We start from the raw sequence: 113,691 nt of genomic DNA on the forward strand, positions 1-113,691 counted from the left end.
ATAGTGGGCAAGCCAACCCGCCAGCGGCAGCCAGCGGGCAAGCGACGTCCCCTTTGCCTCTCGAACCGGCTCAGACATCGCGTGACGCCGGACGCGCCAGCCATTCGTGGCCCTTGAGCATCAGGTTCCAGTAGATGAACGGCAGCCCCCGCGCCTTGAGCTGCCAGGCCAGGCGAGTCGGGCGCGTGCCGTCATTGACCCACTTGGGGAAGGTGGGCTGCAGTTCACCGCCATAACCGAATTCCGCCAGCACGATACGGCCGTTCTCCACCGTCAGCGGGCAGGAGCCATAGCCCCGATAGCCTGCGGTGAGCGCGCCACCGGTCAGCGTGGCCAGCAGGTTCTCGACCACCACGGGGGACTGCTTGCGCACCGCCGCGGCGGTCTTGGCATTCGAGGTACCGCTGACATCGCCCAGCCCGAAGATGTCGGGATGGCCCATGTGCTGCAGGGTCTCGGGCTCGAGATCCAGCCAGCCAGCGGCGTTGGCCAGCCCGGATTGTGCGATCAACGCCGGTGCCTTCTGCGGCGGCACCACATGCAGCATGTCGAAGGGCTGCTCGACGATCTGTGGCTCGCCGCCCTCCTCGGCTGCCGGCACCTCGAAGCGTGCCGTCTGCGTCTCGCCATCCACCGCGACCAGCCGCTGGTGGAACCTGACGTCGATGCCATAGCCCGCGACCGCCTCTTCCAGCGCTGGCACGTAGGCCGGCACGCCGAACATCACGCCACCGGCGTTGTGGAAGCTGACCTCGAGCTGCGACAGCACGTTCTCGCGCTGCCAGTGATCGCAGGCCAGATACATCGCCTTCTGCGGCGCACCGGCGCACTTGATGGGCATCGGCGGCTGGGTAAACAGCGCCTTGCCGCCCTTGAGGGTCTGCACCAGCTGCCAGGTATAGGGCGCGAGATCATAGCGATAGTTGGAGGTGACGCCATTTTCGCCCAGCGTCTCCTCAAGCCCGTCGATGGCGCCCCAGTCCAGCTCCAGCCCGATGGCGATCACCAGACGCTCGTAGCGCAGACGATGACCATTGCCGAGCGTGACTTCGTGCGCTTCGGCATCGATGCCGGTGGCCGTATCGCGATACCAGTGAACGCCCTTGGGCATCACCGAGTGCATCGGCTTGCGCGTGAATTCCGGCGTGAAGATGCCGCCACCGACCATCGTCCAGCCCGGCTGATAGCTGTGCTGCTCAGCGGGTTCGACGATGGCGATGTCCATGCCCGGCTGGCGCTTGAGCAGACTGGCCGCCACCGCGATACCGCCGGCCCCGCCACCGATGATCACCACCTTGTGGGCGTTGGGTGCCAGGCGGTGATTGGCGGCGCGGGTCGCTTCGGTGGCCGAATCAGCCCCCTGATTGTCACAAGGCGTCGTTGCAGAATCCGAAACTGGCGGGGTCTCTGGCGTGCTCTGGCTCATCGATAAGGCTCCTATCGCGGAAAATCGTCCATTAGAGTCACAAAATTACGTAAGCAAGCTACATAGGCAAAGCGCCTGGACATGCTCCCTGCCGGCATGGCAGCCATCACAGCCGATCAAACGGCAGGTTAAGCGGAATCTTGAGATAGGCGCGACCGTTGTCTTCCGCCGGCGGCATCTGGCCAGCACGCATGTTCACCTGCACCGCCGGCAGCATCAGACGCGGCATGCCAAGCCCGGCATCACGCTTGGTACGCATGTCGACGAAGGCCTGCACATCGATGCCGTCATGCACATGGATATTGTGCTCACGCTGCTCACCCACCGACGTCTGGCAGCAGAAGCCTTCCCGCCCTTCGGCCGAATAATCATGGCACAGGAAGATGCGTGTGCTGTCGGCTAGCGAGAGCACCTTGTGAATCGAGCGATACAGCGTACGCGCATCGCCGCCGGGGAAATCGCAGCGCGCGGTGCCGTAATCGGGCATGAACAGGGTATCGCCGACGAAGACGGCGTCGCCGATCACGTAGCTCACGCAGGCCGGCGTATGGCCCGGCGTATGCAGCACGCGGCATTCAAGCCCCCCGATCGCCAGGCTGTCGCCCTCTTCCAGCAAGCGATCGAACTGGCGGCCATCACGCGCGAAGCCCGCCTCGGCGGCGAAGATATCGGCAAAGATGTCCTGCACTTCGCGTATGCGCGCCCCGATCGCCAGCTGGCAATCCAGCTTGCCTTTCAGATAGGCGGCCGCTGACAGATGGTCGGCGTGAACGTGGGTCTCGAGAATCCACGCCACCTCGAGGGACTCGGCTTCGATATGCGCAAGCAAGGCATCCGCTGAGCGGGTGCTGGTGTGGCCTGCGGGATAATCGAAGTCGAGCACGGGATCGATGATCGCGCACTGGCGGGACTGCGGGTCGCGCACCAGGTGCGTGAAGGTGTTGCTGTCTTCGTCGAAGAAGCTCTCGACCTGGGGGCGCTGTGTTGAGGTTGCCATCTTCCGACCTCCTGCTTCGCTCAAGGATTGATGCCTCAAGCCTACGCCTGAAGCAGCAACAACGCAAAAAAGAATAACGTTAAAACTATAAAGAATAACAATAAGACATTTTCAATAACCTATTGTTCTAGCTATTGAATTTCCGAATAGGCGATGAGCGACATCCCTCAACGAAATGCCTTTCACCATAAGGTATAGCTGATAGAAAGAATCGCACACGCTATGCTGACATTGCGCGGTGACACGATTCAGCCATACAATCTTGAACGATTAAGTTTCACAAGTTGCTGTCACTTACCCTAGCCCTCATTGGACGAGCTACACCATGTCACGAATACTTCAATGGTCGATCACGGTTGCCCTCGCCGGCTTCCTGTTCGGTTTCGATACCGCCGTCATCTCGGGGGCGGATACCTCACTGCAGAGCCAATGGGGTCTGAGCGATCTCAACCACGGCCTCATCATTATGTCGATGGCCCTGTGGGGCACCGTGATCGGCGCCATCTTCGGCAACTGGCCGACCGATCGCTTCGGGCGCCGCGCCACGCTGATCGGCATCGGTATCCTCTATCTGGTCTCGGCGCTGGGGTCGGCGCTGGCCACTGACCCTTATGTGTTCTCGTTCTTCCGTCTGCTGGGCGGGCTGGGCGTGGGGGCCTCATCCGTCGCAGCGCCTATCTACATCTCGGAAATCGCACCGCGCAAGCGGCGTGGTGCGCTGGTCGGGCTCTATCAGTTCAATATCGTCTTCGGGATCCTGATCGCCTTCGTCTCCAACTACTTCATCGGCTTCATCGATGGTGAGAACTGGCGCTGGATGCTGGGCGTGGAAGCCGTGCCGGCCGCGCTCTATCTGTTGATGATCTGCAAGGTGCCGCGCAGCCCGCGCTGGTTGATCCTCAAGCGCAACGATGAGGCGGCCGCCGCCGAGATCATCGCGCTGATCAACCCCAAGGCCGACATCGCCGAGGAAATCGCCATCATCCGCGGCACCGAGAGCGAGGCAAGTGCCAAGCAGCACACCCGTCTGTTCGCCTGGCGCTATCGTCTGCCGGTGCTGTTCGCCTTCCTGATCGCGGCCTTCAATCAGCTCTCCGGCATCAACTTCATCATCTATTACGCGCCGCGCATTCTGGCCGAGGCGCAGCTGGAAGCGAGTGCTGCCCTGCTCTCGACGGCGGGCATCGGGGTGATCAACCTCGTCTTCACCCTGCTGGGCATGTCGCTGATCGACAAGCTGGGGCGCCGCACCCTGATCAAGATCGGCTCTGCCGGCTATCTGGTGTCGCTGTGCCTGATCGCCTGGGCCTTCCATCTCGAGGACTTCTCCGCCATGGGCGGCTACGGTGTGCCGGTGCTGTTGGGCGTGTTCATCGCGGCGCATGCCATGAGCCAGGGCACGGTGATCTGGGTGTTCATCTCCGAGATATTCCCCAACAAGGTACGTGCCATGGGCCAGTCCTTCGGCAGCTCCGTGCACTGGATCTTCGCGGCGCTGATCGCGCTGCTGATGCCGACCATCCTCAGCCACTTCAGCGGCGGGCCGGTGTTTGCCTTCTTCGCCGTCATGATGCTGCTGCAACTGGTGTTCGTGCTGTTCTTCATGCCCGAGACCAAGGGTGTCTCGCTTGAGGACCTGCAGGGCCGTCTGATCCGCCCTTCGCGCAAGGAGAAGGAGCAGGAACAGGCCGCGGCACTCGCGCCACAGGGCAACTGAGGCTCTTGACGATCGGGCTTTGAAGCCTGGACTCGAATAACGCTCTACAGACGCCGACACCCCGCCCTGTGCGGGGTGTCGGCGTTTATGGCTCTGGCAGCCATGCCCGTCAGCCCCCCCCCCCGCCGAGCGTCGCCTCACGATATAAGAGCGGCTCCGCTACCCACAACGCACATGGCTTGCTGCCCTCCTCCTGCGCTGACGCGCGCCAGATCGCTACGTGCAAATAGCGTGGTATCGTCGCCGGCTCAATCGCCAGCCTGAGAGGCGATTTTCAGCGCCATATGTCGGGATTATTACGGATATATTCTTTGGTCTCGTCATTCTTGCCAAGCTAATCAAAACAGTGAAAAGATCGCTTCCGAAACGTTTCGGGTAACGGTTTCCGCTCACAGTTACCGCAAAGGAAAAGTGCCATGCCGCCGAACATCACACTCAAGCATCTCGCCAGCCAGCTGGGCCTGTCGGTCACGACGGTCTCGCGGGCATTGGGCGGATTCGAGGATGTCAGCGCCACGACCCGTGAGCGGGTGCAGGCCTACGCCAGTGAAGTGGGCTACAAGCCCAATCAGAGTGCACGCCGCCTGAAGACAGGCCGCACCTCCTCGGTGGGCTACATCATGAACGGCGCCCAGGGCGACTTTCGTGATCAGTTCAACACCCGCCTGCTGGTCGCGCTGGGCCAGGCGCTGCACGACGCCGCACCGGAACATGACCTCATCGTCACCACGGTGCCCGAGGACCGCGACGAGCTGAACACCTACAAGCGTTTCATCGATGGCGGCAAGGTCGATTCCTTCGTGGTGGCCCGTACCCGCATTCAGGACCCGCGCGTCGACTTCCTGCTCGACAGCGGCATCCCCTTCGTCACTCACGGTCGTACCGGCCGCGCCAGCGAACACGACTGGGTCGACATCAATGCCGCCGACGGCTTCATGCGCGCCACCCGCCACCTGATTGGCCTGGGCCATCGCAACATCCTGTTCCTCAATTTCTTCAGCGACCTCTACACCGCCGTCGAACGTGAGACCGGCTATCTGCAGGCGATGCACGACGCCGGCCTCGCGCCCAGCTCGCGCCATTGCCCGCACGGCTATGCCAGCGCCTATCAGGTCGCCCAGGAAGCGCTGTCCGGGGCCAACGCCCCCACCGCCTTCGTGTGTGCCAGCGACATCTTCGCCTACGGCGTGATGGAAGCGGTCAGCGCCTGCGGCCATACACCCGGCAAGGACATCGCCATCATCGGCGCCGATAACCTGCCGCCGCAGATGTACCGCCAGCCCAGCCTCAGCACCCTGGACATCTCGTTCGAGACCGTCAGTCAGGCGCTGATCGAACTGGTGCTGGCGCCGCAGGATGGCGCGCCACGCCATCGCTGCTTCGATTACGACCTGCTGCTGCGCGATACCACTGCCTGAGCACACAGGACCATCGACTGACCTCACGACGCCAGACGCCTGACTGCAAAACGCCTGATCGCAAAATACCTGATCGCAAAATGCCACCGTCAGAACGTGGTCAGCGTGACGCCAGAAAAACAACACCCGACCGGGGAGACCTCCATGCGCAAGATGCCAACCGCCCTCGCTTTGCTGGCGCTGCTGGGCAGCACGTCCGCCCTCGCTGACATCACCTTCTTCAGCACCCAGGCCAGACCGCTGGAAGAGGCCCAGCAGATGCGCGAGATCGCGCTGGCACCCTACGCCGAGGCCATCAATTACATGCCGCAGGAGACTGGCACCTTCCTGTCGCGTCTCGAGGCGGAGAAGACCAGCCCCGATGGCGCGCTGGATCTGCTCGGCGGGCTGCACGGCGAACTGGGGTCGCTGACGCCCAGCATTCTGGCGCCGCTGGATGACCTGCAAGGCTCGCTTGCGGACGCGGGCATCAGCCAGCAGTACATGACGCTGGGCAAGCTGGGCGGCGACCAGCAGCGCTACATTCCGTGGATGCAGGCGACCTACATCATGGCCGCCAATCGCAAGGCGCTGCCCTACCTGCCTGAAGGCGCCGACCTGAACGCGCTGAGCTATGACGAGCTGCTGGCCTGGGGCCGCAACATGCAGGAGGCCACCGGCAGCCCCAAGCTGGGCTTCCCGGCCGGTCGCAAGGGGCTGATCCACCGCTTCCTGGAAGGCTATCTCTACCCGTCCTTCACCCACTCGGTGGTGCGTGAGTTCCGCAGCGATGACGCCGTGGCCATGTGGCAGAAGTTCCGCGAGATCTGGGCGGTGACCAATCCGCGCTCCACCGCCTACGGCTTCATGCAGGAACCGCTGCTCAATGGCGAGGTGTGGGTCGCCTTCGATCACACCGCGCGCTTGAAGGATGCCTTCAACAAGCAGCCGGATCAGTACGTGGCCTTCCCGGCCCCTGCCGGCCCCAGCGGACGCGGCTACATGCCGGTGGTCGCTGGCCTGGCGGTACCCGCCAATGCCACGAATCCCGATGCCTCACGCAAGCTGATCCGCTATCTGATGACGCCGGAAGCCCAGATTCGCACCCTGCGGGCCACCAACTTCTTCCCGGTGGTGGAGGCTGAACTGCCCGATGACCTGCCCGCCAGCATTCGCATGTCCGGCAAGGCGGTCGCGGCCCAGTCCTCCGCCGATGACGCCGTGCTCTCGCTGCTGCCCAGCGGCCTGGGCCAGCAGTCGGGCCTGTTCAACAAGATCTACCGCGATGCCTTCGTGCAGATCGTACTGCGCGACGCCGACATCGAGGAGACGCTGGATATCCTCGCCCCGCGCCTGCAGACGCTGATCAACACATCAGGTGCAGGCTGCTGGCTCCCGGATACGCCCAGCGACGGCCCCTGCCCGGTCAAGTAAGCCGCTGGCGCCAGAACGCAACACTCAAGAACGCAACACTCGCCACACACGCAGCACTCGCAACACAGCAGCAGCAACGGCACCCCCCGACGGGTCGCCATGACGGTACGCCAACCCCTGTCATGCCGACCCGGTGCCACCAAACCATTTCGACAAGCCATCACAACAACGCCAAAGGTGAGCAAAGATGAAGCACGATCGCTGGCTACCTTATTACCTGATCGCCCCCAGCCTGCTGTTCATGGGTGCCTTCTTTCTCTATCCGTTCATCCAGATCTTCGCCGAGGCCTTCACCAGCAGTGACGGCAACGTGGGCCTGGCCAACTTCACGCGCATCTATCAGGACTTCAACTTCTGGCCGTCACTCAAGAACACCCTGCTGCTGACCGGGGTCGTGGTGCCGCTGCAGCTGGTGCTGGCCATCGGCATGGCGCTGATGGTCACCAGGATGAACAAGGGGCGCGACAGCATCCTCTACATCTGGACCATCCCGCTGGGCATCTCCGATCTGGCCGCCGGCATCATCTGGCTGGCGATCCTCGAGCAGTTCGGCTTCCTCAACAGCTTTTTGAGCGCGGTCAGCGTGATCGATGCGCCGGCGTCCTGGCTCAACTATCAGAATGCCTTCGCGCTGTTCCTGGCCGTCGTGGTCGCCGAGATCTGGCGCGGTACCGCCATCGTGCTGGTGATCCTGGTATCCGGCATGGGGCTGATCCCCAAGGAATATGACGAGGCCGGTCAGGTGTTCGGCGCCAGCTACTGGCAGCGCCTGTGGAAGATCACCCTGCCGATGCTGCGCCCCAGCATCCAGTCGGCGCTGATTCTGCGCACCCTGCTGGCACTCGAGGTCTTCGCGGTAGTGATGATGCTGGGCGGCAGTGACATGCCGGTACTGATGAGCGAGACCTTCGACTGGCAGTTCCTCTACCAGCAGACAGGTGCCGCTGCGGCCTACGCGGTGTTGATCATGCTGATCTCGGTGGTCATCACCGGCTTCTACATCAAGTTCCTCAATGTGCCGAAGGAGGCCCGCTGATGAAATCCTCTTCTTCCGAGGCCGTCATGCCGTCATCACTTTCGTCACGCGCAAGCGCCTCCTCAGCCGACTCCTCACGCCAGGAGGCACAGACCGCCCACAAGCCACGGCGCAATGACATGGCCTGGAAATGGCTGTTCCGGGCCGGTGTCTCGATTCTGGTGCTGTGGGTGCTGGTGCCCATCGCCCTGCTGATGCTCAACAGCGTCAGCACGCCGGAGCAGATCACCGGCTGGCCCAAGACCCTGACCCCGGCGCTGAGCTTCGAGACCCTCGACTTCTTCTGGCACTACCAGGGCGTGATCAGTGCGCTGGGCAACTCGCTGCTGGCCGCCGTCTTCACCATGGTGATCGCCATCGTGCTCGGCGCACCGGCAGGCTATGCACTGGCCCGCTTCGTGTTCCCGGGCATGAATGCCTACCGCATGATCATCATCCTGTCGCGGGCCTTCCCGATGCCGCTGCTGGCGCTGCCGCTGGCCGTCATCTTCATCCAGGTCGGCATCGATGACTCCATCCTGGGACTGGCGATGGTGCACGCCACCCTGGCACTGCCGTTTGCGGTGCTGATCACCTCCAGCCTGTTCATGGGTATTCCGGTGGAACTCGAGGAAGCCGCCTGGCTGATGGGCTGCAACCGCTGGCAGGCCTTCCGCCGCGTGGTGCTGCCGCTGGCCGCGCCGGGCATCACCGCCTCGGCCGTGTTCGCCTTCGTGATCTCGTGGAACGAGGTGTTTGCCTCGGCAATCCTCACCGTCGAGAACCGCACCCTGACCGCCTTCCTGGTGCAGAGCCTTTCCGAGTCACCTGCCGAGATCAAGTATGCCGGTGGTCTGATTCTGGTCGTCCCGGCGCTGCTGTTCCTGTTCGCGATCAGGAAGTACCTGTTCAGCATGTGGGGCATTTCCAACCGCTAACGTACGCCCGCTCATCAGGCCAATGACCGGCGGCGATCTTCATCGTCTCTCGCAAGCGAGTTCACTTCCTCGCCGCCGCTCTCGATCAAAGGAGTCAGACCATGTCAGCCATCCAAATCAGCGCCGTACGCAAGCAGTTCGGCAAGCAGGAAATCCTCAAGTCCATCGATCTCGAGATCCGCGACAAGGAATTCACCGTGCTGCTCGGCCCGTCCGGCTGCGGCAAGTCCACCCTGCTGCGCATCATCGCGGGGCTGGAATACGAGAGCAGCGGCTCGATCCGCATCGGCGAGCGCGAGATCACCTCGCTGGCACCGCGCGATCGTCGCATCGCAATGGTGTTCCAGAACTACGCCGTCTTCCCGCACATGACCGTGGCGGAGAACATCGCCTTCGGCCTGCGGGTGCGCAAGGACAGCGAGGCGCATATCCAGCGCAAGGTGAAGGAAACCGCCGCACTGATGCATATCGAGGACCGTCTCGATCATTACTCCGGTCAACTCTCCGGCGGTCAGCGTCAGCGTGTCGCGGTCGCGCGCGCCCTGGCGATGGAGCCGGAAGTGCTGCTGATGGATGAGCCGCTGTCGAATCTGGATGCCCTGCTGCGCCTGGAGATGCGCGCCGAGCTCAAGACCATTCTCGCCGCCTCCGACACCACCACCATCTACGTGACCCACGATCAGGTCGAGGCCATGAGCCTGGCGGACCGTATCGCAGTCATGAAGGGTGGCCAGATCGAGCAGTACGCGCCGCCCTCCGAGATCTACCACTATCCGGCGACCGAATTCGTCGGCAGCTTCATCGGTAACCCGCCGATGAACTTCATCCCGCCGGATGCGCGCTGGAATCACCCGACCCGCCCCGAGCAATCGAGCCAGCAGGTGCACAAATGCGGTATCCGCCCCGAGGACTTCGAGGTGCGCTTCGAGCCCACCGAGAACTTCGCCCCGGTACGCGTACTGGTCTCGGAATTGCTGGGATCGCACAAGCAGCTGACCGCGCGTTTCGGCGACGAGATGATTCGCGTCAACGTGCCGAGCGATCTCGATGTCGGCAATGGCAGCGACATCCACATCCGCCCGCTGGCCGAGAAGGTGCGCTTCTACGACCACAGCGGCCACCTGATGTCGGCGTAAGGCACCCCGCCCCCTCTCTACCCAACCTTTCAGCCCAAACCTTTCATCCCGAACGGAGCCGACTTACATGAATGCCAAGCTCGACGCGCTCAGCGCTCACGACGTTCTCAAGCTCAACGACCTGGGCGGCTACACCGTGCCCACGCGTGGCCTCTACCCCTTCCAGTGGAACTGGGACGCCGCCATCACCGCGCTGGGCTGGCTGGCAGCCGGTGACGAAGCGCGTGCCTGGCGTGAGGTCGAGCGCCTGCTGGAAGGCCAGTGGGACAACGGCATGGTGCCGCACATCGTCTTCCACGGTGATGCGGAAACCTACTTCCCGGGGCCGGAAGTCTGGGGCGTCAATCACAGCCCTTCGACCAGCGCCATCTCCCAGCCGCCGGTGCTGGCCAGTGTCATGAAGCTGCTGTTCGAGGAAGGCCGTGATCGCCAGCTTGCCGAGGAAAAACTGGCCGCCACCCTGCCCGGCGTCATCCGCTACCACCTGTGGTTCTATCGCGACCGTGATCCGGAACACACTGGCCGCGTGTGCAGCTATCACCCGTGGGAATCGGGCATGGACAATAGCCCCCAGTGGGATGGCCCGCTGGCTGGCGTGCCGCCGGTCGATGCCGAATACGTGCGTCGCGATACCGGGCTGGTCGATCCCTCCGAGCGCCCGCACAAGTACGAATACGATCGCTACATCTATCTGGTGAAGTTCTTCCAGCAGAACGAGCACGACGCCGAGGTGCTGTATCGCGACTGCCCGTACCGCGTCGAGGACATCAGCCTGATTTCCATCCTTCACCGTGGCACGCGCGACCTGATCGCGCTGTGTGAAGAGGATGCCGCCGGTCTGGGCCTGGTCAACACCCACGGCGAGGCGCTCTTCAGCCTCAAGCAGTCGCTGGCGCGCACCGAGGAAGGCGTGCAGGCGCTGTGGAGCGATGAGCTGGGCTGCTTCCTGAGCCGCGATGCGCGTGCCAACGTGCTGCTGGAGCACGTCACCACCGCCGGCATTCTGCCGCTGTTCGCCGGTGTCGCCAGCGGCGCCCAGGCGCAGCGCATGGGCGGTCTGCTCGAGGAATGGCTGGAACAGGCGCCCTTCGGTGTCGCCTCCACCCATCCGGAAAGCACCCGCTTCGAGCCGAAGCGTTACTGGCGCGGACCGAGCTGGCTGCACATCAACTGGATGCTGGCCATCGGCTGCGAGGAATATGGCATGTCCCGCGAGGCCGACCAGATCAAGCAGGCCAGCCAGAAGTGCATCGAGGCCGCCGGCTACTACGAGTACTTCAACTCGGTGACCGGCGAAGGCTGTGGCGGCCGCGACTTCTCCTGGACCGCGGCGATGGACCTCTACTGGCTCAACCCGCTGGAGAGCTTCACCGCCAGCAAGGCGGCAGCCGGCGTCGTGGAGGCTTCCTGATGACTCAGCACGCCTCTCAGCAACAGTCTCAGCAACAGCCTCAACAAGCCTCTCCACTGATGCAGGCACCGCAAAAGGCACCGCTGTCACGCCAGGCGGTACCGCCCATGCCGGCAACGTTCGCCAGCCGCGGCTTTCTGGGCGAGCATATCCGCTCGATCATGGACTTCTATCTGCCCAAGGCGATAGACCATGAGCGCGGTGGCTACTTCCAGGCCTGGCGCGACGACGGCACGGTGTATGCGCCCGCGGCGCGTCATCTGGTCAGCAGCACGCGGATGGTCTTCAACTTCGCGATGGAATATCTGCGCAGCGGTGATGAGCAGTGTCTGGCCGCGACCCGTCACGGCATCGACTACCTGCGCGATGTGCATCTCGATCCGCAGACCGGTGGCTATCTGTGGTCGCTGAGCGAGCAAGGCGAGGCAGACCACACCAACCAGTGCTACGGCCTGGCGTTCGTGATGCTGGCCTATGCGACGGCCTGGCGCGCCGGCATCGAGGAGGCTCGCGGCTGGCTCGAGGAGACCCGCGCGCTGATGGAAGACAAGTTCTGGTCGCCTGAGGCGGGGCTCTATGCCGACGAGGCCAGCGCCGATTGGCAGACGCTGTCCGACTACCGTGGCCAGAACGCCAACATGCATGCCTGTGAAGCCATGCTGGCCGCCTTCGAGGCCACCGACGAGGCGCACTATCTGGAGCGGGCCATGACCCTGGCCAGCAACATCTGCCAGCGTCAGGCCGCCAAGGCCGATGGCTTGATCTGGGAGCATTACGATCGCGACTGGAACGTCGACTGGGACTACAACCGCGACGACCCCAAGAACCTCTACCGTCCGTGGGGCTTCCAGCCGGGTCACCTGACGGAATGGGCCAAGCTGTTGCTGATGCTCAAGCGTCATCGCGATGACGACTGGCTGCTGCCGACCGCGCAGCGTCTGTTCGATACCGCCTTGGATCTGGCCTGGGACAGCGAACGCGGCGGCATCTACTACGGCTTCGCGCCGGATGGCACCATCTGCGACGACGACAAGTACTTCTGGGTGCAGGCCGAGAGCCTGGTGGCCGCGGCGCTGCTGCACGAGGCCACCGGCGATTCACACTACGCCGAGTGGTACGAGCGCCTGTGGGGCTACGCCTGGCAGCACTTCATCGATCACCAGCACGGTGCCTGGTATCGCCTTTTGAATGCCGACAACCAGCGCTTCGATGACCTGAAGAGCTCGCCGGGTGCCAAGTGTGACTATCACAGTCTCGGCGCCTGCCATGAACTGTTGCGCGTGATCACCCGCGACTGACTGCCCGCCGGGCCGTGAATGGCGGCCCGCAGCCAGTCTCGATACGCTCGACACGTTCGATACACCCGACGACCCGACACGCCGCCTCCCGCGGCGTGTCGGGTCGCTGCGTTGTGGGCGCCTGGTTCAGTGGCAATGACGACCCGCGCTATTATTTCGAACACCCTCCGTGTTTCTTTAGAGCACCGCTCCTGACAATACTGGATTGCGCTGACCGCCCCGACAGAGGGTGGCAGCCGACAGCCGCGGGCATGCCCCGAGGCGCTGCATTCCAGACGTTTCATCAGCTAGAGAAACTACAATAACAAGCGGAGTCCCACATGCCCCTTTCTCAACTCCTGGACTGGCGGTTGCACCTGCTGGTCGTGGTGCTGTCTCTCGGCGCCGAACTGATCGGTATTCTCAAGTTCCCGCTCGGCCCCGGCACCTTGCTGCTGTTGCCGCTGTTCTATGCCTTCATTGCCGCCGTACTGTGCAATCCGCACCTGTTCAGTGGCACCAGGCGCTTCATCCCGCCGGTGGTCAGCGCGGCGGCAGGGCCGGTCATCCTGCTGTCGATCATGCCGTTCATCGCCCGCTTCGGTTCCACCATCGGCCCGGCCATCGAGCAGCTGATCTCGGCGGGTCCGGCGCTGATCCTGCAGGAGCTGGGCAATCTGGGCACCATGCTGATCGCGATGCCGATCGCGGTAGTGGTGCTCAAGATGGGCCGTGAGGCGATCGGTGCGACCTACTCCATCGCGCGTGAACCCAATATCGCGATCATCTCCGACAAATACGGCCTCAAGGGCCCGGAAGGCGTCGGCGTGATGGGCGTCTATGTCGTGGGCACCATGTTCGGCACCCTGTGGTTCGCGCTGATGGCGGGCTATCTGACGTCACTGGACATCTTCGACCCGCGCGCGCTGGCGATGGCCTGCGGTGTCGGCAGCGGCAGCATGGTGGCGGCGTGTTCCGGCGCCATCGCCGGTGCCCTGCCGGAGATGGGCGAAGAGCTGCTGGCCTTCGCCGGCGCCAGCAACCTGCTGACCTATGCCACCGGCCTCTACGTCTCGCTATTCATCGCCCTGCCGGTCGCCGAGCGCCTGTTCCGCTTCTTCAGCCGCAAGCGGGCCGGCAGCGATGACGCCATGAATGACGAGGAAGCCAAGCTCGCCTCAGACGCGCTGGTTGAAGACCGCCCGGAAAATCAGCTGGGCAAGACAGCCATGGTCGTCGCGGCCGTCTGCGTGGTCGGCTGGGTGGTCAACACCATCAATGGCGCCAGCCTGATCGACGCCGCCCCCGGCATGCTGATCCTGTACGTGATGACCATGCTCGGCCTGCTGGTCGCCCGCGTCATGCCCTTCTACCTGCCGGCCATCGCATGGGTGTCGCTGGTCAGCATCCTGATGACGCTGCCGTGGTTCCCGGGCAGCGGCTGGATCACCGAGCAGCTGGGCTTCGTCAACTTCCTCGCCATCGTCACGCCGGTACTCGGCTATGCGGGTCTGGCGCTGAGCAAGCGCGAGTTCAGCATGTTCCGCCAGGCGGGCTGGAAGCTGGTGATCATCTCGCTGCTGGTCTTCACTGGCACCTATATCGGCTCGGCGGTCGTGGCGCAGGCACTGCTCTGATCACACGAGCTTCGGGCTGTACCTTTTGCATTACCTTTCGCTTCTCTCTTTGCTACCCCCTTCTCATCACTTTCACGCCGGCACTCCAGGGTGCCGGTTTCCACAGGAATTCAGCATGCAACTACCCGACAAGATCGACGAGGCACTGCTGCGCAGCTGGCGTCATGAGTTTCATCAGCATCCCGAGACGGCCTTCGAAGAGCACCGCACCTCGGCGCGCGTCGCCGAGATCCTGCGCGCGGCAGGCCTGGAAGTCACCACGGGACTCGCCGAGACCGGCGTGATCGCGGTGCTCGACGGCAAGCTGGGCACGGGCCAGACCATCGGCCTGCGCGCCGACATGGATGCGCTGGATGTCACCGAGGCCAACGCCGTCTCACATTGCTCGCACACACCGGGCAAGATGCATGCCTGCGGCCATGATGGCCACACCACCATGCTGCTGGGAGCGGCCTGTGAACTGGCGCGTGATCCGGACTTTGCCGGCCGCGTGGTGTTCGTGTTCCAGCCGGCCGAGGAGAACGAAGGCGGCGGCCGCCGCATGGTCGAGGACGGCCTGTTCGAGCAGTTTCCGATGGATGCCATCTATGGCCTGCACAACTGGCCGGGGCTGGCGCTCGGCGAGGCGGCGGTGCATGAAGAGGCGGTGATGGCGGCCTTCGATGTCTTCACCCTGACCCTGAGCGGCCACGGCTGCCACGCCGCCATGCCGCATCTGGGCAAGGACACCATCCTGGCAGCCTGTCAGCTGGTGACCCAGCTGCAGGGACTGATCAGCCGCGAGACGCCGGCGCACCAGACCGCGATTCTCAGCATCACCCAGTTCCATGCCGGTGATGCCTTCAACGTGATGCCGGAAGAGGTTGAACTGCGCGGCACCCTGCGCTGCTTCGACCCGGCACTGCGCGCGCATCTTCAGCAGCGCTTCCATGACGCCGTCGATGCCATGGCGACCTTCCACGGTCTCAAGGTCAACTTCGACTATCAGCCGCGCTATCCCGCGACGCTCAATGCGCCCGGCCATGCCGAACGCTGCGCCAGCGTTCTCGAGCAGCTGCCGAGCATCCAGCGGGTCCATCGTGATCTGCCGCCCTCGATGGCCTCGGAAGACTTCGCCTATCTGCTGCAGGAATGCCCGGGCGCCTATATCTGGCTGGGCAACGGCGAAGACAGCGCCTCGCTGCACAACCCGCACTACGACTTCAATGATGCTGCCACGCCCATCGGCGTCAGCTACTGGACGTCGCTGGTGCGTCAGCTGCTGGCCGCCGCCTGAGGCCAGGTGAACAAACCCTCGAGGGATGCTCAGCATGAAGATCTGCGTGATTGGCGATGCGCCCATTGGTACTCGGGCCATACAGGCGCTTGCGCATGCCGGAGTCGAGGGCGTCATGGCAGTGGCAGCGCCCGAGGGGCAAGTCGCGAGTCATTCGTCCTTCAGCGCCGAGGTCTACCTGATGGCGCTGGCCACATCGCAACAGGTGCAGAAGGTACTGACGGGCAAGCAAGGCCTGCTGCGCAGGGCCCCGCCAGGCAGTACCGTGATCGATCTATGCAGTGGTGACGTCCCGCTCAGCCGCGAACTGGCCGTGCAGACACGCCTCGCCGGCCATCACTGGCTGGAAGCGGCCACCAGTCGCAATCCGGCTGATGAGGCGAATGACAGCCTGACGCTGTTGATCGGCAGTGATGAGGCGACAGTGACGCGCATGTCAGCGCTGCTCGACGCCATCTGCACGCAGCATCTGCACGTCGGGGACGCCGGCTGTGGCCATGCCGCCGCCCTGGCCAGCGACTATCTGCATGCCGCGCACCTGATCACCACTGCCGAGGCGGTCGCCATGGCCTATCGCGCGGGCGTGACACCCCAGGCGTGCATCGATGCCATCAATCTGGGCGCCGGGCGCAGTGCCGTGAGCGAGGTGAATTTTCCGCGCTGGGTGCTGCCGGGCCGCTATGACTCGGGGATCTCCACCGGTCAGCTGCGCCGCGACCTGAGGCTGGCGCGCAGTTTCGTCACCACGCTCAACCTGCCGGAAGGCTTGATGAAGGCAGTCTTCGAGCGCTGTCAGCCGCCGGAGCTGTGTCCGGCGGACGAGGATGATCTCCATCATCTGTGCGATCGCTGGCTGAGCAAGGTGCCTGCCCAGCTGCCCCCGCCTCGCCTAACCGAAACCAGAGCCCCTAAAACACAAGCCCTTGCTATCAGCGCGCTTCCTGACGCGGACCACTGAAAGCCGCGATCCAGCGTTCAAGATGGCGCAGTAGCTGCAGGCTGGCACGCGGCATGCGCCGCCCGACCCGCGTGATGATATGTGCGCGGGCCTGGCGGAAGCTGGCACACTCCACATCCCGCGCGATCAACACGCCCTCCTGAAGCTCACGCGCCGCGGCGAAGGCCGGCAACAGCGTGATGCACAGCTCGGAGCGCGCCGCCTGCTTGAGCACTTCCATGGAATTGGTCTGCACCACCATATGCGGGCGCACCCCTGCCTCACGAAAACCATCGTCCATCAGCTGACGCACGCCGTGGTTCGGCCCCCACAGCGCCATGGGATGCTGTGCCACTTCCTCGAGCGTCAGCGCATGGGACTCGCTCGCCAGCGGATGCTCCGGTGACATGATGGCCACCAGCGGCTGCGGGCTCGAATGCCAGAAGCGCAACTGGGGATGGATCCGCTCGTGATACATCAGGCCGATATCCGCCTCATCCTCGATCACGCTGTCGATGATGCTCTGCATGCTGCCGGTATCGACCTTGAGCGTGATGCCGGGATACTGCTTGCGAAAGGCGCGCAGCGGACTGTTGATGATGTCGCCGACGAAGCCTTCGCCGATGATCAGGCGAATTTCCCCGGTTTCCAGCCGCTGATAGGCATCGAGGCGTTCGCCGAGATGCTGGTCGAGCTTCTCTCGCTGCAGGATGTAATCCAGCAGCATCTCGCCGACCCGCGTCGGCTGCACCCCGTCACGGGTACGCTCGATGAGCGAGGCGGCCATGGCCTCTTCGAGCAGACCTATCTGACGACTGACAGCCGAGGGGGCGATGTTCAGACGCGCGGCGGCACGCCGGATGGAGCCGGCTTCGACGGTGACCTGAAAATAGACGAGACGCTGATGCGGGATATCCATGAGGCGCTCTGCAGAGGATGGGAGAGGAGCTAAGCAAAGTAGAGAGACTTGACGCAAGACGCAGCCAGCAGAGTACCCGATATCCGGGCGTCTCGGGCAGCGCGCGGTTGAACTCGCCCTCCCTCAACGCCATATCAGAATGACTCATCGCCTCGCCTCCTCGCCTCTCCTCCTCTTCATGACAGTTCTCACAGCTCTCGGCGCTGTGACACGAGGGCAGACGATCAGCGTCGCGAGCTGACCAAATGGAGGGGCAGACACAAGCGCCATTCTGAAGCCAGTGCGCGAATAGGCTAAGATGGACCATCGCTTCACTGACTGTGCCTGCGTGACAAACCACACAGTCCCAAAAACAAGGAGATTCAATATGCTGACCATCTCCAATTCGGTAGCCCTGGCCGACTGGGAAATCGACCTTACCCAGATTCGCGCCCAGGGCAATGGCGGACAGAACGTCAACAAGGTCGCCTCCGCCGTTCACCTGCGCTTCGATGTGCAGCGTTCGACGCTGCCCGGCTTCTACAAGGAGCGCCTGATGCAGCTGTCGGATCAGCGCATCAGCAAGGAAGGCGTCATCATCATCAAGGCGCAGAGCCATCGCACCCTCGAGCTGAACAAGGAAGATGCGCTGGCGCGCCTCAAGGCGATGATTCTGGAGGCCGTCAAGGTACAGAAGGCGCGCCGTGCGACAGCGCCCAGCAAGGGGGCCAAGCGTCGCCGGGTCGACAGCAAGACGCGCAAGGGCAAGATCAAGGCCATGCGCGGCAAGGTACAGGACTGACCCCACCACAGGCGGCGGCCAGCTCACAGCTCACGTCAGGGACGACAATTCATGCGCAACATCATCAGCTCGGCCGTGCTGGGCGGCCTGCTGGCCGTGGGGATGGTCTGGAGTGGCAGCTATCTCAAGCAGGCCGCGCAGGTGTGGGTATCTTCCAGCCGCGTGGTCGCCGTCAAGGGGCTCGCGGAGCGTGAGGTCAAGGCCGACCTGGCCCTCTGGCCGCTGCACTTCAGCGTCAATGCCAATCAGCTGACCGGGCTTCATGAGGCGCTGGCCAATGATGAGCGCAAGATTCGCGCCTTTCTCACCGCCCGAGGCTTCCCCGCCGACCAGGTCAGCGTGACCTCTCCCCAGGTGACTGACCTCTACGCCAACAGCTACAACGCTCAGCGCCCAGATGAGCGCTATCGCGCCGAAGCCACGGTGCTGGTGCGCTCGCCCAAGGTTGACCTCGTCAAGCAGAGTACCTCGCTGACTGGCGAGCTGGTGCGCGAGGGTATCCTGCTCTCGGCTGACTATGCCTATCGCACCGAATTCCTGTTCACGGGGCTTGAAGCCATCAAGCCCGACATGATCGCGGCCGCGACCGCGGATGCCCGGCGCGCCGCCCAGCAGTTCGCAGAGGATTCCGGCAGCACGGTGGGTCACATCAAGCATGCCAGCCAGGGCTATTTCTCGATCTCGGATCTCGACAGCTATACCCCTGACATCAAGAAAGTCAGAGTCGTGACCACCATCGACTACACCCTGAGCCACTGATCACCTCTCGACAGCCCCCTTCTTCGCCATATGGAGCCCCCATGTCCGATACCCCGCTGAGCAAGACCCAGACGAGCTTCTATCGACGCCTGTTCGTGGCCCACCTCATCGCGCATGACATCGCCAGCGTACCGGCCATCATCGCTGCCACCGGCATGCCGCGGCGCACCGCCCAGGACACCATCACTGCCCTGGGTGAGCTCGAGATCGTCTGTGAATTCCAGCGTGAGGAAGGCCAGCGCAACAATATCGGCCACTACGTGATTCGTGACTGGGGGCCGATCAATGCCCAGTGGGTCGCCGACAACGCCGAGCGCCTGCAGAAGACACTGGGCTATGCGTGAGAGGCGTGAGCTTCATCGAAAACGAGGTCCGAGAAATGACGGTCGAAAATGAGGGTCTAGGGATGAGGATCGAGAAGTGAAGGTCGACAGATGGCTTTCAAGAACAAGCTCTCAAGAATGAGCTCTCAAGCATGAGGCCTGCAGCATGATGGCTGAGATATGACGGCCGAGATTCTGGGCAGTGCCGTTCAGCATGGCGTGATCGCCATGCTGATCCAGCTGGCGCTATGGCCGCTGTTTGGCGTGTGGTCGGCAGGTGCCATCGCCGTCGCCCTGTTTGTGGGCCGCGAGATCGCTCAGCACGAATACAAGGGCGACGGCCCCAAGGCAGAGAGCTGGGACTACGGCCTGCTGCAACACTGGAACCTGGATTCCTGTCTCGATGTTGCCCTGCCGCTGCTCTGCTGTGTGAGCCTCGCCAGCACAGTCTGGGCGCTCAGGCGCTATCGGGCCAGAACATGACCCTGTGCGCGCCCTGCGAATAAATGAGACGCGCACATTTACGGCGAAGAGCAGATGCACGGCGAAGAGTGAACGTCGTAAAAAGCGTGTGCCGCAAAAGCCCGTGTCGCAACAGTGTGCGCAGTAAAAAGTGAAAAACCTGCGCAGTCTTCTCTGAACGGCTCCCCTTCCCCAGCGCTGCGTTCTACCCTTCCTTGTCCTGCTGGTTTTTCTTGTCTTTGTAGTCTTTCTGGCTGTCTCGCTTGCCCTGCGCTCGCCTGTCTCTTGCCTACATCTGGCCTGCTTTTCCCCTCAGCACGGCGCAACGACATTCGCTGAAAAGCGTCGCCTCAAGCAGCATCAGCCAACGGCAATGCTGGTGACGCTGCGCCGTACGGCGCCCGACGCAGTGGCGGAAGGCGCAGAGGCAGCGCGACGACGCAGTGGATGTCGGGCGCGATCCTGCAGGTAGGCCGAGAGCGTTTCCGGGCGAATGCCGGGATGCTGGAAGACGTAATCCTCGGTGATGATCGACAGAAATTCAGCACTGCGTGCACCCGCGACCTCAAACCCCAGGATGAAATTGCGCGACTGAGAGACCTCGAAGCAGTAGTTCTCGGCGGCCACGGCGCAGGTCTGCACCACATAGCCTCCGCCCAGCTGTTCTCTGAGGATGGATCGTTCGGGATTGAATCGAGATGCCGTGTAAATGTCTATGATTTTCATTATCACCCCCAATATCGACTGGCGCAGTATATACGAAAACTCTAATGCTTACATGCTTAGAGAACTCATCCTGCCTGCCCCGCCCTTCGAACCGACAGAAAATTGATCCACATCAACTCAATCGGCAGCGTTTTCAGGGCCATATGTCAGTGGCTTCTGCCTGGATCAACAGACAAGAACTTTCGCGAGCACAGCGCTGATTGAGCTGAGGCGCCAGGAAAGTGAGCGATATGGACGAAGGCGCGATGCGGGAGGCAGGCTGGTTGTCGCAAGAAGGGAAATGAGAGGCGGACAAGGGAAATGAAGAGCAGAGAGCGAACAGTAAAGAGGCAAGTATCTTTCGGACATGCAAAAACGCAAAAAGGCCATCCGTTTCCGGATGGCCTTTTCACTTGAATCTGGTCGGGACGACAGGATTCGAACCTGCGACCTCTGCAACCCCATTGCAGCGCGCTACCAAGCTGCGCCACGTCCCGACAGTGCCTGGAAGAGCTTCCCCCTCAAGACGAGACGTAATGTACCGCATTGATCTCAAAAAGAAAAGCAGGAATCTCACATTTCTTTACCTGCATTGTGATCTGGTGTCGCAGTGACGCCTGAATCCGCTATCGGCATTGCAAAATGCCCGGGTGCGACGCATGTTCATGAAGCAGGCATTCATTGCGCACCTTCGAATGCAACGCCCCATGAACGACAATCGTCCAGAGGAGTTCGCGACTGATGATCCAATTCACGCTTACCACCACGCTCAAGGGCGGCACCAGCGTCAGCGGAGACCCCATCAAGGTCAGCGCCGACAGCGCCCCTGCCGTCGACAGCCAGATCACCAAGGGGCAATGGCCGGCACTCGATGCCCTGTCACCCAACTTTCCGGTGACAGTGACGGGAGTCGAAGAGGATGACGATGGCAACACCCTAGTGCGCCTCAAGGAAGCCGATAGCCCGGATGCCAACGATCCCGACAGCTACCGCTACACGCCCTGGAAGTAAGCGAGCGGCGCAGGAAATCATTGGGAAAGCGTGAGAGGGTATCGCGTCAGGTCAAACAGGCGACATCTTGCGCATTACCCGAAAAATCAACCTATATCGTTGCGCGCAATGATATATGAGACAAGTTTTGACCCGCACTTCGTTAGCATAAGGTTTGCGTGTCTTCGTTGGCTCTGGCGAGCTGTGGCTGATGATGAGGTGGTGTATTATCCGCCTTTCCCGGTTGGTGCCTGGCGTGCACTGACATTTCGATGCCCGAGGTCACATGGTCAGCCCATTGAAATTGATAGTTACCTCCTGGCGTTGGCTGGTCGGCAAGACCGGCTCCGCCCGCGAGATACTCCATCATGGCTTTCTCGTTTCCGCTGTCTTCATCGGGTTGATTTCGGCCCTATTCAACTCCCTGTTTGACCTCACCCTGCCGGCGTACAACATCGTGCTGGTCATTATCAGCGCGTTCATCGCCCTGATGTGGTATCGCTCACGCTTTCATGGTGAGTTCCAGCGCATGGCCTGGCTGTTCTGTGCGCTGGTCACCTTCGTGATGCTGCCGGGCAACTGGCTGTTCAATCATGGCGCGACCGGCCCGACCCTGCTGTTCTACCTGATGGCATCGGCCTATGTGCTGGCGGTACTGCCCGCCAATCCCAGACGCCGAGGCATCATCATCATCGGCCTGATGTTCATGCCGTGGGCACTGCTGGCCTTTGAGCATGCAAGGCCGGGGCTGGTCAGCAGCTATGCTACCGAAGGCATGCGCTTTCTCGATATGGGCTTCAGCTACACGCTGGCCTTCGGGCTGCTCAGCGTGGTGATCGCAGGCTATGCCCGACGCATCCATGAAGAGCGCGATATCGCCAATGCCTATGCCGCGCGCCTCGAGCGCCTCAGTCTGCTGGACAGCCTGACCGGCCTCTACAATCACCGCGCCATCCATGAACAGGCCGAAGCCTGGATCAGGCGTTCGCAAAGTGCCTGCCTGCTGATCTGCGATCTGGATCACTTCAAGATGATCAATGACAACCACGGGCACCCGTACGGCGACACGGTACTGGAAGAGTTCTCACGCCATGTCAGCCAGCTGACGCAGGAATTCTCGGGGGAAGCGGGACGCTATGGCGGCGAGGAGTTCATGATCCTGATCCCCGGCACCCTGGCGACGGCTCGCCAGTTCGACAGATGCCTGCGGGAGCGCTGCGAAGCCTCGCCCCTGCTGCACGGCGTGATCCTCTTCAGCACCGGCGCCAGCGAATTGTACCCCGACGACACCCTGTCGAGCTGGGTCAAGCGCAGCGATGACGCTCTCTACCACGCCAAGGAAAATGGCCGAGGCCGCCTGATGGTCGACAAGGACCTGAGCGTCATCTGAGCCCCGGCCGGACCGAATCAGCCTCGCTCACGGCAGCCGCTCCGGCTGAGCCACCCCAACGACAACGCCCCCGCAAGCCATGCTTGCGGGGGCGTTGTCGTTGGGGCCGGGTGCGAGGCTGATGTCGCTCAGCGCTCGCCCTTCAGCCACTCGAGATTGATCTCGTGCTGACCGTTGTCATCGGTGATGAAGATGGTGCCTTCGGAGATCATCACAGTCCACTTGATGTTGCGTGGCAGCGACTCGGTGATGGCGTCCAGCGAACCTTCCGGCACGGCCGCGATGTTGAGGTTGGAGAGCCCCGCCACCGCCGGCACGACCTTGGTTTCCCACACGCGCAGGCTGCCATAGGCCAGCAGCGAGGTACGCTCGGTACGTCGCGAGCACCAGGTCAGGCGCTCGGCATCCGGCTGACCGACTTCGATCCAGTGCAGGACACGGCCATCGAGGCTCTTTTCCCACAGCGCCGGCTCATCGATATCGGACAGGCCGCGGCCGAACGCGATGTTCTCGCTGTACCACAGGGCGTGGCCCAGAAGACGCACGCAGAGACGCAGTTCGGTTTCGGAGGGATGACGAGCCACCGTGAAACGCAGGGTCTCGTAGACGCCGCGATCCAGGTCGGTCAGCGACAGATCCACCTTGTAAGGCGTGGAAGACAGGGCCATGAAAATCTCTTCTTGAAAAGGCAGACGTCTTGGAAAGGCAATGGCAGGCAGTCACTCTGCCGATAAAGCACCATGCTCCTCGACTGAACCACGCGCGTGACAGGGCAAGCGCGTGGGTGCGGAGTGCAGAGTCTACCCTAGCCGGGCCCTGAACGCCCGACTCCTGCCTGCCACGCCAGTCACCTCAGGCGAGGTGACGCGCCACCAGGGCATCGATGGCATCGATATCGCCCAGACTTTCGCGCGCCATGATCAACTCGCGCCCGAGTGCCAGCGCCCGCCGCTCGGCACGCGCGCGGGTGGTCTCATCGCTGATGGATTCGAGCTCCAGAATATGCGCAAGCCCCACGGTGCGGCGGATCAGCTCACAACCGGCGTAGCCGAGCGCATCACGTAACATGCGAGCCAACAGACGATCTGCCACGCCCGGCGCAGCGAAGCTGGCATCCGGCGTGTAGGCGGCCTGCTCACGATACTCACGAGCGAAGCTTTCCCAGCTGGCGACCGCCTGGGCACGCAGCTGCGCCACGTAGTCACGCTTGTCGCCCTGCTCTGCCTCAAGCTCGGTATGCGCGCAGGCCGCCAGCCACAGTGCCGCCAACCAGCTGCCGATATCGAAGCCCGCCGGGCCGAAGAAGCCGAATTCCGGATCGATGACCTTGGTGCTGTCTTCCCGCACGAAGATCGAGCCCGCATGCAGATCGCCATGCAGCAGCGCCTCGGGCGCGGACAGGAAACGCTGCTTGAGCTCGGCCACTTCGACCTTCAGGGCGGCGTCCTGCCACAGGGCTTCGGTATCCACGCGCAGCGCCGGATTGATGCTGTTGCGCTCGTGATCACAGAACGGATCGATGAAGAACAGGTCTTCGGTGATCTTGCACTGATCGGGATTGATGAAGCGTGCGACGCGCGCCTTCTTGTCGTGGGCATCGAGTGCCAGATCGCTGCTGCGATACAGCGTGGTGGCCAGAAAACTCCCCATCTGCTCGCCCAGCCGCGGCAATGACGCGCGCTCCAGGAAGGCATGGCGCAGATTGCGGTGATCGCCGATATCTTCCATCACGATCGCCGAGCGAGCTTCATCGAAGTGATGGAGCGCCGGTACCAGGTTCGGTGCGCAGGCGGCCTCGAATTGCAGGGTTTCCGCCTCGATGCGCACACGTACCAGCGACAACGGCCAGCTTTCGCCGATGATGCGCACCCAGGGCAGGCCCTGCTTGACGATCACCGAGGCGGAGCGGTCCGGCGTGCAGACGCGATAGACATAGTTGATGTTGCCATCGCCGATCTCTTCGACCTGAAGTTCTTCAGCGGTCGTGAAGGCCGGATAGCGCGCACCCACGTGCTGGCGCGCGAAGGCGATCACATCCGCATCATCGCGAAACTGATAGTCGATGGAGGGTGAAGTGCTAGCGGTGGAGTCTTGAGCAGTCATGGCAGGTCTCAGCGCTGAATCATGAAGTCGCCGGCCTCGATGGCGCTTGGCGTGCGTGGCACGTGAAGCACTTCAAGGCTCTCACCTTATTTCTTACAGAAATAAGAAGGCGATCAGTTATAGCGAGAAGATGCCTGCTGGCGCGGCGATTGGCAAGACCTGCCGAGTGAGTTTTACTCAGCTCGGCAGGCGCTTGTCGCATGCAGGGTGCTGCATTACTGGATGGGTGCCAGCAGATAGGCCGCGCGCGAGACCAGCTTACGCCACATCGGCCGCGCATCCAGCTCTTCGCAGCTGATTTCACGACAGTGGCGGAAGTCCTCTTCGAGCATCGCCTCCACTTCCGAGGCGAACTGGTGATCGGGCACGAACGCCGTGATCTCGAAGTTGAGGCGGAAGGAGCGATTGTCGAGATTGACGGTGCCGATGGTCGCCGTATGGCTATCCATCAACATCACCTTCTGATGCAGGAAGCCGGGCTGATAGCGGAATACACGCACACCGGAGCGAATCATCTCGGACAGGAACGAGAACGCCGACAGGAATACCAGTAGGTGATCGGGACGCTCAGGAATCATCACCCGCACATCCACCCCACGCAACGCCGCGATCTTGAGCGCATCCTGCACCCCCTGGTCCGGCACGAAATAGGGACTGGTAATCCAGATACGACTGACCGAGGAGTGAATCGCCTGCTGCACCAGCAGACTGGCCGTCTCTCGGCGGTCCGCCGGGCCGGAGGGCACGATCACCACATGCTGACATTCGTCACAGCTGATCTGTGGCTGCCATTCGAGCGACAGCACCTCACCGGTCGCCCAGTGCCAGTCTTCCCAGAAGGCTTCCTGCAGGCCCATCACGCTGGGCCCCTCAAGCTTGAGGTGGGTATCGCGCCAAGCGCCATAGCGCTCGGAATGACCCAGATACTCATTGCCGACATTCAGCCCGCCGACGAAGCCGACGCGGCCGTCGATGACGGTGACCTTGCGGTGATTGCGGAAGTTGATCTGGAAGCGATGGCGCCAACCGCGCGAGGAATTGAAGGCACTGACCTCACACCCCGACTCCATCAGATCATTCAGATAGCCATCGGGCAGCTTGCGCGAGCCGATCTCGTCATACAGGAAACAGACTCGCACGCCGCGTTCGGCGCGGCGCATCAACTTCTGCTTGAGACGCACCCCCAGCTCATCGTTACGTACGATGAAGAACTGGATCAGGATGTAATCCTCGGCGGCGTCGATGGCATGAAACAGTGCATCGAAGGTGTGCTCGCCATTGATCAGCAACTTGGCGCGGTTGCCGGTGGTGACCGGCATCATCGCCAGTCGCTCGATGGCATCCAGATGGGTGGGATTGCCTCCCAGCGGGCGTGACAGCCACGGCGACAGCTTGGGCCGAAAGCGCATCAGCACGCGGCGCATGGTCGAATCGCGCTCCTCACGAGCGCTGACGTAACCATAGAAGCGTGGACGTCCGAATACCCAGTACAGTGGCAGCGCCACGTAGGGGAATGTCAGCAGACACAGAATCCAGGCGATCGCCCCTTGTGAAGTGCGGCTCGACATCAGGGCCATGACGGCGGACATGGCACCGAGGATATGACTGGTCAGCAGTAGAAAGCCGAGTAGCCAGGCGGTCATTGCAACTCCATTGCAGGCGTCAGGGTTGCCAGAGTATGCCACAGCAGCGCGCGCAACGATGCCGTTGCATTGGCGCTCAGGAAGATGTCTTGAGCGCCGCAAAGCCAAGAACCCCGCCGATGAATGATCACGGGCGGGGTTCTTCAGGTCATCTCACAAGGGCGCACGTCACAAGGACATATGCCACAAAGACGTGACGATTCATCACTCGACCGTCATCAGGCGCGGCTGGCGATGATTTCCTTCCACTTGGCCGGGCCCGTCTGGTGCACGGAGACGCCCGCGCTGTCGACGGCCACGGTCACCGGCATGTCTTCGACCTCGAATTCGTAGATCGCTTCCATGCCCAGGTCTTCAAACGCCAGCACACGTGACTTCTTGATCGCCTGGGCGACCAGGTAGGCAGCGCCGCCGACGGCCATCAGGTAGCTGGACTTGTTGTCACGTATGGCGTCGATCGCGGTCGGGCCACGCTCTGCCTTGCCGACCATGCCCAGGAGGCCGGTCTCTTCCAGCAGGGTGCGCGTGAACTTGTCCATGCGGGTCGCGGTGGTCGGGCCAGCCGGACCGACGACTTCGTCACGGATCGGGTCGACCGGGCCGACGTAGTAGATGAAGCGACCCTTGAGGTCGACCGGCAGCTGCTCGCCGCGTGCCAGCATCTCGGTCATGCGCTTGTGAGCGGCATCACGGCCGGTCAGCAGCTTGCCGTTGAGCAGCAGGGTGTCGCCCGGCTGCCAGCTCTGCACTTCCTCGGGCGTCACGGTATCGAGGTTGACACGCTTGACGCTGTCGCCCGCTTCACGGGTGATTTCCGGCCAGTCCTCGAGCTTGGGTGCCGGCAGTTCTGCCACACCGCTGCCATCCAGGGTGAAGTGCACGTGACGGGTCGCCGCGCAGTTCGGGATGATCGCCACCGGCTTGTTGGCCGCGTGGGTCGGGTAATCCATGACCTTGATGTCGAGCACGGTGGTCAGACCGCCGAGGCCCTGGGCGCCGACGCCAGTGGCGTTGACCTTCTCGAACAGCTCGAGACGGATCTCTTCGGCACGGTTGGAGGCACCACGCGCCTGCAGTTCCTGGATATCGATCGGCTCGAGCAGGGACTCCTTGGCCAGCTGCATCGCCTTCTCGGCGGTACCGCCGATGCCGATGCCCAGCATGCCGGGCGGACACCAGCCAGCACCCATCTTCGGAATCTGCTCCAGCACCCAGTCGACCACGGAATCGGACGGGTTGAGCATCGCGAACTTGGACTTGGCCTCGCTGCCGCCGCCCTTGGCCGCGACGTGGATCTCGACGCTGTCACCCGGCACCAGCTTGTGGTGGATGATGGCCGGGGTGTTGTCCTTGGTGTTGGCACGCTTGCCGTCCGGGTCTGCCAGCACGGAGGCACGCAGCACGTTGTCCGGCAGTAGATAGGCGCGACGCACGCCTTCGTTGACCATATCATCCAGGCTCATGTCGGCCTCGAAGCGCACGTTCATGCCGACGTGAACGAAGACGGTGACGATACCGGTGTCCTGACAGATGGGACGATGACCCAGGGCACACATCCGGGAGTTGATCAGGATCTGCGCGATGGCATCCTTGGCGGCAGGATTCTCTTCACGCTCGTACGCCGCGTTCATGGCGTCGATGAAATCCTTCGGATGGTAGTAGGAGATGTACTGCAGCGCGTCGGCGACGCTCTGGATCAGGTCATCCTGGCGGATCACGGTCATCAGGATCGGCTCCTCAAGGGCAAGCGATGGGAAAGACAGACACACTGGCGCGCAGGGCACCGGGGCGATTACTGTTGTCAGGCACGGCAATCGCGCCGCCACGGGGCGAGCGTCAGGTCAGGTGCGCAGGATTATACCTCATGCGAGCACGAGGCGGCAGAGCGAATCCTGCAACCCGCAAGTCATGAGAATTCAGCAGGTTATGGCCCAGTCTGCGTGAGGCTCTCCCGCCCGGAGCCGCCTGCTTCGCTGCCGGCAGTCGCCTGCATCGCGAGGCGACTGACGCCGTCCCGTTGCGGTACCGTCTTGTCATGCAGCCTCTCCTTTTTTAACCACGATGACCGCTCAATGACGCCACGCTACTGTTCACCACGTCCCTGCTCGCCACCTTTGTTCTTGCCACTCTCCTTCTCGTCACGCTCCTTTTCGCGGCGTCTGCTGTCGCTGGCCGCTGCCACGCTCACTGTGTTGCTGGCAGGGTGTGGCACCCAGCCGGGTTCTGATGCCGGTGACGGGAGCGATACCTTCGACTGGGTGACGTCCTCCCCCCACGGCAAGAGCAATTCGCGGGTTCGCCATCTGGTGTTGCACTACACCGATGATGATCTGCGCGGCTCCCTGATCAGCCTGACCGGCTCTCAGGTCAGCGCGCATTATCTGCTGTCGGCGCCGATGCCCGCGACTGGCCTGCCGCGCGTCTATCCGCTGGTGCCGGAAGCGCGCCGTGCCTGGCATGCCGGCGTCAGCCAGTGGGGTGAACGCAGCAACCTCAATGACACCTCCATCGGCATCGAGATCGTCAATGCCGGGCCGCAGGCACTGGTGCCACTGCCGGCAGGCGAGCAGGAAGATGCCACGGCGGCGGTCGCCAGACGCTGGTCCCCCTCGCGTGACTTCGCGCCGTGGAGCGAGGCGCAGATCAGCGCACTGATCACGCTGATCAAACCCATCATCGCGCGCCATGGCATCAAGGCGGTGGATGTCGTCGGGCACTCGGACATCGCCCCTGAGCGCAAGACCGACCCCGGCCCGCGCTTCCCCTGGCAACGCCTGCATGACGCCGGCATCGGTGCCTGGCCACGCACCTCAGACGTGCTGTGCTTCCAGCGCCAGCTGGCAAGCGAGGGCCTGCCATCACAAGAGGTTCTGCTCACGGCGCTCACGCATTACGGTTATCCGGTGGACGCCGCACGTCCCGAATTGGCGATTGCCGCATTCCAGGCACATTTTCGTCCCGGGGCGATCAGCGGAGCCTTCGATGCCGAGAGTGCCGCGATATTGCTGGCGCTCAATTCACGTTACCGTCAGCCACTGGGATGCCAGCCGTCCTGAAACCGCCAGTCGCGAGATCTTCGCAGTCATCTGAACGACACTTCTCTGTCACATTTCTGACGCAGCATCGGTTCGTCCTTGACGCGTTAAACAGATTTGCATGGCAGTTTGACGACCGCCGTCTACTCTGGGGTGAGGCATGACCAGAGAGGGTCATGGACAGACAAGCTAGCGACTGGCTCGGAGAAGCCGGAATACCCCATCACAATGAGGTTCATCATGGCTGACAACATTCTCAGTGCAGTACCTGATACGGCAGCAGACATGACAACACCCGCCACATCCCCCGGCGCTCTCGGATTCGTCGTCTGTGATGACAACCGCATCTACGGTGCGGGCATGAGCGAAGAAGACTGCCTCGACAACGCCCTCGAGTGCCTGTGTGGTTACTGTGAGCGAAGCGCACTCAAGAAGATGCTGGAACTGTGCCAAGCCGGCGTGCGCTACCCCCTGCGCCAGCTCCCCGCCAGCCAGGCATGCGTCAAGAGCTGCCAGGCTTCAGGCCCCACCAATCATTACCGCATTCATGACGGCGTCGCCTACATGCCCGAAGAGTTTCCCGAATCGCTCTCTGCCTGACCTCTGTTCACGCAGGTCACTGGTACTGATAAGGAACCGGCGCAGGATCTGATACAGAGGCTGGCACGAGCAGCACATCACTGACCGAGCCAGCCTCTACCCTCTCCTTCCCACACTTCCACCTCATCCCCATCTCGAGAGCAAAAAAGGACGCCGCCCCGGACACTGACGATTCAGTGCCGGGGGCGGCGTCCTGGTTTGGTAAACCCGATCGACTTGCAGCCCTCGAAAAGTCCTGGCGAGAACTGGCAGTCGATCGACCTGCGGGCGATCAGCCTCCGAGATAAGCGCGGCGTACATCGTCATTGGCCAGCAGCGCCTTGCCGCTGTCCGCCAACACCACTCGACCATGCTCCAGCACGTAACCGCGATCGGCGATCGACAGTGCACGATGGGCATTCTGTTCCACCAAGAAGATGGTAGTGCCCTGCTCCCGCAGCTGCTCGACGATCTCGAAGATCTGCCCGATCACGATGGGCGCCAGCCCCAGCGATGGCTCATCGAGCAACAGCAGCCGCGGCCGACTCATCAGGGCGCGCCCGATGGCCAGCATCTGCTGCTCTCCACCGGACATGGTGCCGCCGCGCTGCTGGAAGCGCTCCTTGAGACGCGGGAAGAGCCCCAGCACGTGCTCGATGCTACGCTCGTTCTCCTCCTTGCTCTGGTAATAGCCGCCCATGGCCAGGTTTTCCTCCACCGTCATGCCGGTGAAGATGCGGCGACCTTCCGGCACCACCGACAGCCCACCGCGCATCACGCGTGCCGTGGGGGTGCCGGTGATCTCCTCGCCCTCGAACCATACCCGCCCGCTGGTCGGACGCGGATCGCCACAGATCGACATCAGAAGCGTCGTCTTGCCGGCGCCGTTGGCACCGATCAGCGTCACGATCTCGCCCTGGCCGACGGCCAGCGAGACATCATTGAGCGCCTGCACCGGCCCGTAGTGGGTGGTCAGATGCTCGAGGGCCAGCATGGCCTCGCGGGGCGCGAGCTCCTCACCGGCAAGCGTGGCCTCGGGCGTCACGTCTTCGACATGCTCACTCATGATCACTCTTCCCCCAGATAGGCCTTGATCACGGCATCGTTGCGCCGTATGTCCTCCGGACTGCCATCCGCTAGCGGCTGGCCCTGATTGACCACGTAGATGTGGTCAGAGATGCCCATCACCAGACTCATGTCATGCTCGATCAACAGCACCGAGATGCCCTCATCGCGGGTCAGGCTGACGATCAGATCATCCAGATCACGTGTCTCGTTGGGATTGAGGCCCGCCGCCGGCTCATCCAGCATCAGCAGCCGCGGCCTGGCGACCATGCAGCGCGCGATCTCGAGTCGACGCTGCTGGCCATAGGCCAGATTGCCGGCCTCGCGGTTGGCGAATTCGAGCAGACCGACTCGCTCCAGCCAGTCGCCGGCATGCTGCATCAGCGCCTTTTCACTGCGTCGATAGCCCGGCGTCTTGAACAGTCCCTTGAGAAGATTGCGTTCGGCGTGCATGTGCTGCGCCACCAGCAGGTTCTCGATGACGGTCATCTCCTTGAACAGCCGCACGTTCTGGAAGGTGCGCACCATGCCAGCCTGGGCGATGCGATAGCCCGGCAGGCGATGCATGGCGCGATTCTGGAAATACACCTCGCCGCCGGTGGGCTGATAGAAGCCGGAGATGCAGTTGAAGACGGTGGTCTTGCCCGCACCATTCGGCCCGATGACCGACACCACCTCGCCCGGATGCACCTGCAACGTCACACCGTCCACGGCCTTGAGGCCACCGAACTGCATGGTGAGATCGCGCACATCCAGCAATGGCGCTCCGCCCTCGGTGCGCGCCTGACGACGCGAGGAGGCAACCGGTGTCGGATTGTCGAGGTCTTGCCTGTCGCGGACCTGCTTGTCACGGACCTGCTTGTCATGTGTGTCAGCCACGGTCGAGCTCCATCTGCGGTCGTTTTAGCGGCACCAGGCCCTGAGGACGCCAGACCATCATCAACACCATCATCAGTCCGAACAGCAGCATGCGATATTCATTGAATTCGCGTGCCAGCTCCGGCAACAACGTCATGGCAATCGCGGCCAGGATCACGCCCAGCTGTGAGCCCATTCCGCCCAGCACCACGATGGCCAGAATGATCGCCGACTCGATGAAGGTGAAGGACTCGGGGCTGATGAAGCCCTGACGCGCGGCGAAGAAGGCGCCGGCGAAACCCGCGAAGCTCGCACCGATCGTGAAGGCCGAGAGCTTGATGCCGGTGGGATTCATGCCCAGCGAGCGACAGGCGATATCATCCTCGCGCAGTGCCTCCCACGCCCGCCCGATGGGCATGCGCAGCAAGCGGTAGATCACGAACAGCGTGATCAGCACCAGGATCAAGGCCAGCAGATACAGGTAGATCACCTTGAGGGCCGGGTCGTAGTCGATGCCGAAGTACTCATGGAAGGCGATGTTGCCCTCGTCGGCCCGCCGCGAGAACTCGAGGTTGAACAAGGTCGGCTTGGGAATGCGCGCGATGCCATTCGGGCCGCCGGTCAGCTCGGTCCAGTTGTTGAGCAGGATGCGGATGATCTCGCCGAAACCCAGCGTCACGATGGCCAGGTAATCCCCGCGCAGTCGCAATACCGGGAAGCCGAGCAGATAGCCGAACAGCGCCGTCATCAACCCAGCGATGGGTAGCGCCTCCCAGAAGCTGAAGCCCAGATAGCTGTTGAGCAGCGCATAGGTATAGGCCCCGACGGCGTAGAAGCCCACGTAGCCGAGATCCAGCAGCCCGGCGAGCCCCACCACCACATTAAGCCCCAGCCCCAGCATGATGTAGATCAGCGTCAGGGTCGCGAGATCCACCGCCGAGCGGTTGGAGAGGAACGGGAAGATCAGCAGCGCGCCGATGGCCAGCATGATCCACAGCTGACGCTTCTGGCCGCTCATCACATCGGGGACGCTGAAACGTGAGGGTTTGCGGGTACGCGACCGCCACTCCTCGATCTGCGGACGTACCAGCTGATGCAGGAAGACGGCCAGCGCCGCAGCCAGCAACCAGCCCCAGGTGTCCATGCCCATCAACCGCACCGTGGTAGTGATGCCGGTGGATTCGAGCTGCACACCCAACACCGAGCCTCCCAGTACGAGGGTCAGAACGGCGGCCGCGAGTGCCGACCACCAGGGACGCCGATAGGCAGGCTGGGGCGGCAACGTCTCGGCAGGCGAGGTGCCCGCTTTCTTCAAAGTCTGTTTCGCAAGCTTGGGCATCAGATCTTCTCCACTTCGGGCTTGCCGAGAATCCCGGAGGGGCGGAACAGCAGAATCAGGATCAGCAGTCCGAAGGCCACCACGTCCTTGTATTCCGTGGACAGGTAACCGCCGGTCAGCGCCTCCGCGACCCCCAACAGCAGTCCGCCCAGCATCGCGCCGGGGATGCTGCCGATACCGCCCAGCACCGCCGCCGTGAACGCCTTGAGGCCGGCCAGGAAGCCGATGTAGGGATTAACCACGCCGTAGTACATGCCGAGCAGCAGGCCCGCCACGGCGGCAAGCGCCGCCCCGATCACGAAGGTCATCGAGATGATCATGTCGGTATTGATGCCCAGCAGACGCGCCATGCCGGCATCCTGCGAGCAGGCACGACAGGCACGCCCCAGGCGGGAGCGCGAGATGAAGGAGGACAGCAGCAGCATGCACACCAGGGTGACGCTGAAGATGATCACCTGCATGTAGGAGAGATTGACCGCGAAGCTTTCCAGCCCGAACTCCCAACCGCCCGGGATCAGGCTGGAGATCGCCATGTCACGCGAACCCTGGGCCAGACGCATGTAGTTCTGCAGGAAGATCGACATGCCGATCGCCGAGATCAGCGCGATCAGACGCTTGGAGCCACGTACCGGGCGATAGGCCACCCGCTCCACGGCAAAGCCGTAGGCGCAGGACACCAGCACCGCCACCAGTAAGGCGGCCGCCATCAGAAAGAAGGGGTTGGCGATGCCCAGCATGCCCAGCGCCGCGATGACGATGAAGGTCACGTAGGTGCCGATCATGTAGATCTCGCCGTGGGCGAAATTGATCATGCCGATGATGCCGTAGACCATCGTGTAGCCGATGGCGATCAAGGCATAGGTACTGCCGATGGTCAGGCCATTGATGACCTGTTGCAGGAAGTAGAGGATGTCTTCCATTGAAACGACCCTTGGCCGCGACTGTCTTCGGCTTGTGGCCGGTGACCGTCAGGGAAATGCCGCATGCGCGGCGACAACGGGCAGGCACGGCGATATTGCACCACCGTGGACTCGACCGAACGGAGAAGCCCGCCATGCCAGGAGGCATGACGGGAAGCGTCTCGGGTTGATCCACCACGGCCACATGAGGTCTCGAATAAGGTCTCAAATGATCGCTCAAATGAGATACCGAATGAGATGTCACATGGCCGTGGCGAAGGCTGGGCTCAGACGAGCAGAGGCCAGCCGATGATCAATGTGCCGCTTCGCTCTTGGTTCCGTCGGCGTGCCAGTTGTAGACGACGAAGTTGAAGTCCTTCAGATCGCCCTTCTCGTCGTATTCGACCTTGCCGATGGGCGTGTCGAAGCTGTTGGCGCGCAGGTATTCGGCAACATCATACGGGTCAGTGGAATCGGCGCCCTTGATGCCATCGGCGATCAGCTCCACCGCGGTGTAGGCCGGCATGACGAACGGGCCGGAGGGGTCCTGATCCTTGTCCTTGAAGGCCGCGACCAGATCGGCGTTCTTCGGGTCTGTCTCGAAGGCCGGCGGCAGCGTCACGTAAAGCCCTTCGGAGGCCTGACCGGCGATCTTGGAAATGTCCGGGTTGCCGACCCCTTCAGGGCCCATGAAGGGTGCATCGAAGCCCAGCTCACGCGACTGACGCAGCAAGAGGCCCAGCTCCGGGTGATAGCCGCCGTAGTAGACGAAGTCGACGTTCTCCTTCTTGAGCTTGGAGATCAGCGCCGAGAAATCCTTGTCGCCCGCCGTGATGCCCTCGAACAGCACCACATCGATGCCTGCTTCCTCGACGGTGTCGCGCACGCCGGTGGCGATGCCTTCTCCGTACTGCTGCTTGTCGTGGATCACGGCCATGTGCTTGGGCTTGATCGTCTCGGCGATATAGCGCCCGGCGACCGGCCCCTGCAGGGAATCCAGGCCGATGGTGCGGAAGACCAGCTCATAGCCCTGCTCGGTGATGGTCGGGCTGGTGGACGCCGCCGTGATCATCATCACGCCTTCCTCGGCGTAGATGTCCGAGGCCGGCTGGGTCGCGCTGGAGCACAGGTGGCCGATCACGTACTGGACACCGTCATTGACGATCTGGTTGGCCACCGCCACCGCCTGCTTGGGATCACAGGCGTCGTCGTATTTGACGCCCTTGAGCATCTCGCCATCGACGCCACCGGCGGCATTGATCCGCTCGATGGCCATCTCGGCACCGATGAACTGCATGTCACCGTACTGGGCGACCGGCCCCGTGACCGGGCCTGCCATGGCGATGGTGATATCGGCCTGAGCCTGGGTGGACATCGCCGCGGCGATACCGAGAGCGAGAAGAGACCTGCGCATCATGATGAGAATTCCTGTTCCCGATTATTGTTGTACTACGGCCGGGCAGACCTGACTGACGCCTGGTGGCAGCGCTGGGCTGACCGCAAAAGGCTGGCGACAATGTCTGTCATCCGCTGACCTTGTGCGCCGCTGCCAGCCTGCCGGCAGGGGGTCGACACGTCAGGAATGCCTTGAAAGCATTATTGGCAGCAGCGAATACGCATGTAAAGTGACCGTTTGAGCGCTCATGAATGCGGCTCAGCAGCCTGCCAATAGCGAAAAGCACCATGCTTTCCAATGTGGCCAGACAATCCTCGGAAATCACGATCAAAGCCAGTCATTGGCACATGCCAACACGCGGTTAACAGGATTTCCCTCTCCACTTGCACCATCAGGACGCACCGCAGCCGCCTGCCCGGCTACGCCCAAGGTTGTAAGAGAAGCAATGCTGCCGCCCTTCCCGAGCAACCGCCTGCTCCTGAGCCATGCACTGAGCTGCAATGTGATGATCTGAGAGGCAACAGGCAAGATAACGGGATAACTTGCTGGTGGCACTCCCCCGTCAGATACCCGCCAGCCCTGAACGCCACGCGCCCGACGATGGGTAACACCGTCGGGCGCGCAGGGTCATGCCTTTAGCAACGCGAATGCTGGGGGATGGAGAATAGCGTCAGCCCAGCGCGATCAGGCGATTGCGGACATCGTTGATCTGGTCGCGCAGTCGACCGGCTTCCTCGAACTCGAGGTTCTTGGCCGCGGCAAACATGGCATCTTCGAGACGGCTGATTTCCTTCTCGAGCGCCTGAGGGCCTTCGGCCGCCAGCGCAGCGTAGTCCGGCGTCTCTTCTGCGACCTGACGCTCGCTGCCCTTGCGACGGCTGCTCTTGCGGCCCGGCGCCTGGGCACCTTCCATGATATCCGCCACCGACTTGGTGATAGTGCGCGGCGTGATGCCGTGCTCGTCATTGAAGGCCATCTGCTTTTCGCGACGGCGTTCGGTCTCGGCAATAGCCCGCTGCATGGAATCGGTGATGCGATCCCCGTACAGGATGGCCTTGCCGTTGGCGTTACGCGCCGCACGGCCGATGGTCTGGATCAGGGAGCGCTCCGAGCGCAGGAAGCCCTCCTTGTCGGCATCCAGAATCGCTACCAGAGAGACCTCCGGAATATCGAGGCCCTCACGCAGCAGGTTGATGCCGACCAGCACATCGAACTTGCCCAGACGCAGGTCACGAATGATCTCGACGCGCTCGACGGTATCGATATCGGAGTGCAGATAGCGCACCCGCACGTCATGCTCGCCCAGATATTCGGTCAGGTCTTCCGACATGCGCTTGGTCAGCGTGGTGATCAGCACGCGCTCGCCGACTTTGGTGCGCGCGCGAATCTCCGAGAGGACGTCATCTACCTGGGTCGAGGCCGAACGCACCTCGATGACCGGATCGAGCAGCCCGGTGGGACGTACCACCTGCTCCACCACCTGGCCGGCATGCTCTTCCTCGTAGGGGCCAGGCGTCGCCGAGACGAATACGGTCTGCGGCAGGATGCTCTCCCACTCCTCGAATTTCATCGGGCGGTTGTCGAGAGCCGACGGCAGGCGGAAGCCGTACTCCACCAGCGTTTCCTTGCGCGAACGGTCACCGCGATACATGCCGCCGACCTGCGGCACGCTGACGTGGGACTCATCGATGAAGACCAACGCGTCTTTGGGCAGGTAGTCGAAGAAGGTCGGCGGCGCATTGCCGGGATCACGCCCCGACAGATAGCGCGAGTAGTTCTCGATGCCGTTGCAGTAGCCCAGCTCCATCATCATCTCGATGTCATAGAGGGTGCGCTGCTCCAGGCGCTGGGCCTCAACCAGCTTGTCGTGCTTGCGCAGGTAATCGAGGCGCTCGACCAGCTCTTCCTTGATGTGATCGACCGCGGCGACGATGGTCTCGCGCGGCGTCACGTAGTGACTCTTGGGATAGATGGTCATGCGTGGCACCGACTCGGCCACTTCACCGGTCAGCGGATCGAACAGCCGGATGGAGTCGATCTCGTCATCGAACAGCTCGACACGCACCGCCTGCTCTTCGGAGTCGGCCGGGAAGATGTCGATCACATCGCCGCGCACCCGATAGGTACCGCGCCGGAAATCCATGTCGTTGCGGGTGTACTGCAGCTCCGCCAGACGCCTGAGGAAGCCGCGCTGATCGATCTGCTCGCCACGATTGAAGTGCAGGCGCATCTTCAGATATTGATCCGGGTCACCCAGGCCGTAGATGGCCGAGACGGAGACCACGATGATCGCATCGCGGCGTTCCAGCAGCGCCTTGGTCGCCGACAGACGCATCTGCTCGATGTGGTCGTTGATCGAGGCATCCTTCTCGATGAAGGTATCCGAGGAGGCGACGTAGGCTTCGGGCTGGTAATAATCGTAATAGGAGACGAAATATTCGACGGCGTTGTCGGGAAAGAACGACTTGAACTCGCCGTACAGCTGCGCCGCCAGCGTCTTGTTGGGGGCCATGACGATGGCCGGACGCTGCAGGCGCTCCACGATGTTGGCCACCGTGAAGGTCTTGCCGGAGCCGGTCACGCCCAGAAGGGTCTGATGCGCCAGGCCCGCGTCCAGGCCGGTGATCAGCTTCTCGATGGCCGCCGGTTGGTCACCGGCCGGCTGAAACTTGGAATCGATGCGAAATGGTTTGCTCATGCGCTCTCAATGGTGGCAGTCAGTCGGGTCTTCAACTGACGACAGGCAGATGATTGCCCGGCGCTCATGCGCTCGCGGGCGCTTCTCGACTGGTCACCGAGACCCGGGTGCTGGTCATCAGGCGATGGATGGGACAACGCTCGGAGATCTCGATCAGACGCGCGCGGGTCTCGGCGTCCATCTCATGACCCTCCTCGGCCAGGAACTGCATGCTGACCGTGAGACGATATTCGCTGTTGCTGCCACGGCGCTCGTCGCTGTCGTCCCGGTCCACCGTGGTGATGATCCCCGCCAGCGGCAAGCCCTTGCGCCGGGCGTACATCTGCACGGTGATCGACTTGCAGGCCCCCAGCGACAGATCGAAATAGTCATGCGGATCCGGGGCGCTCTCGTCGCCACCGACCACCGCCGGCACATCGACCAGCAACTCATCAAAGCTTGCGACCTGTACCCGTTGCACGAAGCTGCCTGACCGACGGCTGATTACCTCGATACTCATTCGTCACCTCCCTGTCGCTGATCTGTCCGTGATCCCGCTCGTGAGACGTTGCCTGCTTGCCGCCTGTCAGCGTCACCGCACTGCGGTCACTTGACCTTGTAACCGGCCTTCTCGACCGTCTTGACCAGCGCGTCATAACGCACCTGACCGTCGACTTCGGCAAAGCCACGCCCGACCTCGGCTTCCTTGACGCCATCCATCATCATCAGCGCCGTGGTGACCTTGTTGACGTCCTTGACGCTCTCGACGCCGATCAGAGTAAGAGAAAAACTGGCCATCGTGTCATTCCTGTCATGCAGTAAAAAGGGGCGCCGCGGCGCATTGCAGCCGTCAAGAATAGCACGGTTGCCTGACAGTCAGCGCCCATCAGACCGTCGCGAACCAGGCTGCATAAAAGGCTGGCAGGACGGGAACACTGATTTGCCCGTTCTTTTACTGCCACTTGAGGCACAAGGGGCTGACAGCCGCCAGCTGGCGCGTGACAATGCGGGCATCCGACATGCCGCATGGTTGCCAATGCGCCACCGGCAGTTCACTCCTTCGCAACAGGATGGTGGTAGATGAATCCCTTGAAGACCCTGATGCAAGACCACGGCTACCAGCTCGGCGAGGACGGCCGCCTGACGCTGGGTGAGCCAGCCGACGCCTCCATGCCACTCGCTGACATGACCAAGAATGTACGGACCGAAAATGTGCTGGCCCCGCTGAACAATTTCGAGGTACTCGAGGTCTGCGGCAAGGATGGCGAACGCTTTCTGCAGGGACAGACCTCACAGCAGCTGAGTCTGGTCGATGGCGAGCTGGCGCCGCTGACGACCTTCTGCACCCCGAAGGGACGCATTCTGGCCATGGCCCAGCTGCTGCGCGTCAGCGAAGAGCGCCTGTGGCTGGTGATGCCGGCTGGCACCGCCGAACCGCTGCGCGCCCATCTGGCCAAGTTCGCGCCCTTCTACAAGGTGACGCTGGAGGTGTTGAGTGAGCTGAGCGTGCTCGGCCTGCTCGGCGAGCAGAGTCTGGCAGCCTGTGCCGACGCACTCGCGGCACCTGCGCTGGCCGAGCATGACCTGGCCATGCGCTCGGTCTTCCAGTCGCCCCTGCAGTCGAGCGAAGACGAAGAACCGCAGGCCTGCGCGCTGGCGCGCCAGCCTTCAGGCAATGCCCCGCGCGCGATACTGGTCGGCCCGCATGCCGCCCTGGCAGACCTCGCCACGGCGCTTTTCGCACGCGATGTGGTCGCCAGCGATGACACCCGCTGGGGCCTGGAAGATATCCGCGCCGGTCTGCAGTGGGTCACCTCCGCGCAGACTGACAGCTGGCTGCCGCAGATGCTCAATCTGGAAGCCCTCGCCGCGATCAGCTTCAAGAAGGGCTGCTATACCGGTCAGGAAGTCGTGGCCCGCGCCCACTTCCGCGGCCAGGTCAAGAAGCGCCTGCAACGCCTGACGACGGTGCAGCCGGCCGACTTGCCGGCGGTGGGCAGCAAGGTCACAAGCCCCGACGGCAAGTCCCTCGGCGAAGTGCTGCAGGCAGCCCATGATGGGCAGGGACGTCTGGAGCTGCTGGCCGTGATCAGCCTGCGCGATGAAGAGATCGCATTGGCATTGGAAGATGGCACCCAGCTTGAGCGCAGCGCACTGCCCTATGCCGTCGAGCGTCGCGATCCGGAGCAGCTCAAGGGCTGAAGGGTACGCCTTGAAAGGCTGATCGTTCTGAGGGACTGATCGCTTGAAAGCCGCCACAGGAAAGCCCCGCACGTGCCAACGTGCGGGGCTTTTGTCTGCCACGGATTGCTGATTTCAGGCGCCTGCCGGGGCTCCCAGCCCTTACAGCCCTTACAGCCCTTCCGGCAGCCAGCCATCCCCTGCGATCAGGTGCTCGATCAGCTCCTGCACCGGCATCGGTCGTGCATAGAGATAGCCCTGATGCAGCGAGCAGCCATGCGCGAGCAATTCGGCTCGCTGCTCCGGCGTCTCGATGCCTTCGGCCACCACCGCAAGATGGAAGGCCTCCGCCAGCCCCAGCATCGCTTCGATCATGGCCTGCCCCTTGCTGGAGCCCAGCGCCGTCACGAACTGCCGATCGATCTTGAGCTTGTCGAACGGTAGCCGCTGCAGCTGCGACAGCGAGGAGTAGCCCGTACCGAAATCGTCCAGTGCCAACGCCACGCCGTGAGCCCGAATGGTCTGGAACAGCACGGCCAGGGCCTGGATATCATCCGGCAGCTGGCTCTCGACCAGTTCAAGCGTCAGGCGCTCACACAGCTCCGGATGCCGGAACAACATTTCCAGGTCTGACAGGAAGCGCTTGTCCATCATGTGGCGCACGGTCACGTTGACGCTCAGATGCAGCTCATGGCCGCTCTCGTGGACGCGCATCAGGGTCGCGATGCTCTCCTTGAGCACCCAGCGCCCCAGCGCGACATCCAGGCGGGCGGACTCGACGATGGCCATGAAATCCGCCGAGCCCATCAAGCCATGTTCCGGGTGCTGCCAGCGAATCAACGCCTCCGACAGCTGCAAGCGGCCAGTACGCCCGTCGACGATCGGCTGCACGAAGAGCCTGAGCTGATTCTCGCGCAGCGCGACGGTGAACTCGGCCTCCAGCTGCTTGAGGCGACGCAACTCACGCTCCGCCTCTTCATCGAAGAAATGCCACTCGCGTTGGCATTGCTGGGTATCGTGCAGGGCACGTTCGGCGCGATAGACCAGCGCATCCACCTGATGGCCATCCTCGGGATAGCGCGTGATGCCCAGGCTCGGCTGCAGATAGATCACCTCATCATTGAGCGTGACCTTGTCGCGCACGGCATTCAGCAGGTTGTCCAGCCAGCCGCTGATACCGCCACGCGTCGCTTCCAGCAGCCGGCGCTGGACCATGATCAGCAGCCTGTCGGTCTCGAGGCGCGCCACATCGCCGGAATTGCCCAGCAAGGGAGCGATACGCTTCTGGACCTGCTCCAGCTGGTGATTGCCCGGCTCGGCGCCGGCATGATCGTAGAGCACCTGCAAGCCGCCGATCCTAAGCGCCATCAGCACGAAGCCCTCCATCGGCGCGACCTCGCCCAGCTGGTCAATCCGCACCTTGATGAGACGCAGCATGCCTTCACGACTGAGCAGACCGGTATCGAGATCCGTCTCGCGCTCCTCGAGCAACTGGTGCTGGAGCAGCACGCGTTCCTGCTCCAGCCCTCGTACCACCAGCGTATCGAGGGTCATGTCCAGCAACGGCATCATCTCGGTGGCGTTGAGTCGATGGCCGCGACTGGCCACCAGCAGCAATTCGCTGCGCCCGGGATGCGGCGAGACCGAATAGCCCATCAGCTGGCTGGCGCCCAGTCGCTGACACAGCAGCAGCGCGCGATCTTCCTGCTCATCGTCACTCCTGTCGACGCTCACATCGCCATCGCGCCGCGAGCGATCACCGGCTGACACGCACACGCGCCCCACCGGCAGGCGCCAGAGAGGATCACGCCGCAACGATGCTTCACTCAACCACTCACGCTCATCATGACTCTGCAGAATCAGGTAGCCGGCGTTGGGATTGCCCACCTCACGCCGATAGATGATGATCTCTGCCCCCAGCATCTCGCGCACTCGCTGCAGGTACCGGGCGAGAGAGGCACGCGCGTTCTGCGGCGTGTGAGTTTCATAGGGGACGCTCAGGAATTGCTGGTTGAGAATGCTGTGGCGCTGGTATTGATGCTCGAGGTAGGCGCCATAGGCCCGACTCGCCCTGCGGCGCCGACTGTCGCGCACCAGCATGCCGATGGTGCCCATGCCCGCCAGCAAAATGATCAACAGCAGCACCGCCAGCGGAGTGCCCATCTCCTGCACCAGCTGAGCGACGCGATTTTCATCCTGCCAGCAGGCCTTGGCATGGTTGTAGCGATCGGCACGGCCGGACGCCGGCAAGGCCACGCAGATCTGCTGTGTCGCGATGGGCTGTGGCATGGCGTTGCTGACCACCTGCAGCCCCTTCAAGCCCAGCACGGCCGCCTGCTCATCCAGCAGGTCTGTCGTGAGCGGCATGCCCAGAATCAACAGTCCCTGCTCGTCCTGCGGTGGCAAGGCCTCCTCATCCTCGTAGAGCCCCTGCATGCCGATCAGCCATGGCTGGTTGTCGACGATCAACCAGGCCAGCTGGGGTTGTGTCGGTGACTGGCGGGCCGCCTGCATGACGGGGGCGAGCGCACGTCGCCAGCTCACCGGCTGCTTGCCCAGCCAGTCGGCCCCCGGCGACCCGGCGTTGTGCTGCACCCAGGCGGCCACCTGCCCATCGCCACGCACGGCAGAGATCAGATGTATGCCGGTATTGATGGCGAACTCGGGGCCATACATGTACTCGAGCCAGGTCGTGTCGAGCTCGGGCTCGCGCAGAAACCTGGTCACGGCTTCTTCCCAGTAGCCGTTCTCCTGCAGCTGTCCCGCGAGCAGGCGCTGTTCACTCTGGACCCACAAGGCCAGCCGCTGCCTGTCGGATTCGCGATCCGCCTCGCGGGATTGCGTGATCTGGCTGGCCGTCAACCAGGCAGTGGCCAGCAATGCCGCCAGCAACAGCAGCGGCAGCAGATACATCCGATAGCGGGGACCAGCAGGCAGGGAGGCGTGCGCGAAGACAGCAGAAGACTCGTGTGCCGGCACACGAGAGGAGGAACGCGATGCTGAAGAATCTGACATTGATTTACCGATGATGAGGCGACCTCCTGAACCGGGTCGGCAGGCTGTCGCCTGGCCTTTGAGGTCAGTCTAGATCAGACGTTCAGTTGAAGAATACGCTGCACATTCGTCGTGGTGGATAACGCGATATCGTGGCGACTGCTCGAACGGAGTTCCGCCACCACATCCGCGACCTTGGCCACACGCGATGGCTCATTGCGCTGACCTTGAAACCCGCACAGCGGCATGTCGGGGCTATCGGTTTCCAGCACGAAGCCATCATCGGGCAGTGACGCCACCACTCCGCGCAGCTTGTTGGCACGCGGGTAGGTCACGCTGCCGCCCAGCCCCAGCACGAAGCCAAGCTCGAGAAAGCGCTCCGCCTGCACCTGACTGCCCGCGAAGGCATGGATGATGCCGCCACGGGTGAGTCGTGCCTGCTTGAGGCGCTTGGCGACTTCGTCATTGGCGCGCACGCAGTGCACGATGACAGGCAGAGAGAATTCGCGTGCCATGCTCAGCTGGGCCTCGAAAAGCTGCCATTGGGCGTCATGATCGGCCAGTCGCGCATCGAAGCCACATTCGCCCAACGCGACGATCTGGCCGGCATGCTGGTCGAGAGCCTGATGAAGCGCCGCCAGCGCGCCCTCACCATGCTCGGACAGAAAATAGGGATGCAGTCCCAGGGCACCGAAGATACGCGCCGATGAATCCGCCAGCGCCAGCACTGCCGAAAAACTTGCCACCTTGGTGGCGGGCACCACGAAGGCCGAGACATCTTCCTGCTCGGCACGCGCGATAACCGCCTCACGATCCGGCGTGAAGTCAGCGAAATCCAGATGACAATGACTGTCGATCAGCATGGAATCTCCCGGGGATGGTCGTACAGCCATCGTGCTATATCAGCGTGTGTCAGACAAACGAAGGGACCGGCCTGGTGGCCGGTCCCTTGAGGACGAGTGTCGATATTGCTTGCCAGTCGTCGTGACTGACGCAGATGGCCTAGGCCGCCTCCACCGGCGCTGCCGGCGCCAGCTCGGAGGTGCAATGACCACAACGGGTCGCCGCCAGCGGTACCTTGGAAAGACAATACGGGCAATCCTTGTCGGTGACCTCTTCCGGCGCTTCCTCGGCTTCCTTCTTGAGCTTGTTGATCTGTCGGATCAACACGAACACCGCCAGCGCCACCAGAGCAAAGCTGATGATGGCATTGATGAACAAGCCATAGTTCAGCGTGACGGCTCCCGCTTCCTTGGCCGCCTCGAGACTGGCGTAGGGCGCGGCCTGAGCGCCTTCCTTGAGGACGACAAAGAAGTTGGCGAAATCGACTCCGCCGATCAGCAGCCCGATCAGCGGGTTGAGCATGTCACCGACCAGACTCTTGACGATCAGTGTGAATGCCCCGCCGATGATGATGCCGACCGCCATGTCGACGACGCTTCCCTTGACGGCAAAATCACGAAATTCCTGCATGAATCCGGACATCTGTCATCTCCTGTCACTCGCTAACCATCCGGTGGATTGCCACGCATCATGCATGGCCCGCACTGAGACACATCCCACGCCATTGTGTTGTCATTGTCTGCGCCCTACCGACCTTCGCCCCAGCAAGCTTCATCACACGGATGCCAGCAAGACAACATGACCCGAACATTATGCCGTGCTGATGCCACGCCATGGGTTGGCTGTGTAAACGTAGGGTTACACGCATGTCTGGCCACAAAAAGTGCCACCTTTTATCCGGGCATACAAAAACGCCACCCCGAGGGGTGGCGTTCTTCATGTCGTGATCGACAGTCTCGCTATCGCAGCGTCGCTATGGCAGCGCCATTACAACATCGCCGCTAGGGCAACGCCGTTGCGGTACCTGTCTCAGTGCTCACGGGTCGCGCGGAAGGTGATGTCCGGCCAGCGTTCCTGGGTCAGCTGCAGATTGACGCGGGTCGGCGCGATGTAGGTCAGCCAGCCGCCGCCGTCGTAGGCCAGGTTGGCACTGGCCTTGCGCTTGAAGTCTTCCAGCATCTTGGTGTCATCGCAGTAGATCCAGCGTGCGGTCTGCACGTTGATCGCCTCATAGATGCACTCGACCTTGTACTCTTCCTTCAGGCGGTGAGCGACCACGTCAAACTGCAGCGTACCGACGGCACCGACGATCAGGTCGTTGTTGTCGAAGGGCTGGAAGACCTGGGTCGCGCCCTCCTCGGAGAGCTGCTGCAGGCCTTTCTGCAGCGCCTTCATCTTCAGCGGGTCCTTCAGGCGCACGCGCTTGAACAGTTCCGGCGCGAAGTGCGGAATGCCGGTGAAACGCATGTCCTCACCGATGGTGAAGGTGTCACCGATCTGGATGGTGCCGTGGTTGTGCAGGCCGATGATATCGCCCGGCCAGGCCTCTTCCACGTGGGAGCGGTCCGCCGCCATGAAGGTCAGGGCGTCAGGAATCTTGACGTCCTTGTTGATGCGCACATGGCGCATCTTCATGTTCTTCTCGTACTTGCCGGAGCAGACACGCAGGAAGGCGACACGGTCACGGTGTTTCGGGTCCATGTTGGCCTGGATCTTGAACACGAAGCCGGTGAAGCGCTCATCGTGGGCCGTGACTTCGCGGGTATCGGTATCACGCGGCTGGGGCGGCGGGGCATATTCGACGAAGCCGTCGAGCATCTCGCGCACGCCGAAGTTGCCCATGGCGGTACCGAAGTAGACTGGCGTCAGATCACCGCGACGATAGGCCTCGAGATCGAACTCGTGTGAGGCACCGCGCACCAGCTCGACTTCCATGCTCAGCTCTTCGATCAGGTCCTCGCCCAGCACTTCGATGGCTTCCGGGCTATCGAGGCCCTTGATGCGCACGTCATCGGGAATGCGGTTGCCCTGGCCCTGCTTGTAGAGATGGATCTCGTCATTGAGCAGGTGATAGACGCCCTTGAAGCCCTTGCCGACACCGATCGGCCAGGTCATCGGCGCACACTGGATGTTGAGCACCGTCTCGACTTCGTCCATCACCTCGATGGGGTCACGCGTCTCGCGGTCCATCTTGTTGACGAAGGTCAGGATCGGCGTGGTGCGCAGGCGGCAGACTTCCATCAGCTTGATGGTGCGGTCCTCGACACCCTTGGCGCCATCGATGACCATCAGCGCCGAGTCGACGGCAGTCAGCGTCCGGTAGGTATCTTCGGAGAAGTCCTCGTGCCCGGGGGTATCCAGCAGGTTGACCATGCGGTCCTTGTAGGGGAACTGCATCACGGAGGTGGTCACGGAGATGCCACGCTCCTGCTCCATCTTCATCCAGTCAGAGGTCGCGTGGCGATCGGCCCGCTTGCTCTTGACCGAGCCGGCCATCTGGATGGCATTCCCGAACAGCAGCAGCTTCTCGGTAATGGTGGTCTTACCGGCATCCGGGTGAGAGATGATGGCGAAGGTTTTTGTGTTCTTGATTTCTCTAGGAAAATTGGCTTGCGCCATGATGCGAATCCCACTTCATGTACACAGCTATGTACAGGTTCTGAATTTGTGGCCCTAGTGTACGGGGCAGCTCGTGCGGGGGATTGTACAGCCGGTGAGCGGCCTTGTCGCGGCTTATACACTGGTCACAAGGCAGCCCTCTATCCACTTTTAAACGTTTAAATACCTTGAAAGACTTGACTCTACTTCGCCAACAACATCATTAAGTCTTTTGCCAAATTCATCGTTGTCTTTACTAGAATATATGATCGCTCTGACTTCCTTAAGTCTCTCTTCTCTTTCTCTTGTCTTGAGCTGAGGCTTTCCTGAAATATCTATACGCGACATTATTACGTAAGCGAATATACTCATCTTAAACTCTTCAGCTATAGTAAGTAATTCTTGAATACTCTGATCATTAAAACCTTTGTCCATGAGCTTTAACTCGAAAACTAATTCTTTGATCTCTACAACCTGCTCATCCATAGATTCAAGTGAAGTTTTAAAATAACTATCCTTATAATCTTCAGATGCAATGGATGATAAACTTTGGCGATAAGAGCCCCGTATGTTTCTGATCTGCTGTTGAAGACGGTAAGTAAGCCTAATTAGTCTTCTTAGTGCCTCATATTTAGACTCTCCAACTAACTGTTTTTTCCAGGTACGTAATCCACTCAAAGCTACCCAGCACCCAATAATGTAAAAAAATATTGTTGCACCATCTCTTATTAAAACAATAAATGGTTCGATAGATTCAATGGTCATATAACCCTTTAGTTAACGATTTGTCATCATGACCCCGAAAGCCCATCGCTCAACCGGAGTCCAGACAGTGTGCCAGAACAACGGGTCCTGGGTCACGGTGAACTCTCGGCAGACCCAACCGGGCGGGTCGATGGAGTCGTGGCGCTCACCTGTCACAGGATCAATATAGCGGAAGACGGCACCGCCCTCCTCACTCCAGGTGTAGTAGCGGCGGACACCAGGGTTGTCCGAGTTGGTGTGCCACCCCATGATGCTGCCGGCGGGATACACAATGGCGTTGGTCATGCGCTTTGCGCCCAGGGCCTCGAGCAAAGGCTGGTAGGCCGCATCATGGCGATCCAGCATTACCTGCGTGCCCGTGGCCACCTGTTCCAGGTCCCTGGCCGGTGGGCGGCCAAACATATCGAAATCCTCGAAGGTGTTGAACCGCTCCCAGGTTTCGACGGGCCAGCGTAGCGACTCAAGGATCGCAATAACATCCTCTGGAATCGGCACCAGGCGAACGCTCATGGGTCCATGCTCCGAACCAGCATATTTTTCGCCCGCTCCAATAAAACGATCAGCCTTTCGCGGTCACCATCCAGCGTTACCAGACTGACCTTCCCTTCTTTTGTGCGTCCGACGGCAATCAGAGTCTCGAGATTTTCACCTTGCTCACTGATCTCGTCGATGGTGTCGCGGATCATGTCATCCATAGCATTACCCCAGTCTGAAGACGTCGCCTGTCGTGATATTGCCGCCATCGGAATCGAAGGAAATCCCGAGCCCGCCATTGTAGACCCACCCCTTCACCGAAATGTCTGTCTGGGTCTTGATGGTCGAAGTCGAACGATAGGCATCGTACTTGTATTCCATGTTGTAACCACCCCGCGCTTTCGGGTGGTAATAGTCGTGGCTTGCGGTCGGCTGTGGCCGCCCTTCACCCCGCGAGCCTTTGTTCTCATCGCTTTGCGTGTGGCTCTTGTCGAGCACCAACTTGCCGTCGATCCAGGTGCGAATCCGCACACGAACGAACCATTTGATCGCCCCCGTCCGCCCGACCCAATAATCGCCACCATCGCCGGTACGGTCCTGAAGACTACCGCTGCCGTAGCGACCACTCATTGAGGCCGCGACCCGTGGATAGGATGTCAGGCTCAAGCGGGAACCGGATGGCATCTTGGACAGTTTCTGCGTGGCCACATGACTGGCAGAAATCTCACGGTAATCCGCATCCCGGTGCCCATAGCTGTTACCACCCCCAGCCAGGCTGGCGCTGCGGCGCTCGTCGTTGTCATTCAGGCGAAGTGCCCCGAAGGGCGACTGGCCGTTGACCGTGATCGACTGCACTTCCAGGTTGCCCCGGATCATGGCGTCGTTGAACTCGACATAGCCGCTCTGCAGGATGGCCCACCCGGTCTTCCCTGACTGGAAGTTGTCCGAGAACACGTCACCGGAGAAGCGCGCCGCGCTGCGCACGTCCAGGTTGTTGACCTCGATGGCGTCGGCACGGATCAACCCGCCCACGGTCGTGATCGGGGTGCCGTCGCCCTTGGTCAGCTTGCCGATGGTGATCGGCCCCAGCTGCCCTTCCTGGATCGATGCCTCGGCAATCAGGGCGCTGTTGATGTAGGTGTCACCGCCGGCAATGATGAACGGCTTGCGGGCATCCTTGCTGGTCCGACCCACGGCGAAACGGTCCACGTCGAAAATGGCGTCGATGCTGTCGCCGTTGTTGCCCACCACGAAGCCGCCGATCAGCCCGTTGGTCTGCACCTTGGCATACCAGTAGGAATTCAGCGTCGTCAGCTCGCCGTTGATCTTGCCGACCTCGGTCCCGAGCTTGGTTTCCACGGCCGCGACGTCCTTGCCAATCTGGGACTGCGCCTTGGTCAATGCCGTGTTGGTGCTCTTGATCGAGTCTTCCAGCTCCTTCACTTCGCTGTTGAGCGAGTTGCGCACGCCCGAGACATCGCCCTTCAGCTCGTTGCGCACGTTGGTGATGCTGCGGCTGGTCGAGGTGACACGGTTATCGACCTTCTCGATCTCGCTGGTCAGCTCGGTTTGTGCGGTGCTCAACTTACCTTCCAGCTGGGAGCGGGTCGTATCGATCTTCTTGCTGGTGGTGTTGATCCGGCCATCCAGGCGCTTCGTCTCGCTGTTCAGCTCCGACTGGACGTCGCCGATCGTGTCCCCTAGACGCGATTCCACCGTGTCGATCTTGCCGCTGGCCGCGTTGATGCCGTTCTCCAGCTCCTTGACCTCGGACACCAGGCGGGAGTTGGTGGTGGCGATGCTGCCTTCCAGCGCATTGCGGGTCGTGTCCACCTTGCGGCTCACGCTGGTCACCCGGTCATCGACGCGCTTCACTTCCGTCTCGCGCACCAAATTGGCCTCGGCGATGGCCGAATTGAACTGCGACTTGGCCGTGTTGATCTGCTGGGTATTGGCCTGGTCACCGGCCACCCGAGCGCTGGCCTCCTCGTTGATCGCGGCGGTGATGGCCGGCAGGTCTTCCTCGGTGGTGGCCGGCTGGATGCTGATCAGGTCGATCAGCACCTTCTTGCCGCTGTTGCTGGTGTCACCCCAGATACCGAGGTAGTCAGCCCCGCCATTGTTGGCACCCGGCACGTCCCACAGGAATTCGAACAGGGTCCAGTTGTCCTCGACCGGGAACCGTTGCCAGCCGCTGTTGCCCACCTCAGCGGTCGAGTAGGCCACGGCGAACTCGCTCGATGCCTGGCTGTCGGTGGGGAAACGCTTGGCATAGCCCGTCACGCGGATGCGTTTCTCGGAGAAGTTCTGCGCCATGCTTTCGCTGATCTGGGCATTGACCCCACCCGTCGCGCCGCCCGAGGACGGATTGCTGCCGCTGTAACCGATCGCGGCAGACTGCTCGCCGCCGAAGTCGTCAGCGGTGTAGGCCGAAATCGTGGCCCCGCCGGGGGCATTCCAGCGATCGTAGTCTGCCCCGTCCTCAAAGCTGCTGACCCATACGGGTGTGGCATCGAGGCGGGCCGTGATGCTCTCGACGGCACTGCTCAAGGCGCTGATCGCACTGGCGCGGGTCTGTTCTTCCCGTGTGATGTCGGCCACGTTGGTATCGACCCGCGCGGACAGTTGCCCCAGGTCACGGGCCAGTGACTCGCCCTGCTGGATACGGGTCGTGCGCTCCTCGAGGATGGCCGCTTCATAGTCCTCGGCCACCTGGGCGATCTGGCTCTCGAAGCTGGTGGTCAGGGCATTCAGGCCGTTGATCCGTGCCTGGCGCTCGGTGGCCAGGTCCGCAAATGCCTTGTTGCTGGCAGCGGTCAGCGTTTCCTGGGTCCGGGCCAGGGCCTCGTCCCCTTTCACGCTCGCCTGGCGGACGCTGTCGATCTCGCTCCCCAGGCCCTGTGCCGTGGAGCGAAGGGATTCGGTTTCACGGGCCAGTGACTCGGTTTCCGCCGTCCATGCCTCGCGGTTGGCCTCGATCGCGGCCGTCCGGGCCTTGGCTTCATCCACCAGGGCATCGGCGCGGGCCTTGGCCTCGGCACTGACCGCCTGCTGGCGGGCCTTCGCTTCCGCCTGCAGGGCCTTGACCCGATCCTGGTGCTCCTCGAGGATCGCCTGAACCCGAGCATCCGTCTCGGTCTTCAAGCGGCTGTTCACGGACCCTGGCTCGAAGTTCGAAATCAGCTCGATTTCCTTGCGCAGCTCCTCGGCCAGGTAGGAGGCGTCGATTTCCTCGGTCAGGCGCTCGATCAGGTAGCCGATGTCCGCGATCTTGGTGGCCGACACGGCTTCAGACCACGGGCCCACGGTGCCGAAGGCGTTCACGAAGCGCAGCCAGTACCAGAAGGTCTGTGCCTCCTCGCCCGGAATGACATCGAAGTAGCTGGCCCCGGCCCCGGAGCCCAGGACATCGGACTCGTTGAAGTCGTTGGTCTGGCCCCGGCGAATCTCGACCACACGAATCTGGTAGCGGGAGCCCGGAAAATCCCACAACAGGTGGATGCCATCGAACACCCCCAGGGCATAGACGCCCGTGGGTCGCGGTGGCGTGGCCAGGTCACCACCGTCACCGACCGGCAGCACCGTCGGCAGGCCGGTCAGCGGATTGATCCGCCCCAGCCCCTGCACTAGACCACTGTCCACCAGGTCGTTGAAGGTGACGGCAGCCTCGCCCGGATCACCGCGCCGACCCAGGCGCACTTCCGTGGCCTCCTTCATGGCCTCCATCCAGCGGCGGAGTGTCGGCGTGGCGTCGCGCGGGATGTCCGGCAGCGCCGTGATGCGTTTACGCGCCATAGACCAGCTCCTGTGTGGACCCCGCCAGGACGGCGGAATAGATGGCCCGGCGGCTGTCCCCCTTGGAATCCATCTCGAGGGTCAGCTGCCACTCGCGCTTGCGGCCCCAGGCCGGCAGCCGGAACGGGTCCTCGCTCTGCACCGTCAGGGTCAGCTCGCGGTCATCGCCCCGGATGGTGAGCGTCACGGGGTATTCCGAGGCCATCACCTGCCCCAGGCCAAAGGCCCGTGGGCGATCACGCACGACACGACTGGTCCAGGACACGTTGCCAGCGGCGGTGCTCATGACCTCGGTCAGGTTGGGGATGCCGAAGCCGTCGGCGACCAGGATGGTGCGATCGTGGCGGCTGTCCCGTGCGGCGCACGTCATCTTGCTGAACAGCTCGGCGGAGCCGGATGACACCAGGGTCAGCGAGCGCGGGTCACTGGGCGTGATGGCGTAGAGCGTGTCGGTCAGCGGGACATAGAACAGGTAGCGGCCTTCGAAGGCGAACGCCTTGAGGGTCGCCGGGTCCAGGTCCTTCCAGTCCTGAGCGGTGAAGATGCCGCCGGTCAGCAGCTGGGCTTGCTGGCCATCGACCGCGACCAGGCCATCGTGGCTGGCATACACGACGAAGCCGCCCACATCGACAACGCTGTCGCGTGAAAGGCACGGGTAGTCGTAGTCCATTTCCTGCGGGACGGCGGCCTGCGGGTCTGCGCCATAGCACCAGTACGGTTTGCCGGTGGTCCCGACGAACAGGCCGTTGGCCGTGGACTGGATGGCCGTGATCTGGGTCTTGAGCGGGAAACGGTACTCATAGGGCCAGGCGTGCGGCAGCTTGACCTCGGAGTAGCACAGCATGTTGCCGTAGAAGCCGGCGAGGAAGTTGGAGCCGACCGCGTCGATTTCCTTGATCTCGTCCGGTGCCGGGTGCCAGCTGTCGGTGGGCAGCACCTCGGCTTCTTCCCCGTAAGGCACCGTGTCGGTGAAGCTGGCCTGGGTATAGGCCACCTCGCCCACGTACTGGAAGTAGGTGCCGCTGGAACCGGACGTGGAGCGGTAAACGCGCTTGCGGGCCGCGCCCGTGAACCGGCGCTGGCCGGTGTCGCTGTTGCCCAGGGGAAGATCGACCGTGACGCTGAAGTCGAACTCGATCGGCACCTCGACCCCGCCGGACGCGATCGAGGGCGGCCCTTCCTGCCCCAGGTCATCGACCAGGGTGAAGACATACACCACCCGCTGGCGGTTGAGGTCTTCTTCCTCCATCCCCTCCGGGATGGACTCGGATGCGAGCCGCGCCAGGGGGGCACCGTCCGGGGCAGGCACTCCCAGCCGGTAGGACGTCGGCGTGATGTTCACCGAGTTGTCAGAGTAGTTGTCGCCGATGGTGTAGCGCGGCCCTGTCGAGTCCGCGAAATAGATGCGCCGCCATTCGTCCTGCGGGGCGATCAGGGAGTCGATGCCGCGACGCACCTGATCGGTGAAGACGAACCAGGCATCGGCCATGTGCGAGTAGAACATCGACTCGGCCGTCTTGAGCCCGCCCGTGCGGTTGCCCTTGAGCTTGCTGTAGTTGGTGCTGGCGAAGTTCACGGGCAGTGCCGTCAGAGCACCGCGCTGGAACCCGGCATTCACCGCGCGTTCGGACAGACCCTCGGCCAGGCGCGATGGGTCCACCTGGGGCGCCATGCCCTCGAAGGTCAGGATTCTCATGCGGCCTCCACTTGCACATGCCAGGGGGCGTTGTAGTCATCCGCCGCGTATTCCAGGTTGGTGGCCACCCGTTCCATCCAGCCGCGCCCGAAGTCAGTAAAGGAGGACAGCTTCACGTAGAAGCGGATGCGCTCGGCATTGAACCGCTTGAGCACGTCGTCGATGTCGGCACGCTCCAGGGCGCCCAGGGTGACAGCTCCGACCCGGCCATCGTCCGCGACATCGAGTGCGCGCTGCAGGAACCGGATCGCGGTACCGGGCCCGTGGTTCACGGCGGCGTCGAAGGTCTGATAGGCCACGGCCGGCGGGAACTGGTCCGCCTGGGCGCGATCCCAGAAGTCGCGGTGGTAAAGCTGCTTGGCCCGATCGAGGGTCAGATTCTGGATGTCCTCTCTCGGATAGCGGGCCGCACTGATACCGAAGCGGGTGCCACGCAGCACCCCGACCCCGACGCTGCCGCCTGTCCAGTTGCCTGGGTCACGGCGGTGCAGGGATAGCCCGCCCTCATGGCCAATGACGCGCTCGAATGCCACACCAAATGTCATCATCGCGGGAGCCTCCGGCGGACATACCAGGCCCGCCGTTGTTGGAAGACGATGTAGAACAGCACAGCGCTATCGAACAGGTGCCATGCCACGGAGCTGGTCGTGAATGCGAAGGCGTAAATGCCCCGCGAATTGATCAGGATCAGGTAGGTCACGGCGATCATGGCTTCCATGATCAGCAGGTCCGTTCGTCGGCCTTTCGGCACGATTCGGGCAGTGAGAACCGCGCCGAATATCACGACGACGGATGCAATGACGTTGAGCCAGGAGACAGCAGTGATCATTTCCTTCCCCTCCAGATGTCCCGCAATGTGGTGGACCAATTCACCATGAACTCGTGCGGATCACGGGCGAATTCCGCGCCCACCTTGAAGATTCCCGTCAGGATGTGATCAGCGACCAGCACCACCAATGCGAGAATCGCGCCTTTTGCCCCTGGACCCATGTCTTGGTCGGGTATATCCGCCAAGTACAAATTCATCACCCCACCTACGAAGACTGATACGGTCAGATACCGTAGCCAGTCGAACCATGACCGCTTTGTTTTTGAATAGAGCCATTTGACCAGAACGGCCCCGAATATGATCAGCGCTGGTACAACCCATTGGGCGGTCTTTTCGGCGGCAATGCGCTTCAATTCATCCGACAATTGCCATCCCTCCTATCGCTTGACGCCCATGAATTGCACTGCGCCGGAGTAGCCATTATAAGCATTGCTTATTATGCGAGGCTACTTTTTCACTTCGCTATACAGAGTGGGCTTGCTGCCTTCAACAGCGCGTTTCAGCTCGCGGACGATCTGGTCATCCAGCGTGTTGCTGGTGCTTTTCGCCAGGCGTTCCGCCAGAACGATCAGTAGGTTGAGCAGGAACCGCTCGGTGAGCAGCGTGGTGGCCATACTGGTGAGGATTTTCAGGACGATCGCAGGCATTGCAGACTCCAGGGCCCCCGCCAGGCGGGGGCAATGTGGGTTAGCGGATTTTCACGTAGTTCAGCGTGTGGTCGGACCCGGTGGGGATTTCTGGCAGATAAATCTGCGTCTCCGGGTCGAAGCCCCCATCAGTTTCAGTCGCTTCCAAGGGGGTCAGAACATAGGCGCTGCCGGTTTCACCTGACGGTAAGGAATCACTAAAGACGCAGGCCAAACGGCCATCGGATAATAACCAAGTTGTCCATATAGAGGATGCGCGGCCCGCGTAATAAAATTCCCCAGCGTCCCAGTCCGTGATTTCTCCGGTTAACGCATCTACGCTTTTTACCCCATCCCGCCCATAATAGAAATATACTCCATTGATCGGTACCGGGTAATACGGTCTAGTGGTAGAGCCCACAGCCCGCACAAATTCTAATGAACGGGTCGGAATATCGTATATAAACGCCTCCCCACCATAGACATATAAGAACTTGTCACCATTGGCGAGAAGCACCGGGTTGAAAATATCAGACGGCCAAGAGAAATTTTTACCTGTTGCTCTATTGTACCGTTCTATAGCAGCCTTCAAGTCAAGTAAGGTCACAGTATGGAGCCGCGTCATGTCATCAATCCCCGCTAGGCGGAAAATAGAAAGCGCGCCTTCTTCTTTCGCCAGCAAGGTCATATAGGCATAACTATTATTGGACGAGGACCGCGTCACGGTCGCTGATACGTACATGGCCGCAGCCGGGTTTGCCCCCGACGGCCAAGGTAGGGGGGCACGGCCAACTCTGATCGCTGTCGGATACTCGGACTGTGTATTGCTGGGTATAAGGCTATTGTGGGAAAGCTTCGAACCAGAGTTGATAGCCACAAAGGTGACGTCACCGTTGTTGTGCAGCGCCACGGGCGGGAAGCCTTGCGAAGACGGCACCACGGCTGTGATGTCATCAGGGGGAGGGACTGTGCCATCTGAGTATTCCATAGCAGCCGACGCAGAACCCGTGGAATTGTCGTATAAGACTCCAAACTCATGGCTTGAATAATCGACGGGTCCGCAATAAGCGATTCGCCCTTTTTCGAAAAACGCTAGGCCGTCAGGGCGGAAAGCGCCGGCAGATGGACCAGGAACACTGACAGTTTGGCGGTTTATCCACTCCCCCTCGCTATTGCGCTCTACTACAGCGAGTACGTCATCGCCACCCTCGTCAACCCGGCACCAAGCGAATTCTCCGTTCGGCGTATTGGTATATGCCACCGGGGATCGGCCCTTTGACGCCCCCGTGACAGACTCGGGGACAAGCCCGACATCGAAGGTGTCAAACGGGGAAAAACCGGTAGGTATGGTATTAACCGGCACAGAAGGATTGTTAATTTCATCCAGGAACAAGAACTGTTTGCTCGTATCGAGAGTGTCGTATACAAACGCCCGGTCTTGATACACAGCGGCCGCTTTAAATCTTTGTGGGGCATCGCCGGTACCATCGTTTATCGGCATGCTCGCTCGCGGGTCGGCTTTGTTGATAACGAAAGCGTTGTATCCTGTTTCAGTTGTGGTGCCTACGAAGGCGGTATCCGGCAGGCGGGGGCAGAACGATTGCTTATACAGGGGTGATCCGAAGTTGTTGAAACGCACCAGATACCGCACTACAAGTTCAAACGTGTCACTAACCCCGACAACTTTTATCCCAACATCGGGGACTGCGTAGATCGCCCCCACATCGCACACATCGATTAGAGTCCCCTCGGTAGCCGTCGGGTAGCTATTCTGCGCATGGAGGTCGAGCACCTCCGAGCCTCCACCATCAGTTGGCAGAATCAGGAACCGGCCATCCAGAGCAGGCTTGGCCAGGGCAGCGAGCGCTTCATTCGTTGTCGGAGCCGTGTATACGTCTGTGGGTGCTGCGACACCCGCAGGCAGCGTACTTGGAACCTCAACAACCTGTACCCCAGCAGAGCTATAAGCCCCGACTAGGTAGCCACCTTCTGGCAGCTTACAGAAAACAGCGCCAAAGTAGGCACCCCCATCGATCGAAGGGCCTGCATTGAAATTGACCCCATCGTCGGACCACATTAGTGGGGCGCCCATATTCCCGGGAGAGAAAAATACGCGCCCATCGACTTCACTGACACTCCCCGTGGTGAGGGCGCTGCCGGTTGCGGTGAAACGGTTGGCCTCCTGATAACCGTTGGCCATATCGCGGATCACCAACTCGCCACCCCTGGCGCATTCGTACATGTAGCCTTTGTAGAAACCAACAGTTGTGAGGTCGTTGTCTAACTCCGCAACCATGCTGGTGGTAATGCTTCGCAGCACAGGGCTATACACTTGGTATACGCCGCCCATCGAGGCCAAAACCGGTGCATCCGCTGCGGCGATGATCCGCCCATCCAACGGTGCCCAGTCATCCGACAGCTCGACATGCTTCACCACCGTGCGAATGTCACCGACCTCCCAGGACGGCAAGGACGCCAGGTCGCGTAGACGCTGCATGGCATCAGCGGTCAGCCGGGCCTCGACTCGCTCCCCTGCCCCGTGGGCCACGGCATCGCCCTCGTAGCCACGCTCGACGGTCAGCAGGGTGTCATCGATCGCCGTGACCTTCACGACCTCGATGTTGACCCCGTAGCGCGAGGAATCGGCAAACACGGTCAGCGTGAACCAGTCACCCTCGCCCATCGTGTCAGGGAATCCGTGCATCTGCGTCAGCACCAGCGTGGTGTCGCTGGCAGTGGCTGGGGTGTCCAGGACGCCATAGCAGTTGTTCAGGAATAGCTGGGCCATATCAAAGCTCCGTGACGACGATCAGGAAATCCACTTCCTTGGTGCGCGATTCGGTGTAAATCAGGACCGTGAACTTGTAGCTCTGCCCGTCTTCACCGCCGGTAATCCATAACTTGACCCGGTCAGGGGACACCGAGGTCTGTGTCACCTCGATGCCACTGGGCGGGTCCACAATTTCCAGGTTCTCGACCTCGTCGCCGGGCGATAGCCACTCGGACATGACGATGTCGTAATCCAGGTGGTCCCTGGGCTGCTTGCGGAATGTCTTCATGCGACTTGGTACTCCCTGTTGGTCGCCGCGACCGTCATGCTGCGATCAGTTGCCGGGACCACGATGGTGCGGCGATCAGGGGCAGCGGCGCCGGGATTGATGATGAAGGACCCGCGCCCGACACTGGCCCGCGCAGTGCATTGGCCTGGGGGTGCTGAGGTGATGCGGAACGCCACGGCCCGTTGGTCCGCCGTGGGCCGCATGAGCGACTTGGCATACCAGACGTGGAAGATGGTGACCTGAGTGGTACCACCGCGCGCGTAGCTGTGGCTGGTGCCCTGGCCCGAGGTCCAACGGCGGTTATCCGCGATCGAGATCACATTGGCGTAGGCATCGTTGGCGCTGACACGATGGGTGACCCCGTTCTCGGCCAGCTGGTCGCTGACCGAAATCGCCAGGGCCTCCATGCCGACCCAACGCAGGCGCACGGCCTCGGCCACCGGAGCGCTGACTGCCACCCCCTTGGCCCGCATACCGACCCAGCGGTAACGGATGGCCTCGGCCAGCTGATCCGACCGAGCGGTCGTGCTGCCATCCATCCCGACCCACCGCAGGCGATTGGCCTTCACCACCGGGTCTGCGATGGCGACCAGGTCCGCCTCGGCATAGATCGAGCGGTAGTGCGTCGGCTCGGCCTCGGAGTCCGCCGTGGCATCGAGCACGGCATCGGCATAGATCGAGCGGTAATGGATCGGCTCGGCCTGTGTCTCGGCCGTCGGCTCCATGACGGATTCGCCATAGATCGAGCGGTAATGGATTGGCTCGGCCTCGGTCTGCGCCGTCACGGTCGCGCGCCCTTTGGCAAAGACCCAGGGATTGATACGGGTCACGATCGTGGTGCCGGCGGTGGCCACTAAATCGCCGCGTCCATCCCGATCCATGTAGGGCGTCAGGATCGCGTCGCTCTGCGCGGGAGACAGCCCCGCCGGGGCCCAGGTGTAGTTGAGCGCGTTGAACCACTGCTCGGCCTCGGCCTCGCTCTGACCCGTGGCGTAGGAGTAGGCCACGCCGTCGCGGGTGATGGTCGGCGCGATATGCGTGAAGGCTTCCCCGATCGGGTTGCCCTCGATAACCGTAATGCGAGAGGTCCGCGTCGTGGCGTCCACCTCGCCGGTACTCTGCCCTTCCACGCCGCGCACCAGCCAGAGTTTGTCGGGATCGGTGACCGACTCGGACTGCACATAGACCTGGCTGTAACCCAAGATCGTGTTGGGTACGGCACGGGTAGACGACCTGGCGACCGCTGTCCCCACGGCATACCGCTGACGGACCCGCAGGACATCGACGTCGGATTCATCCAGCCAGCTGATGGTCTGGGTACGAGCGCGCGTCGGTTTGGCCCATGCCGTGCGTTCTGCCACCACGCTGTCGGGAACGATGCGGGCTTCGCAGGTCCCGGCCATGTAGACCAGCTGAACCTGGCGGGATGAAAGGCCGCCCCCGCTACTATCGGACTCGCTGGCAGCGGTGCCATCCAGGTAGGCCAGACGGGTATGCGTCCCCATGCTGGAAGCCAGGGCCAGACGCTGCGAGCCCATGCCCACGAAGCGCGTCGAGTGCGCCGTGGCGTCTACCCACGCATTCGATGTCCCCGCCGCCAGTGTCACGATGCCGAAGGACGCCTGTTCATCGGCGTCGGCTTGCATCACCGCATCGGCAAAGATGGGGCGCAGGCCATCCATAGCGGTGAAGGCGCTCGCCGCACTACGGGCCTTTGCCCGGGTCCGACGGGAGTTGTCCCCAAGGGCCTCGGACTCGGCTGCCATATCACCAGACAGATAGGCGTGGCGTTCATAGGTCAGCTCGGTCACCGCCTCGATGATCAGCTCGGTATCGAAGCCAGCCTGTCGGATTGCGATGCCCGTGGTGTCCGCCTGGGATTCCCCGAGCGCCTGGGGTGCCGGGGTGATGCGTAACGCAACGCCAGTAGCCTCGGCATAAGACGCCCCATAACCCACAGGCGCTGACGTGATACGCAGACCGTCTGCCCAGCTTTCCGAGCTGGCCTGCCGAGACGGCATCGTGATCGACTTGATGGAATAGACGATGGACTCGAAGGTCTGCGATGCCGTGGCATGGCAGGCGCCGTCCAGGTAGGCCGCGCGCCAGTTGGTCGCTTCGCTGTCCGCTTGCGAGATGCCCGCAGCCTCCATCGGTGCGTAGCGGGTCGCCTGCATGGAAGCCCCTGCGCTGATCACGCTCAGGGTGTTGGGCATGGACGTGATCCGCAGGCCCACCCCTTCGGCAGAAGCCGATGCAGTAGAGATGGCGGTGGGTGCGGAGGTAATGCGAAGGCCAACCGCCGAGGATTCGGAGTTGGCCTGGCGAGACGGCATGGTGACCGACTCGATCGAATAGATGTCCGCCGAGACACTGATCTGCGCCTCGGCGGAGGCAGTCCCTTCTGCCCAGAGTCCTGTCGCGCCGCCGTTGAGCGGCGCACCATTCAGCGGCGCGAACATGGGCAGTTACCCCTTAGCGGAGAATGATTTGCACGCCGCCGATATCGACGGACAGCACGTCATTGACCTCGAGGGTCTTGGAGACAGTGAAAGCACCGTGGTACAGCAGGTTACCGCCGGTCTGGGCGTCGAAGATGCCGTAGTGGCTGATGGTGACGGAGCCATCGGCGATCGGCGGGAACTGGATGACCTTGGCGTTGGAGGACATCATGCCGTCGCCCGACACGGTCGGTGCGGTCCAGCCGTTGCTGATCGTCTCGCCCTTGGCCGCATCCTGACGCAGGTACGCGGAATCGGTCAGCTCGTTGCCGCTCGCTTCATCGGTCGGGTCGGAGGTGAACAGGGCGATATAGATGGAAGACGGCGTGGACAGCGATTGCCCGCGCAGAGTGGCATTCAAGATGCCGGATTCCAGGTAGTCGGAAAAAGCTGCCATTAGTCATTCCTCGTAAAAGTTGGCTGCGATAAGCAGTGCTTATATTGTAGCCGGTGTTATAGGACCAGGCCAAGCAACGGGATGGAATCCCGCCCGACTCGGCCATACTCCCCCTGGACAAGGCTGTAGGCCCGTTCGGCCGCCGGCCCTGCAAGCGAGACGCCGACGGGGCGCCCGTAATCCATGCCGCTGTAAGCGCCCACGGCCAGGGACAAGGGCCCGAGAAGCCCTGCCCGATCGACCAGCTCGGTGATACCGCCACCGGACGCCCAGTCGGTGTCGAAGGCGCGCCAATCGTATTCGTCATCGTCGAAGGTACTGTTCAATCCTTCCTTGGCCATGTCGCGTAGCATGACGGCGGCGAAGGCCAGCGGGAGCCCCATGGCAATCCCGACCTGGGCACTGGCCGTCGAAGCCAGGATGCTCTGCCCTTCCCGACGCCGCTGGGTATATTCCCTGGCCACACCGTCGATGAAGATTTTCTTGCCGCCCCAGGCGAAGGACTTGAGCTGCCAGAACAGCGAGAACCATGGGTTGGATGCCCAGCCAGGGCGCATGGCCGCATTCGGACGCAAAATGGACTCGTCCACGAAGGCATACAGTCCCTGGCGCAGTTTCTCGCCGGCCGGCGTGTCGAAATTCTGCCCCTCGCTGTAGAACGCGCTGACGTCCTGCGGCGTCAGCCCCAGGTCCTGCAGCTGGCGGATCGCCGTGGCGTCCCCTTCATTGGCCTTGCGTGTGGCACGGGTGATGAAGCCCAGCCCCATCTGGGTGGCAAGCGCCCGGTTATGATCCGTGATGGCCTGGAGGCCCGTGATCTTGAAGAACACGTCCGTAGCCCAGCGGACTTCCGGTGTCATGAAGTCGTTACCGTAGCTGTTGTGCAGCGCATCCATGGTCATCTGCGACTGCACGGTGCCAACACGGCGGGCCAGCTCGGCGCGTTCCTCGCGGGTGAACTGGGTCAGCGTCTGGTACAGGTCCTTGAATGCCGACGTGCTGTGCATGCGCATCGCGGTAGTCGCCAGATCAGTCACCTGCGAGATGGACGCCAGACCGAGGGTGGTCATGTAGACGTAGGCCCCGACGGCGGACAGTCCACGGCCGACCTTGGGCGGCAGCTGCTTGCCGAACAGGCGGTTGCTGCGCCCCATGTAGTTCTCGACGATCTCGCGGGCCAGTACCTGGTCCTGTCCTTCCAGCTGGTCGATCTCGTTTTTCACCTTGGCCGCCGGGTCGTAGACCATGACCGGGTCCTGGCTGGTTTCGACGCGGTGCTTGAGCTTGGCCAGGTAATCCTCGTCGATCGGTTGCCCCTGTGAGCGACGGTATTCCAGGTCCTCAACGACGGCCTTGCCATCGCGCTCCGCCCCGAAGGCACGCTCGAACTCGGCACGGTGGATAGCCGAGCGGATGTGCATCACGAAGGAGGACTTCGGCGTCTCCAGGAACTTGCCCGCCTGAAGGTCGGCGTTGCTGACGTTGGTCAGGACGCGCGCAGCCTTGGCATTGAGCCCTGGCCCGGCGCCGGCCTGATCCGCTGTCTGCAATTCGACCTGGCCGCCCTGCTGGGTGATGGCCATGAAGATGCTGTCAGCCGACGCCGTGTCGATGCTGCTGTCGGCCTTCATGATCAACGCTTTGAACTCCTCGGGCCGCGCCATCATCTCGGAGACGTTATAGACGCGCGTCCCGTAGACGCTCTTGCTGTTGAAGCCGTTCACATGGGTTTCCAGGTGCTGGCCCAGCTCGGTCATCAAGTCGAACAGCGGCAAGGCGTCCTGTGGCAGCTGATCGCGGGGAACCTCACGCTGCACCAGGGCCATGACCTGCTCGGCGCGGCGCTCATTGTCCGGGATGGCCTGGTCAAACTTGCGCAACCAGTTGGCGGTTTCCGATTCGCGGCGGTTCATGTAGCCGGCGGTGGTGGCGTCGCGGCGAGTGCCTGGGGCACTCCAGAACATGCCAGCGATCCGGGCACCGCGCGGCCCCATCTGGCGCAGGCGGCTGTCATCGGTGTAGACGATGTCACGCAGGGCACGGGCCCCGGTCTTGAGGAAACGCGGCGAGCGGTCATTGACCCACTGCTGGCTGCGGGTGAACCAGCTGCTGCCCGCGTTATCCGCCACGATGTCGGCCACGCTCTCGGTCAGCGGATCAGCGACCGGGAGCCCTGGCTGGTTGGGGACCACCGGCATGCGGCGGGCCTGCTGTCCGCGTTCACGGGCGCGTTGTGCCATCTGACGCACGATCTGCAAGCCGTCCAGGTCGCCTTGGGGGATGCCGTCGGTTCGCGGCGGGCGCTGGCCGTCATCGACCAGTCCTGCCAGCCAGTCCTGCTGCTGGTCGGCACGCAGCATGGCTTCGCGGGCCTGGGCATTGCGCTCGCGCGCCGTCTTCTGGGCATCCCGCGCAGCCTGCTGGGCATCACGGCGAGCGCGTGCCTTCTGTGCTGTCTCGACGGCCTGCTCGAACTGTTCACGGCTCGCCTCGACACCGGCACCGTCCCATGCCTGCTTGCGGAGGGAATGAAGCTCGCGGCGGGCCTCCCGCAGCTCGGCGTGCGCGTCTGCATTGAAACGGTTCCGGCCGGTCGTCGTCTCCCGCTCCAGACGCATGACCCGCTCCTGCAGCTCGGAAGTCTGTGCCAGGGTGTCGAAGAAGCTGTCGGCGGACTTGTTGCCCTTCATCCGCGTCGGCAACGCCATCTCGCCCTTCTTCACCAGTGCCGTCATCTGGCGCTTCACGCCGTCGAACAGGCCGCGTAGCTTGGTGCGAAGCTCGGCGAATGCGCCGGCCTTGGCCACCATGGCCTGGTTGCTGCGCACGCGGCGGTGCATCCAGCTGGAATAACGATCGGCGACCCACTCCTCGAAGCCGGTTTTCGGGTCCTCGTATTGATGCACCAGTCCTTCCCGGCGGTCCTTCTCATAGGCGCGGTACAGGGTGTTGAAGCGGCGCTTGTCCTTGATCAGCGTGTTGAGGTGATCGCGGTAGGCCACATGGCCCAGCTCATGCGTCATCACCATCGCCATGGCATCCGTGCGGGGACGGCCGTTGGCGTCGGTCAGGCTGCGCAGGAAGATGACCGAGGTATCCCCGACATGGATGGTCGTGCCGGCGGCGCTACGCTTGCCTGCCAGCGTATCCTCGAGGCTCTGCCGGATCGCCGGGGTGCGCTCCATGTGGAGGTGCCCGTTCTCGCTCATGGCCTCGTTGAGGTCTTCCATCGAGGTGGTGTCGGTGGCCACCAGTACGCGCTGGCGCAGGTTGGTCACCCGACGGGCCAGGCGGGTCACATCCGCGACCCAGGTCGGCAGGCTCTCGTCCACGAAGGTGTCGTGGCTGGTTTCCTTGAGACGGCGCGTTTCTCGCGGCGTCGCGGTGGAGCCCCGGCTTTCGATCTTGCGCTCGCGGGTATCCACCCCGCCTTCCTGCTCGGCCAGGAACCATTCGTGCTTGGCCTGCTCGTTGAGCGCGGCGATCACATCGTTGGGGACATGGTCGATCGGACCATCGATCACGGTGTCGAGCTGCACCAGGCTGACCGCGTCACCGTACTCATGGATCAGGGCGGTACGCTGATCGGCGTTCATGTCCTCCCACAGGGCTCGCGCCTGATCCGACGGCCAGGCGATGTCGGTATCGGTCACGATCTCGATAGCGCCGTCCAGGCCCGGAGCCAACAGGATGTCCCCCGCTTCGTTCTGCTCATACTCGGACGGCATGGTGATGCCCTGGTCGTGCAGCATCTTGCGGGAGCGACGGAATCGCTTGAGCGTGTCCTGAGTCCAGGCCAGGTTGCCTTCCTTGTTGCGGCGCGTCGGAATCGCGGACAGGTGCGACAGCAACAGCGCGCGCTGCTGCTCAGTGATCGCGTCCGAATCACGCAGCCGGATTTCCGCGATACGTGGCCCCATGACCGAGAATGGCAGGCCATAGATATTCTTGAACTGCACGAAGCTGGTCGCCTGCTGCAGGGCCGGCGATGCCTCGGTGTTCGGTGCCCAGGCCGCGATGCGGTAACCGCTGTCATCCAGCACGGCCAGCGCGGTGGCCAGGCCAGTCCGGGAGCGCTGTGCGGTGGTATTGCCACCGAGCCCCTGGGACACGTCCATGCCGGCGGCAGCCAGCACCTTGGGGTTGACCCAGATCGACTGTCCATTCGGGCCGGTCATGCGCAACGTGTAGCGCTTGGCATTGTCGTTGCGCGGCTCCTCACGCCCGGTCCAGCGGCCACGATCGAGGGCATTCATCACCCGTTCGGTGGTGCCCTGCACCGTGCCATCCTGGGCATGGAACGCGGAATCCCGCTCGGCCTCGGTCGGATCGCGGCGGCGGACCAGGGCGTAGTGCTCCGCACCGTTCTCGCGCTTGTTGGCGAACGTAAATTCATCGTTGGGGAAGCGCTGCTGAAGTTCCTGAGCCTGCTTCACCATCGCGGTCGGCACCAGGTGCTGGTCCCCTTGCGGCGTAGTGATCAGGGTGGTGGCCATGTTCTCGGTCACGGGGCGCCAGCCGAGGTTCTGGACTGGCGCACTGCGGGCACGCATGTCATAGCCCTTGTCGCGGCGCGTCAGGGCAGTCGGGTCGAGCTGTTGCGGCCGGGTCTGGATACCGGCGCTGCGGCCTGCCCCTGGGTTGACCTCGTCGATCATGGCCCCTTCGGCCATCGCGGTAACCGGGCGGGTGCCCTGGGGCTCCGGGGTGAAGACGTCGTACACCAGCGCGCGGCCATCCGCATCGCGGTCCACTCCCTGGCGATCGAGGAAGATGTCGTTGATCGCCTGATCGAGTCGGGCGTCCGAGGCATCCTGTGCCAGGTCCGGGTCCTCGAAGTCCTCGCGGCTGGCGGGACGCTCGCGGCCGGTGAGCTTCATGTCGCGGGGCTCGGAACCAACCGCCGGGTCGAAGTCCTGACGCGGGGCCGGCTGGGCCTGCGGCTGGGCGGGCTCCGGGGTGAAGTCCTGACGCGGTGCCGGTTGCGCCTGCTGGCGGGCGGGCTCCGGGGTGAAGTCCTGACGCGGTGCCGGTTGCGCCTGCTGGCGGGCTGGCCCGTTACGCAGATCGAACTTGCGAGCCGGGGCCGGTTGCGCGGCAGGTTGTTCTGGCGCTGGGGTGAAGTCCTGACGCGGGGCCGGTTGCGCAGCCGGTTGCGTCGGCTCGGGCGTGAAGTCCTGACGCGGGGCCGGCTGGGCCTGCTGGCGAGCGGGGCCATTGCGCAGATCGAACTTGCGCCCTGGAGCCGGCTGGGCCTGCGGCTGGGCGGGCTCCGGGGTGAAGTCCTGACGCGGTGCCGGTTGCGCCTGCTGGCGGGCAGGCTCCGGGGTGAAGTCCTGACGCGGTGCCGGTTGCGCCTGCTGGCGGGCGGGTCCGTTGCGCAGATCGAAGCGTCGTTGAGTGGTCTTGCGGGCATTGGCCCGCGCTTCCCGATCCGCCAGGTGCTGCTCGAGGCTCGTGAACTCGACGCGGCCCCCGTAGTTCTTCAGGCGCTCGGCAGCGGCCGGTTGGTCATCGCGGTCGATGACTTCGGAATGGATGACAGCGTTGTTCTCGTCACGCACGGCAGCGGCCATCGCGCGGTCAGGGGCGATGTCCTGCTTGGACCGGCCATAGCCCAGGGCCTCGGCCATCATGGCGTCGCTGCCACCCTCTTGCTCGACCCGCTGGGCCAGCTCGGCATCGCGGGTATAGAAGGTGCCGTTGCGTGTACGTGCGGAGTACACGTCTGCGGCATCAGCCAGTCCGGTCGGGGCCGGTGACGCACTGTTGACCTCGACGCCCCGCTTGGGGTTATTCGGGTCCATGGCCGCTCGGAACTGGGCATCCACATCGGCCTGGCCTTCCGGCATGACGACACCGGCATCATCCGGGGCTGCCTGCGGCTGTGCCTGGGGCTCCGGCTGCGGGCGGCGGGTGTTGACCACATAACCACGGTCGTCCACCACCGGGTCGAAGCGGGAGGCGAAAGCGTCGGCGCGCTCACGCAGCGACGGGCCGGCATCCGGTGTCGGGGCTCCCGGGGTGCCATCAGCGGGTGGTGTGGTGCCGTCATCCAGCGGTGAGCGCCCTTCCACCACATTGCGGCCAGCGCCCTGGAGCATGCCGATCGGGGCATCGATCGCGGCACCACGCGCGGCACCCGCAAGGGCGCCTGCAGCGGCGGACTCGATACGACGGTGACGGGCTTCCTCGGTGCTGGCATAGCCTGGTTGCAGGTAGTCACGGAACTGAATCAACAGCTCCTCCTGCGCCGCCTCGGTACCGCCTTCCGCCACGGTGGCTTTCCCGACCTTGCGACCTGTCTGCGCCAGCAATGAAGGGGCTTGCCGGGCAAGATCAGTCCCCAAGCGACCAGACTGCTTGAACAGTCCACCGACAACTTCGAACGCCTGATTGGCCGCGACGGCATCGAGGGCTGCCATGCCACCGCCGATGGCGGCTGCACCCCAGGGGGATGGATCGCCTGCTTCATGGGACTCGCGGTAGGCTTCGCCGGCCGAACGCGGGTAGCCCCCGGCGGTGGCCGCGTACAGCGCGCCGCGCTGTGCCATGGTGGCGCGCAGCGTGTTGTCGAGGATGTTCTGATCGAGTCCGGTGCCACGGCCTTTGGCCACGCGCTCCAGGGAGTCGCGCAGCTCCTTGGTCAGCATGGTCTTCATGGTGGTGCGCATGGCCAGACCTTCCGCTGCACCGCCGGCAGCGCCCACCGGACCTGCGGCAGCCGCGCCAAGGGCTGCGCCGATCGTGGCGGATGCCATCCCCTCGATGATATCCGGGCCGAGACGGCCCAATGTCGTGACCGCCCAATCGCGCAGTACGCCAGGCGTGCCGGAATCCAGCACGTCATGGAACGTCGGAGCCCCTGCCGCGATGTCCTGCCCCTCTCGCATGTCGCGCAGGGCCGAATCGATCAGCGCCTGGTCTGCCTCGCCGAACATGTCCTGGAGCATCGCGCCGGCAAACTTGATCCCGCCCTTGAACTCCTGCACACCTCCCGAGAAACTGCGGCCGAAAGACAAGGGCGCGTTCTGAGTGCCCCCGAACTGGGCGTCCGGGCGCTGAGTCTCGAGCGAGTATTGGGGTTGTGCATTGCGGCGGGCCAGCTCGTCGCGGATCAGGTTTTCATAGGCCATTGGGCGCCTCTCTATTTATAAGCTGTGCTTATCTTAACGACCTGCGCCGCCCTGGCCTAGCGCAGCTTTGAGTTCGCCAATCTCTTGTCCGAGAATCTGGTCGCGGCGGACCTCGTCGCTGAAATTGGTGCCCTCCGCACGCAGGCGTTTGTCCACCTGCAACAGCACCTCGGTACGGGCCTTGGGATCATCTGAGAACTGATAAAGGTTTTGCCCGTTCATGGCTTGTTTGTAGCGCTCCCGAGCATCGGCGTATTGCGCAGCGCCTTCGACCGTCTTGAAGATTTCCGGGTTCTGTGCCGCCAGGAACAGGGCTGCCGGGTCTTTCTCCAGGTGCTTGTTATCCTTGAACACACGCTCCAGCGAATCAGGAATCCAGTCATTGTTGGTCTGCAACTGCTGACTGAGCTGTTGCAGACGCACGTAGCCGTTGGCCACGGCCTGGTTGTTCCAGTCGGTGCCCTGCAGGCCACTCGGGAACAGGTCATACGCATCGCGGATATCGGTACGCATCCGGGGCAGCACGCGCTCCAGCGTCTCTTCATCCAGTCCCATCGCCTGATAACGGTCGGTGGCTGTATTGGTGATGGTGTCGATGGTATCGGCGACGTTCTGGAAATCATCCCGCGCATCGCCCTTGGCCTTGATGCCCTCACGGAGTGTCTTGCCCTGCTCGGTGATCAAGGTGCGTGCTGTCTGCTGCTGCTGGGCGATATCGTTGGAGGCCAGCGCCGTGGACTGCTGCATGGCGGCACCAATCAGCTGGACCGCATCGGCCGAAACGACCCCGGTGTCCACGTAACGCTTGAACTGCGCATCATCCAGCCAGCCAGCGGCTCGCAGACGTACCGCCTGAGCGATCTGGGCATGCGTTGGGCGCCCTGTGCCGGAGTTGACCGAGTAGGTCGCCGAGGCACCATTCGGGGTCAGGGAGTTCACCATCCCGCTCATCGCAGCGGTCATTTCCTGGTCCGACGAGGAATCTGCCAGGGCATCCATCGTGGCGGTGCGGGAGATGACACGCTTGGCCTGTCCGGGGCCGATGCCCTTGCCGTCCACCACGCGGCGGGCAATCGGGTCGCCTTTGGCCGTGGCCCGAAGCCCGGCATCCGTGGTCTTGGCCACGTAGTTGCGGGTTTCCTTGTACGGAATCTTGTTGATCCACTCCGTGACATCGACGTCGGCGCTGCGCGGGTCCCCGAGCTTGAGCTTGGAGCTGTTGCGGCCGGTGTGGTTGGTGCCATTGACCCAGTCGTTCACCATCCCGGGGCCGGCGTTATAGGCCGCTGCCGCCATGATCGGGTCGCCATACGTTTCGACCTGCTCGTCGTAGTAGGCGCGCCCCAGCCGCATGTTGTAGTCCGCGTCGTTTTCGTAACGCTCGCGGTCCCAGGGAATGCCGTTCTTCTCGGCGACTTCCTTGGCGGTGGCCGGCATCACCTGGGCGATGCCTGTCGCCCCCTTCGGGGAGCGCAGCGGTTTGCCCTGACTATCGAACTGCTCGCCGTTGCTTTCAGCCCCGATCATGCGGTTCCAGGTGCGATCGATCTCGGCGCCAAGGTTGGCCAGGCGTTCGTTGCCGGCATTCAGGTTCTCGGTGCCGACGATCTGCTCGACCCCCTTCTCGGCGAAGGACGCCAGCTTGTCTCGCGCCTTGCCCACAGTATCGGTGACCGCGTTGTAGGCATTCTGAATGACGTTGTCATCCCCGGTGTACTCGATATCGAGGCCATTGCGACGGAATCCGCCCGTGGATTCCTCCTCGGACTCATCACTGCCCCAGCGTTCCCAGATCGGCGGCACGGGTTTCGCGGGCGCTTCCGGCTCGGCAGGAATCCCGAGGCGTCCGATGGACGGTTGGCCCTGCGGCTGCCCCTGCGGCTGACGACCAGCCTGTGGAGGTACGGCCAGCGGGTTGGCGCCACCGTTGCGGGTGACCGTGGTAGACGCGCCCATGCCCGGCGTCGGGCCCTGCAGATTCTGGAACTGAGTGGCGAGGCTACCGGAGCTGTCGAACAACGTGCGCAGGTTGTCGCGGGCCCACTCGGCGCCATAGACCTCCACCCCATCACCATCCGCATCCGGCAGCGGGGTAAGGTTGCCATCCGCATCGCGGGCCAGCGGGATCAGCATGCCGGTGCTGCCGTGCTCCTGTTGGAGCTGGCGGAAGGTAGGTTCATCCATGCCGAATTCGGCGAAATTGGACTCGTCCACGTAGTCCAGGTCATCGACCTGTTGGAGCCCCATGCGTTCGCGCACGGGGTTGTTGTTGTAGGCATCCAGGAACATCCGGCGACCGGGCTCGGTCTTGAGCGCGGGCAGGACGCCACCCGCCTCGGTCTGGAGCTGATCGAAGCGGTAGAATTGTTCGGTAGCCAGCTGGCGCTTCTTCTCGTCGAGCTGCATCCGCTGCGTTTCCGCTGCGTTCTGCATGTACTCGAGGTCCGCCTGGCGCTTGGGTGCGCCCTCCTGCCACTGCCGGGAGGCGATGTCGAGCTGGGCTTCCTTGTACGGGTCGATCTGGTTCTGCTGGCCCAGGTTGTAGCCCTTCAGGCCACCACGCACCAATGCCTCGATCGCGGTCAAATCCATGTTTCGTTCCTCACATAAACATCATGGCGGCCATGGCAGCCGTGGCGAGCATCTGCGTCTGCTGTGCATCCTGCGCCTGATCGGCGCTGGCTTTCTGCGCCTCGTATGCCTGGTTGCGTGACGACGCCATGCCGGCGGAATTGACCAGCCCGCCGGTCGCCTGACCGACCAGCTGTTGTCCGACATCCGTCAGCGAGGTGCGGATGTTCTGGTTGCGATCGATCTGCGCCAGATTGGCCGTGTTGTAGGCATCGGATGTCGCCAGGGCACTGGCGCGCTGTTGGTTGGCCGCCACCGGAGCACCGCTGATATCGGCCAGGCCGTAGCGGGATTTCATGCGAGCATTGGCCGCGTTGCTGCGCTCGTTGGCCGCCTGCGTCTGGGCCATGGCCGGTCGCGTCATGTCCTCGCCGATCGACCCGGCCAGCTGATTCTCGACCGGGGTGTAGGCGTTGCGGTAGCGCTCCCACTGGGCCTTGAGGACCTTGGCCGCGTTGTCGTTGGGGCTCCGGCTCTGCGAGATTGTCGGGACAGTGCTCATGGCGCCTCCTTACTGGCGGTTGTACCCGCCCGGAATTGCGAGCTGGTCAGTGAAGCCGTTGGGGTTGGTCGTCTCAAACAGACTCTGCCGGAGCGCCTTGTTGTTCGTGTACTCCTGGTATTTCCCCATGCCCATGGTGGCCAGCGAGTTGAGGGCACCGAACTGGGCATTGCTCTTGGCGATATCCGCTTCGGACTCGCGCCGGTAGGTGTCGAGCATCGCGGCGTTGTTCTGCTGGCCCAGCTGGGTGAGACTCTGCTGCTGCTGGCCCGCGATCCCCAGCCCCGTGTTGATCGCGGCGAGCGTATTGCCGTCCCGCTGCTGCCGATCCCCCAGCACGGCCTGTGAGGCGTTGGAAGCGCCAGCCGCCTTGAGCGCCGAGTTGATGGCGTTGAGGTTGGACAGGCTGGTGGCCACGTTGGCGTTGCCGAACGACTGCTGGAAATCATTCGACGCCTCGCGCATGAGGTCGGCGTTACCCCGCCCCTGCCGCAGGTTGGTCGTGGAACGGTCCACGTTGGCCAGCATATCGTCTTCCAATGGCGCATACATGGTCGCGTAGCGGTTCCACTTCTCGACACCCTGCTTAGCGAGTTCCTTTTCTTCCGCCGTGGCTTCCGGCTTCTTGGGCGAGCTGCCTTTACCCATGGTCCACCTCCTTTTCGAATACCAATGACATGACCTTGTAACCGTCCGGGGCCAGCTTGCGGCCCCAGGCCGGGCGCGTCGTGGTGAAACTGATCCGATCCGCGCGGGCATTGACCGCAATCGCATCCATGCCGTCCAACAGGTCGCGCAGCATGGCGGCGGGAGCCCCGACCCGGATGTAGGACATCCACGACCGCAGCACGCGGTCCCCGGTGGCTTCCGTCTCGATGTGGTAGACCGACCAGCCCCACGGGCGATCGCCGTCGGTGAGGACCACCATGTCGGCCATGTTCGAGGCGATCGCGGCATAGACATCCGCCGCGATCTCAGTCACCTGGGGGCTTTTGGCCCGGATGGCCTCGACCCCCTCCTCAAGGAACGGGTACAGGGTGCGAAGCTCACGAACTGAGGTCACGGTATTCAGCATCAGTAGCCCCCGTAGCGCACGACGCGGGTGGCAGGCTGATCCAGCCCTTCGGCCTGGCGCTTGGCCTGGGCCACATACTGCTGGTAGCGGGCCATCTGGGCGCGGGCGAAGTTGGCATCGGTCCAGCGCTGGCCAGGGATTGTGAGCAGCCAGGCAGCGGCCAACGCCACCAGGGCCTCGCCCCACCGCTCGCCCAGCCAGTCCGGGATATCCATGGCCGACCGGCGAGGGATCAGCGTCATGACGCCCTCGAGTCGGTACTGAGAATCGGGCACCGGAGCCAGGACCATGTCGTCAGCTCGGCCCCAGTAGTAATGCGTCGGGCGACCGCGCTCGGCATTCGGGTCCTGATTGCGCATCATGACCTCGCTGTCCCGGCCCTCGAGCCGTTTGCCGTCCAGGCCGATCCACTCCAGGGAGGACACCGTGGCCGACCCTTCCGGCTCGATGGGGTAACGGTCTAACCCCGGAACGGCAAACACCTGGAAGGGAACCTTCCAGATGCCTGTGTCCTGACAGAATTGGCGTGCGGCCCTGCGCAGTTCGACCCAGATGGTCGGCTCAGGGCAGCCCACCACATGGATGGCGGTATCCGGTGTGAGGGCTGCGATGTCCATTACGGTGCTCCAGGTGTCGGGTCTTCCCCTTGGGCATTACGCTCGGTCTGCATACGCACGCCCAGGCCCTGGGTGAATGCCTGGTAGTACCAGCCTGCCTGCTCACGGTTGGCGGCGAATTCCGCGTCCTTGGAATAGGCGCGGTACAGCACGTAATCCGTGTAGGCATTCAGGTAGGTGGCAGCCAGCGGCAGTGTGGAATCGAGGCTGTTGACCATCGGCGGCTCGGCCGAATAGATCAGGTTGATCGAACCGCTGCCGTCGGAAGGCGGGTACACGTAGAAGCGCGTCGGATCATGTGCCTCGAGCATGTAGTGGCGGACACTCGGCTGCTGGTTCATGAGGTGCCAGTCCGGGTGGCCGATGTCGAGGACATCACGGTCGATGCGTCGGATCGAGGACCCGTTGACGTTGCGCACCACGTCGATCACCACGATCGCCCCCTGCGGGGCCTGCTGGAGCGTCCCGGGGGACATCAGCATCGTGGTGTTGACCGGGTGGGCGCTGGGCTTGAGCTGGACGATGGCCTGAGAGGCATCGTTGATATAGCGGATCAGCTCGTCATCCAGCCACCGGACACCGCCCTCGGTGTTATCCAGGGTGGTGTCACGGACGCGGGTGATGACATCGCGGGCGGTGATGGGCATGGCTTACACCTCGCCTTTTTCGATCTGCTTGGCAGCGGCATCGCGCAGATGCGCCGGGATGTCCTGACCAAGCTCTGCTTCGATGGCATCCACGCGGACAGCGCCGTCGGAGGTCAACTTGTCGGCGTTGTCTTCATCGATGATCTTGCGCATGGCAGCGGCGATTTCACCGACCGTCGGGCCCTTGCCGCCCTTCTTGGCATCGGCCTTGGTGTCGGTCTTGGCATCGGCCTTGGTGTCGGTCTTGGCATCGGCCTCGGGTGTCGCCGGCTTCGCCTGACCCGCTTCGCGGCAGCCAGCGGTCAAACACGCTTGAACCGCGACGTCAGGGACGGGTCGCGGTTCCTCGGCCTTGAAGTTGAGCGAATGGCCCTGCTTCGTGGAGACGTGCCGGTCGATATCGGATACGAGATTCGTAGGCATGGGATGTCCTCGTTGAAAAAGGGGGGCCCCGAAAGACCCCCAATGCCCCGTGGTAAACCGTTTACGAGTTGGCGACGTCCAGCACCAGGGTGCCGAAGTCTTCCTTGCGGCCAGTCACGTCGGAGTGGAAGACCGGCTTCTTCAGGCCGAACATCTTGCCGATCGAGATACCGTGCTGGTTCTCGTAGTCGAAACCTTCTTCCACCCAGTACGGTGCGCCGATATCCGCCATCCCCATGGCCTGGGCACCGCAGATCAGGACGCGGTTGCCATCGACGTTGCCGGCGGAACCCCACTTGGAGGAAGCCGCCATGCCCTTGGTGTTCGGCGAGTGGCGGAACTGGTGGATGACCATGCCATCGACCATCACGCTGTTGGCGCCCGCGAACAGGGTGTTCTTGTCACCGCGCACACCCGCATGGCGGACGTTGGCGATGAAGTCCGGGTCGAGCTTGAGCTGCGCCATGGTGGTCGGGCTGACAAAGACGTGGAAAATCTCGTCGTTGTTGCCGGTCTTGATGCCGCGAATCATGTTGTCGCGGGCATACGCCTGCGCCAGCACGAGAGAGGCATAGGACAGGCGGTCGCCGGCTGCGATCGCGCTGGTATCACCGTCCTCGGTGATGTCAGCACCGCCGTTGGAGACGCGCAGGTGGCGGCCCTGAGTCGGCGCGGTGACGTGATCCGCGAATTCCAGGTCAGCCAGGTTCTGGCCGGTGGACTTGACCGGACGGGCAGCACCGTTCGGGCGCAGCGCGTAGTCCCAGCCTGCCAGCGTCTGGAAGCCGAGCTGGTCCATACGATCGCCGAGCCAGTAGGCCAGGACGTCGCGGGAGTTCTCGCGGAAGTTGATGACCGTCTTCTGGTCGGCGAGACGGCCGGCCAGGCGGTTGGCGTGACGCAGTTGATCCAGGCCGATGACCTGATCGAAGGCACGCATTGCTTCTTCATTGCCTTCGAGCATGTTGTCCCCGGTCACACCGTCGCCTTCAAGGTCGGCGAGCAGCTGGAAGACCGCGCGGGTGCCCTTCTCGGACTTGGTCAGCTCGGTGATGCGAGTGATCATCGAGTTGGCACCCTTGCCTGCAAAGCGCATCAGGAAGGAGTTATTGCGGGCTACCCGCCACAGATCGCGTGACCAGACTGTCTTCTGCTCGTCGGTCAGCGCGGCAAAGTTCGTCAGTGCCATTGGGGCACCTCCTTTGGAAGCTGATCGACAGCCTTGGTAGGGAAGCCGGACGGCTGTCGTTAAGCCGGTTCCCAGACCGTGTCGTGGTCTGTACGAAACACATCCGTTTGCGGCGGGTGGGCCACGCGAGGGACGATCTCGCGGTTGATGCTGTGATTATAAGCAGTGCTTATCTAATGGGCAAACCAATTTATCCAGGTAATCCGACTTGAGGACTTCTGCCATGGGCTGTGCGCCCATCATCTCGGCCATCTCGACGAAATGCGCGATACCTGCCGGGTGTAGCCGCAGGCTAATTGTGTCGGGGGGCGCGCCACATCCAGGAAGGACCTCGACCCAGCCTTCGCTGGTCAGCGCCTCGATCGCAAACTCGGCCTGGTCTTCCGCTGCCATGCGCGGGAGCAAGGTGAGTTTGAGGAACCGGAGGATGCCGTAGGGCCCCAGGTAGGAGAAATGGCGAGCGTCGTCCTTGTCGATCTCGATGAACTCGATCCGGGCCTCCCCAGGGGGGTGGCCCAGGACCGAGAAGCGTTTGAGGTCATCCGGGAGCGCGGCCATCATACCGGGGTCAATTCCATCATCAGGCGGTAGCCTTCCATGCGCCACAGCTCGTTGACGGCCTTGGTCATGGCGTTCTGAAGCGCGTAGACCTCACCCAGCTCGGCGTTGAAATTGGCCGGGTCCACGCAGGCACTCATGCCTTCCGCCACGGTGAAGCCATTGGGCAGCATCAGCACGCAGTAGGTGGTGGTGTTGAGCACGAAGTAATGCGGTTCAAGCTGATCGCGCAGCGCATCGATGCGCTCGACGGTGACCTTCGTTTGCTTGTCCATTACAGGTAGTCCCCACGGGCACGGGCCAGGTCCTCGTCCGACAGCTTGTCGAACTCGGATTCCGGCAGTGTGTTGACGTCCGACTGCCCATCGTTGCGGGTACCGGGCGTTTTCGGTGGCTGGCGGTTGGCCATCTCGCTCTTGCGCTCCAGGTCACTGGTCGGCTGGGGCTCGGCCTGAGCCTGGGCTGCCGGTTCCTGTGCCGGTGCCGGGGCTGGCTGGCCGGCCTTCTGGATGCCGTAGCGCAGCGCCACGGTATCGGCGGCTTCGCGCAGTGCGTGTCGGGGCTCATAGCCCTGCTGCATGTAGAAGTCGCGCAGTGCGGTCGTCTCGCGCAGGACATCCAGGTCGTGGCCTTCCTTGGTCTGGTCCATGACCGGGTAGTCCTGGATCACCTTCTCGGCCTCGGCCTGAAGCTCCTGGTGGACGCGCTGCTTCTGAGTGGTCTGCTGCGCTTCCTGGCGGGAGGACTCGCGGGCCTCGTTGAGCCACTGATCGCGCTCGGCCTGGCGAATCTCGGCGCGCAGCTGGCGGGCCTTCTCCGCGTCGCCATCGAGGATCGCTTCGTGGTACTGAGCATCCAGGGCCTCGAAATCCGGGCCCTGCTGCTGCTGCGGCTCCTGTTCCTGCTGTGCCTGCTGCTGCGGCGGTTGATCGGGCTGCGGCTGCTGCTGGCGCTGGATTTCCTGCAGGCGGCGTTCAAGCTCGGTCTTCTCGGACTCCAGGCGGTGGCGCTTGGCCACTTCCTGATCCAGGCGGTACTTCGGCACGCGCAGGCCGTTATCGTCTACCTGGGGCTCCGGCTGGGCCTGCTGCTGGGGCTCCGGCTCGGCTTGCTGCTGGGGCTCCGGCTCGGCTTGCTGCTGGCGCTCCGGCTTGGGCGCAGGTTCCGGGGCAGGTTCAGGGGCCGGCGCGGGCTCCGGGGCCGGCGCCGGCTCGGCGTCATCACCGCGATCGAGCGGGGCGTCACCGAAATCGTCATCGTCGAGGGGGTCACCCCCGGCGAACATGGCATCGAGGTTGTAATCCGGTTCCTGGGTATTACTCGTCGGTCTGGACATCGTCGTTCCTCGCGGGGCGTTGTTCGCCATCCTTGCGGTTGGCGTTGATCCAGGCGGTGGAAATCTGGGTTTCCTGCTGGAGGTTCTGACCGCGCATCTGCGTCAGGCTGGTCTGCTCCTGGCGCTTCTGCTGGGCCTTGTGGGACTGCTCGGACAGCTGGATACGGGCCTCGAGCTGCTGCAGGTGCTTCTGCACGTCGGCTTGCAGCTCCATGATGCGAATCTGGTTCTGGATGGCGGCAGGATCGGCCTCGGACGCGGTCTTCGCCTCGATGTGGCCGGTTTCGGCCAGGAGCTTCTGGAGCGCGGCCTGCTTCTTGCCAAGCTCGAGCTTGATGTCCTGGATTTGCGCCTGCTGCTGGAACTGCGCCATCTGCATTTCCTGCTCGGTCGGCTCGGCCATGCCCTGCTGACGCTTGAGCATGTCGGCGATCTCGGTGCGCTTGGCCAGGTGGCTGTATTCGACCAGGATGTGCGGCGGAATCGGCACGCCGGCAGAGGCCAGCTGCATGGCCTCGTTGAACTGGCTGTCGCGGAAGGTATCGGTGGCCGGCTGCTGGGTGACGACGATGCCGTACTCCCCCAGGGTGATATCGTTGTGGATGCCCTCGGCGGTCTTCTGGTTGATCACCAGCTCCTCGTCCTCGGCATTCGGGTCCAGATCATTGGAGATGAACAGGACCCGTTCCTCGGTGTAATACTCCTGCACCAGCGAGAGGATCACCTGGGCGATCATGTGGCGGGTGCGAGCGAGGTTGTCGAGGGGCTTCTGTACCTGGACCTGGCCCCGGGAAATCTGCGACTGCAACGCGCGACCGGACATCTCGGCGCTGGCGTTGCCCTGCATGGCATCGTGGATGCCCGAGATGTCGCGGATGGATGCCTGGGACTTCATCGACAGGCGGTCGATGCCGGTGGGAATCTGGTTGGGCTGAATCTTGCTCGGCGCGGTAGTGCCGGGGTTGTAGCGCAGCACCAGGCCGGTTTTCGCGCCCTCACGCTCCAGATCGTTGACCGACATGCCGTCGGCCAGTGACCCCTCCTCGATCATCCAGCCCGAGTTGGCCGTGGTGTTGACGATATGCAGCTCCTGGGAGGACAGCTTGTTGTGCTGCTCCTGGGGACTGATCAGGTTGCGCACCATGCCGAATGGCCGGCCGCGACGGTAATACGGGAAGAACGGCACGATGGTGAACCGCGTATACGGGGACCAGTCGTCGTGCAGCACCTGATTGCCCGCTGTCACCGTCCAACGAATCTTCATGATCGTCTTGTCGATGATCTGCAACTGATTGTCGCGGGCGAACGCGGCCGCGCGGTCATCCGTCCACGCATCGGGCACCGGGCGGATATCCCCGCGCGCGCCGACGAATACCTTCGCCTTGTGCGGTCTACGCCACTGGCGTTCGACGATACGCACCGACCGGATGGTGCGGTCCTCATTGCCGTGCTGCCCTGCCACGCTGCGGGTATCCCCGAACGTGGTCTGGAAGCGATAGCAATCGAGGGTGTCGTCGTGGTCGGCCAGCTCGGCGTGTGCGCGGATGGCGTCGGCCTTCTCCTTCCCGTACTCGACCTCGATGTCGTCGATCGAGGTCCAGCGGGTCTTGAAGAACTCCTTCCAGTCCTCGGGATCGTAGGACTTGGCGTCGGGGTCCGGGATGATATCGGCCGGGTCCTCGACATCGAGCTTCACTTCCCCGAAGGCGTTGTGTTCGAAGTCGATGCGCACGTCGAAGTAGCCGCGATCGTTGATCAGGCCGTCGGCAAAGACCTCGGACTCCTTCCAGTCGTATTTCTGGTCATCGAGGATGTACTGCACCAGCTTCTGGAGCATCATCGCGCGGTCGGCGTCGGCCTTGCGGCGCGGCTTGAAGCGGATATCGGCCCGGTTGGCCGCCTGCTCGCCCAGCACCGTGTTGACCGCCGGCAGGATGTGATTGATGGTCAGCGCCGGGCGTCCGGCCTCCTCGAGCACGCGGCGATCGGCCTCGGACCACTGCTCGCCGTAGTAGAAGGCGTCGAATTTCCGCGCCTCCTCGACGTACTCCTTATGCCCCGCATCTCGGGCGCGGACGTAACGGTGCCATTGCGTGCGGGTAATCTGGGAATCGTCCATGGACATAAGGCGTCGGCTCAGTAGTGATGCGGGATAGGCTTGGTTGAGTATAAGCAGTGCTTATTACCGTATCAAGACGACATGGCACTGCCCTTGGTGCCACTGACCACATACTGTTCGAGCTTGTCGCGCCAGGACTTCTTCGGTTTGGGCGTGATCACCGGGCGCGGGTTGAACTGCTCGATCATCTGCCCGATCCACGCCAGCGCATCCACCTGGTCATCGTGCTTGCCGTTGGGGAAGCGCAACAGCTCGGTCACCAGGTCATCGAGCCAGGGCGCGGAGCGCGGGAAGAAGACCCGGTGCATCTCGATCAGGCCGCGCACCGGACTGGCACGCACCTGCTTGTCGCGCTTGCCCGGCTTCAGGGGCTCGATGCGCATGCCCATCTTGCGGCGCTGCCGCTTCTGCTCGTTGATCAGCGGCCCCAGGGCCAGTTCGATCTGCCCACGCTCCGCGCCCATGATGGCCGGTCGCCAGCGGTCATAGCAGGCGAACATCTGATCGACGATCTCAAGCGAGCCCCAGTGCCCCCGGTACATGTCCAGCACCCACACGTTGAGCGCCCGGTCGATGCCCACCACGATGCCGACGGTGTAGTCGTTGTGTTCCTTGGTGCCGATGGCGAAGTCCCAGGCCGCGTAGACCGTGAGGTCGTCGAGGTCGGGCCGCTCGGTGGGCGTGTAGTAGCGGAAATCGGGCAGCTTGAAGTAGTCGCCGTCCTCGGCCACCGGGTCCTGCTGGTAGAGCGCCTGCCAGTCACGGACACCCACGGCATTCTTGATGCGCGTCAGGGCCTCGATCGGGTAACGGTCAGGGTGCAGGGGCTCCCCCTCCTTGCGGAAGGCTTCATCCTCGGTGGCAATGGCCGGATAGCGGATGACCTCCCAGCTGTCGCCCTGCCCGTTGGCCTCCTGCTCCAGCAACCAGCCGGCGAGGTCGTCATCGTGCCAGCGGGTCAGGATGATCAGGATGCCGCCACCGGGCGCCAGGCGGGTGTAGGCGGTCGAGGTGTACCAGTCCTTGATCGAGGTCCGGGTGGTGGCCGACTCGGCCTCCTCGCGGTTCTTCACCGGGTCATCGATGGTCAGGATGTGGGCACCCCGGCCCGTGATGGGGCCGCCGACACCGGCCGGCACGAACATGCCCCCGCCACGGGTCATCCAGCCTTCGGCGTTGCGGTTCTCGGCATCGAGCCCCTGCTTGGGGAAAATCTGCCCGTAGCGCTTGTCCTGGAGCTGGGCGCGAATCTTCTTGGAGAAGTCCGTGGCCAGCGACGCGGAGTAGGACGCGGTGATGATGTCGTGCTTGGGGTAGTTGCCCAGGTGCCAGGCAGGGAAGTTCTGTGAGGCCAGCAACGACTTCCCGTGACGCGGTGGCATGAACAGCATCAGGCGTGGGGACTTCTGCTCGGCCACCTGACGTGAAAACCGCTCCAGCCGGCGGCAGATATCCTTATGGACCCATCCGGCCTGGTACGCCGGATTCTGGTAGCGGACATAGGGCAACAGGTGCTTGCGGGCCAGGGCTCGGCGGGCCAGCTCCTGGCGGGCCAGCAGGCGGGCTTCGCTGGCTTCCTCCTCCTTGGCGCGGGTTTCCTCGACCACTTCCTCATACCGGGCTTCCAGGGCGGGGGCAGCGGCCTTCACTCGCTCCTTTCGGGCCGATTCCACCTCATGGTGCTCGCGGAGACGGCCAATGGCTTCTGCCGTGGCTGCCGCTTCCGCCGGCCGTTTCGCTTCCCGTTCGGCAGTGACTTCCTTCCAGGCTTCATCGACAAGCTGTTCCGGGCCATTGGCAGGCTCCCCCCGTTCGATGCTGCGTTTGATCAGGTCGTAGGTCGTCTTGCAGCTCGGACAGCGGCCCTTCGCGTCCATCATGTACGTGGGCAGGTCCATCGCGCAGCCGGTGCAATTCATTGGACCTCCTCGAACTCGGCGTCCTCGGCGTCGGGCTCCAGGTCATCGGAGCCGGCCAGACGCACCAGCTCGTCGGTGTCCATCTCGCAGACCTTCTCGTAGGTGACCCCGGCGTTGATGCTGACTTCGCGCTTCTCGGGCTCGTAGCAGCCGTTCATCTTGCCCAGCTCGCGGATGGCCATGATTTCCTCGGTGGCCGTGGCCGCCTTGGCGTGGGACTCCATCAGCATCATGTTGAGCATGTCGCGGTTCACCTCGACGTGAGACGCCATGTAGAGGTCGCGCAGGTAGGACAAGGTGCCGGCGACGTGGGGACGTGCCTGCACTTCGGGGATTTTCGCGGGTTTGATGCCGCTGGCCTTGGCCGCCGGCATGAGGGGGACCCCACGCAGGAGGTGCTGCACGAAGGTCGCTTCCTGGGGGTCAAGGGACGCCAGGCCGAGGACGCCTGCCGTATGGCGAATCTGATCAATGTCCATGGAGGGTGGCCCTACGGTAATAAGCAATACTTATAGTATGGGCCAAAAGATTAACGCTTGTGAAGCAGGCAGATTTTTTACTCGGGGAGGTTCAACCCTGTGGCCAGGTAGTGGCATTCATCGGCCCGCCGCCTGACAACCTCGCGCATCGCGCGGTATGACCCTGGATGCCCGCGATTGGCACGCTCCAAGGTGTCTTCACCGTACCGGGAGGCGTCCAGCAACTTGTCCAGCTCTGCCTGGCGGCGTTTCTCCCCTGACATGTCCTGGTAATTGATCTGGGACCATGCCTCGGCATCTTCGGTCGTCAGCATTGGGCGAAAGTAATCTGATCGCTCCATCAGCTGGCGTGTCATTTCCGCGTAGTCATATTGCACGGCGTAGGGGGACATGTCGGGGCGCAACATCAGATCGGTGAAGCTCAGGCACTGCTTGTATTCGGCGTAATAGTTGTTCGCCATTTCCGAGGTAACGGGCTTCTGAGCATGGGCCGTGGGGGCGAGGCACAGGGCCGTGGCGGCGGCGAGGATCAGTCGTTCCATGGCATGGGTCCTAGTACATTGAGCCTCTGGCGAGTCTAGGTGTGAACGTGCATGATCGTATATGATACGTTCGTGATAAAAATATAGGGATATATACTATGAGCACAACAGGAAGAGAGTATGAGCTTTTTGTTCAAAATTTGATCCAAGCTCTTTTAAACTCTGAAGAAATATTGTCCCATAAGAACATAACAGTAGAGCAAGATAAAAAAATACCAGATACAAATGGAAATATCAGGCAATTCGATATCTACTGGGAGTATGAATTAGCCGGCGTTACTTACAAGACAATCATCGAATGCAAAGACTATAAAAGTAAGGTCGGCGTCGATAAAGTTGATGCTTTAGTTGGAAAGCTACAGAATTTTAAAGATATCAAGGGCCTAATTGCGACAAAAGGAGGTTTTCAAAGTGGAGCCCGAAAAAGCGCCGACGCAAATAAAATTGACCTCTTAATTATAAGACCACATGAAGAGAAAGATTGGATTAACGCTAGTGGAGAAAGAATAATAACCAAAGCAACAATAAGAGCACAAGTGTACCATCCAATCAGAATCATTAACTTCGCGCCTGGGATAGACAGAAAATGGTTAGAGAATGAAAACAAAATCAATGAACATACAGAATTTGATGACAGATGGCGCAGCGATGAAGTCTATATAAACGAAATAAGCGAAGGCAATAAATATTCGTATCAAGATATTGTTAACGGAAAGATTTTTTCTCGAGGCGAAGCTCCAGGCATATATTTAAAAGAAAAGAAGTTCAATGACGCATTTCTTGAAACACCCGCTTACAAACACAAAATAAAGAAACTAACGATCGAGTATGAAGTGAAACCACCGCTCATTTTTGGCAATACAATTGATTTTGAAGATTACGTTTTGGGAGTCATAGAGTATTTAGCTTCGGGTAAAAAGAAAATTGTTACCCGTCCGCCACAATAAAATAGCGCTTCCGGGTCCATGGGCCCCCCCGTTGCCCGTCAACGGGGGACCCTTCCCCCTTTTCCGTCTCAGCGGCCCCCCCACCCCGGCCCCGTGCCGATGAACCTACTTTCGAGGCCCCCCACCCCCCTCCGAGGACCGAGGACCGAGGACAGCGGACCCGGGAGCGAGGTCAGCGGCCTACGGCCGCGGCCCTCACTCCCCTGAAAAGCGTTCCCGATTCGCGCACCGGGATTAGGCCAACACCGGGCAACAAACAGGCGTTTGAATCCGGGGCGGCGTGACCCGCGATCACCGACTTCGGCCCTTGGCCCAGTTCCGGGACATCTGCCACAGCCCCCATATCACGGGAGCTACAGCCTGTCCCAGTTCCGGGACAGCGGTCATCGGCCACGTCAGCACGGTCAGCGGTCCAAGGCCCTGGCAGCGGTGCTAATTGCCACCAAGATCACGATTCCAGGACCGTGGCCCGGTGCCAATCTTCCCGCAGGCGCTCGAATATTATTCGGGAACTTCCGTGACGGCCCTGAATGCGACGCAGATTGGTCAACGTTTCAGCGTTTGCTAATAGATTACACCCTTAGTCGTAATTCCGTCCCCTTCCTGCGACACTCGACGAAGGTCTAAGCAAATTGATTTTTTCAATGGGATCATGGGAAACGATCAAGGAAAACTGGTTGCGTTTCCGTCGGAATGCGAGAAACAGGTTAAAAAACAGTGTTTGTCCCGGTTTGTCCCGGTTACAAAAAACCGGCCAAGGTCCGGGACACCTGTTTTCAGCAAGGATTTCAATGCCTTGCAAAAGTCTGTCCCGAAAAACCCGGATTGGCCCCTATTTCCTTTTCTACACATAGCATTACTACTCTCTATACAGTCCTACTCATATACCCCTTTCATTTACTTAAATAGTTTAAATAGAACTGGGACAACTGGGACAGAAGTCGTTGGAAAGCCCGTCGTAGAGCGGTTCGTTGGCCCTGGCCCTGTTCAGCGACATTGAACCCGCAACCGGGACACCACGCAACCACATTGCTCCACAGCCCCCGTCATTGCTGGCCTCCCGCCAATTGCCCCACTTTTGTCCCGGACGTTCGCCAACCGGGACACAGGCCCATCATCGAACGTCAATCGGTAAGGCCCTGACTCCGTCAGGGCCAGTGCGTGAGGCCCATGTCACATGTCGTGACTCAACCGGAGCCTTGACCATGATCAACCTGATCCTCGACATCCTCACCGGCCGCAGCCTGCTGGCCTTCGCCCTGCGCCTGATCGCCCTCGCTGGCCTGATCGCTGCCGGCCTGACCGTGGCCCATCCCCTGACGCTGCTGGTCATCACCCTGGCGTCCGTCGGCAATGCCTACCTGTTCGCCAACCTCACCCGCGTCACCCTGACCTTCTTCCGCAAGCGTGCCGACCAGAAGGCCCGCCAGATGGCCGAGGACGAGCGCCGCTTCGAGCAGGCCCGTGACATCACCCCCAGTGCGAACGCCGCCCAGCGCCGCGCCCTGGCCCAATTCTGAGGACATGCCCATGGGACCTTTCCTGATGATCTCGATCGCCGCTGCCTCAGCCCTGTTCGTGCTGATGATCAAGCTCAACATCCGCCGCGTGCTGGGCTATGACGCGGCCGTGGACTTCATCTCGACCACGATGCTGGTCGGCATGTTCTCCGGCACCATCACCGGCATGGCTGCTGCCGTATTCGCCGGCTGCCTGCTGTCGATCATGCTGCTGATCGCCAAGAAGCTGGTCGGCTACGAGCGGCTGGAACGCGACGGCATGCAACTGCGTTGGCGCTATTACCCACCGGCTTGGCGCCAGTAATCTCTACCATCGTCTAACGGGACTTCCCTTGAGGTCCCGTTGGTTACTGCATTAGCGTTGATTCACATAACGCAGCACCATAAAAACGACGGAGCCCCCCCGATGACCGCCATGTTTGATATAAGCACTGCGAATATTGGCCAACGCCAATGTCAGTCTCGCCTCGACACCGCCCTGCTGCCCTATGCCGCTCAGGGCCCGTATGCCAGTACCCACAACTGGCCCTACTACCTGATCCATGGCGAGAAGCAGACTGTCTCGGTGCGCCGGATCAAGAAGGAGGACGTGGGCGAAACCTTCGTGGTCTACGAGAACTTCGGCGACTACACGCGCAAGCAGCGCCAGCACCATTGCCCTGACGTCGAGCACCTGCACAACCTGCTCGATATCCTGATCTAGTCCCCCAGGCCCTTGCCCTCTGGCAGGGGCCTTTTTCTATGCCCCGCCTTCGGCGAGGCCATTGCGTGTCGGTCGTGAACCCATCCAGAGGATCACGACCATGATCATCACCCACACTGTCCTGTTTGCTGGCCTCACGGGCACACTGCATGAGCAGCGCTTCATCACCCGGCAAGCGGCCATCAACTTCGCCCTGGGCCTGATCGAGAACGGCCATGCAACGCCTGACATCTTTGATCAGGCCGGTCGCAACGTGGCCATCCCGGACACGGCCGGCGCGCGCCCGTTCTATTACCCCCCGCTGTCAGCGTGAAAGGAGACACCATGTCTGAGTCAAAATATCTGGTCGAGTACAGCGCTCCTGATTGTGGTGAGAACGAGCGCGAGTTCGACACGAAGGACGCCGCAATCCATTTCGCCCGAGGCTTTGATCAGGGCTGGATGGACTACATCCACGTCTATGCCAGCGGTTCGGACGAGGAAATCGACTTCTGAACCCCAGGCCCCGCCTTCGGCGTGGCCATTGCGTGGCAGTCGTGAACCCATCTGAGGAGGACACGACATGCCACACGCCATCGATCATGGATCGGATTACCTGCACAGCCTGCCGGAGCCGCAGGACCCGCTGGAGCTGCTGTTGCAGGCGGAAGAACAGGCGCTGGAGGACTGGGACGACAGCCGCGACCGTCCCGACTTCGCCCGCGTGGGTCGGACAGAGTACATCCGGCAGCGGACAGCGTTCCTGCTGAAGTGAACGGAGGGCCCCTGCGGGGGCCCTTTGTCGTGGCAGTCGAGGCCCTGACTTCGTCAGGGCCAGTGCGTGAGGTCCGTGTCACATGTCGATGTGACTCCACATGACACCCAACCGGAGCCTTACCCATGAGCCGATACAACCAGAACGATCTGCGTGACCAGCTGCTGGACCTGGAGGACACCGCCCCTTGGGAGGATGCCCCTGTCGCCGCCGCCACTTCTGCCACTTCCGAGGACACTGCCATGACCACCCAGACCACCGCCGCTGCCACCACCGACACTCTCGATGCGTTCTTCTCCCAGCTGGGTCAGTACCCGCGCCAGAACGTGCTCGAGCGCCTGATTCAGACGCTCATCAGCGAGTCGGCCCGCGCGGCCCACTTCGCTGACCGCATCGAGTTCGGCGACGATGCCATGCACGCCTGCGGCGAGCCGCTGGAGCTGGACGAGGCCGGTTTCGTGAAGTCGCCGGTCGATCTCGACATCCGCCCCGAGCCCGACACCTCAGGCGTCGAGCCGCGTCGTCTGTCCGAGAAGCAGTTCGAGCTGCTCAACTCCCTGCGTGACGACGAGGTCGCCGCCCTGGAGATGGTCAGCGAGCTGGCAGACGTCTTCCGCGCGATCTGCGGTGACGAGATCGCCTTCAGCACCCGCCGCACCGAGCAGGGGCGCTACGAGAAGCTGACGAAAGCGCCGTCGGCCCTCAACCACGAGTATCAGCGCGCACACGCGGCATGGCTGGGCAAGCTGGCGCGTGATCAGGATGCGCAGAACCGTGGCTTCAACGCCGCTGGCAGCGAGTCGCTGACTCAGCAGACGCGCCGCCGTCGCGCCAGCGTCATCGCCAGCCTGTAACGGCCCTCGGCCCCTCGCCATTGGCGGGGGGCCTTTGCCGTGGCTGTCGAGTACGTCGTGCTGCTAGGCGCGTTCCCTGTGGGCTATCATTCACGATCTCTCACACAAGGACGTATCGCCATGACCCCATCCCTCAGCAGCGTCGTCAAAGCGGCCGAATTTTTCTCCCGCCCCCTGGCCGAGGCCCGTGTCTCTACCCTGGTGGTCGTCACGACCGTGTTTTGCTTGGCGATCGGCCTCAACTGGCTCCCGGTGCCCGAATTTCTGACCATTCCCATGGCCGTGATTACCATCATCGCTATGCTGGGGCTCCTCGCCACGGTCAGTCGCCTGATATCCATAGGCATACACCGCCTGATCGACAGCCGTCAGGCGAAACGTGCAGCCGAAAGGGAGGCTGAGGCCGAAGCGGCCCGCCTCGCCGAGCAGGAAGCCTTGCTCCCCACCCTGATCGCGGACATGTCACCTCTGCACCTGCACATCACCGAAGCCCTTCTGATCGAGGCATCGGAAGGCGGCTATCTGACTGTCGATTTCTTCGCGCCATTCAGTGGCAACAACCATCATGAGATGGGCTTGATGGAATATCTCGTAGCGCAAGGTCTGGCAACCCGTACTCCGCACCCGAGCTATCGGCACGGAATCTTCCGACCGACCGAGAAGCTGCAAGACTTGTACAAAGAACATCTGATCACAGAAGGCCATATACCGCCCGACTGACGCGCCCGCCATAAGCGAGGAGCCCTTGTCATGGCTATAGAACTGCCTGCGAATATTAAGAGACGACTAAATATGCGAAAATAAAACCGGTGTTCAGTTATACACTGGGAACCCCTAATATATATCTGAAATGTAAAAGTGCTCTCCAGTCTATACAGTCCTGAAGAGCACCTTTAAAATTACAGCTTGTTACTCAACGACTTTCTGATCAATTAACCGTTGTTGCTGAGTCCAAATCAAATAAGCCCCAAATCCTAGCCAGGATAAGAACAATGTAACCAACAACCACCCCGCTTTACCGGAGCCGTGTGCTCGGCGTGAGATCGCAACAAACAACAAAGGCGCACCAAACAATATCATCCAAAGAATTGATCCAAAATGCGGATATAGATCAAAAGGACTGTAACCCATAACACCCTCCCTAGCATTAATGATTATTTAAGCAGCCACTTGCTCTCTGAGTCGCTGTGACTCAAAGTACTCTTCCGCTGCAATTGTAGTCTTGAAGTCTGCATCGTCATGACCGATTTCATACACAGCTTCACGTATCGACTCAAGGTCTACATGGAAGAACTCTTTTCTTAGGTTGACGGCATTGACACGATGATGAGAGAACTTACGATGCAAAGCTGTTTCCATCGCAGGGGCATCATCGGAGAAGATCAATGCATGAACATCAAAAGAGAATGGGACACTTGCATCACCCAACTCCTTGACTCGATCCATAGGATCAAGACGTCTTGTCATACCAATCTTGTAAACATTCTCACCAAAGGAGCCGATGTTACTAATGACGTACACGTATCCACGACGAGTCTGCTCAGCCAAGCTTTTAGTGCGTTCTTTGGCTGCCTCAGCTTCTAACAAACGCTGTTCAAGGTCCGCTACTTTAGCCTCTGCAATTGCTCGCTCTTCAGCAGTTGCTTGTTCAAGCTCTTGTTTAGCGCGAGCCAAGATATCCTGATACATATCCTCTTCACGCTGTGCCGCATCAATTGCAGCCCGATATTCCTTCTCTGCTTTCGCCTCTTCTCGCATCTGTTCACGAATAAGTCGTTGCTCTTCAGCCTCCTCTTTCTTTTTCAGCGCATACTGATATTGAATACCACACTCTTCATATCGTAGAGCAACATAGTCAGTACTCAATCCACAGCGGAGCGAAGCTACCAACTTTTCTAAGTCGCTGGCCACTTTTTCTATTTGACTTAACGTACGTTCTAGATTCGAAGGGCTGACCTTACCAATCAATATGTCTGTCTCAATATTGAAAGCACGCATCACCAGCTTCATCTGACCTTCAATGATTCTTTTATCTTGGCGTTCATCGCCAGTAATGACGACTTCACCGTGCTGCGTAAAGGCAGAACGATCTTTGAGCATCGCCTTCTGATCTTGCCGAAGCTTCTTGATTTCAGCGGCAAATCTCTCACTAGTCTCATATAAGTATTCAGGCAGTTCGAAATGACCAAAATCCACAAATTCTTCGAGTCGTGAATAAAGATCAAGCTTCGACATTACTTGACGTAATTCTCTATGACCTGCCGTTTCTTTTGTACGATACTCTATCAACTGGCTTTTTAATGTATCCAACTCCTGAAGATCATGTTCTTTTTGTAATGCTATCGTGTCAGCATTAAGCTTTAAACGCTGCAGATCGGTTGTCTCTTGATCTACTCTCTCGTATTCCATACGAGATTTCGTCAGCATATCAGAAACTTCCACTAACTCTGAATCCGCAACCTTACGACGCTCTGCTAACCCCTCAATAGCTTTTTCAAGGCTACCAAATTCTTCAGCCTTACGATCCAAGTCGGCACGTTTCGAATCCAATGCTATCGACTTTTCATGGTACTCAGCACGAATAGCTAATTCTTTCTCGGCTAAGTCGCTACGAAGTTTTTTCCCCTTCGTTCTAGCGATTGAAATCACTATACCGACTGGCACTAGCAGTACTAGCGCAAGGAACACGATCCCATCAATAGACTCACCCTGCATACATCACCTCAAAAATTGGGCAATCACATCTTGTTTTGCATCAGCACGTTCACTCTCACGATCTGATAAAGCGTCTTTCCCTACTGCGGCTTCATCTCGCCAGAATTGCTTACGATCACGCACCTCTTGTCGCTGTGCTTGTTCTTTAGACCTTCGCCGCTCTTTGTCTTCCCGTAAGCGGTCTTTTTCTCGCTGAACTCTCTCCCGCTCCCGTCGTTGGTATGCCCGTTCTGCTTCACGTTCCTTACGCGCCTCTTCACGGGCAGCTTTGCGTTCTTCTTGCTCTATCTGTCGAAGGTATCGTTCTTGATCTCGAATCCAGGCCCGATCATGGCGCTCATTTTCACGCTGTTGTCGCTGACGATCCTTCTCGATCTGTTCTGACATCCGATTAAGTGCTTTCGCAGTTTTGACAACAAGGCCCAAACCGCTTGATTTCCTAGCCACATGCCCCCCTGAGAACTACGTCTCAACTAATATTCAACATTAAAGAAGACCCTGCTTATAAACCATAACACCAAAAAACAAGCTTGACTCGTATCATAAGCACTGCTTACCGTTACTGCGTAGCCTCAAGGAGAACCATCATGTACTCGCGTGAAAGTTACGTGAACCATCGCACCAGCCATCACGACTATTACGTCCAGTTCGTGGGTCCCGAGGAAATGGACAAGGTCGAGGACGTGATCGGCCGCGAGCGCATCCTGTCGAGCACGGACTACCACTTCAACGACATTCCCGACGACGAGTGGGACTGTCTGGGCATCGCGCCGACCTACCTCGAGCGCGCCCCACTGGCCGGTGACAGCCCCTCGAACCGTGGCCGCCGCTGCACGTTCAAGGCCGCTGCCCGGCTGATCCGCATGACGCACGCCCCGATTCTCCCGTGGGCGGTCGATGCCCGCCTCCCCGGTGGGCAACGCACCCGGGCCACCTGCCTGGGCACCGTGGACGGGCTCCATCAGCGCCACGTCGTCGAACGCACCCCGCTCCATGACCAGGAGCCGGCACCGGAGCGCCTGACGTTTCTCGCAACGGCGTCTGTATAAGCACCGCTTACCACAAAAGGCCCAATACCATGTTTCCCGAATCTCATTCCGAGCAGATGTTGTCCCTGAACACCTGCCATGTGCCCCAGGCCGAACTGTCCGTGCTCAATGATGCTATCCGGCACCGCACCGCCAACGGCATCGTGCGCGATACCGGCACCCTGCTGATCATCGATGAGCAGATCCCCCACCTGCCCCAGGACAAGGTCCCGTTCCTGATCGACCTGGCCCTGCTGGCGTCCCGCACCGACCACACCTGGCTGAACCTGGATCGGGATGTCCCCCCGCTCCTGGCCCTGCCCCAGTTCGACTGGGAGAACCCCGTCACCCCCGACAACGTCACCGTGGCCTACCTGGCCAAGGGTGCCTCGGAGTCCAAGCGGTTTTCCCAGGCCGTCGATTCACTGGCGGAGGGTGAGCTGGGCTTCATCAGCGACGTGACGGACTTCGCCACCATCTTGGATATGACCTGGCAGGCCGTCAAGGACACCGAATACCAGTACGAAGGTGTCTTCGCCTACGACATCGTCGAGGCCGTCGGCCGCTGGCTGCCTGAGCAGTATCTGATCCGGGACGAGTTCCCACGTCCCTTCCTGGTCTATCAGCACGCACTGATGCTGATGGGCGTCGATAAACGCATGGCCGAGGGTTTTTGATATGCCATCCCTGCTCGCTACCACCAACGGGCTGCATGCCCGTGACCTGATCAACCGCCTCAAGTCCCTGGGGTGGACCAACATCGCGGTCACCTTCGAGGACGAGGTCACGCCCCTGGAAGGCAACAGCGTGGACACGCTGATCGACGAGCTGCTGGCCACCGACGAGCCCAGCACCCTGCTGGCGACCTCCCCCGGTGGGCACGAAGTCGGTGCCTTGGTGCTGATGTACGACGTCGATGAGAAGGACATCGTCATCGACATCGGCAGCGACAACGAAGCCGCGATGAACGAATTCGAACGGATCGATGAGGCCCTGAAATGAATATGCACATCGGAAGCATCAGCCAGGGCACGCTGCGCCCGCAGGACCTGATCCCGACCTTCCTGGACGCCCTGGCCAAGTACGACAGCGCGGCCCACGAACAGCTGGTCGCCCAGCCTCACCCGCCGATCCCGGCCTATGTCCAGGACGAGGGCGACGACAGTGAGTGGTGGGATAGCGAGGAAGCCGCCTTCCTTCAGGAGGAGCTGATCAACGCCCTGGAGAACGCTGCTCCCGACGGTACCTACTTCGGTACCCATGAAGGCGATGGCGCCGACTTCGGCTTCTGGTCCCTGGGCCAATGGCGGGTGATCACTGAAGACGACCAGGTGCTGTCCACCCACGACACCCAGACCGAGGCCGAACACGCCCTGGCCGTTGCCCTCGATGATGAACACGACGCCTACCTGCAGGCACCAGGAGACTACTGATGAACCTCAAGGATCAGACCATTCAGCAACTGCGTGACTCAGGCCATGTCGTCATCGTCTGGACCCCGGACGAGATTGGAGACGCCGATGGTGGCGTGCTCGAGGAGGTCGCCATCGAGCGTGGCAACACCTACCTCGAAGATTACGACGAGGAGGAGTGAACATCTGCCACCCGACCATGACGGTGTACCGCGCCCGCGTCCAGCAAGGGGCCCGGGTCTTCACCCTCGAATTCCTGGCCGGCGACATCTGCCACGCAGAACTCAAACTGGACCACTACGGCTTTGACCCTGACAGCGTGCTGGAACTCGACGCTGCCCCTTCGCGCAACGCGCGTCCGCTGCACCCCATCACCATCCTGTAGGAGCGACACCATGATCATTCTGGCAACCATCCCGCTGGCGCTGGCACAGATGTCCGACCTGGTGGAGTACCAGACCGAGGAGCACGCCATCCAGCGTGAGTTCTTTTATAAGCAGTGCGAATCGACCGGCAAGATTCACCTGGGCTACGGCAAGATCGAGGTCGTGGACGAGAGCGCGATCCGGCATATCCAGCGCCCGATCTTCGTCAATATCGGCACGACCTGGGTCACCAGCACCGGCCAGGAGGTGAAGATTCTGGAAACCCGGGCACCGGGCAACCACCCGATCATCGCCATGCAGCTCGGCGGCACCATCACCCGCCTGTTGCACTTCGGCATGGACGGGCGAGTCAGCACGGACCCGAGCCACCAGCTGGCCTACCCCGCGTCGCTGCGCAACGAGAAGCGCGCGACCATCGCCAACCTCAAGGAGGTCAAGTCGATCTCATGAACCATTTCACCGTGGAAGGACGCCGCTGGTTCGACGGCCAGAACACCTACCACAGCGTCCACGTCGAGATGTTCGGCGATGACGATTCGCCACCGCAGCAGCTGACCGTGCCCTTCGCCTATGGCGGGAGCACCCAGTACGAGCTGACCGCCCTGCGCCACCTGCGCGACTTCGGGGTCCTGCCGCCGGCAGGTCCCAAGCACCTACGCCCTGCGATCGAGGCCATCGGGGCCTCCCTCAGCAGCAGCGTCACCGACGTGGAACGTCGTCGGAACCTTCACTCCCTTGGCCAATAAGGACAATCCGTCATGAACCTCTATACCCCGAAAGACCGCAACGGCAAGACCTTCCACGTCGGCGACCTGGTCGAGATCGGTGAAGGTGCCCCGGAAGAGTTCCACGGTGACAAGGCCCGCGTGAAGTACGTCGTCCGCCTCGAGGACCTGCCCCAGTTGCCGGTCCATAGCGGCCACCAGGCAATGCTTTCGCCGTACCCGATGCTGATCCTGGACGAGGAAGACGGCGGCACTTCCGCAGTCTTCGCCAACACCATCACCATCCTGGAACAGGGCGACGGTGAGGAGCTGGTCTTCGAGGAGACGCCGCAGCCCTCGGCGCCAAAGGATATCCACGGGCGTGAGATCATGGCGGGCGACACCGTGCGTATCGCCGGCAAGCGCGTCAAGCAGGATTACCAGGGCCGGGTGGTCGAGGTATCAGACCCGACACCGACCATCGAGCGCATCGCGCTGATCAACCCCGAGCTGTTCATGCTGATCAAACTCGGCATCGCACCAGAACACGGGCATATCGAGATGGCAGATGGCGTGGCACTGGCCGAATCGTGCGAGGTCGTTACCGACCCGGCATCGGCCATGCAAGCCCCGAGCACCGCTGACACCGTCCACTAACGCACAGGAGCTGACCATGAAGGTCTACACCTACCTCGTCGATCGCAATGACTTCACTGGCTACGCCAAAAACGTCGCCCTTGAGGGCCAGGTGCTCTACCCCGGTGGGCAGTCCGTCGAGGATTACCTGGCCGCGAACCCGGGCACCGAAGCCATGACCGAGGAGGCGTTCGAAGCCTTCCAGCAAGAGTGGCAGGACGCGCATTACCTGAGCGACCCGGCGGCCGTCATCGACGAGCTGGCCTTTGACGAGGCGCTGGAGGTTCTGCCGCCCCTGCGCTACACCCGCGAGAACGGCATGGTCAGCTTCCTGATGTCCGAATTCACCACCGGCAGCATCACGACGATGTTCGCCAAGTGCGACGGCGTCTGCCTGTGCAAGGCGGTGGACGTCCGTCGCAAGGATACGTGGATTTCGCCTGGCGATTTCGATAAGCACCGCTTACCAACCGAGGGGTTCTGCGAATGACTATCCAGATTCATGGCGTCTACCTGCGCGCCACTACCGACGACGTCGAGGAACTGCGGGGGCTGATCCCCGAGAACAGCGACCAGCAGCTGTTCAGCATGGAAGTCCGCCTGTGCGACCTGACCGACAACACCAGCCCGCCGAACGTGGCCCATCTCGTGGCGCGCAAGCTCGGCGACGACGACCTCGTCCAGTCGATCCAGAACGAGCTGGACGAACTGCTCTGCGACGACACCGACGACCTCTGGAACCTGATTCAGAAGACCATTCAGGACTGCGACCAGCTGGACTGCGTCACCACGGTCGATGGGCTGGTGCTGGCCGACTGGCGCCAGAAGACGCTCACCCATCTCACGCCCGAACACCCGATGGACGACAACGTCTTCGGCTCGGTGGCCAAGTATCTCGATGAACGGGCCCTGGGCAAGTACCACCTGTGCGTGCCCTACATCGACACCCTGTCCGGTACCTCGCTCAAGCACGACCTGGCGGCCCTGCGTCGCAAGTACCTTCTCACCTGGCACCAGACGCGCATCCCGGTCACCGACCGCCCCGCCGTCAGGCAGGACTTCGCCCTCTGGCTGGATGAACAGGCCCGCAGTGGGGAGTGCGAGGAAGCCCTGGCCGCCCAGGCCACCCTGGGGGAAGTCATCATCCCTCGCCCCTCCGTCGAGATGCGCTGCCGGCAGGCGGTCATCGCCCTGACAGCGGGGTACCTCGGCGCGGCCCCCTACGACTTCCAGGCCATCCAGAAGCTCACCAATGACGTCGAGGAACTGGAACTGACCTGCCGGCTCTACGCCGACGACCTGATCGGCTGGCTCAACAGCGTCTGTCGTCCGGTCGGCGCGGCCTACGCCACGCTGGTGACGGCGGACCCGCAACCGCTGCCCAGCCACAACGTCATCAACCAGCTGATCCGCGATCACATCAACACCGCCCTGGAGAACGCTGATGGATGAGGCAATCAGGGCCCGCTATCTGGCCGAACCGAACCTTTGCCCCTTCTGCGAGAGCAACGACCTCGAAGGTGGCGCCGTCACGGTGGACGACCGGCACGCCCGTCAGTCGATCACCTGCCTGCACTGCTACGCGAGCTGGGTCGATCAGTATCGCCTCAGCGACATCACCGACATCGATATCCCGGAGAAGTGACATGAATGCCATGACAGAAACCAAGCGTGCCCAACACCCGTTCGAAGCCATCACTGCCGAGGCATACCGCCACCGTATCGCCGGCAACAAGTCCAACCGCGACGACGCCCTCAAGGCGCTCAAGAAGCTGACCGAGGAGCTGGAGATGCACCACGGCGACCGCCTGCCCGGCGACGTCGAGCTGCACACGCTGGCCAACTTCTTCCTGCCCACGCTGGCCAAGAAGCCCAAGGACCTCTGGGAATGGGTCGCCAAGGCCGCCGGCACCGATGATGTGCGCTACTACCTCAACTACGTGCATGTCAGCGAGAAGTGGATCGAGGCCACCGACGGTCACCGCCTGCACCGCATCCCGAATGCCGAGGGCATCGAGCCCGGGTATTACCAGCCGGCCACCCGTCAGAAGATGGAGGTCGATGGCAAGTTCCCCGATACCGATCGCGTCATTCCGGGGATCGCCGCCATGGAGGCCCGCGAGGACGTCCAGCTGGACCAGTTCGAGCAGATGACCTTCCCCGACAACCGCCCCAAGTACCGCAACTATCTGAAGCTCGGGCAGTCGGCCATGAACCAGCGCTATGTCGAGGAAGCCCTGCGTTTCCCGACGCCGGTCGGTAGCCAGTCGAAAGTGACGGCGTACCTGCCGGACAATGCGTCGTCATCCGTCCGCTTCGACTTCGGTGATACCGGCGCCATCGCCATCGTGATGCCTATACGCTTGTAAGAATTATAGAGGTTCACAAGCCCCGTGGATATTGATTGATCCTGGGGCTACTGTGAAAGCATAAGCTTCATCCATATATTTTAAATACAATCTCTGCGCTTCTCTAATATTATCCTCAAACTTGTAATCATTAACTCTCTTCAACTCTGCAATTCTTTCTTTATATTCACTATACTCTTTTTTAACCAAACCAAGCTCTTTCTTTTCTTCTGTATAGTCTATGACGTTAACAGCACCTCTAGCATTAAGATTTTTTAGCTCTTCAACACTTATATAATAGAGCCTGTCTACTGCATAACTATATTTTCTTTCTAATTCTTCCTCCCTGTACTTATTACTTATATCACGTTCATAGGAGATCCATTTCTGTGTATTAATGAAGCTTTCTCTATCTATTTCACCCACTGATGTAATCTTCTCTGCATTAGTAATCTCGAAGGTATTATCCACATAATTGAGCTGGATCTTATACAATCCGCTCAATCGAGTAGAGGGCTTAAGGATTTCAGCCATTTCAACATCAGTCAGATATCGATCATCTATTCCTTTAATATGATGATCAAATTGAACATCGTCGGTATTAGCTACATATGAAAAATCAAATTCGTCGTAACCGTGTACAATTAGCCCCAAATCATTAAATTCACTAACATTGGACAAAATCCAATTTTGGTCATCGGCAAAGTATAAACTCTCTCCAGTAAAGGGGGACTTATTATACTTAATTAAAGACCCTCGACATGATAGCTTTATCTCTCCCCCCCAAAAACTGTTCTTAATTTCAAGCATACTTAGATCATTAGAATGAGCAAATTTGGTCATAGACAGTAATGTAGTTGCGAGCAATCCTATGTATAGCAATCGAAGTCTATAATACATCGACGCCTCTCCTCACTAGAAAAAGCACTCACATTAACGAAGACAGGTAAAGCTAATAAAATCATTCAGAGCATACTATTAATAGCCCAAAAAAGACAAATGAGCCATTACTATGATGAAAAATAACACTGAGTACCGCCTGCGCATCGAGCAGGACCTGACGCCCATGACCCCCCGCACCGAGTACGACAATGCGGGGGTGCTGGCCCTTCGCCACAGCCACTATGAGCTGGGGGATATTGGCGGCATGGAGCAGGTGACCCGGTTCCTGGAACCGCTGATGACGCAATACATCCAGGAGGCCAATTTCCCCGGCGACCTGGAGGATGACCAGGTCATCTGCCCGAAGTGCCGGGCTGACGCGCGTGAGCCCAGCGACACCTGCAACCGCTGCGATCACAGCGGCTGGATCAGCAACCCGTTCGAGATCGAGATCGAGCAGACCTTCAACGGCCAGAACATCGTCGAGCTGTTGCAGCCCAACGACCTGGCGCATGTGGGTCGGATCATCGAGATGCTGGATGAAGGTGGCCTGCTCCCGGAAGGCACCCTCTGCAAGCCGGTCTACCTCTACGACCATTCAGGGATCACGGTCAGCCACTCACCTTTCTCCTGCCACTGGGATTCCGGCCAGGTCGGCTGGCACCTGTGGATGCCCGACGGCAGCGAGACACTGCCCGACCCGGACGCCACGCTGACGGCCGAGCTGGAAACCTACGACCAGTACCTGCGCGGTGAGGTCTACGGCTATGTCGTTGAGGCACGCCCGGCCGTGGCCTTCGGCTTCGATGGTTCCCCGCTCAAGCTGGCGGACGACGACCTCTGGCATGTTGCGGACTCTTGCTGGGGGTTCTACGGCAGTGATCCCAGGACCAACGGCATCGCGGAACATCTAAGCGATGACTGGAAGCCATTGCTCGATGAACTTGAATGATCATATAAGCGGTGCTTATTATCGTGGACCCCCACAAGGAGTAACAACGCCATGATTCTGGCAGGTCCTGAAATCCTCGAACTGATCAACAGCGGCGTCATCAAGGGCGCCGCCCCTGAATATATCAATGGCTCCAGCCTCGATGTGCGCATCGGCGACGAGGCCCTGATCGAGAACCTGAACCGCTCGGCGATCATCGACCTGGGCGCCAAGGAACAGCTGGACATGGAGCGCGTGAAGATACCGGCCGCCGGGATGATGATTCATCCGGGGGAGTTCTTCATGGTCGCTACCCAGGAAATCCTCGACCTGCCTGACGATCTGTCCTGCGAGTTCAAGCTGCGTTCCAGCGCCGGTCGTGCTGCCCTCAACCACGCCCTGTCCGGCTGGGCTGATCCCGGCTTCTACGGGACGCTCACTCTGGAATTCCAGAACGTCTGCCAATACCACCGTCTGCTGGTACGTCCCGGCATGCGGCTAGGTCAGCTGGTCTTCCACCGCCACGCCTCGGCAGGGGAATACAGCTACCGCAAGCGCGGCCGCTACAACGGCCAGGTCGCCGTCACAGCCAGCATGGGAGTTGCCTGATGTACATCTTTCTCGATTTCGAGAGCTACTACGCCAACAAGTACACCCTGACCGGCCTCACCTACCCGGAATACATCCTCGACGACCGCTGGCTCTGCCAGGGGGTCGGGATCGCCATCGATGACGGCGAGATCGAGTATTACCCCGAGCATGAAGTCGAGGCCGCGATCGCGGACCTGCCGCTCGAGGAGGCCACCCTGGTCGGACAGAACCTGATGTTCGATGCCACCGTGCTGGCCCTGCGCTACAACCGCTACGCCAAGCACTATGTCGATACCCAGTCACTGGGGCGCGGCATGTGGCCGGGTCAGGACGTTAGCCTCGAGGCCATGTGCCAACGGGCCTGGCCCGATGACCCCGACATGCAGAAAGGCAAGGAGCTGGCCAACTTCAAGAACTGTCGGGAGCTGGACGCCGAGCAGCAAGCGGTCATGGGCAACTACTGCAAGCAGGACGTCCGACTGACCCGCGCCCTGTTCCATTACTTGCGGCCCAATATCCCGGACAGTGAGGTCGAGCTGGCCGAGCTGACGCTGCGCATGTATATCCAGCCCCGTTTCATCCTCGATCGACCGCTGGTGGAAGGCTTCCTGGAGAAGGAGCTGTCCCATACCAAGCAGCTGATAAAGGACTCGGGCCTGGCCAAGACCACGCTGTCTTCCAATCCCAAGTTCGCCGAGTGGATGCGCGAGAACGGCATCGAGGTGCCCCGCAAGGTCAGCCCCAGTACCGGCAAGGAAACCGATGCCCTGGGTCAAAAGGACCCGGCATTCCTGGCCACCATGGCCGACCACCCGGAATTCGCCCACGTATGGAAGGCCCGCGCAGCGGTCAAGTCCACGCTCAACACGACCCGTGCCCAGCGTCTGCTCGATCTGGACGACCAGCTGGGACGCATCCCGGTGCCCTTGTCATTTTACGGTGCGCACACTGGCCGCTGGTCCGGGACCCAGAAAGTGAACCTGCAGAACCTGCCCCGTGGCGGTGACCTGCGCAAGGCGCTGACGGCCCCGCCAGGCTACAAGGTCCATGTCGCGGATTCCTCGAACATCGAGGCCCGTGTCCTGGCATATGTGGCCGGTGAAACCAGCCTGTTGGAGATGATCCGCCGCAAGGAGGACATCTATAACGACATGGCCACCAAGATTTACGGCTACCCCGTCGATCGCAAGGCCAAGGACGCCGACGGCAACAAGCTGCAGGAAGAGGAAGGTAACGTCGGCAAGACCGCACGCCTCGGCCTCGGCTATGGCATGGGCGCGCCCAAGTTCCGTGGCACCCTGGCCTCCGGTCCCATGGGATCGCCCCCGATCCTGGTATCCCAGCATTTCGCCCAGACGGCCGTGGACACCTTCCGTGCCGACAGCCCCAACATCGTCAACTACTGGCGGCTGCTCACTCAGGCCGGTTACGACATGATGCTGCCCAAGACGGATTACTGGATCGGCCCGATCCGGGTCCGTTTCGAACGCCTCGAGATGCCCAATGGCATGGCGCTCAAATACCCCAACCTGCGCGTCATCACCGACGAACAGGACGGACGCGACCAACTGGTCTGCGATCGCCGCAACGGCAAGACGCAGCGCATCTATGGCGGCATCCTGGCCGAGAACATCGTCCAGGCCCTGTCCCGCACCATCGTGGCTGATCAGATACGCGCTGCCGTGCGCGAATTCCCCGACAGCTACCTCGTTCTGGCGGTCCACGATGAAATCGTGATGACGATGCCGGACGACAATAGCGACGACCGTCAGGCCCGGCTCGAAGACCTCATGCGAGTGCCACCGGACTGGGCCCCTGACCTGCCGCTCGACAGTGAAGGCGGCTGGGATACCTGTTACTCGAAGTAATTGGCATCCCCTGAAAGCGCTGCTAATATAAGCATTGCTTACCACAAGCACCCTTCCAGGTTTCACTACAACAAAGGAAACGCCCCGATGATCAACATCGACACCCTCAAGACTGCCACCAAGCGCGTCGCCCAGGCCAACCGTCGCATCGAAACCCGTGAAGAACGCATCGCCACCAAGCGCGACGAGATCGCCACCCTCGACGCTGAGGTGCGCGCCGAGCAGGACCGCGTCGAGATGAACAAGAAAATGGGCCAGCTCAACCGTGCGCATGCTGCACTGGATCGCATGCTCAACTCGACCGACAGCGACAACGAGGAAGTGCGCGAAGCCCTCGACAAGCTGATCGAAGTGGCCCAGGAGCAACGGGCCGCTGCCTAAGCCGCCCCGCTGCTTCTCGCCCCCGTGGACTCCACGGGGGTTTTTTCGTGCCTCAAGAACGGAGCCTGCCCCATGTCCGAGTATGAACTGCCCGTTTCCATCGATCTGGAAACCCTGTCAGTCCGACAGGATGCCCGTATCACCACGATTGGTGCCGCCGCCCGCGTGAACGGTGAGCTGGAAACCTTCGTCTGCTACCTCGACGCCAAGACCTCCCAACGGGACCGCCACATCGATCCGAACACGCTGACCTGGTGGCGCAAGCAAGGTGAGTTGTATGACCAGATGATGGCCCGTTGCGCGGACGGTGTATCGATGCGCGATGGCCTGCTGGCATTCCAGTCCTGGTATATCCAGCTGGGCGACAAGGATGCCCGCCTCACGCCCTGGGGCAACGGGTCCAGCTTCGATGTCGCCATGCTCGAACACGCCTTCCGGTCACACGGCATGCAACCGCCCTGGGCATTCTGGATGGCGCGTGACTTGCGCACCCTCAAGGCACTGGCCGAGGACCTGGGCGTATACACCAAGGTCGAGCGCGAAGGCACGCACCACGACGCCCGTGATGACGCCATTCACCAGCTCCGCATGATCGAGACTCTGAAAGAACAGCTGAAAGCGGCTAGACCACAACAATAAGCACTGCTTATACTCAAGCGTCACACGTCAGATTTATCAGGGGCTCTATGGATCACGACCTCGACGACGAGAAGGCGCAGGAGATCGCGGAGGCCATGATTGATCATGGCCTTCGTGCTGCACGGCAAGCCTCTCAGCTACCACCGGCCACAGGTCGGTGTTTCAACTGCCAGGAAGCACTCGACGACCCCGAGACACGCTTCTGCGACACAGACTGCCGCGATGACTGGCAAAAGCGCCAACGTGCCAGCCATTTCAGGAGGGGATGATGGACCAGTTCCCAGCCACATTCGTCAATGCCCAGGTCCACCTGGGGAAAACCTACACCCTCGAGGGGCGGCAGAACCCGCCCCATGCCAAGAACCTGACCTCGATCGAGTACCCGCTGACGGCGGACTTCGAGGGACTGGACACCCTGGCCAAGCTGATCGCCCGCCACTCCGGTGGCGGCGATGCGTTCTTCACCGGGCACTTCCCGACGCCACTGGCCAACGAATCCCGTGCCGGCCGCAGCGATCCGAAGTTCCGTCCGCAGATTCTGGTTATCGACATCGATGACATGCCCCTGGGTGACCTGGAGCTACCACGACCGCTGACCAAGGAAGAGCTGACTACCGCTGCCAACCACGCCCGTGAGTACCTGCCGGAATCATTGCGGACCACGGCCTGCGTCGCGCATGCCAGTTCCTCCTTCGGCATGAAGCCCAAGACGGCCAGCCTGCACCTGTTCTTCCTGCTCGATGCCCCCGTGGTACCCGGCAAGCTGAAAGCGTGGCTGACCGAGGCCAACTTCGCGCACCCGGACCTGGATGCGCAGATCGAGTTGAACCCGTCCGGTCAGTCGCTGCACTTCACCCTGGACCGCTGCACGGCGGACAACAGCCGGCTGATCTATATCGCCACGCCGTTGTTCCTCGGCAAGCTGATCATGGACCCGTTCACCTCCCCCCAGGAGCGCGTGGCCCTGATCCCCGGCGACAGTCCAGTCGCCAACGTCTCCAAGGAAATCAATGCGGTTGTCCCCCAGACCGCTGACAACCTGATCAAGCAGAAGGTCAAGGAGCTGCGCGCCCTGGCCCAGCTGCCCAGCCGTGTCGGCAAGACCAAGGTCATCGAGACGCGCAAGGGTCACTACCACGAACTGCTGACCAACCCGGATACGGTCAGCATCGAGATTGCCTACGAGAATGACCCGTTCGTCTACGCGAACCTCAACGGCGGTGACTCCAACGCCTATTACTGGCCGAAGGACAACCCGAAGTACATCTACAACTTCAAGGACGAGCCCGTCGTCGAGATGGTCAAGGTGGCCCCGGACTTCTACCGGGATTACATGGCCTCGATCTCGGATGAAGTCGTCGATGAAACCGTCTCACCGCTGGTCTTCCGCGACCGGGATGCCGATACCTACTCGACGGTCCTCTACAACACCGAGGACAACACCCTGGTGCATCACGCCTATGCCGGTCGCGTGGCATTACGGGACTTCATGCTCCAGTACGGTGCCGACCTCCCTGATCCGATCGAGTCCTGGCAGGTCAGCTTCGATCCGAAGTCCACCACGGGTCAGATCGACTCGGCGAACAAGCACTTCAACCTGTTCCGCCCCTCGCCGTACATGATGCGCAAGCCGGAAATCAGCGAGGAATATCAGGGTATCCAGTATGGCTATGCCGCCGGCTACCTCAGCCAGATCGCGCCCAACATTCACAAGCTGATTGACCATGTCGTGGGTCACGGCCAAGCGGAGTATGAGCACTTCATCAACTGGCTCGCCTTCGCCTTCGTGTACCGCGAAAAAACGTCCGTCGCCTGGATGTTCCACGGGGTCGAGGGCACCGGCAAGGGCTTGCTGTTCCACCAGATCATCAAGCCGCTGTTCACCGAGCGTTATAGCTCCCTGAAGAAGATTTTCGACCTGGAAGACAGCTATGACGGCTGGCGCGAACAGATGCTGCTCGTCGTTATCGATGAATTCCGCATGGCCGATGCCAAGGAAGGGAGCCGGATGTACGAGAAGCTGAAGAACATGATCTCGGAAACCAGCGGCTCGGTGCGCCACATGCGTTCCAACCAGAAGAACGTCGAGCTGTTCGAAAACATGATCTTCTTCTCCAACACCCGCGACGCGCTGAAGATCAGTGCCACCGACCGTCGTTTCTGTGTCGCCCCGGCCCAGAACACGCCGATCAATGCGCTGTATGACACGGCCAAGTTGATCTTTGCCGTTACCCAGGAACTACCGCTGTTCGCGGACTTCCTCACCACCTTCAAGATCGACAAGGCATTCGCCCGTATTCCGCTCCAGACCGAAGCCAAGGCGGCAATGCGTGATGCCTCGAACACCTGGGTCGATGACTACATCGACGCCATCCGCAGCGGCGACTTCGAGTGGCTGGTCAACAACGTGCTCGACTCCCGCCCGTCCATGCCCGATGACGCGGTACGTGTCAGCCAGTCGAGTGAGGTATTGGCGCGACTGGCGATCGACATTCTCGAGGCGGGTGAGTCTCGGGATTACCTCAACATCGACGACGCCCTGACGCTGTACAACACGTTGGCGGGTGACAACACGCGAAAACTGAGCTTCGCCAAGATGATGGCCCGCTACGGCCTTAGCTTCGAGCGTCGCCGCATTGCTGGCCAACGGGTGCGTGTTACCCGTATCGACTGGGGGATCAACGAGGACGTCGATCTCATGGCCCTGATCCGCGACAACGGCACCCCGGACCAGCAGAAGTCGCTCTCTTCCATCCAGACCCATTAGGAGCCACCCCATGAACCTCTTCGGTAATGGGCGCCCCGACGGCGCCGCCACGCCTGAAAAGCAACCGGCTGCGACGCCCAAGGGGCCGAGCGTCACCAACCACAGTCTGTTCGCCGGCAAGCGCCCGGACGCCGCTGCCCTGGCCGAGGATGCCCTGTCACTGGCCGAGGCCCCGCGCGGCCCGGTCCCGGCCTGGTCGTTCTCGGTCCTCAAGAAGTTCGAGGAATGCCCCTACCGCGTCTACCTCAGCAAGGTGGACAAGATCGCCGAGCCGTCCAGCGATGCCGCCGATCGCGGCAACAAGATTCACGACGAGGCCGAGCACTACATCCGTGGCGAGCTGGACACCGACAAGGTGCCCAAGAACCTCGAGAAGCTGGGCTTCGAGTACCGCACGCTGCGCGAAGCCTTCGACGAGTCCCCGGAGCAATTCGAGCTTGAACAGAACTGGGGCTTCACCGCCACCTGGGGGCAGACGGGCTTCTTCGACAAGGACGTCTGGTGCCGCATGAAGCTGGACGTGTTCCGTCGCTGGGGGACCTCGGCCCACATCATCGATCACAAGACCGGCAAGAAATTCGGCAACGAGCTGAAGCACTCCGATCAGGGGCTCCAGTACGCGGTCGGTGCGTTCAAGCGCTACCCGGAGCTTGAGTTCATCAAGGTCGATTTCTACTACACCGACCAAGGCCAGAAGCTCGAGAAGTCCTTCACCCGTGAGCAGGCGATGGTCTTCCTCCCGCGTATCGAGAAGCGGGCCTTCGCGCTCACCAACGCTACAGCCGAGCAGCTGTCCCGTCCGAAGCCGTCGAAGAACAACTGCAAGTTCTGCCCGCACGCCGAGACAGGCGCCTGCCAATGGAGGGTCGCCGAATGATCACAGCCCGGTTCCTGCAGATGGTGCAGCGGGACCGCCCCTACACCGTGGCGCAGTGGGCTGAGGCCATGAACCTGGACCGCTACAAGTTCTGCCCGCCGCGCGTCTTTGCCCGTCTCTCGGGCACTCCCCTCCACCTGATAGAGAAAGGAACCGCCCATGAATCTAAGCAAGCCCCTGGTCGCCATCGCCCTCGCAGGCGCGATGCTGGCCGCAATCCATAACGCGATCGGCTACTTGCTGATTGCCCTGATGATCATGGCCGCTGCCCTCGGGCTGTTGTGGCTCATGACGCCCAGGAGACGTGAATGACGTTCTTGCTCTTGCTCCAGAAAATCGCGTTCACCGCGACCACCGTCGTGCGCACCGTGATGGCCACCCTGCAAATGATCCAGTTGCTGGTCGTCGTCGTGGCAGCGCTTCTCAGTGCCAACCGTAATCGCAAGGCGTATGCCTCATAGGAGACTTCATGGAGCTGTTTGATCACCAGGAACACACCGCTGTCTTTCTGACGAACACTCCCCGCGCCTGGGTCCAGAGCGACCCGGGAACGGGCAAGACGATCAGCACGCTGGAAGCCTTCCGCCGCTGGCGCCGTGACGGTGGCCAGGGTCGCATGCTGGTTCTCGCCCCGCTCTCGATCCTCAAGCCTTCCTGGGGCGATGACATCGCCAAGTGGCTGGGTGACGAGTTCACCTACTCGATCGCCTACGCCAAGAATCGCCTGGAAGCGTTCCTCTCCGGCGCCGACATCATCATCACCAACCACGATGCGGTGAAGTGGGCCACCAAGAAGGAGAACGCCCGATTCATGCATGAAGCATTCCCCGATGACCAGGAACACTGGCTGGTCATCGATGAGGCCACAGCATTCAAGAACGCCACCAGTCAGCGGTCCAAGGCCATGCTGACCCTTCGCACCTATTTCGACCGTCGCATCGCCATGTCCGGTACCCCGACGGCCAAGGACGTGCTCGACATCTTCCATCCGACGCTGATCATCGATGACGGCGAGCACCTGGGGAACAAGTTCTTCCAGTTCCGCAATCAGGTCACCGACCCCATCCAGGTCGGCCCGGACCCGAAGATGGTCAAGTGGGTCGCCAAGGACGGTGCCGAGGAACACGTCGCGCAGGCGCTGGCCGATATCTGCATCCGCTACCGCTTCGAAGACTGTCTGGACATCCCGGCCAACCAGACCCTCACCTACCACGTCGATCTCTCCCCGAAGCAACGGGCCCTGTACCTGCAGATGCTCGAAACCAATGTGGTCGAGAACGACGACGGCGAGCGAGTGACAGCGGTCAATGCCGGTGTCCGCGTGCGCAAGCTGCTCCAGCTCCTGACGGGTGCGGTCTACAACGGTGACGGTGATGTGACCACCTTCCACCAGGACCGTTATGACCTGGTCATGCAGCTGGTCCAGGAACGCGAACACAGCCTGGTCGCCTTCAACTGGAAGCATGAGGTCGAGGCACTGACCAAGCTGGCCGACAAGCTGAAGATTCCCTACGGCGTGATCGATGGGTCGGTGAAGAACGAGGACCGCATTAAGGTAGTCGAGGACTTCCAGGCCGGTCGCCTTCAGGTGGTCTTTGCTCACCCGCAGTCCGCCGGACACGGTCTGACCCTGACCAAGGGCACGGCCACGATCTGGTGCTCCCCGACCTACAACGCTGAGCACTACCAGCAGTTCAACCGCCGCATCTATCGCGCCGGCCAGACCCAGGCCACGCAGACCATCCACATCGCTGCCCGCGACACTGCCGAGGAACAGGTCTACGAGCAGCTGGAAGGCAAGCTGACCCGGATGGATGACCTGCTCGCCCTCTTCCAGCAACGGACGGCGGCATGAAGCATGTCGTGTTCACGCATCACGCGCGGGCACGGTGGGCCGCTCGTTTCGATGACCTCGATGGCATCGAGGACGAATGGCACCAGGCACGACCCGCGTCTCGCAGAGTGCGCCAGCTCCTCGGCCACCGCGCATTCCCGCACATCCGCAACAACAAGCGTGCAGGGGCCAAACCCGGCTTCTACATCACACGGCGCTGCGTCTTCCCTGTCGTGCGCCTCTCCAACGGTAAAACGGTCGTGATGACCGTCTACAACAGAGACTTCTGACATGAGCGAACTCAACGACCTGATCACCCGTTTCAGCGAAGCCAAGGCCGAGCTGAAAGACGCCAACGACCGCGCCAAGGTGCTCAAGAAGCTGCACGACGAGCTGGAATCACAGCTGCTGGAGTACCTGAAGGAAAACGAGCTGGATCGTGTGTCTGCGGCGGGCCATACGGCCAGCTACAGCACCGAGACGGTCGCCAGCGTGGACGACTGGGAAGCGTTCTTCGGCTACGTGAAGCAGCACGATGCGTTCTACCTGCTCCAGAAACGTATCGCCAGTGCCGCCTACCGCGAGGTGCTGCAGGTAGACGGTGTGGTGCCGCCGGGCACCTCTCCGATGGAGCGAGACAAATTGTCATTCCGTAAGGCGTGACAATTTGGTAAGCAGTGCTTATATTTGGGGTTGTGCGTCACAACCACAGAATCAATCGAACCAATAGGACCAATACCATGGCTAACGATCTCATCGTCAACAACGACTCCAAGAAACTGCCGTCTCACGTTGCCAACGCAACCGGCGCGGGTAACGAGAACGTCAGCTCCGCTGACATGGCCATCCCGGCCATCAAGCTGCTCCAGGACCTTTCCCCGGAAATCAAGAAGGACAAGGCGGAATACGTGCCTGGCGCAGAGCCCGGCAAGATTCTGGTCACCCTGGGCAGCGCGCTGCACGACGAGCTGATCCTGATCAACCTCTACTACGATCACGAATACGCACTGTTCCGTAAGCGCAAGTTCGGTGGTGGTTTCCATGGTGCCTATCCGACCGCCGATGCCGCAATGGCCAAGGCCAAGGAAGAAGGCGGTGGCAGCACCGAGATGTTCGAGGTAGTGGAAACGGGTCGCCACACCGTCCTGATCGTCAACCCGGAAACCGGCGAGCTTCGCCCGGCCATCCTCAACATGAACTCCACCAAGCTCAAGATCAGCCGCCGCTGGAACACTGATCTGAATGAGTTGGGCGGTGACCGCTTCTCCAGTGTCTGGAAGTTGAGCGTCACTTCTCAGTCCAACTCCAAGGGCGACTTCTACAACTACAAGGTCGAGAACCTGGGCTGGGCGTCCGAGGACCTGTACGAGCACGCCAAGCAGTTCTACACCCAGATCAAGGCGTCCTTCGAAGAAGAAGCGGAGAAGTCGCGCGAAGCAGCATAAGCACTGCTTACTGACCTTCAAGATAAGACCGGCTCCGGCCGGTCTTCTTGTACCCCCACCTTGAGAACGGATGACCAAGACAATGCCTGTGACACAACGAGTGGTGTACGTCGCCTCCGACGGCACCTCACACGAAACGGAGCAGGAAGCCCGGGATCACGAACTACGGCTGGACCTGGCGCCTCGAATTGACGATTTTTTACGCAGGAATGCTGTAGGATCAACCGTGCGTAGGAACAAGGTCGCTGACCTCGTTCTCGATTTTTCGTTAGAATTGCTATCGCCCCCCGTGCCGCTACCCCCCTACAGGGAGGAGAGCGACGATGAATGAGCACGGTTTTGTGCGAAAGGTGCATCGGGCGCTGAAGGAAGAACGCAGGCTCACCCGCATCTGGAAGATCAATGACAACTTCCAAGGTGGGGTACCTGACGCCTTCTATTGCGCAAAAAATCAACTGTGGGTTGAATATAAATATATTAGTTGCATCCCTAAGCGGGAGAGCACAGTTGTTACCCCCGATGTATCAGAATTGCAGTACGAATGGTTGGAAGGCTTACAGAAATCTGGGATAGATGCGTGGGTCGTTGTTGGTCACCCGAAGGGGGTTCTGGTCGTTACTGATCTGGACGAATGCCGACAGGGTTATACGACGAAAGCGCTAGTCGAAAAATCCATTCCGTTTGCCGATTTCATACAGGCGTTACTGTATATTTGCACAAGGCCGTGAGCGTTTGGGGGGTATGTAGTAGCCCCTAACTCCGTTGGAGCTGAATCACTATGACTGCCCCGAACCGCCGGATCACAGAACGCGACCGTGAAGTCGCGCAGCGCATAAAAGCCGTGTGGGACGCTAACAAGAAGAACCTGGGTCTAAGCCAACACCAAGCTGCTGCTCGTTTGGAGATGTCGCAACCTGCCCTCTCGCAGTATCTGTCTGGAAAAGTCGCCACCAACACCGACTTCATCATTCGTTTCGCCAGTCTGATGGGAGTCGAACCGCGTGAGCTGGACCCGAAAATCCTTGTCAGTGAAGCCTACCCACGGATGACGCTCGTCACACGATCTGTCATGTCTAAGGGAGGAATGATGAGCAACGCCACCAAAGGGGAAATAGTGGATGTCACCGCCGATGCCGCTATACCCGCCGAGAACCTGACGGTAATAGTGGTTGATTGCGACCACTACCAGCCTCGCTATTTCTTGGGCGAACGACTGCTCCTTCAGCATGTTGATCCCAAGGAACTGAAGGAAGGAGAAGAGGTTCTTGTCTACCGGGACGATACAAACGAACTGTTCCGTGTCGGCAGTAAAATCAGCTACATCATCCAGCTCGATGACGCCCTTAAACCGGGCCACGTTATAAGCAGTGCGGATACTCGGGAGGACATCGACTTTTACAGAGTGGTATCACGCCTATGAAAGACCTTGTTGCACTCGCCAAGAACCGCAAGTCAGGCGACAAGCTGACTCATGCGCAGCTGAGGGCACTGGCCGAGAAACATGGACTCAAGTTCGCCACAGTACGTTCCCGGTACGTGCGAGGACACAGGGGCGACAAGCTGGTCGCCCCCATCCGCCCCTCCTTCCAGGCCCGTTGCGAGGCTCACGGCATCGCGCCCAAGACTGTGTATTACCGCATGAGCCAACTCGGCATGACGGAAGAAGAAGCCCTGACAACCCCTCTGCGCGGGGGGTTGGTCCGTCAGGCAGTCGCCAACGGCTTGAGCCCTGATACGTTCTACCGCCGCCGCAAGCTCGGCTACCCCATCAAGCGCTGTCTGGACCCACGCCCCATTACCCACTCTGAGTCCAAGCGCTTGCGGAAATAAATAAGCATTGCTTATAATAATCACACCAGTAACCAGTAGGAGCCACCATGAAAACCGAATTCGCCCTGCTCGCCCTGTATGAAACCGTCACGCTCCCGTTGGCCAAGGTCGCGGAAGATATTCTGGGCATCGCCCTGTCCACTGCCCGGAACCAGATTTCCCAAGGCACCTTCCCGATCAAGGTCACTCGTATCAACGGCAAGCCGATGGTTCATGTCTCCGATGCTGCGAAGTACATCGATCAACAGCGTGAAGCATCTGAAGCAGCAGCCTGATCCCCGAACCGACAACGAGGAAATCATCGTGGAAAAATTGGTCACAACAAGCGAAATCTGCGAGCGGTATGGAAAGCATATGAACACTATCTGCCGCTGGAGGAAAGAACGGGGTTTCCCCCGTCCTCTACTGGAAGGTGGGCATGGATCACAGGCACGATGGCGCCTGCAGGACATCATGGAATGGGAGGAACGCCAATTAGCTCGCTGAGCCGTGCCCACCACTTCTGATAAGCGGCTTTCTGTTCTTTGTAGTAATCATAATGATCATATACCTGCCATACGCCCGGCAACTTGTGCCCAAGCATGACCTCACACACATGAGGTTCTGCAATACTGGCCCAGTTAGTCCGGGCGGTTTTACGTAAGTCATAGAGACTGAAGTGCTCCATCTCCTTGCCTTCAATACGCTTAACTACCTGCATGATGCTGTTGGGGAATCCAAGCGTCGCCGAATGACTAAGAAGCTTCACCCCTTTATGTTCTCCTGAGAAAAGAAAATCATGTTGCAGTGAAAGAGCCATCGCTTTTTCAATCATCGGCTTCACTTCATCTATGAGCGGACGGACCAAAGGTCGCCCAGTCTTTGCCCCGGTCTTGTGCCGGTGGGCGGGAATCACCCAGATTCCTTTTTCAAGATCGAACTCATCTTTTCGCGCTTCACGTAATTCCCCAGGCCGACACCCAAAAAACAATATAAGCATGACATATAGCTTGGATCGTGCCGCCATTCGGGAGCCAATGACTCCGGTATATACCTGCTTGATCTCAGTATCTGATAGCGCTCGCCCGCCTGTCTTCTGTGACACGTCCAAATCGTGCTTGGCAGTAATCGCCTCAAGGGGTAGCGAGTCGATCATGTCCCGACGGATTGCCCAGCGATGAGCCTGCTTCAAGTTACCCAGCACACGGTAAGCCACCGACGGCCGGCTGGCTGCCAGCTCCTCTAGCATTTTCACCCACTGCATGGCAGTCGTTCTTTTGGCGGGCAAGTCACCAATTTTAGGGAAGACATGGATTTCGAAGCTCCGAAGGATTTCCTCCCAGCCCTTCTTTCGTTTCTTGCAATAGCCGTCAAACCAGAGCCGGATCAGCTCCTCGTTGCTCAACTCGCTACTAGCATCCCCCTGCTCGGCTTTCTTTAGTGCCCGAGGGTCGCTGCCCTGCTCTAGTTGTCTTCGACGGAGCAGGGTTTCTTCTCGAGCTTCCTTGAGCGTCATGCCCGGGTAGGTGCCCAGGTCCATACGCGCAGGCTTACCCTGGAAACGGTAGCGAAGCTGGAAGGTGACCTTCCCTGTTTTGCTGACCCTCACCCCCATGCCATCACGGTCTGACTTCTCTTGAACACTGTCCCTGGGCTTGCCCTGATTGGCCTTGAGCCACATGTCGGTTAGCGGCATGTACACACCTCCTGATGGTCGCTGTGTACACACTAGAATATGTACGCACCTGTGTACATAGAAGCCAAAAATGGGTGTTTTTTACAGTAGTGAACAGTTAATTAGAGAATTGTGGAGATACCGCATGGTTACTGGGCTGGAGAGGGTTTAGGCGGGGTCTGAAAGGGGGAGGATTTGGTCAGAAATCATAAGGGTGAGAGATGATGGCGAATGTACGGCGCACATCCGCCGCCTTGGCAATCTGGGAATCTGACATGAGCTGAAAGGCATCCGGCCCGACGTGAGGCACGCCGCGCGCACTGTTGAGTGAATAGCAGAACAAGACGAATGGCGCGCATTGTAGCGGCTGGCGCGGCGCGGCAACAGAGGCGAGCGCGATCAGCGGCCTTCAGTCATCCTTGCGCGCGCGAAAATGCCAGGCCTTACTCCTCGGTCTCGGACAGTGTCTCGACGATACGGCACTGCGCCACCACCCCGCCGGCGCAGCAGTGCGTCAGGCGCTGCAACTCCTCCTCCATGACGGCGAGATCGCGCTGACGCTTGCGCACCTCGGCCAGCTGCGCCTCGATACGCGCGTCTATCTGATCACACGGTAACGCCTGCTGGTCCGCCAGTCCCAACAAGGCGCGGATATCGTCCAGCGAGAAACCCAGACGCCGACAACGACGGATGAAGGTCAACCGGCGCAGTTGTGCATTGCCATATTCGCGATAGCCGTTGGCCGCACGCCGCTGCGGGGCCAACAGCCCCTGCTTCTCGTAGTAGCGGATCGTCACCGCCTGGACGTCTGAGGCCTTGGCCAGCTGGCCGATGCTCATCGCCCCTGTGACAGCCTCTGTGTCAGACCCTGTGCAAGCCGCTGAGCTTTGCGGGTCTTGCGCTGCTGTTCCCGGCTCGCGCTCGGTTCCTTGTGTCATGAAGCTTGACCTTATAGTGACTATAACCTCCATGCTGTCAGCAATACGACAGGAGGCCAAGACCCCTTATGAAAAGCTGTTGCGAAAGCAAGTCCGGCGAGCTGGCAGAGCTCAGAGCCTCTCAGGGCAAGGTACTCAAGATATTGCTGGCACTGAATGCCAGCATGTTCTTCATCGAATTCACCGCAGCCTGGTGGCTGGGCTCCACCGCACTGCTGGGGGATTCACTCGACATGTTCGGCGATGCCAGCGTCTACGCCCTGACCCTCTATGTCCTGCACCGCAGCGTGCGTGAACGTTCCTTGAGCGCGCTGGTGAAAGGCATCGTGATGCTGGCGCTGGGTGTGATCGTCCTTGGCGAGGCAGGCTATCAGGCCCTCCATGGCGTCGCCCCAGCCGCACACGGCATGAGTGCCTTCGCCCTGCTGGCGCTGGCCGTCAATCTGGTCTGCTTCGGCCTGCTGTGGCGCTTCAAGTCGGATGATCTGAACATGCGCTCCACCTGGCTGTGTTCACGCAATGACATCATCGCCAATGCCTCGGTCTTCGGTGCCGCGCTACTGGTCGGCTGGACAGGTTCCCGCTGGCCGGATGT

At 61.4% G+C, this 113,691-nt stretch carries 114 protein-coding genes and 1 tRNA gene (1 of these 115 only partly in view); 60 read left to right on the plus strand and 55 right to left on the minus strand.

Annotated elements, in window-relative coordinates; genetic code table 11:
• Nucleotides 1-70: 70 nt before the first annotated feature.
• Nucleotides 71-1,426, minus strand: coding sequence for an FAD/NAD(P)-binding oxidoreductase (locus QD280_RS15255; protein WP_279839896.1), 1,356 nt, complete (start codon nt 1,424-1,426; stop codon nt 71-73).
• A 106-nt stretch (nt 1,427-1,532) separates the two neighbouring features.
• The gene (locus tag QD280_RS15260; protein ID WP_279839897.1) at nt 1,533-2,423 is read right to left on the minus strand and encodes an MBL fold metallo-hydrolase; all 891 of its coding nucleotides are present in this window, start codon (nt 2,421-2,423) and stop codon (nt 1,533-1,535) included.
• 325 nt (nt 2,424-2,748) lie between these two features.
• On the opposite strand from QD280_RS15260, the gene QD280_RS15265 reads away from it, so the two are divergent.
• From QD280_RS15265 to QD280_RS15315, 11 genes are all read left to right on the plus strand, one after another.
• On the plus strand, nt 2,749-4,140 hold the full coding sequence (locus QD280_RS15265; RefSeq protein ID WP_054556975.1) for a sugar porter family MFS transporter: 1,392 nt from the start codon (nt 2,749-2,751) through the stop codon (nt 4,138-4,140).
• A gap of 416 nt (nt 4,141-4,556) precedes the next feature.
• On the plus strand, nt 4,557-5,558 hold the full coding sequence (locus tag QD280_RS15270) for a substrate-binding domain-containing protein (protein ID WP_279839898.1): 1,002 nt from the start codon (nt 4,557-4,559) through the stop codon (nt 5,556-5,558).
• Nucleotides 5,559-5,702: 144 nt separating this feature from the next.
• On the plus strand, nt 5,703-6,971 hold the full coding sequence (locus QD280_RS15275; protein WP_054556977.1) for an ABC transporter substrate-binding protein: 1,269 nt from the start codon (nt 5,703-5,705) through the stop codon (nt 6,969-6,971).
• A gap of 187 nt (nt 6,972-7,158) precedes the next feature.
• A complete protein-coding gene (locus QD280_RS15280) occupies nt 7,159-8,007 on the plus strand; it encodes a sugar ABC transporter permease (protein WP_192838913.1) in 849 nt (282 codons plus the stop codon).
• Entirely contained in the window at nt 8,007-8,924 is a 918-nt protein-coding gene (locus QD280_RS15285) for a carbohydrate ABC transporter permease (protein WP_279839900.1), read from the plus strand. The genes QD280_RS15280 and QD280_RS15285 overlap by 1 nt, the downstream gene beginning before the upstream one ends.
• Nucleotides 8,925-9,025: 101 nt before the next feature.
• Entirely contained in the window at nt 9,026-10,060 is a 1,035-nt protein-coding gene (locus QD280_RS15290) for an ABC transporter ATP-binding protein (RefSeq protein WP_107334666.1), read from the plus strand.
• Nucleotides 10,061-10,127: 67 nt separating this feature from the next.
• Nucleotides 10,128-11,471 carry a trehalase family glycosidase gene (locus QD280_RS15295; protein ID WP_279839901.1) on the plus strand — a complete coding sequence of 448 codons (1,344 nt, stop codon included), beginning with the start codon at nt 10,128-10,130 and terminating at the stop codon, nt 11,469-11,471.
• Nucleotides 11,471-12,769 carry an AGE family epimerase/isomerase gene (locus QD280_RS15300; RefSeq protein WP_347881976.1) on the plus strand — a complete coding sequence of 433 codons (1,299 nt, stop codon included), beginning with the start codon at nt 11,471-11,473 and terminating at the stop codon, nt 12,767-12,769. Before QD280_RS15295 ends, QD280_RS15300 begins: the two co-directional genes overlap by 1 nt.
• Nucleotides 12,770-13,089: 320 nt before the next feature.
• Nucleotides 13,090-14,385: a DUF3100 domain-containing protein gene (locus QD280_RS15305; RefSeq protein ID WP_131432168.1), complete on the plus strand. Its 1,296-nt coding sequence runs from the start codon at nt 13,090-13,092 to the stop codon at nt 14,383-14,385.
• A gap of 115 nt (nt 14,386-14,500) precedes the next feature.
• Nucleotides 14,501-15,661, plus strand: a complete 1,161-nt coding sequence (locus QD280_RS15310; RefSeq protein ID WP_279833408.1) for a M20 family metallopeptidase — start codon at nt 14,501-14,503, stop codon at nt 15,659-15,661.
• A gap of 34 nt (nt 15,662-15,695) precedes the next feature.
• Complete coding sequence (locus QD280_RS15315; protein WP_279839902.1) at nt 15,696-16,619, plus strand: NAD-binding protein; 924 nt, start codon at nt 15,696-15,698, stop codon at nt 16,617-16,619.
• On the opposite strand, the gene QD280_RS15320 is transcribed toward QD280_RS15315, so the two are convergent.
• Nucleotides 16,591-17,517: a LysR family transcriptional regulator gene (locus QD280_RS15320; protein WP_279839903.1), complete on the minus strand. Its 927-nt coding sequence runs from the start codon at nt 17,515-17,517 to the stop codon at nt 16,591-16,593. The genes QD280_RS15315 and QD280_RS15320 overlap by 29 nt on opposite strands.
• Before the next feature lie 367 nt (nt 17,518-17,884).
• Here QD280_RS15320 and arfB point away from each other — a divergent pair, with 367 nt between their 5' ends.
• The 4 genes from arfB (at nt 17,885) to QD280_RS15340 (ending at nt 19,863) form a co-directional block, all read left to right on the plus strand.
• Complete coding sequence (gene arfB, locus QD280_RS15325) at nt 17,885-18,298, plus strand: alternative ribosome rescue aminoacyl-tRNA hydrolase ArfB (RefSeq protein ID WP_043334927.1); 414 nt, start codon at nt 17,885-17,887, stop codon at nt 18,296-18,298.
• A gap of 51 nt (nt 18,299-18,349) precedes the next feature.
• Entirely contained in the window at nt 18,350-19,057 is a 708-nt protein-coding gene (locus tag QD280_RS15330) for an SIMPL domain-containing protein (RefSeq protein WP_279839904.1), read from the plus strand.
• 41 nt (nt 19,058-19,098) lie between these two features.
• Nucleotides 19,099-19,401, plus strand: coding sequence for a winged helix-turn-helix domain-containing protein (locus tag QD280_RS15335; protein WP_192838920.1), 303 nt, complete (start codon nt 19,099-19,101; stop codon nt 19,399-19,401).
• A gap of 159 nt (nt 19,402-19,560) precedes the next feature.
• A complete protein-coding gene (locus tag QD280_RS15340; protein ID WP_279839905.1) occupies nt 19,561-19,863 on the plus strand; it encodes a hypothetical protein in 303 nt (100 codons plus the stop codon).
• Nucleotides 19,864-20,202: 339 nt separating this feature from the next.
• On the opposite strand, the gene QD280_RS15345 is transcribed toward QD280_RS15340, so the two are convergent.
• Together QD280_RS15345 and QD280_RS15350 are read right to left on the minus strand one after the other, a co-directional pair.
• Nucleotides 20,203-20,484, minus strand: coding sequence for a hypothetical protein (locus QD280_RS15345; protein ID WP_279833396.1), 282 nt, complete (start codon nt 20,482-20,484; stop codon nt 20,203-20,205).
• Nucleotides 20,485-20,967: 483 nt separating this feature from the next.
• Nucleotides 20,968-21,044: transfer RNA gene (locus QD280_RS15350), tRNA-Pro, on the minus strand.
• 244 nt (nt 21,045-21,288) lie between these two features.
• Between QD280_RS15350 and QD280_RS15355 the strand changes: the two genes are divergently transcribed.
• Complete coding sequence (locus QD280_RS15355; protein WP_279833395.1) at nt 21,289-21,558, plus strand: hypothetical protein; 270 nt, start codon at nt 21,289-21,291, stop codon at nt 21,556-21,558.
• A gap of 277 nt (nt 21,559-21,835) precedes the next feature.
• Nucleotides 21,836-22,927 (plus strand): GGDEF domain-containing protein, encoded by a 1,092-nt coding sequence (locus tag QD280_RS15360; protein ID WP_279839906.1) that lies wholly within the window; start codon nt 21,836-21,838, stop codon nt 22,925-22,927.
• Nucleotides 22,928-23,055: 128 nt separating this feature from the next.
• Here the strand turns inward: QD280_RS15360 and QD280_RS15365 are convergent, their stop codons facing one another.
• The 4 genes from QD280_RS15365 to QD280_RS15380 form a co-directional block, all read right to left on the minus strand.
• Nucleotides 23,056-23,595: a YaeQ family protein gene (locus QD280_RS15365; protein WP_279839907.1), complete on the minus strand. Its 540-nt coding sequence runs from the start codon at nt 23,593-23,595 to the stop codon at nt 23,056-23,058.
• A gap of 184 nt (nt 23,596-23,779) precedes the next feature.
• Nucleotides 23,780-25,030: an S-methyl-5-thioribose kinase gene (gene mtnK, locus QD280_RS15370; protein WP_279839908.1), complete on the minus strand. Its 1,251-nt coding sequence runs from the start codon at nt 25,028-25,030 to the stop codon at nt 23,780-23,782.
• 215 nt (nt 25,031-25,245) lie between these two features.
• Complete coding sequence (cls, locus tag QD280_RS15375) at nt 25,246-26,673, minus strand: cardiolipin synthase (RefSeq protein WP_192838926.1); 1,428 nt, start codon at nt 26,671-26,673, stop codon at nt 25,246-25,248.
• Nucleotides 26,674-26,891: 218 nt separating this feature from the next.
• Complete coding sequence (locus QD280_RS15380) at nt 26,892-28,397, minus strand: fumarate hydratase (protein WP_054556993.1); 1,506 nt, start codon at nt 28,395-28,397, stop codon at nt 26,892-26,894.
• Nucleotides 28,398-28,745: 348 nt separating this feature from the next.
• On the opposite strand from QD280_RS15380, the gene QD280_RS15385 reads away from it, so the two are divergent.
• On the plus strand, nt 28,746-29,729 hold the full coding sequence (locus QD280_RS15385; RefSeq protein ID WP_279839909.1) for an N-acetylmuramoyl-L-alanine amidase: 984 nt from the start codon (nt 28,746-28,748) through the stop codon (nt 29,727-29,729).
• A 219-nt stretch (nt 29,730-29,948) separates the two neighbouring features.
• Nucleotides 29,949-30,308, plus strand: coding sequence for a hypothetical protein (locus QD280_RS15390; protein ID WP_192838928.1), 360 nt, complete (start codon nt 29,949-29,951; stop codon nt 30,306-30,308).
• A 271-nt stretch (nt 30,309-30,579) separates the two neighbouring features.
• Here the strand turns inward: QD280_RS15390 and QD280_RS15395 are convergent, their stop codons facing one another.
• The 8 genes from QD280_RS15395 to QD280_RS15430 form a co-directional block, all read right to left on the minus strand.
• The gene (locus QD280_RS15395; RefSeq protein ID WP_043336899.1) at nt 30,580-31,281 is read right to left on the minus strand and encodes an ABC transporter ATP-binding protein; all 702 of its coding nucleotides are present in this window, start codon (nt 31,279-31,281) and stop codon (nt 30,580-30,582) included.
• Nucleotides 31,282-31,355: 74 nt separating this feature from the next.
• On the minus strand, nt 31,356-32,111 hold the full coding sequence (livG, locus tag QD280_RS15400) for a high-affinity branched-chain amino acid ABC transporter ATP-binding protein LivG (protein WP_082388869.1): 756 nt from the start codon (nt 32,109-32,111) through the stop codon (nt 31,356-31,358).
• Between the two features lie 112 nt (nt 32,112-32,223).
• Nucleotides 32,224-33,549, minus strand: coding sequence for a high-affinity branched-chain amino acid ABC transporter permease LivM (gene livM / locus QD280_RS15405; protein ID WP_213114789.1), 1,326 nt, complete (start codon nt 33,547-33,549; stop codon nt 32,224-32,226).
• Nucleotides 33,549-34,469 (minus strand): high-affinity branched-chain amino acid ABC transporter permease LivH, encoded by a 921-nt coding sequence (gene livH / locus QD280_RS15410; RefSeq protein WP_043336883.1) that lies wholly within the window; start codon nt 34,467-34,469, stop codon nt 33,549-33,551. Before livH ends, livM begins: the two co-directional genes overlap by 1 nt.
• A 292-nt stretch (nt 34,470-34,761) precedes the next feature.
• Nucleotides 34,762-35,865, minus strand: a complete 1,104-nt coding sequence (locus QD280_RS15415) for a branched-chain amino acid ABC transporter substrate-binding protein (protein WP_131432181.1) — start codon at nt 35,863-35,865, stop codon at nt 34,762-34,764.
• Between the two features lie 649 nt (nt 35,866-36,514).
• Complete coding sequence (gene uvrB, locus QD280_RS15420; protein ID WP_192838931.1) at nt 36,515-38,542, minus strand: excinuclease ABC subunit UvrB; 2,028 nt, start codon at nt 38,540-38,542, stop codon at nt 36,515-36,517.
• A 64-nt stretch (nt 38,543-38,606) separates the two neighbouring features.
• Nucleotides 38,607-39,041, minus strand: coding sequence for an OsmC family protein (locus QD280_RS15425; protein WP_279839910.1), 435 nt, complete (start codon nt 39,039-39,041; stop codon nt 38,607-38,609).
• An 86-nt stretch (nt 39,042-39,127) separates the two neighbouring features.
• On the minus strand, nt 39,128-39,319 hold the full coding sequence (locus QD280_RS15430) for a hypothetical protein (protein WP_054557000.1): 192 nt from the start codon (nt 39,317-39,319) through the stop codon (nt 39,128-39,130).
• Between the two features lie 282 nt (nt 39,320-39,601).
• On the opposite strand from QD280_RS15430, the gene QD280_RS15435 reads away from it, so the two are divergent.
• Nucleotides 39,602-40,723 carry a folate-binding protein gene (locus tag QD280_RS15435; protein ID WP_279839911.1) on the plus strand — a complete coding sequence of 374 codons (1,122 nt, stop codon included), beginning with the start codon at nt 39,602-39,604 and terminating at the stop codon, nt 40,721-40,723.
• A gap of 150 nt (nt 40,724-40,873) precedes the next feature.
• On the opposite strand, the gene QD280_RS15440 is transcribed toward QD280_RS15435, so the two are convergent.
• From QD280_RS15440 to QD280_RS15600, 33 genes are all read right to left on the minus strand, one after another.
• Nucleotides 40,874-43,717 carry an EAL domain-containing protein gene (locus QD280_RS15440; RefSeq protein WP_279839912.1) on the minus strand — a complete coding sequence of 948 codons (2,844 nt, stop codon included), beginning with the start codon at nt 43,715-43,717 and terminating at the stop codon, nt 40,874-40,876.
• Between the two features lie 74 nt (nt 43,718-43,791).
• Nucleotides 43,792-44,559 carry a TatD family hydrolase gene (locus tag QD280_RS15445; protein WP_279839913.1) on the minus strand — a complete coding sequence of 256 codons (768 nt, stop codon included), beginning with the start codon at nt 44,557-44,559 and terminating at the stop codon, nt 43,792-43,794.
• A 139-nt stretch (nt 44,560-44,698) separates the two neighbouring features.
• Nucleotides 44,699-45,181 carry a large conductance mechanosensitive channel protein MscL gene (gene mscL / locus QD280_RS15450; RefSeq protein ID WP_054557004.1) on the minus strand — a complete coding sequence of 161 codons (483 nt, stop codon included), beginning with the start codon at nt 45,179-45,181 and terminating at the stop codon, nt 44,699-44,701.
• A 387-nt stretch (nt 45,182-45,568) separates the two neighbouring features.
• The gene (locus tag QD280_RS15455) at nt 45,569-47,158 is read right to left on the minus strand and encodes a peptide chain release factor 3 (protein ID WP_279839914.1); all 1,590 of its coding nucleotides are present in this window, start codon (nt 47,156-47,158) and stop codon (nt 45,569-45,571) included.
• Nucleotides 47,159-47,308: 150 nt separating this feature from the next.
• The gene (locus QD280_RS15460; protein ID WP_279839915.1) at nt 47,309-47,902 is read right to left on the minus strand and encodes a hypothetical protein; all 594 of its coding nucleotides are present in this window, start codon (nt 47,900-47,902) and stop codon (nt 47,309-47,311) included.
• A gap of 12 nt (nt 47,903-47,914) precedes the next feature.
• The gene (locus tag QD280_RS15465; protein ID WP_279839916.1) at nt 47,915-48,412 is read right to left on the minus strand and encodes a hypothetical protein; all 498 of its coding nucleotides are present in this window, start codon (nt 48,410-48,412) and stop codon (nt 47,915-47,917) included.
• Nucleotides 48,409-48,597, minus strand: coding sequence for a hypothetical protein (locus tag QD280_RS15470; protein WP_141392416.1), 189 nt, complete (start codon nt 48,595-48,597; stop codon nt 48,409-48,411). The genes QD280_RS15465 and QD280_RS15470 overlap by 4 nt, the downstream gene beginning before the upstream one ends.
• Nucleotides 48,598-48,601: 4 nt before the next feature.
• Nucleotides 48,602-52,171: a hypothetical protein gene (locus tag QD280_RS15475; RefSeq protein ID WP_279839917.1), complete on the minus strand. Its 3,570-nt coding sequence runs from the start codon at nt 52,169-52,171 to the stop codon at nt 48,602-48,604.
• Nucleotides 52,161-53,867: a hypothetical protein gene (locus QD280_RS15480; protein ID WP_279839918.1), complete on the minus strand. Its 1,707-nt coding sequence runs from the start codon at nt 53,865-53,867 to the stop codon at nt 52,161-52,163. Before QD280_RS15480 ends, QD280_RS15475 begins: the two co-directional genes overlap by 11 nt.
• Nucleotides 53,864-54,415 (minus strand): glycosyl hydrolase 108 family protein, encoded by a 552-nt coding sequence (locus tag QD280_RS15485; RefSeq protein WP_279839919.1) that lies wholly within the window; start codon nt 54,413-54,415, stop codon nt 53,864-53,866. The genes QD280_RS15480 and QD280_RS15485 overlap by 4 nt, the downstream gene beginning before the upstream one ends.
• A complete protein-coding gene (locus QD280_RS15490) occupies nt 54,412-54,696 on the minus strand; it encodes a hypothetical protein (protein WP_279839920.1) in 285 nt (94 codons plus the stop codon). The genes QD280_RS15485 and QD280_RS15490 overlap by 4 nt, the downstream gene beginning before the upstream one ends.
• Entirely contained in the window at nt 54,693-55,061 is a 369-nt protein-coding gene (locus QD280_RS15495) for a hypothetical protein (RefSeq protein WP_279839921.1), read from the minus strand. The genes QD280_RS15490 and QD280_RS15495 overlap by 4 nt, the downstream gene beginning before the upstream one ends.
• Before the next feature lie 81 nt (nt 55,062-55,142).
• Nucleotides 55,143-55,343 (minus strand): hypothetical protein, encoded by a 201-nt coding sequence (locus QD280_RS15500; RefSeq protein WP_279839922.1) that lies wholly within the window; start codon nt 55,341-55,343, stop codon nt 55,143-55,145.
• A 40-nt stretch (nt 55,344-55,383) separates the two neighbouring features.
• On the minus strand, nt 55,384-58,110 hold the full coding sequence (locus QD280_RS15505) for a hypothetical protein (RefSeq protein ID WP_279839923.1): 2,727 nt from the start codon (nt 58,108-58,110) through the stop codon (nt 55,384-55,386).
• Nucleotide 58,111: 1 nt separating this feature from the next.
• Nucleotides 58,112-58,381, minus strand: a complete 270-nt coding sequence (locus tag QD280_RS15510) for a hypothetical protein (protein ID WP_271302954.1) — start codon at nt 58,379-58,381, stop codon at nt 58,112-58,114.
• Complete coding sequence (locus QD280_RS15515; RefSeq protein ID WP_279839924.1) at nt 58,378-60,843, minus strand: hypothetical protein; 2,466 nt, start codon at nt 60,841-60,843, stop codon at nt 58,378-58,380. Before QD280_RS15515 ends, QD280_RS15510 begins: the two co-directional genes overlap by 4 nt.
• Before the next feature lie 13 nt (nt 60,844-60,856).
• Nucleotides 60,857-61,279 (minus strand): hypothetical protein, encoded by a 423-nt coding sequence (locus QD280_RS15520; RefSeq protein WP_141392407.1) that lies wholly within the window; start codon nt 61,277-61,279, stop codon nt 60,857-60,859.
• A 56-nt stretch (nt 61,280-61,335) separates the two neighbouring features.
• Nucleotides 61,336-68,415 (minus strand): hypothetical protein, encoded by a 7,080-nt coding sequence (locus QD280_RS15525; RefSeq protein ID WP_279839925.1) that lies wholly within the window; start codon nt 68,413-68,415, stop codon nt 61,336-61,338.
• Nucleotides 68,416-68,448: 33 nt separating this feature from the next.
• Nucleotides 68,449-71,007 (minus strand): transglycosylase SLT domain-containing protein, encoded by a 2,559-nt coding sequence (locus QD280_RS15530; RefSeq protein ID WP_279839926.1) that lies wholly within the window; start codon nt 71,005-71,007, stop codon nt 68,449-68,451.
• A gap of 10 nt (nt 71,008-71,017) precedes the next feature.
• On the minus strand, nt 71,018-71,548 hold the full coding sequence (locus QD280_RS15535; RefSeq protein WP_279839927.1) for a hypothetical protein: 531 nt from the start codon (nt 71,546-71,548) through the stop codon (nt 71,018-71,020).
• A gap of 9 nt (nt 71,549-71,557) precedes the next feature.
• Nucleotides 71,558-72,196, minus strand: a complete 639-nt coding sequence (locus QD280_RS15540; RefSeq protein ID WP_279839928.1) for a hypothetical protein — start codon at nt 72,194-72,196, stop codon at nt 71,558-71,560.
• A complete protein-coding gene (locus tag QD280_RS15545; protein ID WP_141392752.1) occupies nt 72,189-72,623 on the minus strand; it encodes a hypothetical protein in 435 nt (144 codons plus the stop codon). Before QD280_RS15545 ends, QD280_RS15540 begins: the two co-directional genes overlap by 8 nt.
• Nucleotides 72,623-73,240: a hypothetical protein gene (locus tag QD280_RS15550; protein ID WP_279839929.1), complete on the minus strand. Its 618-nt coding sequence runs from the start codon at nt 73,238-73,240 to the stop codon at nt 72,623-72,625. The genes QD280_RS15545 and QD280_RS15550 overlap by 1 nt, the downstream gene beginning before the upstream one ends.
• Nucleotides 73,240-73,887 (minus strand): DUF6682 family protein, encoded by a 648-nt coding sequence (locus QD280_RS15555; protein WP_271302947.1) that lies wholly within the window; start codon nt 73,885-73,887, stop codon nt 73,240-73,242. The genes QD280_RS15550 and QD280_RS15555 overlap by 1 nt, the downstream gene beginning before the upstream one ends.
• A gap of 3 nt (nt 73,888-73,890) precedes the next feature.
• Nucleotides 73,891-74,310, minus strand: a complete 420-nt coding sequence (locus QD280_RS15560; protein WP_279839930.1) for a hypothetical protein — start codon at nt 74,308-74,310, stop codon at nt 73,891-73,893.
• 61 nt (nt 74,311-74,371) lie between these two features.
• The gene (locus QD280_RS15565) at nt 74,372-75,499 is read right to left on the minus strand and encodes a N4-gp56 family major capsid protein (protein ID WP_279839931.1); all 1,128 of its coding nucleotides are present in this window, start codon (nt 75,497-75,499) and stop codon (nt 74,372-74,374) included.
• Between the two features lie 156 nt (nt 75,500-75,655).
• The gene (locus QD280_RS15570) at nt 75,656-76,060 is read right to left on the minus strand and encodes a hypothetical protein (protein ID WP_279839932.1); all 405 of its coding nucleotides are present in this window, start codon (nt 76,058-76,060) and stop codon (nt 75,656-75,658) included.
• On the minus strand, nt 76,057-76,332 hold the full coding sequence (locus QD280_RS15575) for a Gp49 family protein (RefSeq protein WP_279839933.1): 276 nt from the start codon (nt 76,330-76,332) through the stop codon (nt 76,057-76,059). The genes QD280_RS15570 and QD280_RS15575 overlap by 4 nt, the downstream gene beginning before the upstream one ends.
• Entirely contained in the window at nt 76,332-77,393 is a 1,062-nt protein-coding gene (locus QD280_RS15580) for a hypothetical protein (RefSeq protein ID WP_279839934.1), read from the minus strand. The genes QD280_RS15575 and QD280_RS15580 overlap by 1 nt, the downstream gene beginning before the upstream one ends.
• Nucleotides 77,374-79,512, minus strand: a complete 2,139-nt coding sequence (locus tag QD280_RS15585) for a hypothetical protein (protein WP_279839935.1) — start codon at nt 79,510-79,512, stop codon at nt 77,374-77,376. The genes QD280_RS15580 and QD280_RS15585 overlap by 20 nt, the downstream gene beginning before the upstream one ends.
• A gap of 71 nt (nt 79,513-79,583) precedes the next feature.
• Entirely contained in the window at nt 79,584-81,392 is a 1,809-nt protein-coding gene (gene terL / locus QD280_RS15590) for a phage terminase large subunit (protein WP_279839936.1), read from the minus strand.
• Nucleotides 81,393-81,427: 35 nt separating this feature from the next.
• Nucleotides 81,428-81,910, minus strand: a complete 483-nt coding sequence (locus QD280_RS15595) for a hypothetical protein (RefSeq protein ID WP_279839937.1) — start codon at nt 81,908-81,910, stop codon at nt 81,428-81,430.
• Between the two features lie 77 nt (nt 81,911-81,987).
• Nucleotides 81,988-82,452, minus strand: a complete 465-nt coding sequence (locus QD280_RS15600) for a hypothetical protein (protein WP_279839938.1) — start codon at nt 82,450-82,452, stop codon at nt 81,988-81,990.
• Between the two features lie 98 nt (nt 82,453-82,550).
• Between QD280_RS15600 and QD280_RS15605 the strand changes: the two genes are divergently transcribed.
• The 9 genes from QD280_RS15605 to QD280_RS15645 all read left to right on the plus strand — a co-directional run bounded on the left by QD280_RS15605 (nt 82,551) and on the right by QD280_RS15645 (nt 87,950).
• Nucleotides 82,551-83,399, plus strand: a complete 849-nt coding sequence (locus QD280_RS15605) for a restriction endonuclease (protein ID WP_279839939.1) — start codon at nt 82,551-82,553, stop codon at nt 83,397-83,399.
• A gap of 1,205 nt (nt 83,400-84,604) precedes the next feature.
• Nucleotides 84,605-84,919 (plus strand): hypothetical protein, encoded by a 315-nt coding sequence (locus tag QD280_RS15610; protein ID WP_279839940.1) that lies wholly within the window; start codon nt 84,605-84,607, stop codon nt 84,917-84,919.
• Nucleotides 84,920-84,929: 10 nt separating this feature from the next.
• Complete coding sequence (locus tag QD280_RS15615; RefSeq protein WP_279839941.1) at nt 84,930-85,223, plus strand: hypothetical protein; 294 nt, start codon at nt 84,930-84,932, stop codon at nt 85,221-85,223.
• 102 nt (nt 85,224-85,325) lie between these two features.
• On the plus strand, nt 85,326-85,622 hold the full coding sequence (locus tag QD280_RS15620; RefSeq protein ID WP_279839942.1) for a hypothetical protein: 297 nt from the start codon (nt 85,326-85,328) through the stop codon (nt 85,620-85,622).
• 100 nt (nt 85,623-85,722) lie between these two features.
• The gene (locus QD280_RS15625; RefSeq protein ID WP_279839943.1) at nt 85,723-85,935 is read left to right on the plus strand and encodes a hypothetical protein; all 213 of its coding nucleotides are present in this window, start codon (nt 85,723-85,725) and stop codon (nt 85,933-85,935) included.
• A gap of 11 nt (nt 85,936-85,946) precedes the next feature.
• On the plus strand, nt 85,947-86,117 hold the full coding sequence (locus QD280_RS15630; protein WP_279839944.1) for a hypothetical protein: 171 nt from the start codon (nt 85,947-85,949) through the stop codon (nt 86,115-86,117).
• A gap of 67 nt (nt 86,118-86,184) precedes the next feature.
• Nucleotides 86,185-86,376 (plus strand): hypothetical protein, encoded by a 192-nt coding sequence (locus QD280_RS15635; RefSeq protein WP_279839946.1) that lies wholly within the window; start codon nt 86,185-86,187, stop codon nt 86,374-86,376.
• 125 nt (nt 86,377-86,501) lie between these two features.
• Nucleotides 86,502-87,230, plus strand: coding sequence for a hypothetical protein (locus QD280_RS15640; protein WP_279839947.1), 729 nt, complete (start codon nt 86,502-86,504; stop codon nt 87,228-87,230).
• 120 nt (nt 87,231-87,350) lie between these two features.
• Nucleotides 87,351-87,950 (plus strand): hypothetical protein, encoded by a 600-nt coding sequence (locus QD280_RS15645; RefSeq protein WP_279839948.1) that lies wholly within the window; start codon nt 87,351-87,353, stop codon nt 87,948-87,950.
• A gap of 438 nt (nt 87,951-88,388) precedes the next feature.
• Here the strand turns inward: QD280_RS15645 and QD280_RS15650 are convergent, their stop codons facing one another.
• Together QD280_RS15650 and QD280_RS15655 are read right to left on the minus strand one after the other, a co-directional pair.
• The gene (locus tag QD280_RS15650; protein ID WP_279839949.1) at nt 88,389-89,945 is read right to left on the minus strand and encodes a DUF4041 domain-containing protein; all 1,557 of its coding nucleotides are present in this window, start codon (nt 89,943-89,945) and stop codon (nt 88,389-88,391) included.
• Nucleotides 89,946-89,948: 3 nt separating this feature from the next.
• Nucleotides 89,949-90,332, minus strand: a complete 384-nt coding sequence (locus QD280_RS15655) for a hypothetical protein (protein WP_279839950.1) — start codon at nt 90,330-90,332, stop codon at nt 89,949-89,951.
• Nucleotides 90,333-90,532: 200 nt separating this feature from the next.
• Between QD280_RS15655 and QD280_RS15660 the strand changes: the two genes are divergently transcribed.
• The 13 genes from QD280_RS15660 to QD280_RS15720 are packed head-to-tail and all read left to right on the plus strand — an operon-like array spanning nt 90,533 to nt 96,480.
• Nucleotides 90,533-90,994, plus strand: coding sequence for a hypothetical protein (locus tag QD280_RS15660; protein WP_279839951.1), 462 nt, complete (start codon nt 90,533-90,535; stop codon nt 90,992-90,994).
• 29 nt (nt 90,995-91,023) lie between these two features.
• A complete protein-coding gene (locus QD280_RS15665) occupies nt 91,024-91,650 on the plus strand; it encodes a hypothetical protein (protein ID WP_279839952.1) in 627 nt (208 codons plus the stop codon).
• A gap of 1 nt (nt 91,651) precedes the next feature.
• Entirely contained in the window at nt 91,652-91,975 is a 324-nt protein-coding gene (locus QD280_RS15670; RefSeq protein WP_279839953.1) for a hypothetical protein, read from the plus strand.
• A complete protein-coding gene (locus tag QD280_RS15675; RefSeq protein ID WP_279839954.1) occupies nt 91,972-92,406 on the plus strand; it encodes a hypothetical protein in 435 nt (144 codons plus the stop codon). Before QD280_RS15670 ends, QD280_RS15675 begins: the two co-directional genes overlap by 4 nt.
• On the plus strand, nt 92,406-92,567 hold the full coding sequence (locus QD280_RS15680; protein WP_279839955.1) for a hypothetical protein: 162 nt from the start codon (nt 92,406-92,408) through the stop codon (nt 92,565-92,567). The genes QD280_RS15675 and QD280_RS15680 overlap by 1 nt, the downstream gene beginning before the upstream one ends.
• Nucleotides 92,564-92,770, plus strand: coding sequence for a hypothetical protein (locus QD280_RS15685; RefSeq protein WP_271302921.1), 207 nt, complete (start codon nt 92,564-92,566; stop codon nt 92,768-92,770). The genes QD280_RS15680 and QD280_RS15685 overlap by 4 nt, the downstream gene beginning before the upstream one ends.
• 10 nt (nt 92,771-92,780) lie before the next feature.
• Nucleotides 92,781-93,221, plus strand: coding sequence for a hypothetical protein (locus QD280_RS15690; protein WP_279839956.1), 441 nt, complete (start codon nt 92,781-92,783; stop codon nt 93,219-93,221).
• Nucleotides 93,218-93,517 carry a hypothetical protein gene (locus tag QD280_RS15695; RefSeq protein ID WP_279839957.1) on the plus strand — a complete coding sequence of 100 codons (300 nt, stop codon included), beginning with the start codon at nt 93,218-93,220 and terminating at the stop codon, nt 93,515-93,517. The genes QD280_RS15690 and QD280_RS15695 overlap by 4 nt, the downstream gene beginning before the upstream one ends.
• Before the next feature lie 12 nt (nt 93,518-93,529).
• Entirely contained in the window at nt 93,530-94,132 is a 603-nt protein-coding gene (locus QD280_RS15700; protein WP_279839958.1) for a hypothetical protein, read from the plus strand.
• Between the two features lie 16 nt (nt 94,133-94,148).
• Complete coding sequence (locus QD280_RS15705) at nt 94,149-94,601, plus strand: hypothetical protein (protein WP_279839959.1); 453 nt, start codon at nt 94,149-94,151, stop codon at nt 94,599-94,601.
• Complete coding sequence (locus tag QD280_RS15710) at nt 94,598-95,563, plus strand: hypothetical protein (RefSeq protein WP_279839960.1); 966 nt, start codon at nt 94,598-94,600, stop codon at nt 95,561-95,563. The genes QD280_RS15705 and QD280_RS15710 overlap by 4 nt, the downstream gene beginning before the upstream one ends.
• Entirely contained in the window at nt 95,556-95,756 is a 201-nt protein-coding gene (locus QD280_RS15715; RefSeq protein ID WP_279839961.1) for a hypothetical protein, read from the plus strand. The genes QD280_RS15710 and QD280_RS15715 overlap by 8 nt, the downstream gene beginning before the upstream one ends.
• A 1-nt stretch (nt 95,757) precedes the next feature.
• Nucleotides 95,758-96,480, plus strand: coding sequence for a hypothetical protein (locus tag QD280_RS15720; protein ID WP_279839962.1), 723 nt, complete (start codon nt 95,758-95,760; stop codon nt 96,478-96,480).
• A gap of 3 nt (nt 96,481-96,483) precedes the next feature.
• Here QD280_RS15720 and QD280_RS15725 read toward each other — a convergent pair whose 3' ends face one another.
• Nucleotides 96,484-97,359, minus strand: a complete 876-nt coding sequence (locus QD280_RS15725; protein WP_279839963.1) for a hypothetical protein — start codon at nt 97,357-97,359, stop codon at nt 96,484-96,486.
• 115 nt (nt 97,360-97,474) lie between these two features.
• Between QD280_RS15725 and QD280_RS15730 the strand changes: the two genes are divergently transcribed.
• The 17 genes from QD280_RS15730 (at nt 97,475) to QD280_RS15810 (ending at nt 110,779) form a co-directional block, all read left to right on the plus strand.
• Nucleotides 97,475-98,293 carry a hypothetical protein gene (locus QD280_RS15730; protein ID WP_279839964.1) on the plus strand — a complete coding sequence of 273 codons (819 nt, stop codon included), beginning with the start codon at nt 97,475-97,477 and terminating at the stop codon, nt 98,291-98,293.
• A gap of 51 nt (nt 98,294-98,344) precedes the next feature.
• A complete protein-coding gene (dcd, locus tag QD280_RS15735) occupies nt 98,345-98,881 on the plus strand; it encodes a dCTP deaminase (protein ID WP_279839965.1) in 537 nt (178 codons plus the stop codon).
• A complete protein-coding gene (locus QD280_RS15740) occupies nt 98,881-100,731 on the plus strand; it encodes a DNA polymerase (protein WP_279839966.1) in 1,851 nt (616 codons plus the stop codon). Before dcd ends, QD280_RS15740 begins: the two co-directional genes overlap by 1 nt.
• An 87-nt stretch (nt 100,732-100,818) precedes the next feature.
• The gene (locus QD280_RS15745; RefSeq protein WP_279839967.1) at nt 100,819-101,112 is read left to right on the plus strand and encodes a hypothetical protein; all 294 of its coding nucleotides are present in this window, start codon (nt 100,819-100,821) and stop codon (nt 101,110-101,112) included.
• A 72-nt stretch (nt 101,113-101,184) separates the two neighbouring features.
• Nucleotides 101,185-101,751, plus strand: a complete 567-nt coding sequence (locus QD280_RS15750; RefSeq protein ID WP_279839968.1) for a 3'-5' exoribonuclease — start codon at nt 101,185-101,187, stop codon at nt 101,749-101,751.
• 268 nt (nt 101,752-102,019) lie between these two features.
• Nucleotides 102,020-104,518, plus strand: coding sequence for a primase-helicase family protein (locus QD280_RS15755; RefSeq protein WP_279839969.1), 2,499 nt, complete (start codon nt 102,020-102,022; stop codon nt 104,516-104,518).
• A gap of 10 nt (nt 104,519-104,528) precedes the next feature.
• Entirely contained in the window at nt 104,529-105,395 is an 867-nt protein-coding gene (locus QD280_RS15760) for a PD-(D/E)XK nuclease family protein (protein WP_279839970.1), read from the plus strand.
• A gap of 159 nt (nt 105,396-105,554) precedes the next feature.
• Entirely contained in the window at nt 105,555-105,707 is a 153-nt protein-coding gene (locus QD280_RS15765) for a hypothetical protein (RefSeq protein WP_279839971.1), read from the plus strand.
• Complete coding sequence (locus QD280_RS15770) at nt 105,704-105,856, plus strand: hypothetical protein (protein ID WP_271302904.1); 153 nt, start codon at nt 105,704-105,706, stop codon at nt 105,854-105,856. Before QD280_RS15765 ends, QD280_RS15770 begins: the two co-directional genes overlap by 4 nt.
• Before the next feature lie 8 nt (nt 105,857-105,864).
• Nucleotides 105,865-107,250, plus strand: coding sequence for a DEAD/DEAH box helicase (locus QD280_RS15775; protein ID WP_141391755.1), 1,386 nt, complete (start codon nt 105,865-105,867; stop codon nt 107,248-107,250).
• The gene (locus QD280_RS15780) at nt 107,247-107,519 is read left to right on the plus strand and encodes a hypothetical protein (RefSeq protein WP_141391754.1); all 273 of its coding nucleotides are present in this window, start codon (nt 107,247-107,249) and stop codon (nt 107,517-107,519) included. Before QD280_RS15775 ends, QD280_RS15780 begins: the two co-directional genes overlap by 4 nt.
• A gap of 1 nt (nt 107,520) precedes the next feature.
• Entirely contained in the window at nt 107,521-107,892 is a 372-nt protein-coding gene (locus QD280_RS15785) for a hypothetical protein (RefSeq protein ID WP_279839972.1), read from the plus strand.
• Nucleotides 107,893-107,969: 77 nt separating this feature from the next.
• Nucleotides 107,970-108,674, plus strand: coding sequence for a hypothetical protein (locus QD280_RS15790; protein ID WP_141391752.1), 705 nt, complete (start codon nt 107,970-107,972; stop codon nt 108,672-108,674).
• Between the two features lie 323 nt (nt 108,675-108,997).
• Entirely contained in the window at nt 108,998-109,402 is a 405-nt protein-coding gene (locus QD280_RS15795; RefSeq protein WP_279839973.1) for a hypothetical protein, read from the plus strand.
• A gap of 50 nt (nt 109,403-109,452) precedes the next feature.
• Nucleotides 109,453-110,094 (plus strand): helix-turn-helix transcriptional regulator, encoded by a 642-nt coding sequence (locus QD280_RS15800; RefSeq protein WP_271302899.1) that lies wholly within the window; start codon nt 109,453-109,455, stop codon nt 110,092-110,094.
• Nucleotides 110,091-110,504: a hypothetical protein gene (locus tag QD280_RS15805; RefSeq protein WP_279839974.1), complete on the plus strand. Its 414-nt coding sequence runs from the start codon at nt 110,091-110,093 to the stop codon at nt 110,502-110,504. Before QD280_RS15800 ends, QD280_RS15805 begins: the two co-directional genes overlap by 4 nt.
• Nucleotides 110,505-110,551: 47 nt before the next feature.
• Nucleotides 110,552-110,779 (plus strand): pyocin activator PrtN family protein, encoded by a 228-nt coding sequence (locus QD280_RS15810; protein ID WP_279839975.1) that lies wholly within the window; start codon nt 110,552-110,554, stop codon nt 110,777-110,779.
• Nucleotides 110,780-110,955: 176 nt separating this feature from the next.
• On the opposite strand, the gene QD280_RS15815 is transcribed toward QD280_RS15810, so the two are convergent.
• Together QD280_RS15815 and QD280_RS15820 are read right to left on the minus strand one after the other, a co-directional pair.
• Nucleotides 110,956-112,179 carry a site-specific integrase gene (locus QD280_RS15815; protein WP_279839976.1) on the minus strand — a complete coding sequence of 408 codons (1,224 nt, stop codon included), beginning with the start codon at nt 112,177-112,179 and terminating at the stop codon, nt 110,956-110,958.
• A 422-nt stretch (nt 112,180-112,601) separates the two neighbouring features.
• On the minus strand, nt 112,602-112,997 hold the full coding sequence (locus QD280_RS15820) for a helix-turn-helix domain-containing protein (protein WP_279839977.1): 396 nt from the start codon (nt 112,995-112,997) through the stop codon (nt 112,602-112,604).
• Between the two features lie 167 nt (nt 112,998-113,164).
• Here QD280_RS15820 and QD280_RS15825 point away from each other — a divergent pair, with 167 nt between their 5' ends.
• A protein-coding gene (locus QD280_RS15825; RefSeq protein ID WP_279839978.1) for a cation diffusion facilitator family transporter crosses the window boundary here: on the plus strand, nt 113,165-113,691 show its 5' portion. 232 nt of this gene lie beyond the right edge of the window; only the first 527 of its 759 coding nucleotides appear in the window; the start codon lies at nt 113,165-113,167; the stop codon falls past the right edge of the window.

The sequence above is a fragment of the Cobetia sp. 1AS1 genome, from assembly GCF_029846435.1.
Lineage (GTDB): Bacteria > Pseudomonadota > Gammaproteobacteria > Pseudomonadales > Halomonadaceae > Cobetia > Cobetia amphilecti.

Bases quoted from the DNA above. Each gene is read 5' to 3' on its own strand.
- QD280_RS15255 (WP_279839896.1), bottom strand. From the start codon at position 1,426: ATGAGCCAGAGCACGCCAGAGACCCCGCCAGTTTCGGATTCTGCAACG.
- QD280_RS15260 (WP_279839897.1), bottom strand. From the start codon at position 2,423: ATGGCAACCTCAACACAGCGCCCCCAGGTCGAGAGCTTCTTCGACGAA.
- QD280_RS15265 (WP_054556975.1), top strand. From the start codon at position 2,749: ATGTCACGAATACTTCAATGGTCGATCACGGTTGCCCTCGCCGGCTTC.
- QD280_RS15270 (WP_279839898.1), top strand. From the start codon at position 4,557: ATGCCGCCGAACATCACACTCAAGCATCTCGCCAGCCAGCTGGGCCTG.
- QD280_RS15275 (WP_054556977.1), top strand. From the start codon at position 5,703: ATGCGCAAGATGCCAACCGCCCTCGCTTTGCTGGCGCTGCTGGGCAGC.
- QD280_RS15280 (WP_192838913.1), top strand. From the start codon at position 7,159: ATGAAGCACGATCGCTGGCTACCTTATTACCTGATCGCCCCCAGCCTG.
- QD280_RS15285 (WP_279839900.1), top strand. From the start codon at position 8,007: ATGAAATCCTCTTCTTCCGAGGCCGTCATGCCGTCATCACTTTCGTCA.
- QD280_RS15290 (WP_107334666.1), top strand. From the start codon at position 9,026: ATGTCAGCCATCCAAATCAGCGCCGTACGCAAGCAGTTCGGCAAGCAG.
- QD280_RS15295 (WP_279839901.1), top strand. From the start codon at position 10,128: ATGAATGCCAAGCTCGACGCGCTCAGCGCTCACGACGTTCTCAAGCTC.
- QD280_RS15300 (WP_347881976.1), top strand. From the start codon at position 11,471: ATGACTCAGCACGCCTCTCAGCAACAGTCTCAGCAACAGCCTCAACAA.
- QD280_RS15305 (WP_131432168.1), top strand. From the start codon at position 13,090: ATGCCCCTTTCTCAACTCCTGGACTGGCGGTTGCACCTGCTGGTCGTG.
- QD280_RS15310 (WP_279833408.1), top strand. From the start codon at position 14,501: ATGCAACTACCCGACAAGATCGACGAGGCACTGCTGCGCAGCTGGCGT.
- QD280_RS15315 (WP_279839902.1), top strand. From the start codon at position 15,696: ATGAAGATCTGCGTGATTGGCGATGCGCCCATTGGTACTCGGGCCATA.
- QD280_RS15320 (WP_279839903.1), bottom strand. From the start codon at position 17,517: ATGGATATCCCGCATCAGCGTCTCGTCTATTTTCAGGTCACCGTCGAA.
- arfB (WP_043334927.1), top strand. From the start codon at position 17,885: ATGCTGACCATCTCCAATTCGGTAGCCCTGGCCGACTGGGAAATCGAC.
- QD280_RS15330 (WP_279839904.1), top strand. From the start codon at position 18,350: ATGCGCAACATCATCAGCTCGGCCGTGCTGGGCGGCCTGCTGGCCGTG.
- QD280_RS15335 (WP_192838920.1), top strand. From the start codon at position 19,099: ATGTCCGATACCCCGCTGAGCAAGACCCAGACGAGCTTCTATCGACGC.
- QD280_RS15340 (WP_279839905.1), top strand. From the start codon at position 19,561: ATGACGGCCGAGATTCTGGGCAGTGCCGTTCAGCATGGCGTGATCGCC.
- QD280_RS15355 (WP_279833395.1), top strand. From the start codon at position 21,289: ATGATCCAATTCACGCTTACCACCACGCTCAAGGGCGGCACCAGCGTC.
- QD280_RS15365 (WP_279839907.1), bottom strand. From the start codon at position 23,595: ATGGCCCTGTCTTCCACGCCTTACAAGGTGGATCTGTCGCTGACCGAC.
- mtnK (WP_279839908.1), bottom strand. From the start codon at position 25,030: ATGACTGCTCAAGACTCCACCGCTAGCACTTCACCCTCCATCGACTAT.
- cls (WP_192838926.1), bottom strand. From the start codon at position 26,673: ATGACCGCCTGGCTACTCGGCTTTCTACTGCTGACCAGTCATATCCTC.
- QD280_RS15380 (WP_054556993.1), bottom strand. From the start codon at position 28,397: ATGACCGTGATCCGCCAGGATGACCTGATCCAGAGCGTCGCCGACGCG.
- QD280_RS15385 (WP_279839909.1), top strand. From the start codon at position 28,746: ATGACGCCACGCTACTGTTCACCACGTCCCTGCTCGCCACCTTTGTTC.
- QD280_RS15390 (WP_192838928.1), top strand. From the start codon at position 29,949: ATGGCTGACAACATTCTCAGTGCAGTACCTGATACGGCAGCAGACATG.
- QD280_RS15395 (WP_043336899.1), bottom strand. From the start codon at position 31,281: ATGCTGGCCCTCGAGCATCTGACCACCCACTACGGGCCGGTGCAGGCG.
- livM (WP_213114789.1), bottom strand. From the start codon at position 33,549: ATGCCCAAGCTTGCGAAACAGACTTTGAAGAAAGCGGGCACCTCGCCT.
- livH (WP_043336883.1), bottom strand. From the start codon at position 34,469: ATGGAAGACATCCTCTACTTCCTGCAACAGGTCATCAATGGCCTGACC.
- QD280_RS15415 (WP_131432181.1), bottom strand. From the start codon at position 35,865: ATGATGCGCAGGTCTCTTCTCGCTCTCGGTATCGCCGCGGCGATGTCC.
- uvrB (WP_192838931.1), bottom strand. From the start codon at position 38,542: ATGAGCAAACCATTTCGCATCGATTCCAAGTTTCAGCCGGCCGGTGAC.
- QD280_RS15425 (WP_279839910.1), bottom strand. From the start codon at position 39,041: ATGAGTATCGAGGTAATCAGCCGTCGGTCAGGCAGCTTCGTGCAACGG.
- QD280_RS15430 (WP_054557000.1), bottom strand. From the start codon at position 39,319: ATGGCCAGTTTTTCTCTTACTCTGATCGGCGTCGAGAGCGTCAAGGAC.
- QD280_RS15435 (WP_279839911.1), top strand. From the start codon at position 39,602: ATGAATCCCTTGAAGACCCTGATGCAAGACCACGGCTACCAGCTCGGC.
- QD280_RS15440 (WP_279839912.1), bottom strand. From the start codon at position 43,717: ATGTCAGATTCTTCAGCATCGCGTTCCTCCTCTCGTGTGCCGGCACAC.
- QD280_RS15445 (WP_279839913.1), bottom strand. From the start codon at position 44,559: ATGCTGATCGACAGTCATTGTCATCTGGATTTCGCTGACTTCACGCCG.
- mscL (WP_054557004.1), bottom strand. From the start codon at position 45,181: ATGTCCGGATTCATGCAGGAATTTCGTGATTTTGCCGTCAAGGGAAGC.
- QD280_RS15455 (WP_279839914.1), bottom strand. From the start codon at position 47,158: ATGGCGCAAGCCAATTTTCCTAGAGAAATCAAGAACACAAAAACCTTC.
- QD280_RS15460 (WP_279839915.1), bottom strand. From the start codon at position 47,902: ATGACCATTGAATCTATCGAACCATTTATTGTTTTAATAAGAGATGGT.
- QD280_RS15465 (WP_279839916.1), bottom strand. From the start codon at position 48,412: ATGAGCGTTCGCCTGGTGCCGATTCCAGAGGATGTTATTGCGATCCTT.
- QD280_RS15470 (WP_141392416.1), bottom strand. From the start codon at position 48,597: ATGGATGACATGATCCGCGACACCATCGACGAGATCAGTGAGCAAGGT.
- QD280_RS15475 (WP_279839917.1), bottom strand. From the start codon at position 52,171: ATGGCGCGTAAACGCATCACGGCGCTGCCGGACATCCCGCGCGACGCC.
- QD280_RS15480 (WP_279839918.1), bottom strand. From the start codon at position 53,867: ATGAGAATCCTGACCTTCGAGGGCATGGCGCCCCAGGTGGACCCATCG.
- QD280_RS15485 (WP_279839919.1), bottom strand. From the start codon at position 54,415: ATGATGACATTTGGTGTGGCATTCGAGCGCGTCATTGGCCATGAGGGC.
- QD280_RS15490 (WP_279839920.1), bottom strand. From the start codon at position 54,696: ATGATCACTGCTGTCTCCTGGCTCAACGTCATTGCATCCGTCGTCGTG.
- QD280_RS15500 (WP_279839922.1), bottom strand. From the start codon at position 55,343: ATGCCTGCGATCGTCCTGAAAATCCTCACCAGTATGGCCACCACGCTG.
- QD280_RS15505 (WP_279839923.1), bottom strand. From the start codon at position 58,110: ATGGCCCAGCTATTCCTGAACAACTGCTATGGCGTCCTGGACACCCCA.
- QD280_RS15510 (WP_271302954.1), bottom strand. From the start codon at position 58,381: ATGAAGACATTCCGCAAGCAGCCCAGGGACCACCTGGATTACGACATC.
- QD280_RS15515 (WP_279839924.1), bottom strand. From the start codon at position 60,843: ATGTTCGCGCCGCTGAATGGTGCGCCGCTCAACGGCGGCGCGACAGGA.
- QD280_RS15520 (WP_141392407.1), bottom strand. From the start codon at position 61,279: ATGGCAGCTTTTTCCGACTACCTGGAATCCGGCATCTTGAATGCCACT.
- QD280_RS15525 (WP_279839925.1), bottom strand. From the start codon at position 68,415: ATGGCCTATGAAAACCTGATCCGCGACGAGCTGGCCCGCCGCAATGCA.
- QD280_RS15530 (WP_279839926.1), bottom strand. From the start codon at position 71,007: ATGGATTTGACCGCGATCGAGGCATTGGTGCGTGGTGGCCTGAAGGGC.
- QD280_RS15535 (WP_279839927.1), bottom strand. From the start codon at position 71,548: ATGAGCACTGTCCCGACAATCTCGCAGAGCCGGAGCCCCAACGACAAC.
- QD280_RS15540 (WP_279839928.1), bottom strand. From the start codon at position 72,196: ATGGGTAAAGGCAGCTCGCCCAAGAAGCCGGAAGCCACGGCGGAAGAA.
- QD280_RS15545 (WP_141392752.1), bottom strand. From the start codon at position 72,623: ATGCTGAATACCGTGACCTCAGTTCGTGAGCTTCGCACCCTGTACCCG.
- QD280_RS15550 (WP_279839929.1), bottom strand. From the start codon at position 73,240: ATGGACATCGCAGCCCTCACACCGGATACCGCCATCCATGTGGTGGGC.
- QD280_RS15555 (WP_271302947.1), bottom strand. From the start codon at position 73,887: ATGCCCATCACCGCCCGCGATGTCATCACCCGCGTCCGTGACACCACC.
- QD280_RS15560 (WP_279839930.1), bottom strand. From the start codon at position 74,310: ATGCCTACGAATCTCGTATCCGATATCGACCGGCACGTCTCCACGAAG.
- QD280_RS15565 (WP_279839931.1), bottom strand. From the start codon at position 75,499: ATGGCACTGACGAACTTTGCCGCGCTGACCGACGAGCAGAAGACAGTC.
- QD280_RS15570 (WP_279839932.1), bottom strand. From the start codon at position 76,060: ATGATGGCCGCGCTCCCGGATGACCTCAAACGCTTCTCGGTCCTGGGC.
- QD280_RS15575 (WP_279839933.1), bottom strand. From the start codon at position 76,332: ATGGACAAGCAAACGAAGGTCACCGTCGAGCGCATCGATGCGCTGCGC.
- QD280_RS15580 (WP_279839934.1), bottom strand. From the start codon at position 77,393: ATGTCCAGACCGACGAGTAATACCCAGGAACCGGATTACAACCTCGAT.
- QD280_RS15585 (WP_279839935.1), bottom strand. From the start codon at position 79,512: ATGGACGATTCCCAGATTACCCGCACGCAATGGCACCGTTACGTCCGC.
- terL (WP_279839936.1), bottom strand. From the start codon at position 81,392: ATGATGGACGCGAAGGGCCGCTGTCCGAGCTGCAAGACGACCTACGAC.
- QD280_RS15595 (WP_279839937.1), bottom strand. From the start codon at position 81,910: ATGGACATTGATCAGATTCGCCATACGGCAGGCGTCCTCGGCCTGGCG.
- QD280_RS15600 (WP_279839938.1), bottom strand. From the start codon at position 82,452: ATGGAACGACTGATCCTCGCCGCCGCCACGGCCCTGTGCCTCGCCCCC.
- QD280_RS15605 (WP_279839939.1), top strand. From the start codon at position 82,551: ATGAGCACAACAGGAAGAGAGTATGAGCTTTTTGTTCAAAATTTGATC.
- QD280_RS15610 (WP_279839940.1), top strand. From the start codon at position 84,605: ATGATCAACCTGATCCTCGACATCCTCACCGGCCGCAGCCTGCTGGCC.
- QD280_RS15615 (WP_279839941.1), top strand. From the start codon at position 84,930: ATGGGACCTTTCCTGATGATCTCGATCGCCGCTGCCTCAGCCCTGTTC.
- QD280_RS15620 (WP_279839942.1), top strand. From the start codon at position 85,326: ATGACCGCCATGTTTGATATAAGCACTGCGAATATTGGCCAACGCCAA.
- QD280_RS15625 (WP_279839943.1), top strand. From the start codon at position 85,723: ATGATCATCACCCACACTGTCCTGTTTGCTGGCCTCACGGGCACACTG.
- QD280_RS15630 (WP_279839944.1), top strand. From the start codon at position 85,947: ATGTCTGAGTCAAAATATCTGGTCGAGTACAGCGCTCCTGATTGTGGT.
- QD280_RS15635 (WP_279839946.1), top strand. From the start codon at position 86,185: ATGCCACACGCCATCGATCATGGATCGGATTACCTGCACAGCCTGCCG.
- QD280_RS15640 (WP_279839947.1), top strand. From the start codon at position 86,502: ATGAGCCGATACAACCAGAACGATCTGCGTGACCAGCTGCTGGACCTG.
- QD280_RS15645 (WP_279839948.1), top strand. From the start codon at position 87,351: ATGACCCCATCCCTCAGCAGCGTCGTCAAAGCGGCCGAATTTTTCTCC.
- QD280_RS15650 (WP_279839949.1), bottom strand. From the start codon at position 89,945: ATGCAGGGTGAGTCTATTGATGGGATCGTGTTCCTTGCGCTAGTACTG.
- QD280_RS15655 (WP_279839950.1), bottom strand. From the start codon at position 90,332: ATGTCAGAACAGATCGAGAAGGATCGTCAGCGACAACAGCGTGAAAAT.
- QD280_RS15660 (WP_279839951.1), top strand. From the start codon at position 90,533: ATGTACTCGCGTGAAAGTTACGTGAACCATCGCACCAGCCATCACGAC.
- QD280_RS15665 (WP_279839952.1), top strand. From the start codon at position 91,024: ATGTTTCCCGAATCTCATTCCGAGCAGATGTTGTCCCTGAACACCTGC.
- QD280_RS15670 (WP_279839953.1), top strand. From the start codon at position 91,652: ATGCCATCCCTGCTCGCTACCACCAACGGGCTGCATGCCCGTGACCTG.
- QD280_RS15675 (WP_279839954.1), top strand. From the start codon at position 91,972: ATGAATATGCACATCGGAAGCATCAGCCAGGGCACGCTGCGCCCGCAG.
- QD280_RS15680 (WP_279839955.1), top strand. From the start codon at position 92,406: ATGAACCTCAAGGATCAGACCATTCAGCAACTGCGTGACTCAGGCCAT.
- QD280_RS15690 (WP_279839956.1), top strand. From the start codon at position 92,781: ATGATCATTCTGGCAACCATCCCGCTGGCGCTGGCACAGATGTCCGAC.
- QD280_RS15695 (WP_279839957.1), top strand. From the start codon at position 93,218: ATGAACCATTTCACCGTGGAAGGACGCCGCTGGTTCGACGGCCAGAAC.
- QD280_RS15700 (WP_279839958.1), top strand. From the start codon at position 93,530: ATGAACCTCTATACCCCGAAAGACCGCAACGGCAAGACCTTCCACGTC.
- QD280_RS15705 (WP_279839959.1), top strand. From the start codon at position 94,149: ATGAAGGTCTACACCTACCTCGTCGATCGCAATGACTTCACTGGCTAC.
- QD280_RS15710 (WP_279839960.1), top strand. From the start codon at position 94,598: ATGACTATCCAGATTCATGGCGTCTACCTGCGCGCCACTACCGACGAC.
- QD280_RS15715 (WP_279839961.1), top strand. From the start codon at position 95,556: ATGGATGAGGCAATCAGGGCCCGCTATCTGGCCGAACCGAACCTTTGC.
- QD280_RS15720 (WP_279839962.1), top strand. From the start codon at position 95,758: ATGAATGCCATGACAGAAACCAAGCGTGCCCAACACCCGTTCGAAGCC.
- QD280_RS15725 (WP_279839963.1), bottom strand. From the start codon at position 97,359: ATGTATTATAGACTTCGATTGCTATACATAGGATTGCTCGCAACTACA.
- QD280_RS15730 (WP_279839964.1), top strand. From the start codon at position 97,475: ATGAAAAATAACACTGAGTACCGCCTGCGCATCGAGCAGGACCTGACG.
- dcd (WP_279839965.1), top strand. From the start codon at position 98,345: ATGATTCTGGCAGGTCCTGAAATCCTCGAACTGATCAACAGCGGCGTC.
- QD280_RS15740 (WP_279839966.1), top strand. From the start codon at position 98,881: ATGTACATCTTTCTCGATTTCGAGAGCTACTACGCCAACAAGTACACC.
- QD280_RS15745 (WP_279839967.1), top strand. From the start codon at position 100,819: ATGATCAACATCGACACCCTCAAGACTGCCACCAAGCGCGTCGCCCAG.
- QD280_RS15750 (WP_279839968.1), top strand. From the start codon at position 101,185: ATGTCCGAGTATGAACTGCCCGTTTCCATCGATCTGGAAACCCTGTCA.
- QD280_RS15755 (WP_279839969.1), top strand. From the start codon at position 102,020: ATGGACCAGTTCCCAGCCACATTCGTCAATGCCCAGGTCCACCTGGGG.
- QD280_RS15760 (WP_279839970.1), top strand. From the start codon at position 104,529: ATGAACCTCTTCGGTAATGGGCGCCCCGACGGCGCCGCCACGCCTGAA.
- QD280_RS15765 (WP_279839971.1), top strand. From the start codon at position 105,555: ATGAATCTAAGCAAGCCCCTGGTCGCCATCGCCCTCGCAGGCGCGATG.
- QD280_RS15770 (WP_271302904.1), top strand. From the start codon at position 105,704: ATGACGTTCTTGCTCTTGCTCCAGAAAATCGCGTTCACCGCGACCACC.
- QD280_RS15775 (WP_141391755.1), top strand. From the start codon at position 105,865: ATGGAGCTGTTTGATCACCAGGAACACACCGCTGTCTTTCTGACGAAC.
- QD280_RS15780 (WP_141391754.1), top strand. From the start codon at position 107,247: ATGAAGCATGTCGTGTTCACGCATCACGCGCGGGCACGGTGGGCCGCT.
- QD280_RS15785 (WP_279839972.1), top strand. From the start codon at position 107,521: ATGAGCGAACTCAACGACCTGATCACCCGTTTCAGCGAAGCCAAGGCC.
- QD280_RS15790 (WP_141391752.1), top strand. From the start codon at position 107,970: ATGGCTAACGATCTCATCGTCAACAACGACTCCAAGAAACTGCCGTCT.
- QD280_RS15795 (WP_279839973.1), top strand. From the start codon at position 108,998: ATGAATGAGCACGGTTTTGTGCGAAAGGTGCATCGGGCGCTGAAGGAA.
- QD280_RS15800 (WP_271302899.1), top strand. From the start codon at position 109,453: ATGACTGCCCCGAACCGCCGGATCACAGAACGCGACCGTGAAGTCGCG.
- QD280_RS15805 (WP_279839974.1), top strand. From the start codon at position 110,091: ATGAAAGACCTTGTTGCACTCGCCAAGAACCGCAAGTCAGGCGACAAG.
- QD280_RS15810 (WP_279839975.1), top strand. From the start codon at position 110,552: ATGAAAACCGAATTCGCCCTGCTCGCCCTGTATGAAACCGTCACGCTC.
- QD280_RS15815 (WP_279839976.1), bottom strand. From the start codon at position 112,179: ATGCCGCTAACCGACATGTGGCTCAAGGCCAATCAGGGCAAGCCCAGG.
- QD280_RS15820 (WP_279839977.1), bottom strand. From the start codon at position 112,997: ATGAGCATCGGCCAGCTGGCCAAGGCCTCAGACGTCCAGGCGGTGACG.